The sequence below is a fragment of the Pseudomonas sp. H9 genome (genome assembly GCF_004353925.1).
GTDB lineage: Bacteria > Pseudomonadota > Gammaproteobacteria > Pseudomonadales > Pseudomonadaceae > Aquipseudomonas.
In genome coordinates this window covers 56,348-168,053 of sequence record NZ_SMOK01000012.1, presented here as the reverse complement: position 1 = coordinate 168,053, position 111,706 = coordinate 56,348, and the positions used below count along the sequence as shown (strand labels likewise).

At 56.5% G+C, this 111,706-nt stretch carries 108 protein-coding genes and 4 pseudogenes (1 of these 112 only partly in view); 48 read left to right on the top strand and 64 right to left on the bottom strand.

The window, feature by feature from the left end:
* The 3 genes from benB to E1573_RS11340 form a co-directional block, all read right to left on the bottom strand.
* Positions 1–328, bottom strand: the 5' portion of a protein-coding gene (benB, locus tag E1573_RS11350; RefSeq protein ID WP_038616069.1) for a benzoate 1,2-dioxygenase small subunit. It extends 161 nt beyond the left edge of the window; only the first 328 of its 489 coding nucleotides appear in the window; its start codon is at positions 326–328; its stop codon lies off the left edge, out of view.
* Entirely contained in the window at positions 325–1,683 is a 1,359-nt protein-coding gene (benA, locus tag E1573_RS11345) for a benzoate 1,2-dioxygenase large subunit (RefSeq protein ID WP_133213649.1), read from the bottom strand. Before benA ends, benB begins: the two co-directional genes overlap by 4 nt.
* 106 nt (positions 1,684–1,789) lie before the next feature.
* The gene (locus E1573_RS11340) at positions 1,790–2,746 is read right to left on the bottom strand and encodes an AraC family transcriptional regulator (RefSeq protein ID WP_133213647.1); all 957 of its coding nucleotides are present in this window, start codon (positions 2,744–2,746) and stop codon (positions 1,790–1,792) included.
* Between the two features lie 487 nt (positions 2,747–3,233).
* Between E1573_RS11340 and E1573_RS11335 the strand changes: the two genes are divergently transcribed.
* Entirely contained in the window at positions 3,234–3,536 is a 303-nt protein-coding gene (locus E1573_RS11335) for a DUF6124 family protein (protein ID WP_133213645.1), read from the top strand.
* 82 nt (positions 3,537–3,618) lie between these two features.
* Here the strand turns inward: E1573_RS11335 and E1573_RS11330 are convergent, their stop codons facing one another.
* The 3 genes from E1573_RS11330 to E1573_RS11320 form a co-directional block, all read right to left on the bottom strand.
* Entirely contained in the window at positions 3,619–4,872 is a 1,254-nt protein-coding gene (locus E1573_RS11330) for an OprD family porin (RefSeq protein WP_133213642.1), read from the bottom strand.
* Between the two features lie 102 nt (positions 4,873–4,974).
* Entirely contained in the window at positions 4,975–6,306 is a 1,332-nt protein-coding gene (locus E1573_RS11325; protein WP_133213640.1) for an aromatic acid/H+ symport family MFS transporter, read from the bottom strand.
* Positions 6,307–6,455: 149 nt separating this feature from the next.
* Positions 6,456–7,412, bottom strand: a complete 957-nt coding sequence (locus tag E1573_RS11320; RefSeq protein ID WP_133213638.1) for an AraC family transcriptional regulator — start codon at positions 7,410–7,412, stop codon at positions 6,456–6,458.
* 129 nt (positions 7,413–7,541) lie between these two features.
* On the opposite strand from E1573_RS11320, the gene E1573_RS11315 reads away from it, so the two are divergent.
* Positions 7,542–8,417, top strand: coding sequence for a LysR family transcriptional regulator (locus E1573_RS11315; RefSeq protein ID WP_133213636.1), 876 nt, complete (start codon positions 7,542–7,544; stop codon positions 8,415–8,417).
* A 17-nt stretch (positions 8,418–8,434) separates the two neighbouring features.
* On the opposite strand, the gene hcnC is transcribed toward E1573_RS11315, so the two are convergent.
* The 3 genes from hcnC to hcnA are packed head-to-tail and all read right to left on the bottom strand — an operon-like array spanning position 8,435 to position 11,400.
* Positions 8,435–9,691 carry a cyanide-forming glycine dehydrogenase subunit HcnC gene (gene hcnC, locus E1573_RS11310; protein ID WP_133213634.1) on the bottom strand — a complete coding sequence of 419 codons (1,257 nt, stop codon included), beginning with the start codon at positions 9,689–9,691 and terminating at the stop codon, positions 8,435–8,437.
* Between the two features lie 3 nt (positions 9,692–9,694).
* Entirely contained in the window at positions 9,695–11,089 is a 1,395-nt protein-coding gene (gene hcnB / locus E1573_RS11305) for a cyanide-forming glycine dehydrogenase subunit HcnB (RefSeq protein WP_133213632.1), read from the bottom strand.
* Positions 11,086–11,400 carry a cyanide-forming glycine dehydrogenase subunit HcnA gene (gene hcnA / locus E1573_RS11300; RefSeq protein WP_133213630.1) on the bottom strand — a complete coding sequence of 105 codons (315 nt, stop codon included), beginning with the start codon at positions 11,398–11,400 and terminating at the stop codon, positions 11,086–11,088. Before hcnA ends, hcnB begins: the two co-directional genes overlap by 4 nt.
* A gap of 217 nt (positions 11,401–11,617) precedes the next feature.
* Here hcnA and E1573_RS11295 point away from each other — a divergent pair, with 217 nt between their 5' ends.
* Both E1573_RS11295 and E1573_RS11290 read left to right on the top strand, forming a co-directional pair.
* Positions 11,618–12,652: a L,D-transpeptidase gene (locus tag E1573_RS11295; RefSeq protein ID WP_133213628.1), complete on the top strand. Its 1,035-nt coding sequence runs from the start codon at positions 11,618–11,620 to the stop codon at positions 12,650–12,652.
* 150 nt (positions 12,653–12,802) lie between these two features.
* Positions 12,803–13,489, top strand: a complete 687-nt coding sequence (locus E1573_RS11290; protein ID WP_371925156.1) for a murein L,D-transpeptidase catalytic domain family protein — start codon at positions 12,803–12,805, stop codon at positions 13,487–13,489.
* A gap of 120 nt (positions 13,490–13,609) precedes the next feature.
* Here E1573_RS11290 and E1573_RS11285 read toward each other — a convergent pair whose 3' ends face one another.
* The 3 genes from E1573_RS11285 to E1573_RS11275 form a co-directional block, all read right to left on the bottom strand.
* Complete coding sequence (locus tag E1573_RS11285) at positions 13,610–15,565, bottom strand: TonB-dependent receptor domain-containing protein (protein ID WP_133213625.1); 1,956 nt, start codon at positions 15,563–15,565, stop codon at positions 13,610–13,612.
* 86 nt (positions 15,566–15,651) lie between these two features.
* Positions 15,652–16,989 (bottom strand): sensor histidine kinase, encoded by a 1,338-nt coding sequence (locus tag E1573_RS11280; protein ID WP_133213623.1) that lies wholly within the window; start codon positions 16,987–16,989, stop codon positions 15,652–15,654.
* Positions 16,986–17,684: a response regulator transcription factor gene (locus E1573_RS11275; RefSeq protein ID WP_133213621.1), complete on the bottom strand. Its 699-nt coding sequence runs from the start codon at positions 17,682–17,684 to the stop codon at positions 16,986–16,988. The genes E1573_RS11280 and E1573_RS11275 overlap by 4 nt, the downstream gene beginning before the upstream one ends.
* Before the next feature lie 173 nt (positions 17,685–17,857).
* Between E1573_RS11275 and E1573_RS11270 the strand changes: the two genes are divergently transcribed.
* Both E1573_RS11270 and E1573_RS11265 read left to right on the top strand, forming a co-directional pair.
* Positions 17,858–18,199: a DUF5713 family protein gene (locus E1573_RS11270; RefSeq protein ID WP_133213619.1), complete on the top strand. Its 342-nt coding sequence runs from the start codon at positions 17,858–17,860 to the stop codon at positions 18,197–18,199.
* A 145-nt stretch (positions 18,200–18,344) separates the two neighbouring features.
* Positions 18,345–19,001: a hypothetical protein gene (locus tag E1573_RS11265; protein WP_133213617.1), complete on the top strand. Its 657-nt coding sequence runs from the start codon at positions 18,345–18,347 to the stop codon at positions 18,999–19,001.
* A gap of 376 nt (positions 19,002–19,377) precedes the next feature.
* Here the strand turns inward: E1573_RS11265 and glmS are convergent, their stop codons facing one another.
* The 21 genes from glmS to rpmH form a co-directional block, all read right to left on the bottom strand.
* A complete protein-coding gene (gene glmS, locus E1573_RS11260; protein WP_133213615.1) occupies positions 19,378–21,213 on the bottom strand; it encodes a glutamine--fructose-6-phosphate transaminase (isomerizing) in 1,836 nt (611 codons plus the stop codon).
* Positions 21,213–21,992, bottom strand: coding sequence for a DeoR/GlpR family DNA-binding transcription regulator (locus E1573_RS11255; RefSeq protein WP_133213613.1), 780 nt, complete (start codon positions 21,990–21,992; stop codon positions 21,213–21,215). Before E1573_RS11255 ends, glmS begins: the two co-directional genes overlap by 1 nt.
* 263 nt (positions 21,993–22,255) lie before the next feature.
* On the bottom strand, positions 22,256–23,623 hold the full coding sequence (gene glmU / locus E1573_RS11250; protein ID WP_133213611.1) for a bifunctional UDP-N-acetylglucosamine diphosphorylase/glucosamine-1-phosphate N-acetyltransferase GlmU: 1,368 nt from the start codon (positions 23,621–23,623) through the stop codon (positions 22,256–22,258).
* A 123-nt stretch (positions 23,624–23,746) separates the two neighbouring features.
* Positions 23,747–24,166, bottom strand: a complete 420-nt coding sequence (locus E1573_RS11245; RefSeq protein WP_133213609.1) for a F0F1 ATP synthase subunit epsilon — start codon at positions 24,164–24,166, stop codon at positions 23,747–23,749.
* A gap of 44 nt (positions 24,167–24,210) precedes the next feature.
* Positions 24,211–25,587 carry a F0F1 ATP synthase subunit beta gene (gene atpD, locus E1573_RS11240; RefSeq protein WP_128322009.1) on the bottom strand — a complete coding sequence of 459 codons (1,377 nt, stop codon included), beginning with the start codon at positions 25,585–25,587 and terminating at the stop codon, positions 24,211–24,213.
* Between the two features lie 27 nt (positions 25,588–25,614).
* Positions 25,615–26,475, bottom strand: coding sequence for a F0F1 ATP synthase subunit gamma (atpG, locus tag E1573_RS11235; RefSeq protein WP_028942550.1), 861 nt, complete (start codon positions 26,473–26,475; stop codon positions 25,615–25,617).
* A gap of 50 nt (positions 26,476–26,525) precedes the next feature.
* Positions 26,526–28,070 (bottom strand): F0F1 ATP synthase subunit alpha, encoded by a 1,545-nt coding sequence (gene atpA, locus E1573_RS11230; protein WP_133213607.1) that lies wholly within the window; start codon positions 28,068–28,070, stop codon positions 26,526–26,528.
* Positions 28,071–28,091: 21 nt separating this feature from the next.
* Positions 28,092–28,628: a F0F1 ATP synthase subunit delta gene (locus tag E1573_RS11225; RefSeq protein ID WP_038616138.1), complete on the bottom strand. Its 537-nt coding sequence runs from the start codon at positions 28,626–28,628 to the stop codon at positions 28,092–28,094.
* Between the two features lie 12 nt (positions 28,629–28,640).
* Entirely contained in the window at positions 28,641–29,111 is a 471-nt protein-coding gene (locus tag E1573_RS11220; protein ID WP_075804305.1) for a F0F1 ATP synthase subunit B, read from the bottom strand.
* Positions 29,112–29,168: 57 nt separating this feature from the next.
* On the bottom strand, positions 29,169–29,426 hold the full coding sequence (gene atpE, locus E1573_RS11215; RefSeq protein ID WP_003097235.1) for a F0F1 ATP synthase subunit C: 258 nt from the start codon (positions 29,424–29,426) through the stop codon (positions 29,169–29,171).
* Between the two features lie 143 nt (positions 29,427–29,569).
* Complete coding sequence (gene atpB / locus E1573_RS11210) at positions 29,570–30,439, bottom strand: F0F1 ATP synthase subunit A (RefSeq protein ID WP_133213605.1); 870 nt, start codon at positions 30,437–30,439, stop codon at positions 29,570–29,572.
* Between the two features lie 16 nt (positions 30,440–30,455).
* Positions 30,456–30,863: a F0F1 ATP synthase subunit I gene (locus tag E1573_RS11205; protein WP_133213603.1), complete on the bottom strand. Its 408-nt coding sequence runs from the start codon at positions 30,861–30,863 to the stop codon at positions 30,456–30,458.
* 149 nt (positions 30,864–31,012) lie between these two features.
* Positions 31,013–31,885: a ParB/RepB/Spo0J family partition protein gene (locus E1573_RS11200; RefSeq protein WP_133213601.1), complete on the bottom strand. Its 873-nt coding sequence runs from the start codon at positions 31,883–31,885 to the stop codon at positions 31,013–31,015.
* 9 nt (positions 31,886–31,894) lie between these two features.
* Positions 31,895–32,686 carry a ParA family protein gene (locus tag E1573_RS11195; protein ID WP_133213599.1) on the bottom strand — a complete coding sequence of 264 codons (792 nt, stop codon included), beginning with the start codon at positions 32,684–32,686 and terminating at the stop codon, positions 31,895–31,897.
* Positions 32,687–32,704: 18 nt separating this feature from the next.
* On the bottom strand, positions 32,705–33,349 hold the full coding sequence (rsmG, locus tag E1573_RS11190; RefSeq protein ID WP_133213597.1) for a 16S rRNA (guanine(527)-N(7))-methyltransferase RsmG: 645 nt from the start codon (positions 33,347–33,349) through the stop codon (positions 32,705–32,707).
* The gene (gene mnmG / locus E1573_RS11185) at positions 33,346–35,238 is read right to left on the bottom strand and encodes a tRNA uridine-5-carboxymethylaminomethyl(34) synthesis enzyme MnmG (protein WP_133213595.1); all 1,893 of its coding nucleotides are present in this window, start codon (positions 35,236–35,238) and stop codon (positions 33,346–33,348) included. The genes rsmG and mnmG overlap by 4 nt, the downstream gene beginning before the upstream one ends.
* A gap of 514 nt (positions 35,239–35,752) precedes the next feature.
* Positions 35,753–37,123, bottom strand: a complete 1,371-nt coding sequence (gene mnmE / locus E1573_RS11180) for a tRNA uridine-5-carboxymethylaminomethyl(34) synthesis GTPase MnmE (protein WP_133213593.1) — start codon at positions 37,121–37,123, stop codon at positions 35,753–35,755.
* 83 nt (positions 37,124–37,206) lie between these two features.
* Entirely contained in the window at positions 37,207–38,889 is a 1,683-nt protein-coding gene (yidC, locus tag E1573_RS11175) for a membrane protein insertase YidC (protein ID WP_133213591.1), read from the bottom strand.
* A 2-nt stretch (positions 38,890–38,891) separates the two neighbouring features.
* Positions 38,892–39,137, bottom strand: coding sequence for a membrane protein insertion efficiency factor YidD (yidD, locus tag E1573_RS11170; RefSeq protein ID WP_133213589.1), 246 nt, complete (start codon positions 39,135–39,137; stop codon positions 38,892–38,894).
* Complete coding sequence (rnpA, locus tag E1573_RS11165) at positions 39,130–39,519, bottom strand: ribonuclease P protein component (protein ID WP_218568374.1); 390 nt, start codon at positions 39,517–39,519, stop codon at positions 39,130–39,132. Before rnpA ends, yidD begins: the two co-directional genes overlap by 8 nt.
* Positions 39,520–39,532: 13 nt before the next feature.
* Positions 39,533–39,667 carry a 50S ribosomal protein L34 gene (gene rpmH, locus E1573_RS11160; protein ID WP_002551315.1) on the bottom strand — a complete coding sequence of 45 codons (135 nt, stop codon included), beginning with the start codon at positions 39,665–39,667 and terminating at the stop codon, positions 39,533–39,535.
* A gap of 580 nt (positions 39,668–40,247) precedes the next feature.
* On the opposite strand from rpmH, the gene dnaA reads away from it, so the two are divergent.
* From dnaA to gyrB, 4 genes are read left to right on the top strand one after another with little or no spacing between them, the layout of a single operon-like run.
* Positions 40,248–41,777 carry a chromosomal replication initiator protein DnaA gene (dnaA, locus tag E1573_RS11155; RefSeq protein ID WP_133213585.1) on the top strand — a complete coding sequence of 510 codons (1,530 nt, stop codon included), beginning with the start codon at positions 40,248–40,250 and terminating at the stop codon, positions 41,775–41,777.
* 39 nt (positions 41,778–41,816) lie between these two features.
* A complete protein-coding gene (dnaN, locus tag E1573_RS11150) occupies positions 41,817–42,920 on the top strand; it encodes a DNA polymerase III subunit beta (protein WP_133213583.1) in 1,104 nt (367 codons plus the stop codon).
* Between the two features lie 19 nt (positions 42,921–42,939).
* The gene (recF, locus tag E1573_RS11145) at positions 42,940–44,043 is read left to right on the top strand and encodes a DNA replication/repair protein RecF (protein WP_133213581.1); all 1,104 of its coding nucleotides are present in this window, start codon (positions 42,940–42,942) and stop codon (positions 44,041–44,043) included.
* A 4-nt stretch (positions 44,044–44,047) separates the two neighbouring features.
* The gene (gyrB, locus tag E1573_RS11140; RefSeq protein WP_133213579.1) at positions 44,048–46,465 is read left to right on the top strand and encodes a DNA topoisomerase (ATP-hydrolyzing) subunit B; all 2,418 of its coding nucleotides are present in this window, start codon (positions 44,048–44,050) and stop codon (positions 46,463–46,465) included.
* Positions 46,466–46,962: 497 nt separating this feature from the next.
* Here the strand turns inward: gyrB and E1573_RS11135 are convergent, their stop codons facing one another.
* Complete coding sequence (locus E1573_RS11135) at positions 46,963–47,385, bottom strand: Imm26 family immunity protein (protein ID WP_218568373.1); 423 nt, start codon at positions 47,383–47,385, stop codon at positions 46,963–46,965.
* An 846-nt stretch (positions 47,386–48,231) separates the two neighbouring features.
* Between E1573_RS11135 and E1573_RS11130 the strand changes: the two are divergent.
* From E1573_RS11130 to E1573_RS11115, 5 genes and pseudogenes are all read left to right on the top strand, one after another.
* Positions 48,232–48,351, top strand: a pseudogene (locus tag E1573_RS11130) (potassium channel protein); the annotation flags it as partial.
* A pseudogene (locus E1573_RS26880) lies at positions 48,335–48,466 on the top strand (DUF2491 domain-containing protein); the annotation flags it as partial. The pseudogenes E1573_RS11130 and E1573_RS26880, both read left to right, overlap by 17 nt.
* Before the next feature lie 14 nt (positions 48,467–48,480).
* Positions 48,481–48,909 carry a DUF350 domain-containing protein gene (locus E1573_RS11125; RefSeq protein ID WP_133213575.1) on the top strand — a complete coding sequence of 143 codons (429 nt, stop codon included), beginning with the start codon at positions 48,481–48,483 and terminating at the stop codon, positions 48,907–48,909.
* Positions 48,910–48,927: 18 nt separating this feature from the next.
* Positions 48,928–49,623 carry a DUF1190 domain-containing protein gene (locus E1573_RS11120; protein ID WP_133213573.1) on the top strand — a complete coding sequence of 232 codons (696 nt, stop codon included), beginning with the start codon at positions 48,928–48,930 and terminating at the stop codon, positions 49,621–49,623.
* A gap of 11 nt (positions 49,624–49,634) precedes the next feature.
* Positions 49,635–50,792: a glutathionylspermidine synthase family protein gene (locus E1573_RS11115; RefSeq protein WP_133213571.1), complete on the top strand. Its 1,158-nt coding sequence runs from the start codon at positions 49,635–49,637 to the stop codon at positions 50,790–50,792.
* 212 nt (positions 50,793–51,004) lie between these two features.
* On the opposite strand, the gene E1573_RS11110 is transcribed toward E1573_RS11115, so the two are convergent.
* The 3 genes from E1573_RS11110 to E1573_RS11100 form a co-directional block, all read right to left on the bottom strand.
* On the bottom strand, positions 51,005–51,883 hold the full coding sequence (locus E1573_RS11110; RefSeq protein ID WP_133213569.1) for a DUF2950 domain-containing protein: 879 nt from the start codon (positions 51,881–51,883) through the stop codon (positions 51,005–51,007).
* A 14-nt stretch (positions 51,884–51,897) separates the two neighbouring features.
* Positions 51,898–53,442 carry a DUF3300 domain-containing protein gene (locus E1573_RS11105; RefSeq protein WP_133213567.1) on the bottom strand — a complete coding sequence of 515 codons (1,545 nt, stop codon included), beginning with the start codon at positions 53,440–53,442 and terminating at the stop codon, positions 51,898–51,900.
* A 215-nt stretch (positions 53,443–53,657) separates the two neighbouring features.
* Entirely contained in the window at positions 53,658–54,953 is a 1,296-nt protein-coding gene (locus E1573_RS11100; RefSeq protein ID WP_133214097.1) for a sigma-54-dependent Fis family transcriptional regulator, read from the bottom strand.
* Positions 54,954–55,221: 268 nt separating this feature from the next.
* Here E1573_RS11100 and E1573_RS11095 point away from each other — a divergent pair, with 268 nt between their 5' ends.
* The 3 genes from E1573_RS11095 to E1573_RS11085 are packed head-to-tail and all read left to right on the top strand — an operon-like array spanning position 55,222 to position 58,230.
* Positions 55,222–56,106, top strand: a complete 885-nt coding sequence (locus E1573_RS11095; protein ID WP_133213565.1) for an MBL fold metallo-hydrolase — start codon at positions 55,222–55,224, stop codon at positions 56,104–56,106.
* 37 nt (positions 56,107–56,143) lie between these two features.
* Positions 56,144–57,415 (top strand): FAD/NAD(P)-binding oxidoreductase, encoded by a 1,272-nt coding sequence (locus E1573_RS11090; protein ID WP_133213563.1) that lies wholly within the window; start codon positions 56,144–56,146, stop codon positions 57,413–57,415.
* Positions 57,412–58,230 carry a sulfite exporter TauE/SafE family protein gene (locus tag E1573_RS11085; protein ID WP_133213561.1) on the top strand — a complete coding sequence of 273 codons (819 nt, stop codon included), beginning with the start codon at positions 57,412–57,414 and terminating at the stop codon, positions 58,228–58,230. The genes E1573_RS11090 and E1573_RS11085 overlap by 4 nt, the downstream gene beginning before the upstream one ends.
* Before the next feature lie 3 nt (positions 58,231–58,233).
* Here the strand turns inward: E1573_RS11085 and E1573_RS11080 are convergent, their stop codons facing one another.
* On the bottom strand, positions 58,234–59,121 hold the full coding sequence (locus E1573_RS11080) for a LysR family transcriptional regulator (protein ID WP_133213559.1): 888 nt from the start codon (positions 59,119–59,121) through the stop codon (positions 58,234–58,236).
* A 137-nt stretch (positions 59,122–59,258) separates the two neighbouring features.
* Between E1573_RS11080 and E1573_RS11075 the strand changes: the two genes are divergently transcribed.
* Both E1573_RS11075 and E1573_RS11070 read left to right on the top strand, forming a co-directional pair.
* Positions 59,259–60,908: a GMC family oxidoreductase gene (locus E1573_RS11075; RefSeq protein WP_133213557.1), complete on the top strand. Its 1,650-nt coding sequence runs from the start codon at positions 59,259–59,261 to the stop codon at positions 60,906–60,908.
* A gap of 99 nt (positions 60,909–61,007) precedes the next feature.
* Positions 61,008–62,630 carry an MFS transporter gene (locus E1573_RS11070; RefSeq protein ID WP_133213555.1) on the top strand — a complete coding sequence of 541 codons (1,623 nt, stop codon included), beginning with the start codon at positions 61,008–61,010 and terminating at the stop codon, positions 62,628–62,630.
* Between the two features lie 215 nt (positions 62,631–62,845).
* Here E1573_RS11070 and E1573_RS11065 read toward each other — a convergent pair whose 3' ends face one another.
* From E1573_RS11065 to glyQ, 4 genes are all read right to left on the bottom strand, one after another.
* Entirely contained in the window at positions 62,846–63,616 is a 771-nt protein-coding gene (locus tag E1573_RS11065) for a 1-acyl-sn-glycerol-3-phosphate acyltransferase (RefSeq protein ID WP_133213554.1), read from the bottom strand.
* A gap of 61 nt (positions 63,617–63,677) precedes the next feature.
* Positions 63,678–64,211 (bottom strand): D-glycero-beta-D-manno-heptose 1,7-bisphosphate 7-phosphatase, encoded by a 534-nt coding sequence (gmhB, locus tag E1573_RS11060; RefSeq protein ID WP_133213552.1) that lies wholly within the window; start codon positions 64,209–64,211, stop codon positions 63,678–63,680.
* A 3-nt stretch (positions 64,212–64,214) separates the two neighbouring features.
* On the bottom strand, positions 64,215–66,269 hold the full coding sequence (gene glyS, locus E1573_RS11055; protein WP_133213550.1) for a glycine--tRNA ligase subunit beta: 2,055 nt from the start codon (positions 66,267–66,269) through the stop codon (positions 64,215–64,217).
* Entirely contained in the window at positions 66,266–67,213 is a 948-nt protein-coding gene (gene glyQ / locus E1573_RS11050) for a glycine--tRNA ligase subunit alpha (RefSeq protein ID WP_116551285.1), read from the bottom strand. The genes glyS and glyQ overlap by 4 nt, the downstream gene beginning before the upstream one ends.
* Positions 67,214–67,295: 82 nt before the next feature.
* Between glyQ and E1573_RS11045 the strand changes: the two genes are divergently transcribed.
* Together E1573_RS11045 and E1573_RS11040 are read left to right on the top strand one after the other, a co-directional pair.
* Positions 67,296–67,847, top strand: coding sequence for a DNA-3-methyladenine glycosylase I (locus E1573_RS11045; protein WP_133213548.1), 552 nt, complete (start codon positions 67,296–67,298; stop codon positions 67,845–67,847).
* A gap of 49 nt (positions 67,848–67,896) precedes the next feature.
* Positions 67,897–68,784 (top strand): lysophospholipid acyltransferase, encoded by an 888-nt coding sequence (locus E1573_RS11040; protein ID WP_133213546.1) that lies wholly within the window; start codon positions 67,897–67,899, stop codon positions 68,782–68,784.
* 76 nt (positions 68,785–68,860) lie between these two features.
* Here E1573_RS11040 and E1573_RS11035 read toward each other — a convergent pair whose 3' ends face one another.
* The 5 genes from E1573_RS11035 to def form a co-directional block, all read right to left on the bottom strand.
* Complete coding sequence (locus E1573_RS11035) at positions 68,861–69,172, bottom strand: hypothetical protein (RefSeq protein WP_133213543.1); 312 nt, start codon at positions 69,170–69,172, stop codon at positions 68,861–68,863.
* Positions 69,173–69,184: 12 nt separating this feature from the next.
* Complete coding sequence (gene trkA / locus E1573_RS11030; RefSeq protein ID WP_133213541.1) at positions 69,185–70,558, bottom strand: Trk system potassium transporter TrkA; 1,374 nt, start codon at positions 70,556–70,558, stop codon at positions 69,185–69,187.
* Between the two features lie 19 nt (positions 70,559–70,577).
* Entirely contained in the window at positions 70,578–71,888 is a 1,311-nt protein-coding gene (rsmB, locus tag E1573_RS11025; protein ID WP_133213539.1) for a 16S rRNA (cytosine(967)-C(5))-methyltransferase RsmB, read from the bottom strand.
* The gene (gene fmt / locus E1573_RS11020; RefSeq protein ID WP_133213538.1) at positions 71,885–72,817 is read right to left on the bottom strand and encodes a methionyl-tRNA formyltransferase; all 933 of its coding nucleotides are present in this window, start codon (positions 72,815–72,817) and stop codon (positions 71,885–71,887) included. Before fmt ends, rsmB begins: the two co-directional genes overlap by 4 nt.
* Positions 72,818–72,883: 66 nt before the next feature.
* On the bottom strand, positions 72,884–73,390 hold the full coding sequence (def, locus tag E1573_RS11015; RefSeq protein ID WP_133213536.1) for a peptide deformylase: 507 nt from the start codon (positions 73,388–73,390) through the stop codon (positions 72,884–72,886).
* 219 nt (positions 73,391–73,609) lie between these two features.
* Between def and dprA the strand changes: the two genes are divergently transcribed.
* Both dprA and E1573_RS11005 read left to right on the top strand, forming a co-directional pair.
* Complete coding sequence (gene dprA / locus E1573_RS11010) at positions 73,610–74,716, top strand: DNA-processing protein DprA (RefSeq protein ID WP_133213534.1); 1,107 nt, start codon at positions 73,610–73,612, stop codon at positions 74,714–74,716.
* Positions 74,717–74,753: 37 nt separating this feature from the next.
* Positions 74,754–75,311, top strand: a complete 558-nt coding sequence (locus E1573_RS11005) for an L-threonylcarbamoyladenylate synthase (protein WP_133213532.1) — start codon at positions 74,754–74,756, stop codon at positions 75,309–75,311.
* A gap of 77 nt (positions 75,312–75,388) precedes the next feature.
* On the opposite strand, the gene E1573_RS11000 is transcribed toward E1573_RS11005, so the two are convergent.
* Positions 75,389–76,366, bottom strand: coding sequence for an NADPH:quinone reductase (locus tag E1573_RS11000; RefSeq protein ID WP_133213530.1), 978 nt, complete (start codon positions 76,364–76,366; stop codon positions 75,389–75,391).
* A 129-nt stretch (positions 76,367–76,495) separates the two neighbouring features.
* On the opposite strand from E1573_RS11000, the gene hemF reads away from it, so the two are divergent.
* Together hemF and aroE are read left to right on the top strand one after the other, a co-directional pair.
* Positions 76,496–77,422, top strand: a complete 927-nt coding sequence (gene hemF, locus E1573_RS10995; RefSeq protein WP_133213528.1) for an oxygen-dependent coproporphyrinogen oxidase — start codon at positions 76,496–76,498, stop codon at positions 77,420–77,422.
* A gap of 54 nt (positions 77,423–77,476) precedes the next feature.
* Entirely contained in the window at positions 77,477–78,301 is an 825-nt protein-coding gene (gene aroE, locus E1573_RS10990) for a shikimate dehydrogenase (protein ID WP_133213526.1), read from the top strand.
* Here the strand turns inward: aroE and E1573_RS10985 are convergent.
* Both E1573_RS10985 and E1573_RS10980 read right to left on the bottom strand, forming a co-directional pair.
* Positions 78,228–78,566: a hypothetical protein gene (locus tag E1573_RS10985; protein WP_133213524.1), complete on the bottom strand. Its 339-nt coding sequence runs from the start codon at positions 78,564–78,566 to the stop codon at positions 78,228–78,230. The genes aroE and E1573_RS10985 overlap by 74 nt on opposite strands.
* 122 nt (positions 78,567–78,688) lie before the next feature.
* Positions 78,689–80,254 (bottom strand): SulP family inorganic anion transporter, encoded by a 1,566-nt coding sequence (locus tag E1573_RS10980; RefSeq protein ID WP_133213522.1) that lies wholly within the window; start codon positions 80,252–80,254, stop codon positions 78,689–78,691.
* A gap of 215 nt (positions 80,255–80,469) precedes the next feature.
* Here E1573_RS10980 and E1573_RS10975 point away from each other — a divergent pair, with 215 nt between their 5' ends.
* The 3 genes from E1573_RS10975 to E1573_RS10965 all read left to right on the top strand — a co-directional run bounded on the left by E1573_RS10975 (position 80,470) and on the right by E1573_RS10965 (position 83,235).
* Positions 80,470–80,970: an Hcp family type VI secretion system effector gene (locus E1573_RS10975; protein WP_133213520.1), complete on the top strand. Its 501-nt coding sequence runs from the start codon at positions 80,470–80,472 to the stop codon at positions 80,968–80,970.
* Positions 80,963–81,661, top strand: a complete 699-nt coding sequence (locus E1573_RS10970; protein WP_256659520.1) for a DUF4225 domain-containing protein — start codon at positions 80,963–80,965, stop codon at positions 81,659–81,661. The genes E1573_RS10975 and E1573_RS10970 overlap by 8 nt, the downstream gene beginning before the upstream one ends.
* Positions 81,662–82,905: 1,244 nt before the next feature.
* Entirely contained in the window at positions 82,906–83,235 is a 330-nt protein-coding gene (locus tag E1573_RS10965) for a DOPA 4,5-dioxygenase family protein (RefSeq protein WP_133213516.1), read from the top strand.
* 64 nt (positions 83,236–83,299) lie between these two features.
* Here E1573_RS10965 and trpA read toward each other — a convergent pair whose 3' ends face one another.
* Together trpA and trpB are read right to left on the bottom strand one after the other, a co-directional pair.
* On the bottom strand, positions 83,300–84,112 hold the full coding sequence (gene trpA / locus E1573_RS10960; protein ID WP_133213514.1) for a tryptophan synthase subunit alpha: 813 nt from the start codon (positions 84,110–84,112) through the stop codon (positions 83,300–83,302).
* Positions 84,109–85,326, bottom strand: coding sequence for a tryptophan synthase subunit beta (trpB, locus tag E1573_RS10955; protein WP_133213512.1), 1,218 nt, complete (start codon positions 85,324–85,326; stop codon positions 84,109–84,111). Before trpB ends, trpA begins: the two co-directional genes overlap by 4 nt.
* 110 nt (positions 85,327–85,436) lie before the next feature.
* Between trpB and E1573_RS10950 the strand changes: the two genes are divergently transcribed.
* Positions 85,437–86,333 (top strand): LysR family transcriptional regulator, encoded by an 897-nt coding sequence (locus E1573_RS10950; protein ID WP_133213510.1) that lies wholly within the window; start codon positions 85,437–85,439, stop codon positions 86,331–86,333.
* Here E1573_RS10950 and E1573_RS10945 read toward each other — a convergent pair.
* Positions 86,330–86,656, bottom strand: coding sequence for a YqjD family protein (locus E1573_RS10945; RefSeq protein ID WP_133213508.1), 327 nt, complete (start codon positions 86,654–86,656; stop codon positions 86,330–86,332). The genes E1573_RS10950 and E1573_RS10945 overlap by 4 nt on opposite strands.
* Positions 86,657–86,812: 156 nt before the next feature.
* Between E1573_RS10945 and E1573_RS10940 the strand changes: the two genes are divergently transcribed.
* Together E1573_RS10940 and E1573_RS10935 are read left to right on the top strand one after the other, a co-directional pair.
* Complete coding sequence (locus tag E1573_RS10940; RefSeq protein ID WP_028942610.1) at positions 86,813–87,028, top strand: dodecin; 216 nt, start codon at positions 86,813–86,815, stop codon at positions 87,026–87,028.
* Positions 87,029–87,134: 106 nt separating this feature from the next.
* On the top strand, positions 87,135–87,359 hold the full coding sequence (locus E1573_RS10935; protein ID WP_133213506.1) for a DUF1161 domain-containing protein: 225 nt from the start codon (positions 87,135–87,137) through the stop codon (positions 87,357–87,359).
* 71 nt (positions 87,360–87,430) lie between these two features.
* On the opposite strand, the gene E1573_RS10930 is transcribed toward E1573_RS10935, so the two are convergent.
* The gene (locus E1573_RS10930) at positions 87,431–88,435 is read right to left on the bottom strand and encodes an LLM class flavin-dependent oxidoreductase (RefSeq protein ID WP_133213504.1); all 1,005 of its coding nucleotides are present in this window, start codon (positions 88,433–88,435) and stop codon (positions 87,431–87,433) included.
* Positions 88,436–88,624: 189 nt separating this feature from the next.
* Between E1573_RS10930 and E1573_RS10925 the strand changes: the two genes are divergently transcribed.
* Positions 88,625–88,858 carry a DUF1161 domain-containing protein gene (locus E1573_RS10925; RefSeq protein WP_133213502.1) on the top strand — a complete coding sequence of 78 codons (234 nt, stop codon included), beginning with the start codon at positions 88,625–88,627 and terminating at the stop codon, positions 88,856–88,858.
* 3 nt (positions 88,859–88,861) lie between these two features.
* Here E1573_RS10925 and E1573_RS10920 read toward each other — a convergent pair whose 3' ends face one another.
* Both E1573_RS10920 and E1573_RS10915 read right to left on the bottom strand, forming a co-directional pair.
* Entirely contained in the window at positions 88,862–89,275 is a 414-nt protein-coding gene (locus E1573_RS10920) for a hypothetical protein (RefSeq protein ID WP_133213500.1), read from the bottom strand.
* 53 nt (positions 89,276–89,328) lie between these two features.
* Positions 89,329–89,745, bottom strand: coding sequence for a hypothetical protein (locus E1573_RS10915; protein ID WP_133213498.1), 417 nt, complete (start codon positions 89,743–89,745; stop codon positions 89,329–89,331).
* Positions 89,746–89,812: 67 nt separating this feature from the next.
* Between E1573_RS10915 and E1573_RS10910 the strand changes: the two genes are divergently transcribed.
* Positions 89,813–90,922, top strand: coding sequence for an aminopeptidase (locus E1573_RS10910; RefSeq protein ID WP_133213496.1), 1,110 nt, complete (start codon positions 89,813–89,815; stop codon positions 90,920–90,922).
* A gap of 27 nt (positions 90,923–90,949) precedes the next feature.
* On the opposite strand, the gene E1573_RS10905 is transcribed toward E1573_RS10910, so the two are convergent.
* Positions 90,950–91,600 (bottom strand): HAD family hydrolase, encoded by a 651-nt coding sequence (locus tag E1573_RS10905; protein WP_133213494.1) that lies wholly within the window; start codon positions 91,598–91,600, stop codon positions 90,950–90,952.
* 29 nt (positions 91,601–91,629) lie between these two features.
* On the bottom strand, positions 91,630–92,178 hold the full coding sequence (locus E1573_RS10900) for a gamma carbonic anhydrase family protein (protein ID WP_133213492.1): 549 nt from the start codon (positions 92,176–92,178) through the stop codon (positions 91,630–91,632).
* 91 nt (positions 92,179–92,269) lie between these two features.
* On the opposite strand from E1573_RS10900, the gene prlC reads away from it, so the two are divergent.
* From prlC to E1573_RS10875, 5 genes and pseudogenes are all read left to right on the top strand, one after another.
* Entirely contained in the window at positions 92,270–94,321 is a 2,052-nt protein-coding gene (gene prlC, locus E1573_RS10895; RefSeq protein WP_133213490.1) for an oligopeptidase A, read from the top strand.
* The gene (locus E1573_RS10890) at positions 94,318–94,596 is read left to right on the top strand and encodes a YheV family putative zinc ribbon protein (protein WP_133213488.1); all 279 of its coding nucleotides are present in this window, start codon (positions 94,318–94,320) and stop codon (positions 94,594–94,596) included. Before prlC ends, E1573_RS10890 begins: the two co-directional genes overlap by 4 nt.
* Before the next feature lie 72 nt (positions 94,597–94,668).
* Positions 94,669–94,947 (top strand): annotated as a pseudogene (locus tag E1573_RS10885) (radical SAM protein); the annotation flags it as partial.
* Between the two features lie 56 nt (positions 94,948–95,003).
* A complete protein-coding gene (locus E1573_RS10880) occupies positions 95,004–95,309 on the top strand; it encodes a hypothetical protein (RefSeq protein ID WP_133213486.1) in 306 nt (101 codons plus the stop codon).
* Positions 95,310–95,327: 18 nt separating this feature from the next.
* Positions 95,328–95,663, top strand: a complete 336-nt coding sequence (locus E1573_RS10875) for a hypothetical protein (RefSeq protein WP_133213484.1) — start codon at positions 95,328–95,330, stop codon at positions 95,661–95,663.
* Between the two features lie 65 nt (positions 95,664–95,728).
* Here E1573_RS10875 and E1573_RS10870 read toward each other — a convergent pair whose 3' ends face one another.
* On the bottom strand, positions 95,729–96,352 hold the full coding sequence (locus E1573_RS10870) for a hypothetical protein (protein ID WP_133213482.1): 624 nt from the start codon (positions 96,350–96,352) through the stop codon (positions 95,729–95,731).
* A gap of 549 nt (positions 96,353–96,901) precedes the next feature.
* On the opposite strand from E1573_RS10870, the gene E1573_RS10865 reads away from it, so the two are divergent.
* Both E1573_RS10865 and E1573_RS10860 read left to right on the top strand, forming a co-directional pair.
* Positions 96,902–97,777: a hypothetical protein gene (locus tag E1573_RS10865; RefSeq protein WP_133213480.1), complete on the top strand. Its 876-nt coding sequence runs from the start codon at positions 96,902–96,904 to the stop codon at positions 97,775–97,777.
* Between the two features lie 19 nt (positions 97,778–97,796).
* Positions 97,797–98,351 (top strand): hypothetical protein, encoded by a 555-nt coding sequence (locus tag E1573_RS10860; protein WP_133213478.1) that lies wholly within the window; start codon positions 97,797–97,799, stop codon positions 98,349–98,351.
* A gap of 24 nt (positions 98,352–98,375) precedes the next feature.
* Here the strand turns inward: E1573_RS10860 and E1573_RS10855 are convergent, their stop codons facing one another.
* The 3 genes from E1573_RS10855 to E1573_RS10845 form a co-directional block, all read right to left on the bottom strand.
* On the bottom strand, positions 98,376–100,253 hold the full coding sequence (locus tag E1573_RS10855) for a relaxase/mobilization nuclease domain-containing protein (protein ID WP_133213476.1): 1,878 nt from the start codon (positions 100,251–100,253) through the stop codon (positions 98,376–98,378).
* Between the two features lies 1 nt (position 100,254).
* Positions 100,255–100,668, bottom strand: coding sequence for a hypothetical protein (locus tag E1573_RS10850; RefSeq protein WP_133213474.1), 414 nt, complete (start codon positions 100,666–100,668; stop codon positions 100,255–100,257).
* A 291-nt stretch (positions 100,669–100,959) separates the two neighbouring features.
* The gene (locus E1573_RS10845) at positions 100,960–102,561 is read right to left on the bottom strand and encodes a recombinase family protein (RefSeq protein ID WP_133213472.1); all 1,602 of its coding nucleotides are present in this window, start codon (positions 102,559–102,561) and stop codon (positions 100,960–100,962) included.
* Between the two features lie 38 nt (positions 102,562–102,599).
* Between E1573_RS10845 and E1573_RS10840 the strand changes: the two are divergent.
* From E1573_RS10840 to E1573_RS10830, 3 genes and pseudogenes are all read left to right on the top strand, one after another.
* Positions 102,600–103,436: pseudogene (locus tag E1573_RS10840) on the top strand (PA0069 family radical SAM protein); the annotation flags it as partial.
* A 245-nt stretch (positions 103,437–103,681) separates the two neighbouring features.
* On the top strand, positions 103,682–104,401 hold the full coding sequence (locus tag E1573_RS10835) for a carbonic anhydrase (protein ID WP_133213470.1): 720 nt from the start codon (positions 103,682–103,684) through the stop codon (positions 104,399–104,401).
* A 185-nt stretch (positions 104,402–104,586) separates the two neighbouring features.
* Positions 104,587–106,119, top strand: a complete 1,533-nt coding sequence (locus tag E1573_RS10830) for a SulP family inorganic anion transporter (protein ID WP_133213468.1) — start codon at positions 104,587–104,589, stop codon at positions 106,117–106,119.
* Between the two features lie 68 nt (positions 106,120–106,187).
* Here E1573_RS10830 and E1573_RS10825 read toward each other — a convergent pair whose 3' ends face one another.
* On the bottom strand, positions 106,188–106,829 hold the full coding sequence (locus tag E1573_RS10825) for a hypothetical protein (protein WP_133213466.1): 642 nt from the start codon (positions 106,827–106,829) through the stop codon (positions 106,188–106,190).
* 369 nt (positions 106,830–107,198) lie between these two features.
* Here E1573_RS10825 and coxB point away from each other — a divergent pair, with 369 nt between their 5' ends.
* From coxB to E1573_RS10805, 4 genes are read left to right on the top strand one after another with little or no spacing between them, the layout of a single operon-like run.
* Positions 107,199–108,326, top strand: a complete 1,128-nt coding sequence (coxB, locus tag E1573_RS10820; protein WP_133213464.1) for a cytochrome c oxidase subunit II — start codon at positions 107,199–107,201, stop codon at positions 108,324–108,326.
* A 52-nt stretch (positions 108,327–108,378) separates the two neighbouring features.
* On the top strand, positions 108,379–109,968 hold the full coding sequence (ctaD, locus tag E1573_RS10815) for a cytochrome c oxidase subunit I (RefSeq protein ID WP_045186462.1): 1,590 nt from the start codon (positions 108,379–108,381) through the stop codon (positions 109,966–109,968).
* Between the two features lie 24 nt (positions 109,969–109,992).
* On the top strand, positions 109,993–110,562 hold the full coding sequence (locus tag E1573_RS10810) for a cytochrome c oxidase assembly protein (RefSeq protein ID WP_133213462.1): 570 nt from the start codon (positions 109,993–109,995) through the stop codon (positions 110,560–110,562).
* Positions 110,563–110,574: 12 nt separating this feature from the next.
* Positions 110,575–111,462, top strand: coding sequence for a cytochrome c oxidase subunit 3 (locus E1573_RS10805; protein WP_133213460.1), 888 nt, complete (start codon positions 110,575–110,577; stop codon positions 111,460–111,462).
* A gap of 6 nt (positions 111,463–111,468) precedes the next feature.
* Here E1573_RS10805 and E1573_RS10800 read toward each other — a convergent pair whose 3' ends face one another.
* A complete protein-coding gene (locus E1573_RS10800; RefSeq protein WP_028942629.1) occupies positions 111,469–111,672 on the bottom strand; it encodes a twin transmembrane helix small protein in 204 nt (67 codons plus the stop codon).
* Positions 111,673–111,706: the final 34 nt, after the last annotated feature.

The window sequence follows — 111,706 nt, the reverse complement described above, 5'->3', positions numbered from 1 at the left end:
TAAAGCGCACCTTGCAGACGCCATCGTTCTGTTCCAGCAGTTCGATGTTGCTGATGTTGTGCGAGGTTCGGGTGTCGGGCATGGTCGCACTGGAGCGTTCGGTCTTGATCCGGAACACCCGGTCTTCCAGGCCGCCACGGTTGCCGTACCAGATCAGCGAGATTTCCCGTTGTGGGTCTTCGGTGAGCTGGTCGTTATCATCCCAGGCCGGCATCCAGAAGGTAGCGTCGGCGGCGTAGCACTCCAGCCAGTTGTCCCATTGGCTGTCGTCCAGGTAACGCGCTTCTTCATAGAGAAAGTCGCGCACTTGCTCGAAGGAAATGCTCATTGCACGGCCTCCACTGGGATCAACTGCTGTTCGGCTTCGAGGGCCTTGAGCATGGTTTCCTGCCAGTACTTGTGTTGCAGTACGAACAGGCCTTCGTCTTCAGTACGCACACCGCTCATTTGCGGATGCAGGTCGATTTCCTGGGCCGCGGCATCGGCGCCGTCAACCCAGTGGGTTGCGCCACGGGACATGTCGTTCCAGCCGCGTCCGCCTTGGTAACCCATCTGGCAGGAGCGGAACTCTTCCAGATCGTCCGGGGTGGCCATGCCACTGACGTTGAAGAAGTCTTCGTACTGACGGATACGCTGGGCACGCGCCTCGGCGCTCTCGCCTTTCGGTGCGATGCAGTAAATGGTGATCTCGGTCTTGTCCACGGCAATCGGGCGGGCAATACGGATCTGCGAGCTGAACTGGTCCATCAGGTACACGTTCGGGTACAGGCACAGGTTGCGCGAGTTCTCGATCATCCAGTTGGCGCGCGCCTGACCGAAGTCGGCAGCCAGCTCATCGCGGCGCTCGAACAGCGGGCGGTCCTCAGGGTTGGCCCAACGGGTCCAGAGCAGCAGGTGGCCTTTGTCGAACGAGTAGAAACCACCACCGCTCTTGGCCCAGCCGCCAGCACTCATGGTTTTCACTTCGCTGCCAGCTTCACGCTGTTTGCGCTGGTTTTGGGTAGCGGCATAGTTCCAGTGCACAGCACTGACGTGGTAGCCGTCGGCACCGTTCTCGGCGGTCAGCTTCCAGTTGCCTTCGTAGATGTACGATGAAGAGCCGCGCAGCACTTCCAGGCCTTCAGGCGATTGATCGACGATCATGTCGATGATCTTCGCCGACTCGCCCAGGTGCTCAACCAGCGGAACGACGTCCGGGTTCAGGCTACCGAACAAAAAGCCACGGTACGACTCAAAACGGGCAACCTTGGTCAGGTCGTGGGAACCTTCGCAGTTGAAGCTCGACGGGTAACCGGCATCGACCGGATCCTTGACCTTGAGCAGCTTGCCGGAGTTGTTGAAGGTCCAACCGTGGAACGGGCAGGTGTACGACGAGCGATTACCGCTCTTGTGTCGGCAAAGCATCGCGCCGCGGTGGCTGCAGGCATTGAGGAACGCATTGAGCACACCATCCTTGTTGCGCGCGATGAAAATCGGCTGGCGCCCCATGGTGGTGGTAAGGAAGTCGTTCTTCTCAGGAATCTGGCTTTCGTGGGCAAGGTACAGCCAGTTGCCCTCGAAGATGTGTTTCATTTCAAGATCGAACAGACGGGGGTCGGTGAACATCTCACGCTTGCAGCGAAAGACGCCCTTCTCCTGATCTTCTTCAAGCAGGGCATTAATGTAATCGAATCCCAGGGACATGGCCGGGGCCTCCGTTGTTATTGTGGTCAGGCCATGTCAGGTTAGGGAGCGAGGGGCACGGCAAATATCCGCTTTGTGCAGACCTTTATCCGTTTTCTGCAAAGTGTCAGGAACGACGCTTGAGGGTATCGGAGGGGAGTTCGCCGAACAGCGACTTGTAGTTTTCCGAGAAACGCCCCAGGTGCACGAAGCCATAATCCATGGCCAGTTCGGTGATGCTGCGTACCGGGCAGTTAGGGTCGGCAAGGCTGGCGTGGATGCGTTCGAGCTTCTTCTCGCGGATGTAGTTTTTCGGCGTGGTCCCAGCATTGCGCTCAAACAACGCATACAACGACCGCAGGCTCATGCTGGCCTGACGCGCCAATTGCTCGCTGCAAATATCCAGCTTGAGGTTGCCTTCGATGTAACCGGCAATCCGGTCGAAAGTCACCGCCTGGCTGTTCAACGCCTCACGGCTGACGTTGGTGGGCATCAGAGTAAGCATCTTGCTGGCGACGATCTGGCTGTAGTGCTCCTGCACGCGGATCAGTGGCTCACTGGCTTCGGCTTCATGACAGACCATGGCCAGCAACCCGGAAAATCCTTCCAGCGCCAGCAACTGGTAATGGCTCTGGATAAAGCGCACGCCCTCGTCGGGGCGGTGCCAACGCTGTTCATCGCAGACGTTTTCCAGCAAGCGGTTGGGCAGTTTGAGAATGAATTTTTCGCAGTCGGCCGAGTAGGCCAGATCGACTGGTTCGTCCGGGTTGATCAGCAGCAGTTCACCCGGGCCAAGCAAACGCTCATCCTTGCCACGGCGCCACAGGCAATGGCCCCGCAGCAGAATCTGCAGGTGAAAGACGTTTTCCAGCGCAGGCGACATCACCCGCACTTCGCCCCCATAACTGATCCGGCAGAGATCAAGGCTGGCGAATTTGCGGTGGTCGAGACACGCTTCGGGATGCCCGTAACGCGGCAGACGGATGTTATGCACACCCACATGCTGATTGACGTAGGTCGACACGGCATAAGGGTCGGCACGATCGAAAACCCGGCTGCGCTCACTGAGCAGGGGACTCTCCATACCAGGACACTCGTTGTAGTTATCTTGGCAGTCTAAGCGAAAGCGCAGGTTTGCGACCAACCGAAAGATGGACGGTTTGTTTCCGGTAGGAGCGGGCTTGCCCCGCGATTGCGGTGTGTCAGTTCATTCGCAATCGCGGGGCAAGCCCGCTCCTACCGAAGGAGTTCATACATGAAGCAGTGACAAATCGCGACGCGGTAGGTGTTTTCTGTCAGACCGTTCTGAATCATACTTCCGGCGCCGTTGCTCTGTTGCGCCCGGTCCCGCTGGGGCCTAGGCTGCTGCCGTCGTTGGACATTCCAGCGATCGGATTTAGCAGTCCGGCAATTCATATGAGGTCAACGGCACACCGCTATTATGGCGGTTGTACGTGGGGCGCCTTCGGGTGCGCCGGGTTCCTCTGTGTCCGGTCTGCTAACCCGCGTACAGCTGCCACCCTTCGTTTAGCAGCGAGGCGTGGTTGCTCACTCATACATAGAGGTCAACCATGAAAAAGATCGTCCCCGATCCCCCCACACTCAACCTTGCCAATGCCTCCACAGCCAACACCCCGTTCGGCACCAACCACATATTCAACATCCGCGCCGGCATTCCCGCCGAAGAGGCGCTGCTTCACGCCTGCCAACTGCTGCGATACGCCGAAGCCACAGTCAGCGATGCGGTTGATCACCTGACGCTCAACGACCGCTCGATTGTCTCTGGCGTCGGCCAGCATATCGAAACAGCACGTGCACTGATTGATGCAGTGCTTGATGGCGTTGGTGTGCAACGGATCTTTGTTCCGAGTTAGGTCACAGTGGGAGCGGGCTTGCCCCGCGATTGCGGTGTGTCAGTTCAATCGCAATCGCGGGGCAAGCCCGCTCCTACCGGGTCTACAGCAGTGTCCAGGTGTAGGTCAGCACCAGTCGGTTCTCATCGATGTCTGAACGGTAGTTCGAACGCGCCATCGCATTGCGCACGCGAATGCCCAGGCCTTTGAGCACACCGCTTTGCACCGCATAGCCCAGGTCCAGATCACGTTCATGCTCCTTGCCCTCAAAACCGAGGCCGGTATCGACGTTGTTGCCTTTGAGGTATCGCACGGTCGCCGTCAGCCCCGGAATGCCCATGGCCACAAAGTCGTAGTCGTAGCGCACCTGCCAGGAACGCTCGTCGGCATAGGAAAACTCGTAAGTGGGCACTTCGTTACCCAGCGGCGAAATGTTCGGAAACACTCGCGGGAACGAATCTTCGCCATAGATGCCCTGATAACCAACGCTGAATGTGTGCCCTCCGCGTTTGGCCGACAGCAACGAGTAGAACGCCTGGTTGTCGATATCACCAATTTTGCTTTCGCCCTGTTCCTTCGCAGTGAAGTAACCCAGGTTGGCGCCCAGCACCCAATCACCCACCGGCTGGCTGTGCTTGAGGCCGACAAAGCCTTGTTGATAGATGTCTTCCAAGCGGCCATACCACAGGCTCAGCGTGCTGCGATTGGCATTGAAGCTGTAGTCGCCGCCAGCGAAGTTGAAGGCATCGCTGTCAGCCTGACGCTGAGGCAGATGGCCAAGCATGGCGATCATCTTTTCATCGCCTGATTCGTTGCGCAGGCTGGTGGAGCTCAGGTGGCCCGCCTGCACCGTCAGGCCGTTGATCTCTGATGAGGTGATGCTGGCGCCCTGGTAAGTGGGCGGCAACAAGCGGGAATCGTTGTACTGCAGAATCGGCAGGTTGGTTTGCAGTTCACCCACCTTCAGTTCGGTCTTCGAATAGCGCAGCTTCAAGGTGGCGCCAGCCCGGCTGTATTCGTCGGCGGCACGGCCATCATCCTGCACCGGCAGCAGACCGGTTCCAGTACGGTCCGGGCTGCTGTCGAGCTTGATACCGAGCACGCCGATGGCATCGACACCGACCCCAATGATGCCCGGGGTATAGCCTGATTTGACGTTGAGGATGAAACCCTGGCCCCACTCTTCGGCTTTGGACTGTTTGTTGGGGCCGACGATGTCGGAAAAATCACGGCTGAAGTAGTAGTTGCGCGCTTGCAGGGTAGCCGTGGCGTCCTTGAAAAAGTCAGGTTCAGCGGCCTGGGTGGTGAAACTCAGGGCGAGCAAAGGTAGCCACCCGATTGGACGGAGATTGTTCATTTGATGTGCTCTTTTTATTGTTGTTTTTAGCGTGGGGGATCGCGGGGCAAGCCCGCTCCTACAGGAGGCTGTGGGAGCGGGCTTGCCCCGCGACAGGGTCGGCTAAGCCGCCGACTGCAACCCGGCTCCGGCCTGCGCCGAACTACGGCTGACAAACACCATCATCGCCAGCGCCGCGACCGCACCCGGTACGGCAAAGGCCATGAAGTTCAGCGCCAGCGGCAATTGGTGGCCCAACAGCAGGCCACCCAGCAGCGGCCCGACAATGGCTCCAGTACGGCCGATGCCCGATGCCCAACCCAGGCCGGTTGAACGAATGCCCATCGGGTAGAACTGAGCGACGCAGGCATAGGCCAAAATTTGCGTACCAATGGTGGTCGCCCCGGCAATGGCGATCAGCAGGTACAACACTGGTGTCGGACTTTTGAAGCCCAGCAGGCTGATCGACAACGCCGCCACCGCAAAGAACACCACCAGCACCCGGTCGAGTTTGAAGCGATCACCAATCCAGCCGCCACCGACAGCACCGAAAATCGCGCCGAAGTTGAGCACCAACAGGAACGCCAGGCTCGATCCCAGGCCGTAACCCGCGTTGTTCATCAGTTTTGGCAGCCAGGAGTTGAGTGCGTAAACCATCAACAAGCAGCAGAAGAACGCCACCCAGAGCATCAACGTGCTCAGTGCCCGGCCTTCGCGGAACAACTGCGGTACCGAGCCACCGGCCTGAACACCGGTCACCACGTCCAGTCGGTCATCAGCCTGCGGTTTATAGCTGGGCTCTACCCGCTGCAGCAGTTCGCGGGCCTGCTCGGTACGGCCTTGGCGCACCAGAAAACCCAGCGACTCCGGCAAGAAACGCAAGATCAACGGCAACAGCAGCAACGGGATGATGGCGACGTAGAACACCGACTGCCAGCCGAAAGACGGCAACAACACGATGCCCAGGCCCGCAGACAACATGCCGCCCACCGAGTAACCGCTGAACATGATTGCCACCAGGGTGCTGCGCATGCGCTTTGGCGCGTACTCATTCATCAAGGCCACCACGTTGGGCATCACCCCGCCGATGCCTAAACCGGCAAGGAAGCGGCAAATACCGAATTCGGTGGGATTGCGGGCAAAGCCGTTGAGCACGGTAAAGCCGCTGAACAGGACCACGCAGATCATGATGGCTTTCTTGCGCCCGATGCGGTCTGACAGCGGCCCGAATATCAAGGCACCGAACATCATGCCGAACAAGGCGTAGCTACCCAGGGCACCGGCTTGCAGCGGCGTCATGCCCCACTCTTGCATCAAGGCCGGCAATACCACGCCATAGATGACCAGGTCATAACCGTCGAAGATGATAATCAGCGCGCACCAGAACAGTACACGCCAGTGAAAGGTATTGAACTTCGCCTGATCGATCAGGCTATTGATATCGATCGCTCGCATGTGGCGTGTCTCTTTTGTTGTTGTTATCGAAACCTGAGTGGCGAACCCTGCCGAGCAGTGTTCGCAGCCTCAGGTTAGGACTAGTACAACAGTGCCAATAGCCGTTTCCTGCGAATCGCTATCCAGTTTGCGCAACGGCTGACCAGGTGTCAGCGATGCCGTTTGAAGGTAGCCGAAGGCAGCTCGCCAAAGCGCTGGCGGTAGCTTTCGGCAAAGCGCCCCAGGTGCAGAAACCCGTAGTCGAGGGCGATCTCGGTGACGTTGCGCACTTGGCTGGCCGGGTCCTGCAGTGCGGCATGAATCCGTTCGAGCTTACGCTGGCGCACATACCCTTTGGGCGACAGCCCGGCATGACGTTCGAACAGGGAATACAACGAGCGCTCACTGACCCGCGCCACATTCATCAACTGGGCGACGCTGATGTCTTGTTCCAGGTGGGCATCGATATAGTCGGCTAATTGTTCGAAAGAATGTGTTTGCTGCACCGGTTCGGCGCGTTGCACATTGTTGTCCAGCAAGCTGAGCAACTTGCTGGCGACAATACGCCCGTAATGCTCTTGCACCTGCAGCAGTGAATCGGTGGTTTCCGCCTCCTGGCAAACCAAGCCGAGCAGGCCGATAAAGCCTTCCAGCTCACCGGTGACGTGACGCGCTCGGTTGAAACGAATTCCCCCCTCAGGCAATTGCCAGCGCTGCTCAATACACGCCTGCTCCAGCAAACTGACCGGCAGCTTGAGAATGAATTTCTCGCAGTCGGCCGAATAGGTCAGGTCTACCGGATCGTCGGGGTTAATCAGCAACAACTCGCCCGGCACGTAGTAGTGTTCATTGCCACGGCAACTGGACTGACAATGCCCCTTGAGCAGAATCTGCAGGTGGTACAGGGTACCCAGAGCAGGTGAGGTGATCCGCGCTTTACCGCCGTAACTGAGACGGCAGAGATCAAGGCTGGCAAACTTGCGGTGATTGATGCTGGCCTTCAAGTCACCACTTCTGGGCAGGCGCAGGCTATGGCCACCCACATGCTGATTGACGTATTCGGACACGGCGTAAGGGTCGGCGCGCTGAAAAACACTGCTGCGCTCGCTCAACAGGTGGCTGCTCATGGGCTGCCCTCTTTCTTGTTCTTTCTGACGATATCCACAGGGTCTGGTTATCCACAAGGCGCCAGCTTGCGTCAGCACTATCAGGCAGTCCAATATCTGTTGGGTAGGCAACCATACCTTGGAGGTATTATGGAACTGCGCCATCTACGTTACTTCCGGGTGCTCGCGCAGACCCTGAACTTCACCCGCGCCGCCGAGCAGTTGCACATTGCCCAACCCCCCTTGAGTCGGCAGATCCATCAGTTGGAAGAGTTTCTTGGCGTCGCGCTGCTGGAGCGCAGCCGCCCTTTGCGCCTGACTGAGGCCGGGCGCTATTTCTACGAGCAGAGTGCAATGCTGCTCGACCAGCTTGAGCAAATATCCGAAGGAACCCGACGTATCGCCAACAGCGAGCGCCAGTGGCTGCGCATCGGCTTTGCACCGTCGACGCTGTACGACCTGCTGCCTGAACTGATTCGCCAACTGCGGCGCAATCAGGACCTGGAGCTGGGCCTGCAGGAAATGATCACCCTGCAACAGGTCGAGGCTTTGAAAGCCGGACGCATCGACATTGGGTTCGGCCGCATCCACATCAAAGACCCGGCCATCGACCAACAGGTGCTGCGCGAAGATCCTCTGGTGGTCGCCCTGCCCTGCGGCCATCCACTGATCGGTCAGCCCCTCGATCTTATCCGTCTGGCGTTTGAGCCGTTCGTGCTCTACCCCGCCACACCACGCCCCAGCTACGCCGACCACATCATGGCGTTGTTTTCCAGCCAGGGGCTGAGTGTGCAAGTGATTCAATGGACCAACGAACTGCAAACCGCCCTCGGTCTGGTGGCGGCCGGCCTGGGGATAACTTTGGTGCCGGCTTCGGTACAGCGCCAGCATCGCGACGATATCGTGTTTGCACCATTGAGCGAGTCGGCGGCGATTTCACCGATCATTCTCAGCCGCCGGGTTGGGGATAACTCCCCACAGGTCCAGCACTGCCTGGAACTGATCGAACGAATGACCGGCCACTAGGGCCGGTCGTTCCACGCTCAGCTTGCGACCAGCGAATGTTTATCCACAGGCCCGCTGTAGAAGCGTTTCGCCAGAAACGGGGTGATATCCACAGGTGAAACTTCGTCATGCACAAGCTTGTCGATCATCACGCCGGTGATTGCTGACGTGAGGATGCCGGTGCGAAAGTGTCCACAGGCATTCAAATAACCAGACACTTCTGAAACCGGCCCGAGAATCGGCAGTTCATCCGGTGACCCCGGCCGTAGACCAGCCCAGCTGCGCTTGAGGTTGACCTGCGCCAGCTGTGGAATACAACGAATGGCGCCCTGCACCAGGCCGTTGATCTCCGGGAAGGTATTACTCACATCGAAGCCTTTGTCTTCGGTGGTGCTACCGATGAGGATCTCGCCATTGTCCTTCTGCGCCATGTAGCAATCACTGGTGGTCAGGCAACCTTGCAGCAGCTTAGGCATGCGCTCGGTAAGGATGATCTGGCCTTTGACCGGGCTTACCGGAATGCGCAGCCCTGTAGCCTGTTCGCTCAGGTCGGCCGCCCACGCGCCAGCGGCATTGATCAGCGTCTGACAATGAAACGTGCCTGCTACGTCGGTCTGCACACCACTGACCCGTGAGCCTTGATGCAACACACCGGTGACATTGGTGTTGTGGAACAGCTCCACGCCGTTCTGGCGCGCCGCTTCCAGGTAAGCGTCAGCCAGCCGGAACGGGCTGACCTGGTGATCGCACAGAAACTCCAGCGCGCCACGGGCCTGATGACTGACCGCCGGTTCTGCCTGACGCAAGGCCGCGCGGTCGAGCCAGCGTACCTGATCGGCCAGGTGCGGGATCTGCGCAACGATGTGCTCGGCGTACAGTTGGTCTTCATCGTCATAAATCACGTACTTCAGGCCCGTACGCTCGAACTTGAAGTCCATGCCATGTCGGTCGATCAGCTCGCGATGCAGCTGTGGATAAAGTGCGTTGGACTGCAGCGCAAAGTCAAAGAACGACGGCGGCAGAATATGCGGGGTGCTGGCATCCACCGCCACCGCACTGCCTTGGGCCTGACGTTTGTGCTGGGCCGACATCATGCGAAAGAAAATCACCCCACAGCCCAGGCCCACCGACTCGCCAATCGCCCATAACCCACCGGCCGAAGCACGTGTGGCGTTACCAGGACGCTTGGCATCGATCAGAGCGATCCTCAGGTTTTTGCGTTTCGACAATTGGTAAGCGCATGAGGCGCCAATGACACCACCACCAGCAATCACAACATCGTAGGTTCTGTTCATGGCTCAGGCCTCCGCACCAGGTTGCTGGAAGGCAGAAAATGGCACTGGATCGACCGGAAAGCGCGGGCGCAACCAACCGACATCAAGGCGGCCAGTGGCTTCACGCAAGCGGTCACTGCAATACCCCACACACATGCGTCCCTGACAGTCCCCCATGCTCACCCGCGTGCGCATCTTCAGTGCAGCCATGTCTTCGACGCCCTGCTCCAGGGCCAGATCAATATCACCTCGGGTCACATGCTCACAGCGACAGACCACCGTGTCTGCCCGAGGCAGTTCGAGCTGCCGAGTGCCACGCGTGGTATAGCGTTCAACACCGGCCCGAAAGCGCTTGATTGCAGCCAACTGGCCCAGGTACTGCTCACGCAACTCAATCGCCTGCTCGGCCTTGAGCACTTCGCGTTGCAGCAGGATCGACACCGCGGCAATTCGCCCGGTCAGCATGGCCGCTTCTCCACCTCGGATCCCCCCCATATCGCCGGCCAGGTGGATGTGTGGCTGACTGCTTTGCTGCCAGACATTGCACTGCGCTCGCAGATAACCGTCGTCATGAAAACCGTGATCCAGCCCCAACTGCTGACTGAGCTGGGTACGCGGAATAAACCCGTAGCCCAAGGCCAGCGTTTGCGCGGGCTCGCGCTGGGCGCGGCTGTAGTCGGGCTGCCAACGGGCATCGTAAGGTGCCAGGATCACCTCAGTGAGCTCGCCTTCACCTCTGGCCTCAACCACTCCCCAGCCGTAATACATCGGAATGCCGTTGAGCTTCATGTAACCAAGCATGCTCAAGCCATTGAGGAACAGTTGCGGTTTGTTCAACAGCGCCAGGCTTTCCTTGGCGATCTTGCCGAACGCACAGGCTTCATACACCCCTACCACCTTGGCCCCCGCCGCGTGTAGCTGGCAGGCCACCAACGGCAACAACGGCCCGGTGCCGGCTATCACCGTGCCGCCCAACGGTTTGACCACACCGCTTTTAACCTGCAGTTGCAAACCGCCGAGTAGCTGTACGCCGGGCAGCGTCCATCCAGGAAATGGCACGTTACGCTCATGGCAACCGGCTGAAAGCAGCAGATGTGAATAGTCGATTTCCTGGAGGTACTCGTCGCCATCAAGCACCATCAGACGCTGTTTGTCCCCCCCTACTACACGGGTGTTCAAGCGTAGGTCGATACGCTCGGCGCAGTCGGCGAACTCCTTGTGCAGCGCACTCAGAGCCTTGCTGTAGCGCGCCCCGAGGTAGCCCAGATCGACCCCTCCACGCAGGGGGCCGCGATACACCACCCCACCAGGACGCGACGCTTCATCGAACACCACGCAGGGCTCACCATGGCGGGCCAACTCAATCGCCGCGGCCATACCAGCCGAGCCACCACCGACAATGACAGGACGCAAGCTCATGGCGCCTCCTGACCGTCGAAACGGTTGCTCAGGGTTTCAACCTGCATGCCGGGCTGAACCACGGTTTGGCAGGCGCGACGCTTGGGTCGGCCATTGATGGAAACCAGGCAGCAATGGCAAACACCCATGCCACAAAAAGCACCTGACAGCTGCGCATGATCGTTGCGCGCCACCTGGCGCAGGCCCACAGCATTGAGCACGCTGAGCACCGTCTCGCCGTTGGCGACGCTGACCGGTTGGCCGTTAAGTTGAATGGTCATATCCGCCCGCGACAGGGGCTGGATGTCGAGTTTTCGATCCAGTGTTTGCATAGTGCTTTTCATCCGTGAAAAGGGAGATTGGAATCCCTGACACTAGGGCAACGTCGCAATCGGTTCATTGATTTGGACCAATGAACCAGTCCTCCTGCCGTGCCACGGTAAGACGGTGGCACGTTACGAGCGCAAATCGCCAACATACGGACCTGTATTTGCTCAAAAGTGAAGGCTCCGACTAAGCTGGCGTCAGGCTCAAATCAGGATCGATTCGATGACCCATCTACCACTCACGCTGAGTCTGCTGCTCACTTGCGCCTGGCTCGAAGCGGCGCCGTTGCATGTGCCCACCCCAGCCGAACTCAAGGCACAACTTGAGCACCTCAAGCCAGGCCAGTTCCTCTGGTACCCGCAAGTCTCGCCGGTGGGGCCGGTCACCGTGGTGGTCAGCCTCACTGAGCAGCGTGCCTATGTCTATCGTAATGGCATCGCCATTGGCGTCAGCACCGTGAGTACCGGCAAGGAAGGTCGGGAAACCCCTACAGGGGTGTTCAGCATCCTGCAGAAAAAAGTCGAGCATAAATCCAGCCTCTACAACAGCGCGCCGATGCCCTACATGGAGCGGCTGACGTGGGACGGCATTGCCCTGCACGCGGGCCACCTGCCTGGTTACCCGGCCTCGCACGGCTGCGTGCGCCTGCCCATGGATTTCGCCAAGAAGCTATATGAAATCACCGGTTTCAGCTCAACCACAGTGATTGTCTCCGACACCCACAGTGCGCCAGTGGAGGTCTACCATCCGGGTGTATTGGCACCTACTGTCAGTGAGGGTAAAGCCCAAGGCCCTCTGGTGTTGAACGAACAGCAATTCTGGAACGATCCGGATCCGGCGGCGGGACCCTTGTCGATTCTGATCAGCCGTGCCGACCGACGCGCCTATGCATATCGCGGTGGCAAACTGGTCGGCTCGGCGCCAGCACTGACACTGAGCAACAGCCAGCGCCGTAGCGGCATGGCCGTGTATTCCTTGCTGCAAAAACCGCCAGCCGACGCACTCGACTCCGCAATTCCTTTGCGTTGGTCCGTGGTCGGGCTGAGCAACCCGGAATACGGTGACACGCCGTATGCACAGCTGGGCCAACTGGACATCAACCCGGAGTTCCGCCGTCATCTACGCACTGCGATGGACATCGGCACGATGTTGGTTATCACCGATTGGGCCTCTACCCGCGAGACCCGCAGCAGTGGAAATTTCACGGTGATCAGCACCGAAGACAGCGAACCAACTAAACCGTTGGTCAATAAATGATCGGCAATGGAGTGAAAATCAAGCAAAGTAGCGGCTTTTGGCCATAATCCAGCTGATTTTGCTCACATTGGGTTTGCCCTGAACGTTGGGGCCGCAAGCAGCTGTTTATCAGGATATCCCGACTTGATGTTTGAGAATTTGACGAAGGCCATGCGGCTCTCAGCGGCCGGTTTTGGCCTGTTTTTCCTGAGTGCCTGGCACACTGCCGAGGCGCAAACCCTGCCCACCGCCGCCGAACTCCAACGACTGGCGCCGTCCGCCAGCCTCTCGACCCTGGGACTGGCACTCACCGCCTATGAGTGCGCCAGCCACAGTAACGCGAACAAGTTGCTGACCGTGATCGATTACTCCAAGGCCTCGCGCGACAAGCGTTTGTGGGTATTCGACCTGAACGCCAGGAAACTGTTGTTCGAAGAGTGGGTTGCCCACGGCAAGAACAGCGGCGCCGACGTACCGACCGCGTTCTCCAACACCCCGAATAGCTTTAAGTCTTCCATCGGCCTGTATCAGACCGGTCAGACCTACAGTGGCAAACATGGCCGATCGTTACGCTTGGAGGGGCTAGAGCCAGGGTTCAATGACAACAGCATGTCGCGTGCAATTGTCATGCATGCTGCTGCCTACGCCGACCCCAAAGTAGTGCCCGGCCTGGGCCGCCTCGGCCGCAGTCAGGGCTGCCCTGCCGTACGCCCGGCAATTGCCGGCAAGCTGATCGATACACTGAAACGCGGTAGCTATGTCTTTGCTTACTACCCCCAGCAAGACTGGTTGAAGAAATCGCGTTTTCTCAGCGCCCAGAGCTGCCCGTTGGGTAATCAGGCACTGGCCAGCAAGTAGTCAAGGATCTCGACGAAACGGGCATGGAGTCGGCCCAGGCCTGCCTTGGCATTGGTCAAGGCAGGCCAGCCTACTTGATGTTCAGGGGCGGCGTTTCATAGGCTCTGAAATTCGCCGTCGTCAGATTCGCAACGCCACGCCCAGGCGCAGTTCCCGACCCGGATCATAGGCGCCGCGAATACCCTCGTAGCCCAAGATGTGTTCGAAGTCTTCGTTGCTCGCCTGGTCCAGGTACTGCTTGTCGAAGAGGTTCTTCAGCGTGAGGTTGAAGGTCAGCCGCTCGGGCACGGCCTGCCACTCGGCATAGACGTCATGCACGCCATAGCCGGGCTTATCCACAGTACCGACACTGGTATGAAGGTTATCGATGGCCTCGACGAAGCGTCCTTGCCAGCCCAGGGTCAGATTCTCGGTTGCGCGGTAGTCGGCGAAGGGGGTCCAGGTATCGCCAAAGCTGGTGCCCAGGCCATTATGTTCGTAGTCGTTGAGGCGCTCGCCATCGATGCGGGCATCATTGTGGTGATAGCCCATGCCGATGCTCAGCTTCTGCCAGTGATAAGCGGTCTGGAGGATCACGCCCTTGCTCTTCAGGTCGCCAATATTCTCGTACACGGCCGGTTTTGGCACGTCGTCGGCAATGGCGTCCTCGATGCGGGTGACATACGCCTTGGCGGAGAACTCCCAGCCTTGGTGGCGGTAGTCGAAACCTGCCTCTGTGGTCTGGGCCTTTTCCGGCTCCAGGTCGCTGGCGTTGCGCGCGGTGTCCAGCTTGAACGCATCACGCACCTGCATACCGCGCAGAGCGCGGGAGTGGCCGGCGAACAACGCCAGTTCCGGGGTCAGGTCGTAGCGCAGGCTGAGGTTGGGGCTGACGCCGTCATCGCGGAAGTTCTGACCGTCGCGGTCGTCGAGCTCGTAGAGGTCGTAGCGCAAACCCGCGCCCAACAGCAGGCGCGAGGTGACTTGATAGCTGTCTTGCAGGTAGAGGCCGGTGACGCTGCCGTCTTCGTCATCCAGCTCACGATTGCCCGCTGGGCCGAGGGTGCCACGATCTTCGCGATAGTCCACACCATAGGTCAGCGTATGCGCGCCGAGGTGGCTGGTGTTGCGCAGGTCCATGCCGGTGCTGCGGGTGTTGCCGAAGTAGAGGCCGAAGCGCCCGTCCTGTTGCAGTTCGTTCTCGGTGTGGAACGTGGTCAGTTCCAGGTCTACCAGCTCGTTATCCACAGGCTGGAAACCATAGTTCAGGGTCCAGGTCTCGCGCTCGCTCTTCATTGGGAAGAGGCGATTGAAGTTGCTGGGAATCCACTGCGGGCGCTGGCTGCGTTCACCTTCGTCGGTACGCTTTTCGTAGGACAGGCGCAGGGTCTGCTCCTCGGTCAGCTTGCCTACCAGTTTGGCGAATCCGAGTTTCTGCCGGGCTGCGGTACCCAGGACGTCGTCGTTGTTGCCGTCCTCGTAGTCGTTCTGGTCCTGGTAACTGGCCACGGCCAGGGCCGACCAGTCCGGGCTGAACCGGCCGAACAGGCTGGTGCTGGCCTTGTATCCTTCGCCATTACTGAAGTAGCCGCTCTTGACCAGGGCGCCGAAATCTTCGCCCTCGCGCAGCAAATCGTCCGGATCTTTGGTGATAAAGCGGATGGCACCGCCCAAGGCTCCGGCCCCCGCCGTGGCATCACCGGTGCCGGCCTGGGTATCGACGCGCTTGAGCAGCTCAGGCTCGATGCCGATGCGGCCAGTGTGGTGGAAGGTTTGCCCCGTCTGGGTAGCGCCATCGATGGTGATGTTCAGCTGAGTATCTTCCAAGCCACGCATATAGAGCTTCTGGGCAATACCGGGACCACCGCTGACGTTGATCTCGGGGCTGGACTCGAAGACATCCTCCAGGTCATTGGCCTGGAGCTTCTCCAGTTGCGGCACCTCGATATGCTCGGTGCGTTTCAAGCTGTCCGCAGACACCTCGCTGACCGCCAGCTCCAGCGGTTTGTTAGCGGTTTCTGCCTGGGCTGAGCCAACCAGAAAGCCGCCGAAGGTCATGGCGCCGAGCAGGGAAAGAGGATGGGGACAACGGAGCATGGTGGTACCTCGGGGTAAAATGAAAATACTTCGCATTTGCAAATTTTCATCTGCCCCGCTCGAACGCGAAATGATTTTTACAACTGTTACGAACCTGGCTGACGCGGCAGCACAAGTTCCATGAGCAGCCCCCCATTCGCCTGATTACGGGCACGGATACAACCGCCGGTGGCATGCATCTGGCGCTGGGCCAGGGCCAGGCCGAGGCCGAACCCCTTGCGCTCGCCCGGGGCACGGAAAAACGGCTGGAAAATACGCTCCAGCCATTCCTCCGGCACGCCCGGCCCCTGGTCGCTCACCTGCAAGCGGTAGTCCGCTCCCGCAGTGTCAAGGCTGACCCGCACCCGCCCGCCCGGTGGCGTGTGGTCCAGTGCATTGCGCACGACGTTCTCGATGGCTTGGCCCAGGGCGCGATGGCTGCTGCCCGTTAGCCGCGCTTCTCCCGGCAGTTCGATGTCTATCTCCCGGTCGGGGTACTCGAAGCGAGCATCGTCGAGGATGCTGTCGAGCAGTTCCGTCAGATCCAGGGCTTCATCGCGAAGCTGCGGTCGTTCGTTTTCCAGCCAACTCAGGGTCAGGGCATCCTCCACCAACCGGCGCATATCGTCACAGTCGTCGCGGATTCGGTCGAGCAACGGGCCACGCGTGCCCTCCTGCTCGGCCAGGCTCACTGCCATTTCAATACGCGTCAGCGGCGTACGCAGTTCGTGAGACATGTCCGCCAGGCGTTGGCGTTGGTCGATGATCAGTTGGCCGGTGCGTTCTGCCATGGCGTCGAAGGTGTCGGCCAGGCTGGCCAGTTCATCGTTGCGCGAGCCGAGCAGTGAACGCACCCGCACCTCATAGCGCCCCTCGCTGAACTGGCGGGTCGCCTGCTCCAAGCGACGCAAGGGCTGCATCAGATGGCGGTAGAGCACCAGGCTGACAATCAGCAGCACCACCAGCGGCACGCCCAACTGCAGCCCCAGGTGCGCGTAGTGCCAGTACAGGCCGGGCCGCATGCGCTGCGGCAGGACAATCAGCAGGTGGGTGCGGCCGTCGGCGAACGGCAGGTCCATGATGGGGTTTTCCGGGAAGTACAGGTGGATCTTCCAGGAAACATCACGGCCAAGGCTGAAGGTATCCACGAAACGCCGCGACAACTCGCTGCCCGCCAGCGGCCGCACCTGCGACTCCACTATCGCCGCCCAGGTTTGCTCCTGCTCCTGCAGGGTCCGCAGCCACTGGCCCAGCGCCTCGCGGTCGTCGGCGCGGTACAACGCCTCTGCCTGGGCGCCATAGTGGCGCAGGGTCTGTTGATGTTCGGGGTCGATGAAACTCATGCTTTCTTCGGTCTGCCAGGCCAGGCGGGCGATCACCCAGATCAGCGCGACTCCGCCCACCGCCAGCACGATGGCGAGTTTCCAGAACAGGCGACGGTTCATGGGAAGACGTAGCCCCGCCCGTGCAGGGTCTGCAGGCGATCGGCGCCCAGCCCGGCGTCCACCAATCGCCGGCGAATCCGGCTGACATGCATGTCCAGGCTGCGGTCGTAACTACTGTATTCGCGTTCCAGCACCAAGCGGTAGAGATAGGGCTTGCTCAGAGCCTCGCCGCGATTGGCCACCATCATCCAAAGCAACCGGAACTGGAGGGGCGTCAGGGCCAAATCGCGCTCGCCGACGCGTGCCTGCTGGGCATGGCGGTCGAGATGCAGTGCGTCCACCTGCAACTGCTGCGGCTGCTGGGCACGCGCGGCTTCCTGGGGGCGGCTGCGCCGTAGTACGGCGTCAATACGCAGTTGCAGCTCGGTGAGATTGAAAGGTTTCGACAGGTAGTCATCAGCACCGTGACGCAGGCCACGAATGCGCTCCTCCTCAGCCCCGCAGGCAGTGAGCATGATCACCGGCGTCTGCTGCTGTTCGCGCAGGCGTCGCAGCACGGAGAAACCGCTGGTATCCGGCAACATCACGTCCAGCAGGACGAGGTCCGGCTGCTCGGCGATCGCCAGCTCCAGCCCCTCCTCACCGCGCTGGCTGACGCAAATGGAATAGCCTTGCCCACGTAACAGCTCGGCGAGCTGGCGACTCAGGGTGAAGTCGTCTTCGATGATGAGGACGCGGGCCAGGCTGGTGGTCATGCTATCGATTCCTTCGATCTGAAGCGCAAAAGATAACAATTCTCAAGTAGATTGAAGAAATTCGCCAGCCCTAGATGTCCGACGCTGCTGATCGACCGCCCGTTTCCCGCTATATTCCCGCGGGTCCTCCGGGCTCCGCCATCGATTCCAACAGCCACACATAAGGAACATGTATGAAACTAAGCAATGAACGCATGGCAAATCACACCTTCCTCAGAGAGATGTATGCGGACAGTTATTTTCCCGATGCCGTCGTCAAGCAGTGCGAGGATGTGCTGGTGGCGCTTTGTCATGAGATTGAACAGCGCAAACCTGCCAATCTAAGTGCGCTCTACGAATTGAGTCATGCCGCCACTGAGCAGATCAACGCCTTGGAACAAGCGTTCGAAGAACATGGCAGCGAAATTGAAACGACCGGTCGTGAAGCCATTGCCGATGACTTTGCACGTATCGCGCGCGCCTATGGATTTTCAGATGCTGACTTCGAAGAGCTGATTGCTCCGCGCAATTGGTAGCTGTTCCAGGAACTGTTCGTGGTCGAGCAGTACCGTTGAAAAGTAGGTTACTAATTTAGCCTTGGTACGTACGGCAGATTTGGAGTGCGCGGCGTAAACACCGCGCAACCAGACTATCGCCATCACGTAACAAGAGCCTAGATCAGTGAAACGCAGCAAGCGGGGGCAATCTTGCTTCAGCGGCTACGGCGAGATAAATCTTGATATAGAACAATTCTGTACACCCCACAAAAAGTCGGCTGGTATCCTTAATCGCCCTTTTGGTGAGGGTAAAATTTTCCATGCATATGCTCATCGAGACCGCAATATGAGCCTAGAAAGTTATCTTCCCTACGTACCCGTTGTACTCGCTTTGATCGCTTTTATGGCTTTCCGATCGTCAAAGAAGTCTGCGTCGAACTCAACTAGAGCGCTTGCCCAAACCATAAAAAGCCATGATACGAAATATACATTTTCACTGAAATATGATTGCCGGCTGGGGGCGTGGAATCATGGTGGACACCTAACAGAGCTCGAAATTAGAAACGTAGGTGAGGTCCCCGTTGATGTAGCCGTTCACTATGAAGGAGTACTGGTGCTTCATGATCTTGAACACCCGCTCAAAGTGAATACAACCGCCGCGCATGCGACGATTAAGGCCGGTGAAAAAGAGACGCTGCGAATTGAGATAGTGAATGACGGATATGCCGGCCGAGCGAAATTTCAGATTCATTGCAAGGCAACGAACACGAACTGTCCTAAAGGGCAGAAGATGATCCTCGGGCGGGAAATCTTGGACATTCCTAAAAATCGTAGCGTTTGACTCCACACAGGCGACCTTTTTAGGCGAGATTGTTCGCCTGATGCATGCTCATCCACCCACTACGTCGTCGGGCTTAGCTAGCCCCGACGGGCTCCTGAACGCTCATCTCGGCAAGAGTCAGACTCAATGCGTTTGACGTTGCCGAAATTGCTTGATGAAAGCGGCATCCACGATGCTCATTAGCGGACGAGCCCAGTCCGCAGTTAACGAGCGAAGCATCACTGCCAGGGAGAACAACCTCCTTGACCATCCGCCTCCAGAGCGCTTGATTTTGCGAGAAGTCTCTGAACGGAAGGCGAACCGAGAAATCGATCCCCGGCCGCTTCCGACAGTTTTAATTCTCTAAAACCACCACTGATGCCAACTGCAGTAACCGTTACTCGACGGTCACCGACTTCGCCAAGTTACGCGGCTGGTCAACGTCGGTACCCTTGAGCACGGCCACGTAGTACGACAGCAGCTGCAGCGGAATGGTGTAAAGGATCGGCGCCAGGGCATCAATGATGTGCGGCACAGCAATCACGTGAGTGCCTTCGCCATTGCTCATACCGGCAGCCTGGTCGGCGAACACAATCAATTGACCGCCGCGGGCTCGCACTTCCTGCAGGTTGGACTTGAGCTTCTCCAGCAGTTCGTTGTTCGGCGCCACCGTCACCACTGGCATGTCGTTATCCACCAAAGCCAACGGACCATGCTTGAGCTCACCAGCCGGATAAGCTTCGGCGTGGATATAGGAGATTTCCTTGAGCTTCAGGGCACCTTCCATAGCCACCGGGAACTGTGCGCCACGGCCCAGGAACAGGGTGTGGTGCTTGTCGGCGAACAGCTCGGCGGTTTTCTCGACAGTGGCGTCCATGGCCAGGGCTTCGCCCAGGCGGGTTGGCAGGCGGCGCAGTTCTTCGACCAGTTCGGCTTCAACACCCGCCTTCAAGGTGCCGCGTACCTGGCCCAGGGACAGGGTCAGCAACATCAGCGAGACCAACTGGGTAGTGAACGCCTTGGTCGAGGCCACACCGATTTCTGGGCCGGCCTGGGTCAGCAGGGTCAGGTCCGATTCACGCACCAGCGAGCTGATACCAACGTTGCAGATGGCCAGGCTACCGAGGAAGCCCAGCTCCTTGGCATTGCGCAATGCGGCCAGGGTATCGGCCGTTTCGCCGGACTGAGAAATCGATACAAACAAGGTGTCCGGCTGCACCACGACTTTGCGGTAGCGGAACTCACTGGCCACTTCTACCTGGCACGGGATGCCCGCCAGTTCTTCGAGCCAGTAACGCGCAACCATACCAGCGTGATAGCTGGTACCACAGGCGACGATCTGTACATTACGAACTTTGGCGAACAGCTCGGCAGCCTGTGGGCCGAAGGCCTGGACCATGACGTGATCCTTGCCCAGACGCCCTTCAAGGGTGCGCTGCACCACGGTAGGTTGCTCATGAATTTCTTTGAGCATGAAGTGGCGATAGGTGCCCTTGTCCGCCGCTTCGGCGCCTTCGTGATACTGCACTGTTTCACGCTGCACCTGCTGACCAGCCTGATCCCAGATGGTGACTTGGGTGCGGCGGATTTCGGCGATGTCGCCCTCCTCCAGGTACATGAAGCGGTCGGTCACCTGACGCAGGGCCAACTGGTCGGACGCCAGGAAGTTCTCGCCATGACCCAGGCCAATCACCAGCGGGCTACCGCTGCGGGCAGCCAACAGGCGGTCAGGCTGATGCACGCTGATCACGGCCAAGCCGTAGGCGCCGTGCAGTTGCTTGACCGCGGCCTTGAGGGCGTCGGCCAGATCAGGAACGGTTTTCAACGTGTAATGCAGCAAGTGAACGATAACTTCAGTGTCCGTCTCAGAGCTGAACACGTAGCCCAGGCCCTTGAGCTTTTCACGCAGTTCTTCGTGGTTCTCGATGATGCCGTTGTGCACCACAGCCAGTTCTTGGCCAGAGAAATGCGGGTGTGCATTGTGTTCGGTTGGGGCACCGTGGGTAGCCCAACGGGTATGGGCAATACCCAGCTGGCCTGCCAGCGGATCGGCGTCCACAGCCGCTTGCAGTTCGCTCACCTTACCAATACGACGGCGGCGCTCCAGGGTGCCTTGCTGGGTGTAAACCGCCAGGCCGGCACTGTCATAACCACGGTATTCCAGGCGCTTGAGGCCTTCGATGAGGATGGAGGTGATATTACGCTCGGCGACGGCGCCTACGATTCCACACATTAGTTATGCTCCTTGGAGAGTGCGGCACAAATCACATGGACGCCGCGGGCTTCAATTTGTTCGCGCGCCTCGCTGGGCAAGCGCTCATCGGTAATCAGGGTGTTGACGCTGCCCCAGGGCAGTTCGAGGTTGGGGATCTTGCGCCCGACTTTGTCGGACTCGACCATCACGATCACTTCGCGGGCCACTTCAGCCATGACCCGGCTCAGGCCCAGCAATTCATTGAAGGTGGTGGTGCCCCGCGCCAAGTCGATGCCATCGGCACCGATAAACAACTGGTCGAAGTCATAAGAGCGCAATACCTGCTCAGCGACCTGCCCCTGGAACGATTCGGAATGCGGATCCCAGGTGCCGCCGGTCATCAGCAGCACAGGTTCGTGCTCCAGCTCGCTCAGGGCCCGGGCAACATTCAGTGAGTTGGTCATCACGACCAAACCCGGCTGGTGGCCAAGCTCTGGAATCATCGAGGCGGTGGTGCTGCCACTGTCGATAATGATGCGCGCATGCTCACGGATGCGTTCGACTGCTGCCTTGGCGATTGCCTGCTTATATAGCGAGATCGGTTGGCCCTGATCGGCGATCAGTTCCTGAGGCATGGTGACCGCCCCGCCGTAGCGACGCAGTAGCAAGCCATTGGCTTCCAGGGCTGCGAGATCCTTGCGAATGGTCACTTCAGATGTTTCGAAACGTTTGGCTAGCGCATCGACGCTCACCTCTCCCTGTTCAGTGAGCAGGGCAAGGATGTTGTGACGGCGTTGTGGCGTGTTACGTTTCGACATGGCGTCTTTAAGTTTCGATTCGAAAGTTAGTGGTTGCAATCAAAACCTAAAGCACCCGGAGCGTCAAGGGGACAGGAGAAAATTTCCGATGGGGTGTGTTATCCACAGGCCAGAGTGGGAGCGGGCTTGCCCCGCGATAGCTGACCATCTGTTACATCGCCTCGCGGGGCAAGCCCGCTCCTACAGAGGAGTTTTGTCCACAGGCATGAAAAAGGCCGACTTATGCACAATCCAGTCGGCCCTTTTTGTCAGCTGTGTATAACTCAGCTTTTTTTGATCTTCTCTGGACGCTTCCAGCCATCAATATTGCGCTGGCGTGCACGACCAACCGCCAGCTGGCCGGCTTCGACGGTTTGGGTGATGGTTGAACCCGCCGCTGTGGTCGCACCATCAAGGATATCCACAGGCGCTACCAGCGAATTATTCGAACCGATGAACACGTCTTCGCCCAGGGTGGTCTTGAACTTGTTTGCGCCATCGTAGTTGCAGGTGATGGTACCGGCACCAATGTTGGTGCGTGCGCCGATCTCGGCGTCGCCCAGGTAGGCCAGGTGACCAGCCTTGGCGCCTTCACCCAGATGGGCGTTCTTCAGTTCAACAAAGTTACCCACATGGGCACGTGCTTCCAGCACGCTGCCCGGGCGCAGGCGGGCAAACGGGCCGGCATCGCTGCCCTCGCCCATGATCGCGCCTTCGAGGTGGCTGTTGGCTTTGACCACAGCCCCCTTGCGCAGGGTGGTGTTCTTGATGACGCAGTTCGGGCCGATGACCACGTCGTCTTCAATGACCACACGGCCTTCGAGAATTACGTTGATATCAATGAGCACGTCGCGACCAACGGTCACTTCACCGCGCACGTCGAAGCGTGCCGGATCACGCAGGGTAACGCCCTGAGCCATCAAACGACGCGCTTCGCGCAGCTGGTAGTGACGCTCAAGCTCAGACAACTGACGACGGTCATTGGCGCCCTGCACTTCCATTGGGTCGTGCGGCTGCTCGGTGGCGACCACCAGGCCGTCGGATACTGCCATGGCGATGACGTCGGTCAGGTAGTACTCGCCCTGAGCATTGTTGTTCGACAAACGGCCCAGCCATTCGGCCAGTCGGGCACCCGGTACCGCGAGAATGCCGGTGTTGCCTTCTTTGATCGCTTTCTGCGCGTCGGTGGCATCCTTGTGTTCAACGATTGCCGCCACCTGGCCCTGAGCGTCACGGACGATGCGGCCGTAGCCGGTCGGGTCGTCCAGGGTAACGGTCAGCAGACCAAGCTGCGTCGGAGTCACCTTGGCCAACAAGCGCTTGAGGGTATCGACTTCAATAAGTGGTACATCACCGTAGAGGATCAGCACAGTCTCTGCACCCAGAGCCGGCAATGCCTGGGCCACGGCATGGCCGGTACCCAGTTGCTTGTCTTGCATGACAAAGTTCAGATCATCAGACGCCAAACGCTCACGTACCAGCTCGGCACCGTGCCCGATGACCACGTGAATACCCTGTGGCTGAAGCTGACGGGCGCTGTGGATAACATGGCCAAGCATGGAGTCGCCAGCAACCGGATGCAGTACCTTGGGCAGCGCAGAGCGCATGCGGGTACCTTGGCCTGCGGCAAGAATAACGATATCGAGAGACATTGACGGGCTACCAATCCTAGAAGGCCAGTGATGTGACCAGAGTATGAAACGCAGAAAAAGAAAAAGGGTAGCCGAGGCTACCCTTTAACTCAATCGCAGTAGAAGTGATCGGCCTGGGCCAGATTACTTGCCTCTGCGCATTTGCTGGACGGTACGCAGCTGAGCTGCGGCCTCGGCCAGACGTGCGGCGGCGGCGCCGTAGTCGAACTCCGCGCCTTTATGGGTCAGGGCATTCTCAGCAGCCTTGAGGGCCTCCTGAGCCTGAGCTTCATCCAGGTCAGCAGCACGTTGCACGGTATCGGCAAGCACCTTGACCATGTTCGGCTGAACCTCGAGGAAACCACCAGAGATGTAGAACACCTCTTGGGCGCCACCCTGCTTGGTCAGCGTGATAGGACCTGGCTTGAGATTGGTGATCAGCGGCGCGTGGCCTGGAGCGATACCAAGATCACCCAGGTTACCGTGCGCAACTACCATCTCGACCAGGCCGGAGAAGATCTCTCCTTCCGCGCTGACGATATCGCAATGGACTGTCATAGCCATCTGCTTGCCTCAACCTGATTAGCGCCCCTTTCGGGGCGCCGGGATTACAGTTTCTTGGCTTTCTCGACCGCTTCTTCGATGCCGCCGACCATGTAGAACGCTTGTTCTGGCAGGTGGTCGTAGTCACCTTTGAGGATGCCGCTGAAGCCAGCAATGGTGTCTTTCAGGGAAACGTATTTACCTGGAGAACCAGTGAAGACTTCTGCCACGAAGAACGGCTGGGACAGGAAGCGCTGGATCTTACGAGCACGGGATACCAGTTGCTTGTCGGCTTCGGACAGTTCGTCCATACCCAGAATCGCAATGATGTCCTTCAGCTCTTTGTAACGCTGCAGCACGTACTGAACGCCACGAGCGGTGTCGTAGTGTTCGTTGCCGATGACGTTCGGGTCCAGCTGGCGCGAAGTCGAGTCCAGTGGGTCTACCGCTGGGTAGATACCCAGGGAAGCGATGTCACGGGACAGTACGACGGTGGCGTCCAAGTGGGCGAAGGTGGTCGCTGGCGACGGGTCAGTCAGGTCGTCCGCAGGTACGTATACGGCCTGGATCGAGGTGATCGAACCTTCTTTGGTCGAAGTGATACGCTCTTGCAGAACGCCCATCTCTTCAGCCAGAGTCGGCTGGTAACCTACTGCCGAAGGCATACGGCCCAGCAGTGCGGATACTTCAGTACCGGCCAGGGTGTAACGATAGATGTTGTCGACGAACAGCAGAACGTCGTTACCTTCGTCACGGAACTTCTCAGCCATGGTCAGGCCGGTCAGCGCTACGCGCAGACGGTTTCCTGGTGGCTCGTTCATTTGGCCGTATACCAGAGCAACCTTGTCCAGTACGTTGGAATCCTTCATCTCGTGGTAGAAGTCGTTACCCTCACGAGTACGCTCACCCACGCCGGCGAACACGGAATAACCGCTGTGCTCGATGGCGATGTTACGGATCAGTTCCATCATGTTTACGGTTTTGCCTACACCGGCACCACCGAACAGACCAACTTTACCACCCTTGGCGAACGGGCAAACCAGGTCGATAACCTTGATGCCGGTTTCCAGCAGGTCGTTGCCGCCTGCCTGGTCAGCGAAGGAAGGCGCGTCACGGTGGATACCCCAACGCTCTTCTTCACCGATCGGGCCGGCTTCGTCGATTGGGTTACCCAGGACGTCCATGATACGGCCCAGGGTCGCTTTACCAACCGGTACCGAGATGGCTGCGCCAGTGTCGTTTACGTCCAGGCCACGTTTCAGGCCTTCGGTGGAACCCATCGCAATGGTACGAACCACGCCGTCGCCCAGCTGCTGCTGAACTTCCAGGGTGGTTTCCGCGCCGACTACTTTCAGCGCGTTATAGACACTCGGTACGCTGTCACGTGGAAATTCCACGTCGATGACGGCGCCGATGATTTGAACGATACGTCCGCTACTCATAGCTGGATCCTCTGAATATTTGAACCGTTAAACCGCGGCAGCGCCGCCGACGATTTCCGAGATCTCTTGGGTGATCGCAGCCTGACGCGCCTTGTTGTAGATCAGCTGCAATTCGCTGATCAAATCACCGGCGTTGTCGGTGGCGTTCTTCATCGCGATCATCCGGGCAGCTTGTTCAGCTGCGTTGTTCTCGACCACCGCCTGGTAGACCTGCGACTCCACGTAACGCACCATCAGGCCGTCCAGCAGCTCTTTGGCGTCAGGTTCGTAGAGGTAGTCCCAGTGGTGCTTGAGTTCTTGATCCGGGGTTGCTACCAACGGAATCAACTGCTCGACCGTTGGCGTTTGCGTCATGGTATTGATGAACTTGTTCGATACCACGGACAGACGATCGATACGACCGTCCAGGTAAGCATCCAGCATAACCTTGACGCTGCCGATCAGATCATTGATCGACGGCTCTTCGCCCAGGTGGCTGATTGCTGCTACGACGTTGCCGCCGAAGCTGCGGAAAAATGCCGCACCCTTGCTACCAACCACGCAAAGATCGATCTCGATACCTTGCTCGCGGTTGACTGCCATGTCCTTGACCAGGGCCTTGAACAGGTTGGTGTTCAAGCCACCGCACAAACCACGGTCACTGCTCACAACGACATAACCAACGCGCTTTACTGGGCGGTCGATCATGAACGGGTGACGGTACTCCGGGTTGGCGTTGGCCAGATGACCAATTACCTGGCGGATACGCTCCGCATAGGGACGGCTAGCAGCCATGCGCATTTGAGCCTTGCGCATTTTGCTGACCGCCACTTTTTCCATGGCGCTGGTAATTTTTTGCGTGCTTTTGATGCTCGCAATCTTACTGCGAATCTCTTTTGCGCCTGCCATGTAACACCTATCAGGTTAGCAAGCGGGGGCTGCAAAGCCCCCACTGCGGCTTACCAGGTTTGGGTGGCCTTGAACTTCTCGATACCGGCTTTGATGCCAGCGTCGATTTCGTCGTTGAAGTCACCCTTCACGTTGATCTTCGCCATCAGTTCGGCGTGATCACGGTTGAAGTAAGCAATCAGCGCTTGTTCGAAGCTGCCGACTTTGGCGATTTCAACGTCAGTCAGGAACCCACGCTCAGCGGCATACAGCGACAGCGCCATGTCCGCGATGGACATTGGAGCGTATTGCTTCTGCTTCATCAGCTCGGTAACACGTTGACCGTGCTCGAGTTGCTTACGGGTGGCTTCGTCCAGGTCAGAAGCGAACTGGGCGAATGCAGCCAGTTCACGGTACTGAGCCAGAGCGGTACGGATACCACCGGAGAGCTTCTTGATGATCTTGGTCTGAGCGGCACCACCCACACGGGATACCGAAACACCGGCGTTAACTGCAGGGCGGATGCCCGAGTTGAACATGGCCGATTCCAGGAAGATCTGACCGTCGGTGATGGAAATCACGTTGGTCGGAACGAACGCGGAAACGTCGCCAGCCTGGGTTTCGATGATCGGCAGTGCGGTCAGGGAACCGGTTTTGCCAGTTACAGCACCGTTGGTGAACTTCTCAACGTACTCTTCGGAAACCCGCGATGCACGCTCCAGCAGACGGGAGTGGAGATAGAACACGTCACCTGGGTACGCTTCACGTCCTGGTGGACGGCGCAGCAGCAGGGAGATCTGACGGTAAGCAACAGCCTGTTTCGACAGGTCATCGTATACGATCAGCGCGTCTTCACCGCGGTCACGGAAGAACTCGCCCATGGTGCAACCGGCGTATGGCGCCAGGAATTGCAGTGCGGCGGATTCCGAAGCACTGGCAACAACCACGATGGTGTTGGCCAGGGCGCCGTTTTCTTCCAGCTTGCGAACGATGTTGGCAACGGTGGAACGCTTTTGGCCGACAGCAACATAAACACAGAAAATACCGGAGTCTTTCTGGTTGATGATGGCGTCGATCGCCATAGCGGTTTTACCGATCTGACGGTCACCGATGATCAGCTCACGCTGGCCACGGCCGACAGGGATCATGGCGTCGACAGATTTGTAGCCAGTCTGTACAGGCTGGTCTACCGACTTACGCCAGATCACGCCCGGAGCAACTTTCTCGACCGCGTCGGTCTCGGTGTTGCCCAGCGGGCCTTTGCCGTCGATTGGGTTACCCAGTGCGTCGACAACGCGACCCAGCAGTTCCTTACCAACTGGAACTTCGAGGATGCGGCCGGTGCACTTGGCACTCATGCCTTCAGCGAGGGTGTCGTAAGCGCCCAGTACTACCGCACCAACGGAGTCTTGCTCCAGGTTGAGGGCCATACCGTAAACGCCGCCTGGAAATTCGATCATTTCGCCGTACATAACGTCGGCCAGACCGTAAATCCGCACGATGCCGTCAGAAACGCTGACGACAGTACCTTCGTTGCGAGCTTGAGAAGCTACATCGAGACTCTCGATGCGGCCCTTGATGATTTCACTAATTTCGGAAGGATTGAGTTGCTGCATTGCTCTGCTGCCCCTTCAAACTCAAGATTTCAATGCTTCGGCCAGTTTCGCGATTTTGCCGCGGACTGAGCCATCGATAACCAGGTCGCCGGCGCGGATTACGACGCCACCGATCAGGCTGGCATCCTCCGACACTTGCAGGCGCACTTCCCGGTCGAGCCGTGCACTGAGAACCTTGGCGAGTTTGTCTTGCTGTTCTTGGTTCAACGCAAAAGCACTGGTGACTTCCACGTCCACGGATTTCTCTTGTTCGGCTTTGTACAGCTCGAACAACGCCGAAATCTCCGGCAACAGCAGGAGACGTTCGTTTTCCGCGGCAACTTGGATGAAACTCTTTGCCTGTGCATCAAACTTGTCACCGCACACTTCAACAAAAGTGGCGGCCTTTTCTGCGCTCGTCAGTCGCGGGGCCTTGAGCAGGCGCTGCATGGTGTCGTCTTGCGACACCGCAGCAGCCAGGCCGAGCATGGCTGACCAATTGGCCAGTTGCTGATGGGCCTGGGCATGCTCAAAGGCAGCCTTAGCGTAAGGTCGGGCCAACGTGGTCAGTTCTGCCATGATCGCCCTCGCTTAAATTTCAGCGGCCAGTTTGTTAACCAGCTCCGCATGCGCGTTTTGATCGATTGTGGCGCCAAGGATCTTTTCAGCACCGCCAACGGCCAGGCTACCCACTTGGGCGCGCAGCGCGTCTTTGACGCTGTTAATTTCCTGTTCGATCTCGGCCTGAGCCTGAGCCTTCACACGGTCAGCTTCGACGCGGGCCTGATCACGGGCTTCCTCGACGATCTGAGCACCGCGCTTCTTGGCTTGCTCAATGATTTCGGCTGCCTGAGCTTTCGCTTCGCGCAGTTGCTGACCCACTTTGTCTTGGGCCAACTCCAGGTCGCGAGCTGCTCGGTTGGCAGCGTCCAGACCATCCGCGATCTTCTTCTGACGTTCTTGCAATGCCGCGATGACCGGAGGCCACACGAACTTCATGCAGAACAGCACAAAAATGAAGAACGCAACGGACTGACCAATCAGGGTTGCATTAATGTTCACGCCAACACCTCGCTCGTTCTTTGTCCATCACACCAAACCACTCGAAAATTCGAGTGATTAGCCGGCGATTTGACCAACGAAAGGATTAGCGAAGGTGAAGAACAGAGCGATACCAACACCGATCATGGTTACGGCGTCGAGCAGACCGGCAACGATGAACATTTTAACTTGCAGCATTGGAACCATCTCTGGCTGGCGAGCAGCGCCTTCCAGGAACTTGCCGCCCAGCAGGCCGAAACCAATGGCGGTACCCAGAGCACCCAGGCCGATCAGCAGAGCAACAGCGATAGCGGTAAGACCAACTACAGTTTCCATCTTTCCTCCCGACTTTTACGTCGTATTGGTTAGGTTTTTTAGTTTGAAGCGGTAAAACAAAATCGTTTTGTACAGCTGCCCTTGCGGACGATTTCGACCCTCCCCTGTATGAGCAGAAGGGTCATCAGACACGCCAGGCGGTCTTAATGGTTATCTTCGTGAGCCATCGACAGGTAGACGATGGTAAGCATCATGAAGATGAACGCTTGCAGGGTGATGATCAGGATGTGGAACACAGCCCACGCCCATTGCAGCACCACACCCAGGCCGCTCAGCCACAGCAGGCCGCTGCCGAACATCACAGCGATCAGGATGAACACCAGCTCGCCGGCATACATGTTGCCGAACAGACGCAGGGCCAGCGAGATTGGCTTGGCGATCAGGGTGACGAATTCAAGCAGGAAGTTGACCGGAATCAGCAGGATCTGAACGAAGATGTTCTTGCTGCCGAATGGGTGCAGGGTCAGTTCGCCGATGAAACCGCCGATACCCTTGACCTTGATGCTGTAGAAAATGATCAGGGCGAACACGCTGAAGGCCATGGCCAGGGTCGCGTTCGGGTCGGTGGTCGATACCGCGCGGAACGGAATGTGCGGATCACCGGAGATCAGGATGGCCAGCTGAGGAATCCAGTCGACCGGGATCAGGTCGATGGCGTTCATCAGGAAAACCCAGACGAAAATGGTCAGTGCCAGTGGGGCGATCACCGGGCTGCGACCGTGGAAGCTGTCCTTGACGCTGCCGTCAACGAACTCAACCAGCACTTCAACGAAGTTCTGCAGGCCGCCAGGCTGGCCGGAAGTCGCCTTCTTGGCTGCCATGCGGAACAGGAATACGAACAGCAGACCCAGTGCGACCGACCAACCCAGGGTATCCAGGTGGAAAGCCCAGAAGCCCATTGCTTTGGCTTCTGCTGCGGAATGGGCAAAGCCCCAACCGCCGTCTGGTAGTTGACCGAAGGTCAGGTTCTGCAAGTGGTGCTGGATATAGCCCGAAGCGGTTTCTGCTGCCATGGTTGCCTCAAACGCCCTAAGGTCTCGAAAGTCTTATATTCATCAGCAGGGGCGCGAACCAGCTGACCAACTGGGTCAGCAGAAAGACACCGAAGACTGCTAACGGCGCCAATGGCTTCACTCCTGCAAACGTCAGTGCAAACAGCACTGCCGTCAAAATCAATTTGCCTGCTTCGCCAGCGTAAAACGACTTGACGATAGCCTGCGCTGCCCTGGCCCCCGTATAACGAAAAGCCTTCCAGGCGAAATACACATTGGGTAGCCAGGCAATCAACCCTCCGCAGAGTGCTGAATATCCACTGACCGCCCCGTGCCACTGCCACAACACCAAAGTTGCCAACAAAAACACGACACACTGAGCCAACAGTACGGGAAAAACCGCCCAGCGATGGAAAGGCAAGCGGTTTGGCGTGCGGGTTTCCATCACAACTGCTCCTCGAAAGTCGACCAGCCAGTCAATTATGAATTGGCATAATTTGTGCCGACAAAATGCGCGCAGAGTATAGGGGCGGTTTAACCCCTATTCAACTGCCGGGTAGTGATTTCCGACTGCGCGCTACAAAACGAATTGTTTCAGCGGATGTGAGCTAGCACACCTTGCAACTCATCTAAAGAGTTATATCGGATAACTAACTGACCTTTACCTTTGTTGCCGTGACGTATCTGTACTGCCGAGCCCAAACGCTCTGCCAGCCGCTGTTCAAGGCGGGTAATGTCCGGATCAGGTTTGGCCGGTTCGACCGGTTCAGGTTTGCCATTGAGCCACTGGCGAACCAGTGCCTCGGTCTGGCGCACGGTCAGACCACGTGCGACAACATGACGCGCCCCGTCGACCTGCTGTTCTTCCGGCAAACCCAGCAGGGCACGAGCATGGCCCATTTCCAGATCACCGTGCGCCAGCATGGTCTTGATCACATCCGGCAGCGAAATCAGACGCAGCAGGTTGGCCACGGTGACCCGTGACTTACCCACCGCATCCGCGACTTGCTGCTGGGTCAGTTGGAACTCCACCTGCAAGCGCTGCAGGGCAATGGCCTCTTCCACCGGGTTGAGGTCTTCGCGCTGGATGTTCTCGATCAGGGCCATGGCAATGGCCGCTTCGTCGGGGACATCCCGGACCATGGCCGGGATGGTGTCGACACCGGCCTGCTGGCTGGCACGCCAGCGACGCTCACCGGCAATGATTTCGTAGCGGTTCTCGCCAATCGGGCGCACCACGATCGGCTGCATGACGCCCTGGTTCTTGATCGACTGAGCCAGTTCTTCCAGCGCTTGCGGGTCCATATCCCGACGAGGCTGGTACTTGCCACGCTCGATCAGGTCGAGCGGCAGATGTTGCAGTTCTTTCTGGTCGACCTTTACAGCCTGCTCTTCGAGCGCGCTGACGGTAGGACCACTGAGCAGTGCATCCAACCCACGTCCGAGACCCCGTTTCTTAACGGCCATGCGGATTCCTTAAGTTGTTTGTGCAGTGCGTGATGGACGGCGCTGACGGCGTACGAGTTCCCCAGCCAGGGCCAGGTACGCCAATGCGCCGCGCGATTGCTTGTCGTACGCCAGGGCCGGCATACCGAAGCTCGGTGCCTCGGCCAGGCGGATGTTGCGCGGGATCACCGTGTCATACAGTTGGTCGCCAAAGTGTTCCTTGAGTTGCGCAGACACGTCGTTGATCAGGCTCAGACGCGGATCAAACATGGTTCGCAGCAGGCCCTCGACTTTCAACTGTGGATTCAACCGTTCGCCAATACGCTTGATGTTATCCACAAGGTCACTCAAGCCTTCCAGCGCAAAATATTCACATTGCATCGGAATGATTACGCCATCGGCAGCAACCAGTGCGTTAAGTGTCAGCATCGACAGCGACGGCGGGCAGTCGATCAGGATGTAGTCGTAACTTTCCCGAATCGGCGCCAGTGCCGTGCGCAGACGGCTTTCCTTCATCTGCATTTCCAGCAGCACGACCTCGGCGGCCGTCAGGTCCCGGTTGGCCGGCAACAGCTGGTAACCGCCATGCTCGGAAACGTGCATGGCCTGAGCCAGATCGCATTCGCCGATCAACAGATCGTAAACCGAATGCTCCAAGACGTGCTTATCCACACCGCTACCCATGGTGGCGTTGCCCTGTGGATCGAGATCGATCAGCAGCACTCGACGCTTGGTCGCGACCAGCGATGCTGCGAGGTTGATACAGGTGGTGGTCTTACCCACACCACCTTTCTGGTTCGCGATAGCGAATACCTTAGCCATTCTTGCTTGTGTTCCCAATCATGCCGTGCGGCGCAGTATCAGCAGATGGCGCTGGCCTTGGCAACCCGGAACGGTCAAGGCCTGCTCGCTATCCACTCTGAAATCTGCCGGCAATGCTACCAGCTCGTCAGCAGGATGCAGCCCTTTCATTGCCAGCCACTGCGTCTGTTCGTCGCCCAGGTGGCGCGTCCAGTTGGTGAAGTTCTCCATACTGCTGAACGCCCGCGACACAATGCCGGTGAACGGCTGTGCCGGTTGGAACTCTTCGACGCGCTTGTGGATAACTGTCAGGTTGTCCAGTTTGAGTTCCAGCTTTACCTGCGTCAGGAAGCGGGTTTTCTTGCCATTGCTGTCCAGCACCGTGACTTGTTTGTCCGGATGCAAAATAGCCAGGGGAATTCCCGGCATGCCACCACCGCTGCCCACATCGAGCCAGCGCTCGCTGTGGATAAACGGCATGACGCTCAAGCTGTCGAGCAAGTGGCGGGAAACCATTTCGTCCGGATTACGCACAGCAGTCAGGTTGTAGGCCTTGTTCCACTTTATCAACAAGGCCAGGTAAGCCAGCAATTGCGCATGCTGCGCCTCGCTCAGCTCGACACCGAGCTGGCGGGCACCTGTGGACAACTCTTCGGCGTGTTGAGGGGTGACCTGAGAACTCAAGCGCTTTGCTCCAACTCGCGGCCAGCGCCGCGTTTTTTCAGATGAATCAGCAACAGGGAAATCGCCGCCGGGGTCACGCCTGGAATACGCGACGCTTGGCCGAGCGTTTCAGGGCGGGTCTGGCCAAGTTTGCTCTGAATCTCCTTGGACAGACCGGAAATACCGCTGTAATCGATATCGTCGGGCAGTCGGGTGTCTTCGCTGGCACGCAACCGGGCGATTTCTTCCTGTTGCCGGTCGATGTAACCGGCGTATTTGGTCTTGATCTCGACCTGCTCGGCCACCTGTGGGTCGATTTCGTTGCCGCCGGTCACTTCAATCAGGCCAGCGTAGTCGATTTCCGGGCGGGTCAGCAGGTTGAGCAAGTTGTATTCGTGGCTCAATGGCGTGCCGAATTTCTCGGCAATGGCCTGGCCTTGGGCAGTATCCGGGCGTACCCAGGTTGTTTTCAGTCGCTGTTCTTCCTGGGCAATGCCTTCGCGCTTGGCGCTGAAAGCAGCCCAGCGTTCATCATCGACCAGACCCAACTCGCGACCTTTTTCGGTCAGGCGCAGATCGGCGTTGTCTTCACGCAGAATCAAACGGTACTCGGCACGCGAAGTGAACATCCGGTATGGCTCCTGGGTACCCAGGGTGATCAGGTCGTCAACCAACACGCCGATGTACGCTTCGTCACGACGCGGGCACCAGCTTTCGCGGCCCAGCGCGCGCAGTGCGGCGTTGGTTCCGGCAAGCAGGCCTTGTGCACCGGCTTCTTCGTAGCCGGTGGTGCCGTTGATCTGCCCGGCAAAGAACAGGCCGCCGATGACTTTGGTTTCCAGGCTGTACTTGAGGTCACGCGGGTCGAAGTAGTCGTACTCGATGGCATAGCCCGGGCGCACGATATGAGCGTTTTCCATACCGCGGATCGAACGGACGATCTGCAACTGCACATCGAACGGCAAGGATGTGGATATCCCGTTCGGGTACAGCTCATGGGTATTCAGACCTTCCGGTTCGATGAACACCTGGTGGCTTTCCTTGTCGGCAAAGCGATGGATCTTGTCTTCAATCGACGGGCAGTAGCGCGGCCCGATGCCCTCGATAACCCCTGAGTACATCGGCGAACGATCAAGGTTCGCGGCAATGATCTCGTGGGTACGGGCATTGGTGTGGGTAATCCAGCAACTCACTTGCCGCGGATGCATGGCTTTGTCGCCCATGAACGACATCACCGGGATTGGCGTATCGCCTGGTTGCTCGGTCATCACCGAGAAATCCACAGATCGGCCATCGATGCGCGGTGGGGTACCGGTTTTCAATCGACCAACGCGCAGCGGCAGTTCGCGCATGCGCTGAGCCAACGCGTTTGCAGGTGGATCGCCTGCACGCCCCCCTGAGTAATTCTGCAAACCAATGTGGATAAGTCCACCGAGGAACGTGCCGCTGGTCAATACCACAGAGTCCGCGAAGAAACGCAGACCCATTTGAGTCACCACACCGCGTACCTGGTCTTGCTCGACGATCAGGTCATCACAGGACTGCTGGAATATCCACAGGTTGGGTTGATTCTCGAGAATTTCACGGACAACTGCTTTGTAGATCGCGCGATCAGCCTGGGCGCGAGTTGCGCGCACCGCTGGGCCTTTACGGTTGTTCAAAACACGGAACTGGATACCGCTCTTGTCAGTGGCCAACGCCATGACGCCACCGAGCGCATCGATTTCCTTGACCAAGTGGCTCTTGCCGATGCCACCGATGGCCGGGTTGCAACTCATATGACCGAGGGTTTCCACGTTATGGGTCAGCAGCAGGGTTTTTACGCCCATGCGTGCAGATGCAAGCGCAGCCTCGGTACCGGCATGGCCGCCGCCGATGACGATCACTTCAAAACGGGAAGGGAAATCCACCACGCACCTCGTGCCTGTTTCGGGAATAGATAGGGATAACGCACAAGTATAGGGAATTACCCCTCTCTAAAGGAACCTTTTGCACAAAATTTAACCAGCCTGTGGATGAGTGGCGAGCAATAGAAATTAAAAGAGAAAATTTTATAAAAGCTTTGTTTTTATGTTTATTCTTATACACCCACCATTCTGTGGATAAAGTGCTGTAGCCCTTAATTTACATTGTGTACAGCGATTTTAAACCCTGTGATCTACTGCCCATGAGCGTTCTGGATAAGCGACTTAAGCCTGTGGATTAAACAGCCACTTACGCACAGGCACGGTTATCTTCAGGCTTGAAGGCCAGTTATCAACGGAGCTGAAGGTGAGTTTTCCACAGGGCTTATTTCACAGATTTGTGGATAGCCACGCAGGCGAAATCGCAGGATCAGCACACGGCTGTCCTGGCAGGAAGAAAAAAGTGAGGGAAGAAAGACAGCAGCCGGGCCCATTGCAGGCCCGACTGTGGATAAGAAATCTACTTGCCGATGCAGAAGCTGGAGAAGATGCGTCCCAACAGGTCATCGGAGCTGAAGGCGCCGGTAATTTCACCCAAGGCTTGCTGTGCCTGACGCAAATCTTCAGCGAGCAGCTCTCCGGCCCCGGCCAAGGTCAATTGGTCACGACCGTGTTCCAGATGTGCGCTGGCCTGACGTAACGCCTCCAGGTGGCGTCTACGCGCACTGAAACTGCTTTCCGCCGTCTGTTCGTAGCCCATGCAGGCCTTCAGGTGCTCACGCAGCAGCTCAAGGCCCATGTCGGTATCCTTGGCGCTAAGGGTAATGGTGACGTGGCCATCCTCGCTATGTTCCATCACCACCGGCTCGCCACTGAGATCGGCCTTGTTACGAATCAGCGTAACTTTGGCGGGATCGGGGCGCTGATCGAGGAACTCGGGCCACAGTGCAAACGGGTCACTGGCTTCGGGTGCGGTCGAATCGACCACCAGCAGCACCCGATCAGCCTCATTGATGGCCTTGAGTGCACGCTCCACACCAATTTTTTCCACATGGTCGTCGGTATCGCGCAGACCGGCAGTGTCGACCACGTGCAACGGCATCCCATCGATGTGGATATGTTCGCGCAAAATATCCCGGGTAGTACCGGCGATGTCGGTGACAATTGCAGCTTCACGGCCCGCCATTACGTTGAGCAAGCTCGATTTACCGGCATTCGGTCGTCCGGCAATCACCACTGTCATACCATCGCGTAACAACGCGCCCTGCCCGGCCTCGCGCTGCACTGTGGACAAGTTCGTGCGCACCTCATCGAGCATGCTCAGTACATGGCCATCCGCGAGAAAGTCGATTTCCTCTTCAGGGAAGTCGATAGCAGCCTCGACATAGATGCGCAGGCTGATCAACTTCTCGGTCAGGTTATCCACACGGCGGGAAAACTCACCTTGCAGCGAGCGCAGCGCATTGCGAGCAGCCTGTGCAGAACTGGCTTCGATAAGATCGGCAATGGCTTCAGCCTGGGCCAAGTCAAGCTTGTCGTTGAGAAACGCCCGCTCACTGAATTCACCCGGACGCGCCAAACGGCAGCCCAGTTGTACACAGCGCTGCAAAAGCATATCCAGCACTACCGGTCCGCCATGGCCCTGCAGTTCCAACACGTCTTCACCGGTAAAAGAATTCGGCCCGGGGAAATACAGTGCAATACCTTCATCGATGACCAATCCATCGTCGGCACGAAACGGCCCGTAATGGGCGTGCCGTGGCGTCAGCGTACGGCCGCAGATGGCCAGGCCCGCCTGCTGCGCCAGAGGGCCAGAAAGCCTGACGATCCCTACGCCCCCGCGTCCTTGGGCGGTAGCGATGGCGGCGATGGTTTCACGCACAGTGTTCATGCTCGAAGGCCTCACGACAAAAACGACAGATAGCAAAACGCCCCACGAGGGGGCGTTTATCCACAGGTTAGCTGGCTAACCCATTAAGCAGCGGCTTTCTTGGTAGCCTTTTCGATGCTGCGAGTGATGTACCACTGCTGTGCGATCGACAAGCAGTTGTTCACAACCCAGTACAGCACCAGACCAGCCGGGAACCACAGGAAGAAGAAGGTGAAAATGATCGGCATCATCTTCATCACCTTGGCCTGCATCGGATCCGGCGGCGTCGGGTTCAACTGCTGCTGAATGAACATGGTCGCGCCCATGATGATCGGCAGAATGAAGAACGGATCCTTGATCGACAGGTCAGTGATCCAGAACATCCATGGCGCCTGACGCATCTCGACGCTTTCCAGCAATACCCAGTACAGCGAGAGGAAGACCGGCATTTGCACCAGGATCGGCAAGCAGCCGCCCAGCGGGTTGATCTTCTCTTTCTTGTACAGCTCCATCATGGCTTGCGACATCTTCTGCCGATCATCGCCATGTTGTTCTTTCAGGGCAGCCAGTTTCGGTGCCACGGCACGCATGCGCGCCATCGATTTGTAGCTGGCGGCAGACAGCGGGAAGAACAGCAGCTTGATCAGCATGGTCAGGACGATGATCGACCAGCCCCAGTTGCCGAGCAGGCTGTGGATATGTTGCAGCAGCCAGAAGATTGGCTGAGCGATGAACCACAGAATGCCGTAGTCGACCGTCAGTTCCAGACCTGGGGACAACTCTTTGAGCTTGTCCTGAATCTTCGGACCAGCGTACAGCATGGTGCTGGTTTCGCCTTTGGCGCCAGGCGCTACGTTCAGTGCCGGGCCGGTGAAACCGATGATGTAGTTACCTTGGCTGTCTTTACGCGTCTGAACAATGTTGTTCTCAGACTTGTTCGGGATCCAGGCAGTCACGAAGTAGTGCTGCAGCCAGGCTACCCAGCCACCGGTTACATTTTCTTTCAGATTTCCCTTGTCGATGTCTTTCATCGACACTTTTTTGTAGGGTTCCGAACTTGTCCACAGGGCCGCACCCAGGTAGGTCGCGGTACCAGTTGCGGTGCTCGAAGATGGATCCGAGCTGGCGTCGCGCTTCAATTGCGCGAACAGGTTACCGCTCCAGGGCTGCGCGCTCTGGTTGTCGATCAAGTAGGTAACGGTCAGGTCGTACTCACCACGCTTGAAGCTGAAGCGCTTGATGTAGTTAACCCCGTTATCGCTGAACTTCAGGTCGACGACCAGTTGGTTCTGACCGTCAGCCAGTTGATAACTTTTCTGATCTGCCGCGTACAGAGGGCGACCGCTTGGGCGGGCATCCGGACCGTTGGTGCCGGTCAGGCCGCTTTGAGCCAGATAGGTACGCTCGCCGCCGTTGTCAAACAGCTGGAACGGAATGTCCGGATGATCCTGGCGGCGCGGATACTTAGGCAGCATCAGCTGGGCGATGTCACCACCGTTTGGATCGATAGCCAGGTCGAGCACATCAGTTTTGACCCGAATCAGGTCTTTGCTGATGGCAACCGGCGCCAGTTCGGCAGGGCTGGATTCAGCGTTGGCGCTCGGCACATCGGCGCTGGCGCCAGTGTTGCCGGCCTGCGCGGTGTCCGGCAAGGCCGGTGCAACGTTGCTGGCAGCAGTATTCTGAGTCGGCAGGGCAGCCTGGCCGTAGTCTTGGTTCCAATTCAGAACCATGACGTAGGACACGATTGCCAGGGCGACGATCAGGATCGTGCGTTTAATATCCATGATTACTCGGCTATCGAAGAAGAACGGGAAGAGGGAGCTGGCGGAACCGGGTCATAACCGCCGGCATTCCACGGATGACAACGCCCCAGGCGACGAACGGTTAGCCACCCGCCACGTAAAAGACCATGGTTTTCGATGGCTTCCAATGCGTAACAGGAGCAACTGGGGTAGAAACGACAGTGACTGGCCATCAGAGGACTAATGGCGTAACGGTAAAACTGGATCGGAACGAGTGCCAGTTTACGCATCTTGACTGTCTACCCCCACAGAGTCGGTGTTCACTGCTGGAGCGGGCCGACTGCGTGCGAGGCGCTTCCAGAGCTTGCCAAAATGTTGGTGCAATTCTGGGTTTTCAATCTCGCCCAACCCTTTGCGCGCGACGATCACGATATCCCAACCTGCAAGCATATGCTGGTTCAGGCGAAACGAATCGCGCATCAGGCGTTTCAGGCGATTGCGTTGAACGGAGAGTTTGACGCTCTTTTTTCCGATCACAAGCCCCAGGCGGGGGTGATCTAGACCGTTCTCGCGGGCAAGGATCAGCAGCTTGCCGGTTGGGGAGTCGAAGACCGCTTTGAAATGTCGGGGTATAAGCAGACGCTTTTCCCGACTGAAGTCCTGACTCACCACCAGTGCCGAAAAATCAAACTGCCAGGCGCTTACGGCCTTTGGCACGGCGACGCGACAGAACGGCACGACCGTTCTTGGTGGCCATACGGGCACGGAAACCGTGAGTGCGAGCGCGCTTGATGGTGCTTGGTTGGAAAGTACGTTTCATGGCGTGTTACCTGGTTCGTCGACAACGGGCCGGAATGGCCCCCGTTTTAAGAGATCGGCGATTCTAGAGAAAGCGGGGCCATAGGTCAATTTCCAACCAGCTTTTCCTTATAGACGGAAATCCCCTCTATACCAGGGAGAGATCTTGGGAATGGCATCACCACATGCTTAGACATAGAAAAAGAGAGAGGAATTATTTAAAGCTTTTCTGTAAAACTTATAAAGCTTAAGCGCCAAGTATCTGTGGATAAACTGCTACAGGCCACGTCTTACCTTATGTACAGAGAATTGAAACCCTGTCGAGAAAAGGTGATCTGGCTGTGCCGATGCCGCGGAAAAGCTGTGGATCAAATGAGCAGTTATGCACAGGCAGGTTATCCACCGATTTCAGCCCCCAGTTGTGCAAAGACCTCAAGTGCGGTTATCCACAGAGCTTATTCACAGTGCAAAGAGGTCATTTTGGCCAGTAATCTGCTGATTTATCGTCATCCTTGACGCACCTGCATGTGGATAACTGAGCTTCTGCTCGGTACAATGGGCGCTTGTTTTTGCCTCACCGGCTTTCAACTCAGGGGATATCCGTGTCAGTGGAACTTTGGCAGCAGTGCGTAGAGCTTCTGCGCGATGAACTGCCTGCCCAGCAATTCAACACCTGGATCCGTCCGCTACAGGTCGAAGCCGAAGGCGACGAGTTGCGCGTTTACGCGCCTAACCGTTTCGTTCTTGATTGGGTCAACGAAAAGTACCTGAGCCGCCTGCTCGAGCTGTTAGGTGAGCACGGCAACGGTATTGCGCCTGCCCTCTCCTTATTAATAGGTAGCAGACGCAGCTCGGCACCACGCGCAGCGCCTAATGCACCGCTGGCTGCCGCAGTAGCAGCGTCTCAGGCACAAGCCGCGCAAGCTGCACAGGCAGCTGTGGTCAATGAGCCCGTCGTTGCACCTGCGATTGCGGCCGCTCCCGCTGTGACCGAATCCGAACAGACGCCTTCGCGTGACAGTTTCGACGCTATGGGTGAGTCCGGTACTGCCCCGGCACCCAGTGGCCGGACCGAGCAGCGTACGGTGCAGGTTGAAGGGGCACTCAAGCACACCAGCTACCTGAACCGAACCTTCACCTTTGAGAACTTCGTCGAAGGTAAGTCCAACCAACTGGCGCGGGCTGCTGCCTGGCAGGTGGCGGACAATCCCAAGCATGGCTACAACCCGCTGTTCCTTTATGGCGGTGTAGGCCTTGGTAAAACGCACTTGATGCATGCTGTGGGTAACCATCTGCTCAAGAAGAATCCGAATGCCAAGGTGGTCTACCTGCACTCGGAGCGTTTCGTGGCGGATATGGTTAAGGCCTTGCAGCTCAATGCCATCAATGAGTTCAAGCGCTTCTACCGTTCGGTGGATGCACTGCTGATCGATGACATTCAGTTTTTCGCCCGTAAAGAGCGCTCCCAAGAAGAGTTTTTCCACACCTTCAACGCTTTGCTCGAAGGCGGTCAGCAGGTCATTCTGACCAGTGACCGTTACCCGAAAGAAATCGAGGGGCTGGAAGAACGCCTGAAGTCGCGCTTTGGCTGGGGCCTGACCGTTGCGGTGGAGCCACCAGAGCTGGAAACCCGCGTTGCGATTCTGATGAAGAAGGCCGACCAGGCTAAAGTAGAGCTGCCTCACGACGCCGCCTTCTTTATTGCCCAACGCATTCGCTCCAACGTCCGTGAACTTGAAGGTGCGCTGAAGCGGGTTATCGCTCACTCACACTTCATGGGGCGTGACATTACCATCGAGCTGATTCGTGAATCGCTCAAGGATCTTCTGGCACTGCAGGACAAACTGGTGAGTGTGGATAACATTCAGCGCACCGTTGCCGAGTACTACAAGATCAAGATCTCTGATCTGTTGTCCAAGCGCCGTTCACGTTCGGTTGCTCGGCCACGTCAGGTAGCCATGGCACTGTCCAAGGAACTGACCAACCACAGCCTGCCGGAAATCGGCGATGTGTTTGGCGGCCGCGACCACACCACCGTGTTGCATGCGTGCCGCAAGATCAACGAGCTCAAGGAATCCGACGCGGATATCCGCGAGGACTACAAGAACCTGCTGCGGACCCTGACGACGTGATTGGCGTCAGCGCAGCTTATTAAGGCAAGGGACTAGACCATGCATTTCACCATTCAACGCGAAGCCCTGTTGAAACCCCTGCAACTGGTCGCAGGCGTCGTCGAGCGCCGCCAGACCTTGCCGGTATTGTCCAACGTACTGCTGGTTGTTCAGGGTCAGCAGCTTTCACTGACCGGTACTGACCTGGAAGTGGAACTGGTTGGCCGTGTTCAACTGGAAGAGCCTGCCGAGCCAGGCGAGATCACCGTACCAGCACGCAAGCTGATGGACATTTGCAAGAGCTTGCCAAACGACGCGCTGATCGACATCAAACTCGATGAGCAAAAAATCGTCGTCAAAGCCGGACGTAGCCGTTTCACCCTGTCGACCCTGCCAGCCAACGACTTCCCGACCGTTGAAGAAGGCCCGGGTTCGCTGACCTGCAACCTTGAGCAAAGCCGTCTGCGCCGCCTGATCGAACGCACCAGCTTTGCGATGGCCCAGCAAGATGTGCGTTATTACCTCAACGGTATGTTGCTGGAAGTGTCTACCAACACCCTGCGGGCAGTGGCTACCGACGGTCACCGTTTGGCCATGTGCTCGATGAGCGCTGACATTGGTCAGGCAGACCGCCACCAGGTCATCGTGCCACGCAAGGGTATCCTTGAGCTGGCGCGTTTGCTGACCGAGCCCGATGGCAAAGTCAGCATTGTGTTGGGGCAACACCACATTCGAGCCACCACCGGTGAATTCACCTTCACCTCCAAGCTGGTCGATGGCAAGTTCCCGGACTATGAGCGCGTGCTGCCTAAAGGTGGTGACAAGCTGGTGGTCGGTGATCGTCAGGCTCTGCGCGAAGCGTTCAGCCGGACTGCCATTCTGTCCAACGAGAAGTACCGTGGTATTCGACTGCAGTTGGCCAATGCCCAGCTGAAAATCCAGGCGAACAACCCGGAGCAAGAAGAAGCGGAAGAAGAAATCAGCGTCGACTACAACGGTAGCTCGCTGGAAATCGGCTTCAACGTCAGCTACTTGCTGGACGTACTGGGCGTTATGACCACTGAGCAAGTTCGTTTGATTCTGTCGGACTCCAACAGCAGTGCCTTGCTGCAGGAAGCTGACAATGACGACTCCGCTTACGTTGTCATGCCGATGCGTCTGTAATTTGATCAGCAGACGCTAGATGTCCCTTAGTCGCGTTTCTGTCACCGCGGTGCGTAACCTGCACCCGGTGACCTTCTCTCCCTCCCCCCGCATTAATATTCTGTACGGCGCCAACGGCAGCGGCAAAACCAGTGTGCTGGAAGCGGTGCATCTGCTGGGCTTGGCCCGTTCCTTTCGCAGTACCCGACTGACACCGGTTATCCAGTATGAGCAACTCGCTTGCACCGTGTTCGGCCAGGTCGAACTCAGTGAAGGTGGCAGCAGTAACCTGGGGATATCGCGGGATCGGCAAGGCGAGTTCACCATTCGCATCGACGGGCAGAATGCTCGTAGTGCTGCACAACTGGCTGAGATTCTGCCGCTGCAGTTGATCAATCCTGACAGCTTTCGCTTGCTTGAAGGTGCACCGAAAATCCGCCGCCAGTTCCTTGATTGGGGCGTGTTCCACGTGGAACCCCGCTTCATGGCCACATGGCAGCGCCTGCAGAAGGCTTTGCGGCAGCGGAACTCATGGTTGCGGCATGGTACACTTGACGCTGTTTCGCAAGCGGCCTGGGACCGGGAACTGTGCCTGGCCAGCGCTGAAATAGATGAATACCGCCGTAATTACATCAAGGCCTTGAAGCCAGTCTTTGAGCGAACCCTGAGCGATTTGGTCGAGCTCGAAGGGCTGACCCTGAGCTATTACCGAGGCTGGGATAAGGACCGGGAACTCAGTGAAGTACTCGCCTCTTCCTTGCAACGAGATCAGCACATGGGGCATACCCAGGCCGGACCTCAACGTGCTGATTTACGTCTGAGACTCGGCGCCAACAACGCTGCCGATATTTTGTCTCGAGGCCAGCAGAAGCTTGTGGTCTGTGCATTGCGAATTGCTCAGGGGCACCTGGTTAGCCAGGCTCGACGCGGGCAATGTATTTATCTTGTGGATGACTTGCCGTCCGAGTTGGATGAGCAGCACCGCCGCGCATTGTGTCGCTTGTTGGAAGACTTACGCTGCCAGGTGTTTATCACCTGTGTAGATCACGAATTATTGAGGGAAGGCTGGCAGACGGAAACGCCAGTTGCCTTGTTCCACGTGGAACAGGGCCGTATCACCCAGACCCACGACCATCGGGAGTGAAGGCATGAGCGAAAATCAAACGTACGACTCCTCCAGCATCAAGGTGCTGAAAGGGCTAGATGCCGTGCGCAAGCGTCCCGGTATGTACATTGGCGACACCGATGATGGTAGCGGCCTGCACCACATGGTGTTCGAGGTGCTCGATAACTCGATCGACGAAGCACTCGCCGGCCACTGTGATGACATTACCGTAATCATTCACCCGGACGAATCCATCAGCGTTCGCGACAACGGTCGCGGCATTCCTGTCGACGTGCACAAAGAAGAAGGCGTATCTGCCGCCGAGGTCATCATGACCGTTCTGCACGCTGGCGGTAAGTTTGACGACAACTCCTACAAAGTATCCGGCGGTCTGCACGGTGTAGGTGTGTCTGTGGTTAACGCCCTATCTGAAGAGCTGGTCTTGACCGTTCGCCGCAGTGGCAAGATCTGGGAACAGACCTACGTGCATGGTGTTCCGCAAGCGCCGATGAAAATCGTGGGTGATAGTGAAACCACCGGTACCCAAATTCATTTCAAGCCTTCGGCTGAGACGTTCAAGAATATCCACTTCAGTTGGGATGTTCTGGCCAAGCGTATTCGCGAACTGTCCTTCCTCAACTCGGGTGTTGGCATCCTCCTCAAGGATGAGCGCTCGGGCAAAGAGGAGTACTTCAAGTACGAAGGTGGACTGCGTGCGTTCGTTGAATTCCTGAACACCAACAAGACCCCGGTCAACCAGGTGTTCCACTTCAGCGTTCAGCGTGAAGACGGCGTGGGTGTGGAAATCGCCCTGCAGTGGAACGACAGCTTCAACGAGAACCTGTTGTGCTTCACCAACAACATTCCGCAGCGTGACGGTGGTACTCACCTGGTCGGCTTCCGTTCGGCGTTGACTCGTAACCTGAACAACTACATTGAACAGGAAGGCCTGGCCAAGAAGAACAAGGTTGCGACCACCGGCGACGATGCACGTGAAGGCCTGACTGCGATCATTTCGGTCAAGGTGCCGGATCCTAAGTTCAGCTCCCAGACCAAAGACAAACTGGTTTCGTCGGAAGTGAAAACGGCCGTGGAACAGGAGATGGGTAAGTACTTCTCCGACTTCCTGCTGGAGAACCCGAACGAAGCCAAGGCCGTTGTCGGCAAGATGATCGACGCTGCGCGTGCCCGTGAGGCAGCGCGTAAAGCGCGGGAAATGACCCGTCGTAAAGGCGCTCTGGATATCGCCGGCCTGCCAGGCAAATTGGCAGACTGCCAGGAGAAGGACCCTGCCCTTTCCGAACTGTACCTGGTGGAGGGTGACTCCGCAGGTGGTTCGGCCAAGCAAGGTCGAAACCGCAAAACCCAGGCCATCCTGCCGCTCAAGGGCAAGATCCTCAACGTCGAGAAAGCACGTTTCGACAAGATGATCTCGTCGCAGGAAGTGGGCACCCTGATTACTGCACTGGGCTGCGGTATCGGTCGCGAAGAGTACAACATCGACAAACTGCGTTATCACAACATCATCATCATGACCGATGCTGACGTTGACGGTTCGCACATTCGTACGCTGTTGCTGACCTTCTTCTTCCGCCAACTGCCAGAGCTGGTCGAGCGTGGCTACATCTATATCGCTCAGCCGCCGCTGTACAAGGTCAAGAAAGGCAAGCAAGAGCAGTACATCAAAGACGACGACGCCATGGAAGAGTACATGACCCAGTCGGCGTTGGAGGATGCCAGCCTGCACCTGGACGAGTCGGCACCGCCTGTATCGGGTGTTGAGCTGGAGCGCCTGGTCAACGAATTCCGTACCGTGATGAAGACCCTCAAGCGTCTGTCGCGTCTGTACCCTCAGGAACTGACCGAGCACTTCGTCTACCTGCCAGCCGTCTCTCTGGAGCAGTTGGGTGACCACGCTGCCATGCAGGAATGGTTGGGCAAGTTCGAAGAACGCCTGCGCATCAGCGAGAAGTCGGGCCTGCTGTACAAGGCCAGCCTGCGTGAAGACAAAGAGCGTAATGTCTGGTTGCCGGAAGTGGAAATCACCTCTCACGGCCTGGCCAGCTACGTCACCTTCAACCGTGACTTCTTCGGCAGTAACGACTACCGCACCGTCACCGCCCTGGGCGCACAGTTGAGCACCCTGCTCGGCGAAGGCGCTTATGTTCAGCGTGGTGAGCGCAAGAAGGCTGTCACGGAGTTCAAGGAAGCCCTCGACTGGCTGATGACCGAAAGCACCAAGCGTCACACCATTCAGCGCTATAAAGGTCTGGGTGAAATGAACCCTGACCAGCTGTGGGAAACCACCATGGACCCAACCGTGCGTCGTATGCTCAAGGTGACCATCGAAGACGCGATCGCTGCCGATCAGATCTTCAACACCCTGATGGGCGATGCAGTTGAGCCACGTCGTGAGTTCATTGAGAGCAATGCCCTGGCAGTGTCTAACCTGGACTTCTGATCAGAGATGTAGGTTCACAGAAAAGCTGCACGTTTTCACAAATAGATGACCGGCTGGGCCCTACGCCTGCTCCCCGTCGGTCACCATCAAGCCCGCACTAGCGGGCTTTTTTTTACCTAAAATTCCCGTGCTCCACCCTCCTCCCCCAACGGCTCACCGGAAGCTGATCGCGTGTGAACGAAGTGTGCGTGAAGTTAGATCCCTGGCTGAAGTGGGCGGCGAATTGATCTGGATGGAGGAGCGAATCAAGCAAGACTTCAAATACGTGCTGAAATAATTTAAGTAGTAATTATGCATACTTGTTGAGTATTAAATTAATACAGATAACAGGAAGTTGTAAAAGTAATCTCAATTTGCTAATTGGATTAAATGTAGATTTCAAATGAATCGCCCCTGGTTTCGTAGACACTTCCCAGCCTAGATTGGGCTTTACTTCGTTCAGAACCAACCTTTGGTTTAGCCGAAAATACGAGATGCTAGCTTATAAAACGGAGGTGCTACAGGCTTGCCAGCAAGGTATTAACAAGATCGAAACCATACACTTCCATGATGGTATATTTATTATACTCGGAAACAGGGATTCGTCTTATTTCCTCCTCCCCTTTATACAGACCACCAGCATAGTTAAATATTTTAAGTTCTTCTTTATCCTCGGTCAGCTCTGCGTGACCAATGATCTCCCAAGAACCATCCTCAATTTTTTGATTCCCTGTAAATATGATTTTCAGTTCTCTCCCCATATCCATAATGGGAATAGGGGTAAGAACTCCGTCATTTTTAAAGACCTTATTTTCTTGCACAAATAGAACGCAGAAACCAATTACTTTCTTAAATTTACTTCTTGAGGGAAAAACAACTTGGCAGAGGATAAATTTACCCTTTGCAGGAATAATAAAAATATCGCCTTCTTTATATCTCACTTTCACAACCCTTTGCCTCTCAAAATAGAAAGAGCATCATCCAGCACTTTACCATCCCAATCACTACTATAACCAGCGATATCATATGACCCTGCGTTAGGGGTGTTTGGACAGCATGCACCACGGATCAGATAGGAGGCCTATGCTTCAATTGACGTAAAAACTGAAATTCTGCAGCCAGTTAGAGGTTTCGCAACCATGGTGGCGTGTCCGTGTTCCACGTGGAACCAACTATTGTGTGAAGAGAATCGGCTTTTCTCATTTATTTTGTGAATCCCAAAAGACGGAATCTCAAAAAAGATGATTTTCCGCCAGCGATTGTTGGGAAGCGCGAGTCATCTTTTTTGAGAACCTACATCAGAGATGTAGGTTCACAGAAAAGCTGCACGTTTTCACAAACAGATGACCGGCCGGACCTGGATGCTTGGGTCCCGTCGGTTACCAACAAGCCCGCTCACGCGGGCTTTTTTTTGCCTGAAATTTTTGAGACCACGACCCCCTCTCCCGAAACCAATCCTTTTTTGTTCAGGTTAGTTGGACGTTGCGTTCAACCTGGGCACAGATTAATGGGTGGGTATTGGGGAAAAATCGGCTGGATTGGGTAATAGCGTCAACTCAGAAGAGACAATTATTGAACGGTCACAAGGTCAGGTCTTTTCTCCGAAAAGTATCGGAAAAGTCCCACGGCTGAGTTGTTGAGTGTGGTCAAAATGGTCTGTAGATTTTCACGCTTTCACGGAGAGCACTTGAAGCCGTCCGCGAAAAAGCCATCGAGCTTTTACATGAAGCAGGTGCGCGCGGGCCTGTCGGTCGCCGCTACGTGAAACATGAGGCTTGGGTGCTTCCCATGTGGTCGACCACTTCAATGAAAGTGAAATCGCCGCCCTCGCGAGCTCCTACACCCTCCGCCTGGAATGCACTTCCAGCATGGCGATCGAAATGCTGGTGCGCACGCGACACCGGCCTGACCTACCGTCGCGAGTTTTTGCTGTTTTCCGTCGAAGAAGACTCTGAAGGCACCATCAGCCTGAGCACGTCGCTGGGCATTTCGCTGTATACAACCGACCTGACTGCGCTCTAAAAAGGAAGCATCCCATGCTAGAAGCTCTCTCCATCTCCCTGAACAAAGCTGCCGTGTTTGGCTTTTTCATCTACATCCTGGGGGCTGCCGTACTGTTTGCGCTGTTCCAGTTCATCTACACCCGCATCACCCCGCACAAGGAATTCGAGCTGATCCGTGCCGGTAACGCTTCTGCGGCGGTCGCCTTGGGCGGTGCCATCACCGGTTTCGCCATCCCGGCAAGCAACGTGATTGCCTACTCCATCAACCTCCTCGACTTCGTGGTCTGGGCGGTGATCGCAGCCGTTGTCCAACTGTTGGCATTTCTGCTGACCAGCTTGGTACTCAAAGGCGCGTCCGAGCGCATAAAGAACGGCGAGCTTGCGGCCGGCATCTATGTGGCCGCCGTAGCCATCAGCGTCGGCATGTTGAATGCCGCATGCATGACGCCTACCCAGAACTGATTGCGCACGGAGCTCCCGATGAAACGAAGCAAGTACGTCCAGCTTTCGCTGGTAGCGTCGGTCGCCATGGCGGTATCCGGCTGCGGGCCAACAGAAAAAACCTACGATGTGCAGAAGAAGTACAACTTCCAGTCGGTTCAACAGTGTGCCGATGAAAAACTGCCGGTGGACGTCTGTTCGGACGCCTACGTGACGGCCATTACTGAGCATCGCCGCATTGCCCCTGTGTACCTCACTCAAGCCGCTTGCGATGCCGACTTCGTCGCCGACTGGTGCCAGAAAGGCTCCATGGGCATGTTCACCCCCAAGCTGGGTGGGTTTGAACTGACCGCCGAAGGCCAGGTGACACAATCCCAGGTCGACGCCGCCAATGCTCAAGCGACCAACTCTCTGGCGAGTGGCGGCGGCTCAGGGTTCTCCACCAGCAGCCTGCTGACCGGCCTGCTGATTGGCAACATGTTGAGCAACAACCGCAGCAGCTACCGCTCCGAGCCGGTGTACCGCTACCGCGATAACCGCGGCGACGAGGACAACTCGACCCTCCCTCAACGCGTCGCCAATGGCGCGACCTTCGGCCGCTCCATCCAGGCTCGGCACGGCAGCAGCAATTACATCAACACGCTGCGCACCTCCCCCAAATCGAGCACCATCTCCCGTGGCGGCTTTGGCAGCAAAGCCAGCGCAAGCAGCGGCTGGGGCAGGTCGAGCAGTTAAGGAAGGCAGTCATGAAGAAGATCCACTGCGCAGAGCGTCATGACTGGAAACAGACGGCCGACAGCCTCGGCTTCCTATTCCACACCATCGACGGCGAACCCTACTGGGACGAAAGCGCGTATTACCAGTTCACGCTCAAGCAAATCGAGCGTGACCTCGAAGACCCGACCACCGAGATCCACGACATGTGCATGGACCTCGTTGCCCGCGTGGTCCAGAGCGAAGAACTGCTCGAACGCCTGAGCATCCCCGCGCCCTTCTACGACATGATCCGAACCTCATGGCTAGAAGGCCACCCGCACCTGTACGGGCGCATGGACTTCTCCTACAACGACACCGGCCCTGCCAAACTGCTGGAACTCAACTACGACACACCCACCAGCCTTTACGAGGCAGCGGCGTTCCAGTGGGGCTGGCTTGAGCAATGCATCGAGCGCGGCTTGCTGCCCAAACACGCCGACCAGTTCAACAGCATTGACACCAAACTCCACCAGGCCTTCGCCCAACTGCAGGTTAACCAGCCGTTCTACTTTGCCTCGATGAAAGACTCAATCGAAGACAAAGGCACCACCGACTACCTGCGCCTGGTCGCGGAAAAAGTCGGCATCGAATCACGCCACATCAACATCGAAGACATTGGCCTCACCAGCGAAGGCTGCTTCGTCGACCTCGAAGATCGCTGGATTCCCCACCTGTTCAAACTGCACGCCTGGGAGTTCATCTTCCACGAGCCCTTCGGCGCTGCGATTGCCGAGAGTAATACGCAGTTTTTTGAGCCCGCGTGGAAATCCATCCTCTCCAACAAAGGCATCCTGCCGCTGTTGTGGGAATTCAACAAAGGCCACCCGAATTTGCTTCCGTCACACCTGGATACCGACCCAGGTAAGGCAGTGCCGAAGGGCTGGGTGCGTAAGCCGTTCTTCTCGCGGGAAGGCGCGAACATTGAGTTGAAAACGGCTGATGGGCTGATTGTGAAGGAGGACGGCCCTTATACGGATGCGCCGTACATTCTTCAGGAGCTTGCGCCGCTGCCACAGTTTGGGGACAGTTACACGTTGATTGGGTCTTGGGTGATTGGGGATCAGGCGGCGGGGATTGGGGTGCGGGAGGATGATAGTTTGATTACCAAGGATTCGAGCCGGTTTTTACCGCATTTGATATTGGATTGAGGCTGGAGCTTAAAGGGAGATCCTTTATCAGCGTTTGCTGGAGGTCCAGAAGCAATAATTTTGTGAGCCTGCATCAGGTTCAGGTTCACAGAAAGCTGCAGCTTTCACACCAAGATGACCAGCCCGCTCATGCGGGCTTTTTTATTGTAGGAGCGGGCTTGCCCCGCGATTGCGGTGCGTCAGCAGTATCCTATCGCGGGGCAAGCCCGCTCCTACTCGTCCTTCACTTCGTTCCAACTGCTGTCAGGATCGAAACGCTTAATGGCAGCTGCTTGTTTGCTGCTCTCTGGGCCGAGGTCTTTCTCGAACAACTCACCGTCATGGCTGATCATGAAACTCATCACGCCGGTGTCTCCATATTTCGTCGGCCAGGCGATAACGGCAAAGCCGCGGGTCATGTGACCGCCGATTTTGTAGTCATAGGCGCCGCCGGGTGCCGAGGGGCCTTGGGCGGTCAGGATGCGGTAGTGATAGCCGTGCCAGTCGTCACCCACTGCGGCATCGCCAAACAGCGGCCCGAGTGGGCTTTCCTCGATGCCCTCCTTCTCAGGCCAGTACAGACCGTCGAACTGCCCGTCGCTACTGATGAATTTTTGCGCGTATTCGAGGACGCCATCGCCATTGCGATCAACCTCGGCATAATCCATCTGCGCGTCGTGATAAGCACGCACGGCTTGGATGGTCGCCAGTTCGTTGCGTCCGATACGACGCAGGCGGATTTCCTCGGCACCAGCTTTAGTGTCGAATACCCAACCGCCAGCAACGTGTTTGATGGGCATCGGGAATACCCAGGGGGTGTTACCGACGACCAGGTGTGCACGCTTCGGGTTGTCGGACTGAACTTGATGCTTTTCCTTATAGAGAGAGAGGAAGGCGCTGACGTCTGTACGGTCAACACTTTTGGCCGGGATGTAACTCCTCCAGTCCTTACCGAGTAAGTTCGCCAGTTGCTGCTCATCGGCTTGCTCGTTACTGAGCGCCTGCACCAGAGCTTCACTGGCGGCCTCCGGGCTTGGAAAATGTTTTTGAGCGTAGCTACTGGATGTCCAGAGCAGAAGCAGAACCAGCGTAAATCGACATACAAAATTCATGACTGATTCTCCTCTCAACGGCGAAAGCCGCCACCGCCGTGGGATTGCACACGCACGGGTCGTTGCACCTGGTGGCCTGTTCGCGCCGCAGAGGGCCGGTTGATGCTCTGGTGACTGACCTGGCCACGGTTGCTCGCGATGCGGGACTGCGAAGGATTGCGTACACCGGCCAACGCATTGTTGCGCGGTGCCTGAACGTTGGCATGTTGCTGGCGGACTTGTTGGCGTGCCTGCTGGTTGCGCACCGACGTCTGATGCTGACGACTTTGCTGGGATACCTGGGCGCGCTGGCGCACCTGACTGTCATTTCTCAATTGGCGCTCGGCAACCTGGGCACGCTCCCGTGCACCACCGGACTGCTCAATGCCATGCTTTTGCAGGGTCTGCTGGGCGCGCTCACGGTCGGCACTTTGCACACGTTGGCGCGCTTCGAGGTTACTGCTTGCCGGTGATTCGATGCCCCGCTGCGTCAGGCTTTCACGGGCGCGCGCGCGTTCTGCGACACGGTCCGGGGTGTCGCCGCGGTAAGCGGTGCGCTGTTCGCTACCGGGCAAACGCCGATCGAACTGGGCGCGGCTGGCCTGGTCGCGGTATGGGACGCCGTCGCGATACACCGGGTTGTGGCGCCAGGTGTTCTGGTTGGCATTGATCCTGCGATTGTCGTTGATATTGTTGTAGCGATTTACATTGATATCGACGTCATGATCATCCCAGTCGCAATCCCCCCACAGCGAATTGACGATCGCCACGCCAGCCCCGAAAGCCAGGCCGGTGGCCAACGCTGTGCCGATGGCGTAGCCCGGTGACGGAGGGTAGTACGCCGGTGGTGAGGACGGATAGGGCCAACTGCCGTACACCGCCTGCGGGTTATAGCTTGGGACGTAAACAACCTGCGGGTTGGTCGGCTGGATCACGATGGTTTGTGCTGGCGCAGGCGCTTGAACCACCGTAGTGGTACTGGCTGCGGGGGCGCTTGCTGGCTGCACGATGACGGTCTGCTTATCATTGGATTCCAGGTTACCGGCAGCCTTGGCCTTGGCGCGCAGGCGCTGCACCGAATTCATCACTGCGTCGGGTTGGGCGAGAAACGCATCACCTACGCGCTGCACCCAGGCTGGATCTTGGCCAAGCGTATCGAGCACCTGTGGAAACGCCACCAACGATTGCACGCTGGGGTCCCAAGGCTGGTCGGCGACCTGCTTGACGGCGGCATCACCACTGACCTTAGGGTGCGCCTTTGACCAGGCCACCGCGTCGGCAACATTGCCTGGGTAGGTGGTGGCCATCAGCACCTGCGCCAGCAATGCGTCCGGATACAACGCCAATGGTGCCAGCATCTGATCAAGTTGTTCGGCGCTGAACACCGCCTCACTTGGCGCAGTTGGAGCAGGAGCTGGAGACGCCGCAGGAGCGGGTGCAGCCGGTGCGGCTGGGGCTTCGATTGTGGCTGGTGTGGGCGGCGTGGCCGCTTTCTTGGATTGCGCATCCTCATCGGAACAACCCGAGAGCGCGAGCAGAGCGACGGTGAGCAGGATCGCCCGGTGAAAGCAGGCAAACATGACGATGCTCCTCTGGGAGAAAAATCAGTATTGAACGTCGGCACCCTGATACCCAATGGGCTGCCGACTCAGCAAGCTACGCACGGAAAGTCCTCCGCAGCGAGTGAGCAGTTTCAGCGTAGAAGAAAAAATGCGTTGCCGGCTGACTCCGATCAGTTCGGAGCCTATGTTTCACGTGGAACCTATTGACGGATCTTCCGAGTCGTCTGCGAGGCTCAAAGCCCAAGTTCGCGTAAGCGGCGATAGAGCGTGCGCTCACTCATACCAAGATGCTGTGCCAATGCACTGCGTGAACCATCAAAGTTCTGTAGGGCCTGAGCCAATTGGCCAAGGTTATCTTTGTTGCGCCATCGCCTGGGAACAGCTGAGTCCCCTTCCCCGCTTCTGAGTTCTGTAGGCAGATGCTCGGCGCGAATGACGCCGTCGTCGGCGAACAGTCGTGCTCGCTCAAGAATGTTGCGCAGCTCGCGGATGTTACCGGGAAAACTATGCAGCCCGAGCAGTGTTAGCACTTCGCTATCGACCTTGGGGGCTGACTTACCCGCCATGCGTTGCAACAGGCTGTCGATCAGCAGCGGCAGATCATCGACTCGCTCGCGCAGAGACGGCAGGCGAATAGGGAAGCCGCTGATGCGGTAATAGAGGTCTTCGCGGAAGGTGCCTGCCGCAACCATTTCCTTGAGGGGTTTGTGGGTAGCTGAGACCAACCGGAAATCTGAGTGGACAGTACGCAAGCTGCCGACGGGGCGAAAGCTGCCTGACTCAATCAGGCGCAGCAGTTTGACTTGCATGGCCAGCGGTACTTCGCCGATTTCATCGAGAAACAACGTACCGCCATGGGCCGCTTCTGCGAGCCCGATCTTGCGTTGCAGTGCCCCGGTGAAGGCGCCCTTCTCGTAACCGAACAGCTCACTCTCAAACAGCGACTCTGTCAGCCCTGTGCAGTCGACGACCACAAGCGGGCCGTTGGCGCGCGGGCTACCCAGGTGTAAGGCGCGGGCGAAGAGTTCTTTGCCGGTGCCTGACTCTCCTTGCAGCAGCACCGGAATCTGGGCTGGTGCTGCCCGCTGCAGACTGGACAACGAATCTTTGAACGCTACAGAACGGCCCACCAGGCCTTGCTGTTGTGGTTGAGCTGACGCCACCGCGATGCTGGTCAGGCGTTCGACAAAAGCCACCACATCACCCTGCTGATTCAGGATCGGACGCAACTCAACGTCAACATGCTCAGGACCGCGTGGGGTGTGATGAACATGTAGTACACGTTCAGGTGTGCGGCTGTCCCAGGCCTTGCGCATCGGGCACAGCTCGCCGGCCTGATCGCACGGCACAGCATAGTGATGGGAAATCCGATGACATTTACCACCGAGCGGTGGCTGCCCTTCCACCCCGAACTGGCGTTGGTAGGCCGCGTTGGCCGCGAGAATGTTGTAGTCGGTGTCGAGCACGATGGTGGGTTGAGCGTCGTGTTCGAGGTAAGACACCAGCGCCTGGATGGCGGGTTCGGGAATATTTGGCGAAGAATAAGACATAAGGCACCAGGGGAAGCACTTGAGCAGCTTAACTGAAGGCGAGAGGACTGCCAAAAACTGCCAGGGGCTGCCATCGTCTGACAGACAACGCGGCAGTTTTAGGCAGGGGCCGTGTTTTGCGGTCAGTAAACACGGCGCTTAAGGGCGGGAATGCGGTCTATGGTCGATGGCACGCATCTTGATAAAAGCCTGACCAATGCGCGCAAGGCTCAACGCCAGGGCGCACGGAACAATCTGGAGAGCGGTAATGATCATCGGCGGCAATTTGTATGTGGAAGCGCTGTTCGACAGTGTGACTTCGACCATCAGTTATCTGGTGATGGACCGTGCTAGCGGGCACTGTGCGTTGATCGACAGCGTGCTCGACTACGACCCCAAGTCAGGGCGTACCAATAGCGCGTCAGCAGACAAGTTGGTGGCCAGGGTCAAAGAGCTGGGCGGCACGGTGCAGTGGATTCTGGAAACCCATGTGCATGCCGATCACTTGTCTGCTGCTGCCTATCTCAAGCAAGCGCTCGGTGGCCAGATCGCAATTGGCAGCCAGATCACTCAGGTACAGAAAGTCTTCGGCACACTGTTCAATGCCGACAGTACTTTTGCCCGCGATGGTAGTCAGTTCGATGTGCTGTTCGACGACGAGCAGCCGTTCACCATCGGCGCCTTACAGGCGCGAGCGTTGCATACGCCAGGGCACACCCCGGCGTGCATGACCTATGTGGTCGAGGTTGCAGGGCAAAGCATCGCCTTTGTCGGCGACACCTTGTTCATGCCCGACTACGGTACAGCGCGCTGCGATTTCCCAGGCGCCAGCGCCCGTACTCTGTATCGCTCGATCCAGCGCATTCTCGCCTTCCCTGCTGATACGCGGCTGTTCATGTGCCATGACTACCTGCCTGGTGGTCGTGAGCTGCGCTACATGACCACCGTGGCGGAACAGCGCGCCAACAACATTCATGTGCGAGAAGGCATCAGTGAAGACAGCTTCGTTGCCATGCGCGAAGCCCGCGATGCCACCCTCGACATGCCGGTGCTTATTCTGCCGTCGGTGCAGATCAACATGCGCAGTGGCCAGCTACCCGAACCTGAAGACAACGGCGTGCGTTACTTGAAGATTCCGCTCAACGCACTCTGAGCACGACCCAGAATTATTATTAAAGGAACACCTTGCCATGCCTGCTCACACCACATCGCCTAAAGGCGATCATCACAAGGTTTTGATTGTCGGCGCGGGGGCTGCCGGAATTGCTGTGGCTTCAAGCCTGATATGCCGCGACCCGTCGTTGGACATCGCGCTGATCGATCCGGCCGATACCCATTACTATCAACCCGGTTGGACCATGGTGGGCGCTGGCGTTTTCAATGCGCCGAGCACCGCTAAAAGTATGGCTTCGACCATTCCTTCTGGTGTTCGCTGGATCAAGGCGAAAGTCGATAGCTTTAATCCTCACGCACAAGCGCTGACGCTGGATGATGGACGTGTACTCAGCTACGAGCAGTTGGTGGTATGCCCGGGCCTGAAGCTGGACTGGGATGCGATCGAAGGCTTGAGTGAAACCCTCGGACGCAATGGCGTCACCTCCAACTATCGCTACGACCTGGCACCTTACACCTGGCAATTGGTGCAGAACCTGCGCGAGGGCCGCGCAGTATTTTGCCAACCACCGATGCCGATCAAGTGTGCCGGCGCGCCGCAAAAAGCTCTTTACCTGTCGTGCGATCATTGGTTGCGCCAGGGGCGTCTGGGCAAGATTCAGGCGCACTTCTTCAATGCCGGTACTGTGCTCTTCGGCGTGGCGGACTACGTCCCGGCGCTGATGGAATACATCGATAAATACGCGGTAGATTTGAATTACGCCCACCGTCTGGTCGCCGTGGATGGCCCGGCCAGGAAGGCCACCTTTATTCGCACCTTACCTGATGGCAGCAGCGAAACGCGGATTCAAGCCTTCGACATGTTGCATGTGGTGCCACCCCAAGTGCCTGCCGACTTCATCCGCAACAGCCCCTTGGCTGACGCGGCAGGCTGGATTGATGTCGATCCGGCAACACTTCGTCATCGTCAGTTCTCCAACATCCACGCCTTGGGCGATGGTATCAATACCAGCAATGCCAAGACTGCCGCTGCGGCACGCAAGCAGGCACCGGTAGTGGCCAACAATCTGCTGGTGGCGCTCGGGCGCTTGCCGAAGCTGGCGCACTACGACGGTTATGGCTCCTGTCCCTTGACGGTCGAGCGCGGCAAGATTGTGCTGGCCGAGTTCACCTATGGCGGCAAGCTGGCACCGAGCTTCCCACGCTGGTTGCTCGATGGCCGGCGCCCGACGCGCTTGGCGTGGTTGCTCAAAGCACAGGTACTGCCGCCGCTCTACTGGCGTTGCATGCTCAAAGGGCGCGAGTGGTTGGCCAAACCGCAGCCTGCACCGGTTGAGGCGCGGCAGTGATCGAGCAACCTTTTTTCGCTGCAGGCTTGGGAGCAATCATTGGGGCGGTTCTGGCGCTGACCGGTGCGGGTGGCGGCATTCTCGCCGTTCCCCTGTTGGTCTTCGGTTTGGGGCTGTCGATGGTCGAAGCAGCACCGGTCGGCCTGCTGGCTGTCGGTATGGCCGCCGCGGTTGGCGCGGTGCTGGGTTTGCGTCAGGGTGTGGTGCGCTATCGGGCTGCTGCATTCGTGGCGCTGATTGGTATCGCTACTGCGCCGCTCGGCTTGATGCTGGCGCATCAACTGCCCAATGCGCCGCTGGCTTTGGGTTTCTCGGTGGTGCTGGTGTACGCCTGCGCGCGGATGATGCTCAAGGCGCGTCGGGAATTGCGCGGTGAGCCGCCGTTGGGCCAGCGCTTGGTCATGCCTTGTGTACTCAATCCCTTGCAGGGACGCCTGCGTTGGACCTTGCCGTGCGCACGGGCGCTAGCTTTCACCGGTGCCTTGTCCGGGGTGCTCTCCGGGCTGCTGGGGGTGGGCGGTGGCTTTGTGATCATCCCGGCACTCAGCCGTTATACCAACCTGGACATGAAGAGCATCGTGGCCACTTCGCTGGCGGTGATTGCGTTGGTCTCCACCGGCAGTGTGGTCAGCGCCAGCGTAGGTGGTGTCATGCACTGGAGTGTCGGGGCACCGTTTGCAGGCGGCGCAGTCGTCGGGTTGTTGGTCGCCCGCCAGTTTGCCGGGCGATTGGCCGGGCCACGTCTGCAGCAACTGTTCGCGATCGTCGGCATCTGTGCGGCAGTGCTGCTGACCATTAAAACCCTGAGCAGCTGAGCCCTACTCCGCCAGCAAGGCGCCCTGCTCTTGCGCGCACAAGGCCAGGAGAAAGTCCCAGACTACCCGCAAGCGAACGGACTTGTGCAGTTCGCGGCGGGTGCAGATCCAGTAGCTGCGCTGGATGGTTTCGCTGGGCAGTACCCTGACCAGCGCCGGGTCATGCCGGGCCATGTAGTTGGGCAGTACCGCAATCCCCAGCCCCGCGCGGGCAGCCTGCTGCTGAGCAATCACACTGGTGCTGCGAAACACCACGTTGGGGGCTCGGCAAAAGCTGTTGAGAAACAGCAGTTCCTGGCTGAACAGCAAGTCGTCGACGTAGCCAATCCAGCTGTGTCGGGCCAGGTCTTCGCGGTGCTCCAGCGGCGGCGCCTTGGCCAGGTATTCGGGGCTGGCATACAGCGCCAGGCGGTAATCGGTGAGCTTGCGGGTAATCAGCAGGTCGGCGTTAGGCCGTTCCAGGTGAATGCTGATTTCTGCTTCGCGGTTGAGGATGCTGACAAAGCGCGGTACGGCCACCAGCTCCACTTCGAGGCCAGGGTAGCGCTCGAACAGGCTGCTCATGCGCGGGGTGAAGAACATGATGCCAATGCCTTCGGTAACGCCCAGGCGTATTTTTCCCAACGGTGTGATGGCCTGGGTGATTTCTTCCTGCGCCAGCAAGGCGACGTTTTCCATGGCTTCCGCATGCTTGAGCAGCGCTTGGCCCGAGGGCGTCAGCTCATAACCTTGAGCATGCTGAACGAACAAGGCTGTGCCCAGGCTCTGTTCGATATTGTCGATGTGCCGGGCCACGGTGCTGTGGGTCGTATTCAGGCGTTTGGCCGCTGTCAGCAGGCGACCACTGCGCTGTAATTCGAGAAAAAACCGCAGATCATTCCAGTCGAACATGCTTATCCTTGTGAATCGGGTGTTCACGGACGTTGTGTTAAAACGCACAGCACTTGAGTGAAATCTAACGTTTTCATCCCGAAATTAATCAATAACATGGAGCAGGACAAGAATAATAATCAGGCGCGAGGTTGCCCATGCCATCAGCCGATCCTGTCTACGACTACGTGGTTGTCGGTGCCGGCCCTGCCGGATGCCTTCTGGCCAATCGATTGTCAGCCGACCCCAGCTGCCGAGTCTTGCTGCTTGAAGCGGGGGGCAAAGACAACTATCCCTGGATTCACATTCCGGTGGGTTACCTGTATTGCATCGGTAATCCGCGCACCGACTGGTGCTTCAAGACCGAAGCGCAATCTGGCCTTAACGGGCGCGCCCTGGGTTATCCACGGGGCAAAGTGCTCGGTGGCTGTTCCTCCATCAACGGCATGATCTACATGCGCGGCCAGGCCGGTGACTATGACCGCTGGGCCGAGCAAGGTAACGACGGTTGGGCCTGGAAAGACGTATTGCCGTTGTTCAAGGCCAGCGAACATCACTTTGCCGGTGCCAGCGAAGTGCATGGCAACGAAGGTGAGTGGCGGGTTGAACAGCAACGCTACGCCTGGCCGATCCTCGATGCCTTTCGCGAAGCCGCTGCACAGAGCGGTATCGAAAGCGTCGCCGATTTCAACGGCGGCGATAACCAGGGCTGTGGATATTTTCAAGTCAACCAGCGCTCCGGGGTTCGCTGGAACTCGGCCAAAGCCTTTCTTCGCCCAGTGCGCCACCGCCCTAACCTGACGGTGCTGACCGATGTATTGGTCGATCAGGTCGTCCTCGAAGATGGTCGGGCCTCGGCGGTAAAAGCACGCTGGCAAGGTCAATGGCAGCAATTCAGGGGCCGGCGTGAAATCATCCTGTGTGCGGGCGCGGTGGGTTCGCCCGGCATTCTGCAACGTTCCGGTATCGGCCCGCGTGGTTTGCTTGAAGGCCTTGGGATAAGTGTTCGTCATGAATTACCGGGCGTCGGTGGCAACCTGCAGGACCATCTGCAACTGCGCTTGATTTATCAGGTTAGCGGCGCACGCACCCTCAATCAGGTGGCCAACAGTGTGTGGGGCAAACTGGGGATGGGGCTGCGCTACCTGTATGACCGTAGCGGCCCGTTGGCCATGGCGCCGAGCCAGTTGGGGGCGTTTGTTCGTTCCGGGCCTGAACAGGCTTCAGCCAACCTGCAATACCATGTACAGCCGCTCTCACTTGAGCGCTTCGGTGAGCCACTGCACCGCTTTGCGGCTTTTACCGCATCGGTGTGCAACCTGCGCCCGGCGAGCCGTGGACGCATCGATATCCGCTCGACCAACCCGGCCGACGCGCCGCTGATTGATCCCAACTACCTGAGTGCCCCAGAAGACCTGCGGGTTGCCGCCCAGGCCATTCGTCTTACCCGCAAGATCGTACAGGCCCCTGCCCTGGCGGCGTTCAACCCACGTGAATACCTGCCTGGGCCAGACCTGCAAAGTGAAGAACAACTGCACGAGGCCGCAGGCCAGATCGGCACCACTATTTTCCATCCAGTCGGAACGTGCCGAATGGGCAACGGGCCGCTGGATGTAGTCGATGACCAGCTACGCGTACATGGCATACCGGGGTTACGCATCGCTGATGCGTCGATCATGCCGCAGATTGTCTCCGGCAATACCTGTTCACCCACCTTGATGATTGCCGAAAAGGCGGCGCAACTGATTACCCGTGGAATGTTATCCACCGCTCGGACCGAAGAAGAAACCGCAGTACCGACGCCCTGACCAGGGTGCGTGCAACAACGACGCCGGACGCAGTCTGCCGACGTCGACAGTGGAACAACAAAAATAATCACTGGGGCCTTGAGGCCGAGGACAGCAACGATGTCGGATTACATTCAGGAACAGGGCGCGGCTGCGGTCAGCAACAGCCGCCGAGAAGAGCGCAAGATTATTTTCGCGTCGTCCCTCGGGACCGTCTTCGAGTGGTACGACTTTTTTCTCTACGGGGCACTGGCGGCGGTTATCAGCAAACAGTTCTTTGCCGGGGTGAACGACACCACGGCTTTCATCTTTGCCTTGATGGCTTTTGCGGCAGGCTTTCTGGTGCGACCGTTCGGTGCTTTGGTGTTCGGCCGTCTGGGGGACATGATCGGCCGTAAGTACACCTTCCTGGTCACCATTGTGCTGATGGGCCTATCGACCTTTGCGGTTGGCCTGCTACCCACGTACGCCAGCATTGGTATCGCTGCACCGATCATTCTGGTGATCCTGCGGATGCTCCAGGGGCTGGCGCTGGGCGGTGAATATGGCGGCGCGGCCACCTACGTGGCCGAGCATGCGCCACCCGGCAAACGTGGATTCCATACCGGCTTTATTCAGTCCACGGCAACCTTAGGCTTGCTCTTGTCGTTGCTGGTTGTGCTGGGCAGCCGCTACATCAGCGGTGACCAATTTGAAGTCTGGGGCTGGCGCTTGCCGTTCCTGCTGTCGATTGTGCTGCTGGGGATCTCTACCTGGATTCGGATGAGCATGCACGAATCGCCAGCTTTCGTGAAAATGAAGGCCCAAGGCAAGGCCAGTAAGGCGCCGATTCGTGAGTCGTTTGGTTCCTGGGCCAACCTCAAGGTCGTGCTTACCGCGCTGTTCAGCATCAACGCCGGGCAAGCGGTTACCTTCTATACCGCACAGTTCTATGTGTTGTTCTTCCTCACGCAAATGCTCAAGATGGACCCAGCCCAAGCCAATACCCTGCTGATTATCAGCGTAGTGATCGGCGCGCCGTTCTTTGTGTTCTTTGGCTGGTTGTCGGACCGCGTGGGGCGCAAGCCGATCCTGATGCTTGGCCTGTTGCTGGCCACCCTGCTCTACTTCCCGCTGTTCAAAGCCCTGAGCCACTACGCCAACCCACAGATCGACGCCGCCAGCCGTCAGGCCCCGATTGTGGTGATGGCTGATCCACAAAGCTGCACTTTCCAGTTTGACCCAGTCGGCAAGGCGCGTTTTGACAGCCCCTGCGACAAGGTCAAAACCTTCCTGGTCAAGCAAGGTCTGCCTTACAGCTCTGAGTCGGTCGCTGCCGGCAGTGAAGTGGTGGTCACCGTCGGTGATCAGCGCATCAGCGGTTTTGATGAAGTGGCGCTGCGGGCTGCTATCGACAAGGCGGGGTACCCTGCCAAGGCTGACCCTGCCAGCGTGAACCAGACCATGGTGGTAGTGCTGATCGTGGCCATGATTCTGATTGCGACCATGACCTACGGCCCACTGGCGGCAGTGATGGTCGAACTGTTCCCGACCCGTATTCGCTACACCTCGATGTCGTTGCCATATCACATCGGCAATGGCTGGTTCGGCGGTTTCCTGCCTACCGTGTCGTTTGCGTTGGTGGTGTACACCGGCGATATCTTCTACGGCCTGTGGTACCCGGTGTTGATCACTGGGGTGAGCCTGGTGGTCGGGCTGTTCTGCCTGAAAGAAACCCGTGATGTAGATATCGACAAGGTCTAAACGCACTGTAGGAGCGGGCTTGCCCCGCGATGCGATATGTCGGCTACATCGCATCGCGGGACAAGCCCGCTCCTACAGTTGTTTTTTTATCTCGAAAAAAACTTATGCACGATTTTCAGAAAACAGTCATACAGGAAAATAAGTAGATAAATTAATAGCTTAGCTATTTTTCAGGCGAAAGATCCAAATACTGTACACAAGTTATCCACAGATCGTCAGGCAACCCCGTGAGCGGTGTTTGGCGCCTGTGCAGGTAGCGACCCCATGTCACGCTGGGCTTGCTCGTTCCAGGCCGCGGCGCGGTCGTTCAGTTCGGCAATGGCGCGTGGGCCAGTGCCTTCGGCGTACATCGGTGCACCGATGACCACCTCGATGGTACCGGCACGCTTGCCCCAGCCCTGCTTGGGCCAGAATTTGCCAGCGTTATGAGCAACGGGCAGCACCGGTAGGCCAGCGTTTACCGCCAGGGCGGTGCCACCGCGGGAAAACTTGCCGATCTGCCCAAATGGCACACGGGTGCCTTCTGGAAATATCAGAACCCAGACGCCGTCTTTAAGCAGCTTGTCGCCTTCGCTGGCGACTTGCTTGAGTGCGGCCTTGGGATTGTCGCGGTCGATAGCGATCGGCCGCAGCATGGCCATGGCCCAACCAAAGAACGGCACATACAGCAGTTCGCGTTTGAGCACTTGGCTCAACGGCGAAAAATAGGCAGACAGAAAAAACGTCTCCCAGGTGCTCTGGTGATTGGAGAGGATCACACAGGGTTGCTTGGGGACATTCTCCGCACCCGTAACCTTGACCTTGATGTTCAAAAATACCCGCGCCAGCAGCAGCGCAAAACGGCACCAGTAGACATTAATGAAGCGGTAGCGGGCGCTGAACGGCAGAAACGGCGCGATAAAAAAGCTCAGGGTGCACCACAGCAAGGAGCTGGTACCCAACAGCAGGTAAAAAAGAAAAATTCTGATCGCCTGCAGGATCGACATAGCGGCATGTACCGTTGCGGGCTTGCCCGCCTAGTAAAAGTGCGCCTGGTTCGCAGACGCCCTATTTGTGGATAAGTTCTCTGGCGATGGCTGCCAGATCATCGAAAATCAATGTTCCTTGTGGAATTCCCTTGCTCAGGGTTTTCTCGCCTTTTCCGGTTTTTACCAGAATGGGTTGAGCATCGACGGTCAATGCGGCTTCCAGGTCACCCTTACTATCACCGACAAACCACAGCCCAGCCAGGTCTACCTGGTAATGCGCGGCAATGGTTCGCAGCATGCCGGGCTTCGGCTTGCGACATTCGCAGCCTTCATCCGGGCCGTGAGGGCAATAGACGATCAAGCCAACCTCGCCACCCTGCTCGGCTACCAGCATGCGCAGGCGCGCATGCATCGACTCGAGGGTGGCCAGGTCGTAGTAACCGCGAGCAATGCCGGACTGGTTGGTGGCAACGGCCACCGTCCAGCCTGCTTTGCTCAACTGCGCGATGGCCTCAATCGACCCGGGAATGGGTATCCATTCGTCCAGCGACTTGATGTAAGCGTCGGAGTCCTGGTTGATCACCCCGTCCCGATCGAGAATCAGCAGCTTCAAGGCTTACCCCAGCAACGAAATGTCGGCCACGCCCAGGAACAGACCACGCAGGCGGCTGAGCAGGGCATAACGGTTGGCGCGGACATTGGCGTCGTCAGCGTTGACCATCACCGCTTCGAAGAACGCATCCACCGGCTCGCGCAGGGCTGCCAGACGCGCCAGCGACTCGCTGTACTGACGGGCTGCAGCCATTGGCTGCACGGCTTGATCCGCTTGCTGGATCGCCGAATACAGGGAGAACTCGTTGGCATTGTCGAAGTACTTCGGCTCGACCGTGGTCGCTACCGCGCCTTCAGCTTTGCTCAACAGGTTCGACACGCGTTTGTTCACGGCGGCCAGGGCAGCGGCTTCAGGCAACTGACGGAAGGCTTGAACAGCCTGGACACGCTGGTCGAAGTCCAGGGCAGAGCCCGGCTTCAGGGCGCGTACCGAGAGGTAGGTAGCGACGTCGATGCCTTCGTCTTCGTAGCGTGCGCGCAGGCGGTCGAAGATGAATTCCAGCACCTGGTCGGCCAGACCAGCAGCCTTGACCTTGTGACCGAACTGGGCAACGGCGAATGCCACGGCGTCGTTCAGGTCGAGGTCCAGTTGCTTCTCGATCAGGATTCGCAGCACACCCAGTGCGGCACGGCGCAGGGCATACGGGTCTTTGGAACCGGTTGGCAGCATGCCAATACCGAAGATACCGACCAAAGTATCGAGCTTGTCAGCGATGGCCACGGCCGCGCCAGTCAAGGTCGATGGCAGTTCGGCACCGGCACCACGCGGCATGTACTGCTCGTTCAGGGCCAGGGCGACGTCTTCTGGCTCACCGTCGTTGAGCGCGTAGTAGTAACCTGCGACGCCTTGCATCTCAGGGAACTCACCAACCATCTCGGTGGCCAGGTCGCACTTGGATAGCAGGCCGGCGCGTGCAGCACGCTGAGCATCGCCACCGATGTGTGGGGCGATGAAGGCAGCCAGTTTGGCGACGCGCTCGGCTTTGTCGAACACGCTGCCCAGCTGGGCTTGGAATACCACGTTCTGCAGGCGCTGGTTGAAGCTTTCCAGCGATTGCTTCTTGTCTTGCTTGAAGAAGAACTCGGCGTCGGTCAGGCGCGGACGCACGACCTTCTCGTTACCTTCGATGATTTGCTTCGGATCGCGGCTTTCGACGTTGGCCACGGTGATGAAGCGCGGCAGCAGCTTGCCGTCGACGTCCAGCAGGCAGAAGTACTTCTGGTTGTCCTGCATGGTGGTGATCAAGGCTTCTTGCGGTACGTCGAGGAAACGCTCTTCGAACGAGCAGACCAACGGCACTGGCCACTCAACCAGCGCGGTCACTTCATCGAGCAGCGCAGGCGGCACGATCGCGGTGCCTTCCTGCTGCATGGCCAGTTCAGCGGTACGCTTGCTGATAATCTCGCGGCGCTCGGCAAAATCGGCCAGCACGTAGGCTTTGCGCAGGTCTTCGACGTAGTTCGCCGGGGCGCTGATGCGCACGTCTTCCGGGTGGTGGAAGCGGTGACCACGGGAGTCACGGCCCGCTTTCTGCGCGAGGATAGTGCAATCGACGACAGTGTCGCCCAGCAGCATCACCAGCCATTGGGTCGGACGCACGAACTCTTCTTTGCGTGCACCCCAACGCATGCGTTTCGGGATCGGCAAATCGTTCAGCGAATCTTCAACGATGGTTGGCAGCAGGCTGGCAGTTGCCTTGCCCGGAATGTGCTGGGAGAAGCGCAGCTTGGCGCCGCTCTGGTCGATTTCCGACAGCTCTACACCGCACTTCTTGGCAAAGCCCAGTGCCGCTTGGGTTGGGTTGCCATCAGCATCGAAGGCGGCCTGACGGGGCGGGCCATCAACGTTGATGCTGCGGTCAGGCTGTTGGGTGTCGAGGTTACGAACCAGCACCGCCAGGCGGCGCGGTGCAGCGTACACCTGCTTGTCGGTGTAGTTCAGGCCAGCGGCCTGCAGGCCTTTCTCGATACCGGCCAGAAACGCATCAGCCAGGGCGCTCAGGGCCTTGGGTGGCAGTTCTTCGGTGCCCAGTTCAACCAGGAAATCTTGAGCACTCATTGTGCAGCCTCCAGCTTGGCCAATGCTTCATCACGCAATTCAGGGGACGCCATCGGGAAGCCCAGCTTGGCGCGGGCTTGCAGGTAGCTTTGCGCCACGGCCCGGGCCAGGGTCCGTACGCGCAGGATGTAACGCTGACGCTCGGTTACCGAAATGGCGCGGCGGGCGTCGAGCAGGTTGAAGGTGTGCGATGCCTTGAGGACCATTTCGTAGGTCGGCAGTGGCAGCTCCAGCTCGATCAGGCGATTGGCTTCGCTTTCGTAGAAGTCGAACAGTTCGAACAGCTTCTCGACATTGGCGTGCTCAAAGTTGTAGGTCGACTGCTCCACTTCGTTCTGGTGGAACACGTCGCCGTAGGTCACCTTGCCGAACGGACCGTCGGTCCAGACCAGGTCGTAGACCGAGTCAACGCCTTGCAGGTACATGGCCAGACGTTCCAGGCCATAGGTGATCTCACCGGTTACCGGCATGCACTCGATACCGCCCACTTGCTGGAAGTAGGTGAACTGGGTGACTTCCATGCCGTTGAGCCAGATTTCCCAGCCCAGACCCCAGGCGCCGAGGGTCGGCGATTCCCAGTTGTCTTCGACGAAACGGATGTCGTGCACCAGCGGGTCGAGGCCGATGGCCTTCAACGAGCCCAGGTACAGTTCCTGGAAGTTCGCCGGGTTAGGCTTGAGCACTACCTGGAACTGATAGTAGTGCTGCAGGCGGTTTGGGTTTTCGCCATAACGACCGTCAGCCGGGCGACGGCTCGGTTGCACGTAGGCGGCGTTCCAGGTTTCCGGGCCGACGGCGCGCAGGAACGTGGCGGTATGGAAAGTGCCGGCGCCTACTTCCATATCGTAGGGCTGAAGCACCACACAACCTTGCTCGGCCCAGTAATTCTGCAGGGCGAGGATCAAGTCTTGGAAGGTACGCACTGCTGGCGTAGGCTGGCTCACGAAATTCACCTGTTTCTAGGGCTGCGAATATAAAGAGCGGGAGTATAACCCGATTCGCTAAAGCCTCTACCCTTGGAGCCTTATGCCACGTTGCTTTTGGTGTACCGACGATCCGCTTTACCAGGCCTACCACGACCAGGAATGGGGTGCGCCGCAACGCGAGCCGGAGCAGTTGTTCGAGATGTTGCTGCTTGAAGGCTTCCAGGCCGGGCTATCGTGGATCACTGTTCTGAAAAAGCGCGAGCGCTACCGTGAGGTGATGTACGGTTTCGACCCGGTGAAGCTGTCGCAGATGAGTGACGAACGTATTGAAGAGCTGATGCTCGATCCCGGCATCATCCGTAACCGTCTCAAGCTTAAGGCAGCGCGCCGCAATGCCTTGGCCTGGCTGGCTGTGGATAACCCTGCCGAATGGTTGTGGTCGTTCGTCGGAGGGGAGCCGAAGATCAATCATTTCAGCCAGCGCAGTGAAGTGCCGGCGCTGACCGATGAGGCCAAAGCCATGAGCAAGGCTTTGCAAAAAGCTGGCTTCACCTTTGTTGGCCCAACCATTTGTTATGCGTTCATGCAGGCCACCGGCATGGTCATGGACCACACCACCGACTGTGATCGCTACGCCGCGCTGGTGCGTTGAAGGGTTACAATACGCGGCTTGCAGACATGCAGATAAAAGGAAACCGCCTGTGGAAAAATTCAAAGGCGCCCTGATGATCGGGGTGCTGCGACTGTTCGCCAAGCTGCCCTGGGGTGCGGTACAGCGTGTTGGCGCCGGCATTGGCTGGCTGATGTGGAAAATCCCCAACAGCTCGCGCAACGTGGTGCGTATCAACCTGGCCAAATGTTTCCCGGAAATGGACCCGGTTGAGCGTGAGCAATTGGTTGGCCAAACCCTGAAAGATATCGGCAAGTCTTTCGTCGAAAGCGCCTGTGCCTGGATTTGGCCACCGCAGCGTTCGCTGGAGCTGGTCAAGGAAGTGCACGGCCTGGAAGTGCTTGAGCAGGCGCTGGCTTCCGGCAAAGGCGTAGTGGGCATCACCAGCCACTTGGGTAACTGGGAAGTGCTCAACCACTTCTATTGCAGCCAGTGCAAACCGATCATCTTCTATCGCCCGCCCAAGCTGAAGGCTGTGGATGATTTGCTGCGTGAACAACGTGTGCAAATGGGCAACCGCGTTGCACCTTCAACTAAGGAAGGCATTCTCAGCGTCATCAAGGAAGTGCGTCGCGGCGGTCAGGTGGGGATTCCCGCCGACCCGGAACCGGCTGAATCGGCAGGTGTGTTCGTGCCATTTCTCGGTACCCAGGCGCTGACCAGCAAGTTCGTGCCGAACATGCTGGCCGGTGGCAAAGCCGTCGGCGTGTTCCTGCATGCGCTGCGCCTGCCGGATGGTTCGGGCTTCAAGGTGTTCCTGGAAGCCGCACCGCCAGAGATGTACAGCGAGGATGTCAGCGTGTCGGCAGCGGCGATGAGCAAAGTGGTGGAACGCTATGTGCGTGAGTACCCGAGCCAGTACATGTGGAGCATGAAGCGCTTCAAGAAGCGGCCGCCAGGTGAGGCGCGCTGGTATTGATCGTTAGATCGCGGGGCAAGCCCGCTCCCACAGATGTCCACGATCCCTGTGGGAGCGGGCTTGCCCCGCGATGCGCTTAACCGGCTTTATCCAGCTTCTTGAGAAACACCGTCATCTCTTTCTCGGCCTGCTTGTCGCCATGCGCCTTGGCGGCTTCCAGCCCCTGTTCCCACGCGAGGCGCGCCGCAGCTCTATCGCCCTGCAGCTGATGCGCCTTGCCCAGCAACTTCCAGGCTGCCGAATACTTCGGATCGAACTCAACGCAGCGCTGCAAGTGCACCGCAGCTTCGGCACCGTTGCCTTCATCCAGCCAGGCCTTGCCCAGGCCAAAGCGCAGCAGAGCGTTATCCACACCCTTGGCCAGCATCTTTTCCAGTGATTCGCGCATTTCGCCTCCCTCTTAGAAGAAGGTCAACCCTACATGGAAGAGCTTCTCGACGTCACGGATGTACTTTTTATCCACAACGAAGAGGATCACATGGTCACCCGCTTCGATCACGGTGTCGTCGTGGGCAATCAGCACTTCTTCATCGCGGATGATTGCGCCAATGGTGGTGCCTGGCGGCAGGGCAATGTCTTCGATGGCTTTGCCGATGACCTTGCTCGACTTCGAGTCACCATGGGCAATGGCCTCGATGGCCTCGGCCGCACCACGGCGTAGTGAGTGCACACTGACGATGTCGCCGCGGCGTACGTGGGCGAGCAGTGTGCCAATGGTGGCCAGCTGTGGGCTGATGGCGATGTCGATATCACCCCCCTGCACCAGATCGACGTACGCAGGGTTGTTGATGATGGTCATCACCTTGCGAGCGCCGAGGCGCTTGGCCAGCAACGAGGACATGATGTTGGCCTCGTCGTCGTTGGTCAGGGCCAGGAAAATATCGGCTTCGGCGATGTTCTCTTCGAGCATCAGGTCGCGGTCGGAGGCGCTGCCTTGCAGCACTACGGTACTGTCGAGGGTATCGGAGAGGTAACGGCAACGGGCCGGGTTCATCTCGATGATCTTGACCTGGTAACGGCTTTCGATCGCTTCGGCCAGGCGTTCACCAATTTGCCCGCCACCAGCGATGACCACGCGTTTGTTGGTCTCGTCGATACGCCGCAGCTCGCCCATCACTGCGCGAATGTGCGCTTTGGCGGCGATGAAGAAGACTTCGTCATCGGCCTCGATCACGGTGTCGCCCTGCGGCAGGATCGGGCGGTCACGGCGGAAAATGGCGGCGACACGGGTGTCGACGTTGGGCATGTGCTCGCGGATCTGGCGCAGTTGCTGACCGACCAGCGGGCCGCCGTAATAAGCTTTGACCGCCACCAGTTGCGCCTTGCCTTCGGCGAAGTCGATCACCTGCAAGGCACCGGGGTGTTCGATCAGGCGCTTGATGTAGTGGGTGACCACCTGTTCGGGGCTGATCAGCACATCGACCGGAATTGCGTCGTTGTCGAACAGGCCGGCGCGGGTCAGGTAGGCCGACTCGCGCACGCGGGCGATCTTGGTGGGCGTATGGAACAGGGTGTAGGCAACCTGGCAGGCGACCATGTTGGTTTCGTCGCTGTTGGTTACCGCAACGAGCATGTCGGCATCGTCGGCACCCGCCTGGCGCAGAACAGTAGGGAACGAGGCGCGGCCCTGGACGGTACGGATATCCAGGCGGTCGCCGAGATCGCGCAGACGCTCGCCATCGGTATCAACCACAGTAATGTCGTTGGCTTCGCTGGCCAGGTGTTCTGCCAGCGTACCGCCGACCTGCCCTGCGCCCAGGATGATGATCTTCATCCGCTCTTCCCTTCTCTTGTTATCCGCGTGTGGCGGCGATTTTGATCAGCTTGGCATAGTAGAAGCCGTCGTGTCCGCCTTCCTGGGCCAGCAGTTGGCGGCCATGGGGCTGGCGCACACCGGCCTGGGTTGCCAGGTCCAACTCACGGGCACCCGGGGTGCGGGCGAGGAAGGCTTCGATAACTTCGGTGTTTTCCGTGGGCAGGGTCGAGCAGGTGGCATACAGCAAGATGCCGCCTACTTCGAGAGTTGGCCACAAAGCATCCAGCAGCTCGCCCTGCAGGGTTGCCAGGGCCACGATGTCTTCCGCCTGACGGGTCATTTTGATGTCGGGGTGACGGCGAATCACGCCAGTGGCCGAGCATGGCGCGTCAAGCAGGATGCGCTGGAAACCCTTGCCATCCCACCAACTGGCGGTGTCGCGGGCATCGCAGGCAATCAACTGGGCGTCCAGGCCAAGGCGGTCGAGGTTTTCCCGTACCCGCGTCAGGCGCTTGGCCTCCAGGTCGATGGCCACTACCGCGTCGAGTTTTGCTTCGGCTTCGAGCAGGTGGCAAGTTTTGCCGCCGGGGGCACAGCAGGCATCGAGCACCCGCTGGCCGGGCGCGAGGTCGAGCAGATCGGCAGCCAGTTGCGCCGCTTCATCCTGGACGCTGATCCAGCCCTGATCAAAACCGGGCAGGCTACGCACATCGCAGGCCTCGGCCAGGAGGATGCCGTCGGCACTGTACTGGCAGGCGCTGGCTTCAAGCCCCGCTTCGCGCAACAGGCCCAGATAAGCCTCACGGCTGTGATGACGGCGGTTGACCCGCAGAATCATCGGCGGATGGGCATTGTTGGCAGCGCAGATGGCTTCCCACTGTTGCGGCCAGAATGCCTTGAGCGACTTTTGCAGCCAGCGCGGATGAGCAGTGCGCACCACCGGATCGCGTTCCAGTTCGGCGAGGATCTCACTGCTCTCGCGTTGCGCGCGGCGCAGCACCGCATTGAGCAATGCCTTGGCCCACGGCTTTTTCAGCTTGTCGGCGCAGCCCACGGTTTCACCGATGGCGGCGTGGGCGGGGACGCGGGTGTAGAGCAGTTGATACAAGCCCACCAGCAACAGCGCCTCGACATCGGCGTCTGCTTTTTTGAACGGTTTTTGCAGTAACCGCTCGGCCAGGGCCGAGAGCCGCGGCTGCCAGCGCGCGGTGCCAAAGGCCAGATCTTGGGTCAGGCCACGGTCGCGCAGCTCGACCTTGTCCAGTTGCGCGGGCAGTGAGCTGTTCAGAGAAGCCTTGCCGCTGAGTACTGCCGCCAGGGCGCGGGCGGCCGCCAAACGTGGATTCATTGACCAAGCACCGTACCGACGGCGAACTTCTCGCGGCGGCTGTTGAACAGGTCGCTGAAGTTAAGCGCCTTGCCACCGGGCAATTGCAGGCGGGTCAGGCACAGGGCCTGCTCACCGCAGGCGACGATCAGACCGTCTTTGCTGGCGCCGATGATTTCACCCGGTGCGCCGCTGCCTGTGGATAAGCTGGCCGCAAGCACCTTCAGCGCTTCGCCGTTGAGGCTGCTGTGGCAAATCGGCCACGGGTTGAAAGCGCGAATCAGGCGCTCCAGTTCTACCGCTGGGCGAGACCAGTCCAGGCGTGCTTCGTCTTTGTTCAGCTTGTGCGCATAAGTGGCCAGGCTGTCGTCCTGCACTTCACCTTGCAGTGTGCCAGCCGCCAGGCCCGCCACCGCTTCAATGACCGCCGCAGGGCCCATTTCGGCGAGACGGTCGTGCAGGCTGCCACCGGTGTCGTTAGCGCTGATCGGGGTGGTGACTTTGAGCAACATGGGGCCGGTATCCAGCCCGGCTTCCATACGCATGACGGTAACGCCGCTCTCACTGTCGCCCGCTTCGACCGCGCGCTGTATCGGCGCGGCACCGCGCCAGCGTGGCAGCAATGAGGCGTGGCTGTTGATGCAACCCAGGCGCGGAATATCCAGCACCGCTTGCGGCAGGATCAGGCCGTAGGCCACCACCACCATCAAGTCGGGTTTCAGGGCTGCCAGTTCAGCTTGAGCCTCGGCATTGCGCAGCGTTGGCGGTTGCAGGACCGTAATGCCGTTATCCACAGCCAGTTGTTTGACCGCGCTGGGCATCAGCTTCTGCCCGCGACCGGCCGGACGGTCGGGTTGGGTGTAGACGGCCACCACTTCATAAGGGCTGTCGATCAGGGCCTTGAGGTGTTCGGCGGCAAACTCTGGGGTGCCTGCAAAGACAATGCGCATGGAGTTCTCGCTTAACTCGCTAAAAAAGAAAAAGGCTTGCCGGAGCAAGCCTTTGGAAAGAAGAGATCAAGCTTGCTGGCGATGCTGCTTTTCCAGCTTTTTCTTGATCCGGTCACGTTTGAGCGTCGAGAGATAATCGACGAACAACTTGCCGTTGAGGTGATCGCATTCGTGCTGGATGCACACCGCCAACAGGCCTTCGGCGATTTCTTCGAAGGGCTTGCCGTCACGGTCCAGCGCTTTGATCTTCACCCGCACCGGGCGGTCGACGTTCTCATAGAAACCGGGAACCGACAGGCAGCCTTCCTGATACTGATCCATTTCTTCGGTCAGCATCTCGAGTTCGGGGTTGATGAACACCCGTGGCTCGCTGCGGTCTTCGCTCAGGTCCATGACCACGATGCGCTTGTGTACGTTGATCTGGGTCGCCGCCAGGCCGATGCCGGGGGCTTCGTACATGGTTTCAAACATGTCATCGATCAGTTGACGAACGCCGTCATCAACTTCGGTCACCGGTTTGGCGATGGTGCGAAGGCGCGGGTCCGGGAATTCGAGGATGTTCAGAATGGCCATAAGCGTATGAGCTGCACTGTGCGATGAGTTACAAACATGAGTACACATAATAAAGGGATTCGGCGCATTCGGCACCTGGCAAAGGTCAGCTAAGGTTTCAGGCAGCCGCTGATCTCGCTGCCAAGGGAATTTTTTCAACCGGTTGTCAAAGCATTATCAACAGAGTTATCCACAGCTTGTGCAGTGTGTGGGCAACCTCTTCGGTCAAGGATGATCGCCATGTCACAGTCTGCTTACCAAGGTGGTTCGCCCGCCGAACTTGAGGCGCGATTGCGCCTGCACCGATTGCCCGGGCTCGGGCCGCGGCGCTTTCACTTATTGCTGGAAGCCTTTGGCAGTGCATCAGCCGCGCTGAGTGCGACGGCTACTGCCTGGCGTGCATTGGGGCTGCCCAGTGAGAGCGCCCACGCTCGTCGCAGTGTTGAAGTTCGCGAAGGCGCAGCCGCTGCATTGGCCTGGCTAGAGCGCCGCGATCAGCATTTGCTGATGTGGGACGACCCCGCTTACCCCGCGCTACTGGCGGAAACAGACGGTGCGCCACCCTTGTTATTCGTAGCCGGTGATCCTGTCCTTCTGGAAAAACCGCAGCTGGCGATTGTTGGCAGTCGCCGCGCATCGCGCCCGGCATTGGACACCGCAGCGGCGTTTGCCCGCAGCCTGGCTCAGGGTGGATTTGTGGTGACCAGCGGCCTGGCGTTGGGGGTGGACGGAGCCGCTCATCAGGCGGCGCTAGACGTCGGTGGGCGGACCATCGGGGTATTGGGCACTGGTTTGCAGAAACTTTATCCACAACGGCACCGGATGTTGGCGGCGGCGATGGTCGAACAAGGGAGCGCCGTAGTTTCTGAGTTTCCCTTGGACGCTGGCGCCGTGGCGGGTAATTTCCCCCGCCGCAATCGCATCATCAGTGGTCTCTCGTTAGGCGTCCTGGTGGTCGAAGCGAGCCTGGCCAGCGGCTCGTTGATCACTGCGCGTCTGGCCGCTGAACAAGGGCGCGAGGTGTATGCCATTCCGGGCTCGATTCATCACCCCGGCTCCAAGGGCTGCCATCAGCTTATTCGCGATGGCGCATTGCTGGTGGAGAACGTCGATCAGATCATCGACACCCTGCAGGGCTGGCAACGCTTGCCTCCCGCGCCTTGCAGCCAACCAGCCCAGCCGCGTCATGTGCTTGAAGCGCTGTTGCTGGCGGCGCCACAAACCAGCGAAGCGCTGGCCAGTAACAGTGGTTGGCCGTTACCTCAGGTGTTAGCGGCGTTGACCGAGCTTGAAGTGGATGGGCGGGTGAGTAATGAAGCTGGGCGTTGGTTTGCCCGGCCGGCCTAAGTACACTGCTCGTCAGCCTTTATGCGGAGTGATAGCAATGGTGAGCAGTTGGCGTGTGCAACAAGCCGCGCGTGAAATTCGGGCCGGTGCGGTGATTGCCTATCCAACCGAGGCTGTGTGGGGCCTGGGCTGTGATCCCTGGAACGAAGAGGCGGTGGATCGTCTGTTGGCGATCAAGTCGCGTTCGGTCGACAAGGGGCTGATCCTGATTGCCGACAACATCCGTCAGTTCGACTTCTTGTTCGAAGATTTCCCCGAAATCTGGCTTGATCGTATGAGCAGCACCTGGCCTGGCCCGAACACTTGGCTGGTACCACACCAGAACATGCTGCCGGAGTGGATTACCGGGGTTCATGACACTGTCGCGCTGCGGGTCAGTGACCATCCGGTGGTACGGGAGCTGTGCTCACTGGTCGGGCCGCTGGTGTCGACATCGGCCAACCCGCAAGGGCGCCCGGCGGCCAAGACACGCTTGCGCGTGGAGCAGTATTTCCGCGGGCAGATAGACCTGGTGCTGGGTGGCGCATTGGGTGGGCGGCGCAACCCGAGTGTGATCCGTGACCTGGCCACCGGGGATGTGGTTCGGCCGGGGTAAAAATTCTTCGCGGGGCAAGCCCGCTCCCACACCGACTTGTGGGAGCGGGCTTGCCCCGCGATCAATTCACCTCAATTTCAAGGCAACAAAACGGTAGATCCCACCGTTCTGCGCGCCGACAGCTCAGTCTGCGCCTTGGCCGCTTCACTCAGCGGGTAGCGCTGCTGGATATCCACCGTCAGCTTGCCGCTGGCGATCATCGCAAACAGATCGTCGGCCATGGCCTGGGTGTTCTCGGCAGTATTGGCATAGCTGGCCAAGGTTGGGCGGGTGACATACAGCGACCCCTTCTGCGCCAGAATCCCCAGGTTTACCCCGCTGACCGCCCCTGAAGCATTGCCGAAGCTGACCATCAGCCCGCGCGGTGCCAGGCAGTCCAGTGACGTCAGCCAGGTGTCTTGCCCCACGCCGTCATACACCACCGGGCATTTCTTGCCATCGGTCAGTTCCAGTACGCGCTGCGCAACATCTTCACGGCTGTAATCGATGGTGGCCCAGGCGCCCAGGGCTTTGGCGCGCTCGGCTTTTTCCGCAGAGCTGACTGTGCCAATCAACCTGGCGCCCAAGGCCTTGGCCCATTGGCAGGCCAGTGAGCCCACACCGCCAGCGGCGGCGTGGAACAGAATGGTGTCGCCCGCTTGTACCGCGTAGGTCTGCTTGAACAGGTATTGCACGGTCAGGCCTTTGAGCATCACTGCCGCAGCCTGTTCGAAGCTGATGCTGTCAGGCAGTTTCACCAGATTGGCTTCAGGCAGTACGTGTACCTCGCTGTAAGCCCCCAGTGGACCCCCGGCATAGGCCACCCGGTCGCCTACTTTGAGGCGCGTGACCTGTTCGCCAACGGCCTCAACCACCCCGGCGCCTTCCGTGCCCAATCCCGATGGCAATGCAGGAGGCGCGTACAGCCCGCTGCGGAAATAGGTATCGATAAAGTTCAGGCCGATGGCCTTGTTGCGAACGCGGACTTGCTGCGGACCCGGGGCGGCAGGTTCGAAATCGACCAGTTGCAGGACTTCAGGGCCCCCATGCTGGCTGAACTGGATACGCTTGGCCATCTGCACTCTCCGTCGCTGTTGGAAAACCCCTATCGGACGCCTTTGCTTGATCGCCGTCAACTGCGGGTAGCGCATCGCCGGTGGTATGCTACGCGCCGAATTTGCTCAAGCCCGCTTCCAGGTGACCTGATGACTAGCCGCACCGAGGCTGTGAAAGCCTACCTGCTCGACTTGCAAGACCGTATCTGCGCCGCCCTCGAAACTGAAGACGGCGGTGCCCGCTTTGTTGAAGACGCCTGGACCCGAGAAGCAGGCGGTGGCGGGCGCACGCGAGTGATCGGTGAAGGCAAGGTCATTGAGAAAGGCGGTGTGAACTTCTCCCACGTCTTTGGCAGCGGGCTGCCACCTTCGGCCAGTGCCCACCGGCCAGAGTTGGCCGGTCGAGGCTTCGAGGCCCTGGGGGTGTCGTTGGTGATTCACCCGCACAACCCGCATGTGCCCACCTCCCACGCCAATGTGCGTTTCTTCATTGCCGAGAAAGAAGGCGAAGAAGCCGTATGGTGGTTCGGTGGCGGCTTCGACCTGACCCCTTACTACGGTAACGAAGAAGACTGCCTTCACTGGCACCAGGTGGCCGAGCGTGCCTGTGCGCCGTTCGGTGCTGATGTCTACCCGCGTTACAAAGCCTGGTGCGACCGTTACTTCCACCTCAAGCACCGCGGCGAGCCGCGCGGCATCGGCGGCCTGTTCTTCGATGACCTGAACGAGTGGGATTTCGACACCTGCTTCGCCTTCATGCGCGCCATTGGCGATGCTTATGTCGAAGCCTACCTGCCGATTGTCCAGCGCCGCAAAGATCAGCCCTACACCGCCGAGCAGCGTGAATTCCAGGAATTCCGTCGCGGTCGTTACGTCGAGTTCAACCTGGTGTACGACCGCGGCACTCTGTTCGGCCTGCAATCGGGCGGGCGCACCGAATCGATTCTGATGTCACTGCCACCGCAGGTGCGTTGGGGGTACGATTGGAAAGCCGTGCCAGGCAGCGAAGAAGCGCGCCTGACCGAGTACTTCCTGCAGGACCGTGACTGGATTGGCGAAGCCAAGGCTGGCCACTGAGTCACTGTGGATAACTTTCCGGCCCTGCCCGACCTTGATTCAGGAACCGTGTAAATGGACCAGTACGTTGTATTTGGCAACCCGATCGGCCACAGCAAATCGCCGCTGATTCACCGGCTGTTTGCCGACCAGACGGGTCAGCAGCTGGAGTACAGCACCTTGCTGGCGCCGCTGGACGATTTCAGCATCTGTGCCCAAGGTTTCTTCAAGCAGGGCCTGGGTGCCAACGTCACGGTACCGTTCAAGGAAGAGGCCTATCGCATGGTCGATAGCCTGACGCCACGGGCGCAACGCGCGGGGGCGGTCAACACCTTGAGCAAGCTGGCGGATGGCACACTGCAAGGTGACAACACCGACGGTGCCGGGCTGGTACGTGATTTGACGGTCAACGCCGGTGTGCAGCTGACCGGCAAACGTATATTGCTGCTCGGTGCCGGTGGCGCCGTGCGGGGTGTGCTGGAGCCATTGCTGGCACACAACCCGGCCTCGCTGGTTATCGCCAACCGCACGGTGGAAAAAGCCGAACAACTGGCCCGTGAGTTCGCTGACCTTGGGCCGGTGGCCGCCAGTGGATTCAGTTGGCTGCAAGAGCCGGTTGACCTGATCATCAACGCGACCTCTGCGAGCCTTGCCGGTGAACTGCCGCCGATATCCGCCAACCTGATCGAGCCGGGCAAGACCGTGTGCTACGACATGATGTACGGCAAAGAGCCGACGCCATTTTGCCGTTGGGCCAGTGAGCACAAGGCCGGCAAGGTGCTGGATGGGCTGGGTATGCTCGCCGAACAGGCCGCCGAAGCGTTTTTCATTTGGCGGGGTGTTCGTCCAGACACGGTTCCAGTGCTGAGCGAGTTGCGGCGGCAATTGGCGCGCAGTTGACGGCGTCCGGTGTTTGCTCGCAACGGATCAGCTGTTCCTCTAAAGCAATTTGCTGCTTGTAGTAGGCGACTTTCGCGGCGGATTGCGGCTTACCGGAGAACAGTTCAACCGCATGAATGCTGGCGTCCAGGGACGCGATTCGTGCCTGCGCCGTAGCGATTACCCTGTCACTGTTGCTGATGGGCGGCTGGGCGCTTGCTCCCTGACCTATCAGCAGGCCCAGTAGGCTCAACACAAGAGCATTGCATAAGCAGTTGCGCTTCATGACAACCTCCTTATCGGCTATAGAGGTAGTCAACAGCGGCCTTCATCCGTGTGCAACTGGTAAAAATATCAGGTGGCCTACCCCTCAAAACCCTGTGGGAGCGGGCTTGCCCCGCGATGGCTTTACTCTTTAAAGCCAATCGGGCAGTGCCCTGCCCCTTCCAGCTTGTGTAATTCCTCAATGACCTGAGGGCGCGCCCGGTGCAGCGTCAGGCTACCGCCTGCACGGCGCAGACGGCGCGCCTCACGGTGGAGCATGTCGACGCCTGAGTAGTCGATGAAGTTGATCTGCCGGGCGTCGATGACCACGTCCGGGCCCTGGCAGCGCTGCAGGCGTGTCTGCAGGTAATGGCTGGCGCCAAAGAAGATGGACCCTCCTACTCGCAGTACATCGGCATTACCCTCACGTGATTGCTGGATGCGTGGCCGTGAAGTGCGCTTGAGGTAGAAGAACAGCGAGGCCAACACCCCGGCGTAAATCGCGGTTTGCAGCTCCAACAACAAAGTGGCGGTGGCGGTCAGAGCCATGACCAGAAACTCTGATCGGCTGACCCGGAACAGCGCTTTGATTGCCTGACGATCGACCAGACCCCAGCAGATCACAAGGATGCTGCCTGCCATCGCTGGAATGGGAATATGCGCGATCAGGCTCGCGCCAGCCACAGCGAACAAGGCGACCCACAACGCCGAAAACACGCCAGCCAAGGGGGAGCGGGCACCTGCGTCATAACTGAGCCCGGAGCGGGTGAAAGAGCCTGAAGACAGATACCCGGAAAAGAAGCTGCCGACCATATTCGACAGGCCTTGGCCGCGGATTTCCTGATTGGCGTCGATCAACTGCTCTGAGCGCGACGACAGTGACCGGGCAATCGACAGGCTGGTGACCAAGCCCAGCATGCCCACTGCCACGGCGCTGGGCAACAGGCGTAGGATCAGCTCGAAATCCAGTAATGGCACCGGGCTGAACGGCGGTAATTGGCCGACGAACCCAGGCACCAATCGAACATGGCTAAAGATCCCCGGCAGCAACCAGACCAGCACGCTGGCAATGGCCAAAGTTATCAACAGGCTGGGCCAGCGTGGGCGCAGTAATTTGATCGCTATGCCCATTATTAGCGTACCTAAGCCCAAAGCCAGGGACGGCCAGTCCACCTCGCTCGCGTGCTCAAGCAAGCTTTCCAGCGTACTCAGAGCTGTCGCTTGGCTGGGCAGATCCAACCCCATCAGATTAGGCAGTTGGCCGAGCGCAATCACCACGGCGGCGCCAAGGGTGAAACCCAGCACCACCGACTGGGATACGAAGTTAACCAGCGCGCCAAAACGCAGCATGCCCAGCAACCACTGAAACACCCCGGCCAGGAACGTCAGTAACAGGATCAGGCTGATGTAATCGTCGCTGCCGCTGATGGCCAGCGGGCTGACGCTGGCATACAGCACGATGGAAATCGCTGCTGTCGGCCCGCAGATCAGGTACCAGGAAGAGCCCCAAAGGCAAGCGATGAGTACCGGAACGATTGCTGCATACAGGCCATATTCGGCGGGCAGACCGGCGATCAGGGCGTAGGCGATCGATTGTGGCAACGCCAGGATCGCGCCGCTCAGGCCTACCAGTACATCGCGGCGCACGCTGCTGCGCGTCTGCGCGGGCAGCCAGGTCAGAAAAGGCAGCAGGCGATCAGGCCGGGCCATGGGCAGTCTCTATCGCGAACAGGGGTCGCTCAGGGTGCGATGTCTGGCGCTTCGACGCAAGTCGCGTAAGCACGAAGCTCAAATGGCTGAGGTAGAAGAAAAGAGTTTTACGCTCTAAGTGCGACATAATTTGTGCGGTTTTTCAGAAATACCCTACAGGTAATAAACATTATCCGCATATAGACTTATCACTCTTACCACAAGGAGTGAGTTGCATGGCTAATCACAGTTACATGACTGTAACCGGAAAGAAGCAAGGTTTGATCTCCGCTGGTTGCTCAAGCCAGGACTCTATTGGCAATAAATGCCAGGCCGGTCACGAAGACGAAATTATGGTACTGGCTTATTCTCATAATATGGCAGGCGGTAATGACGGCAGCGCATCCGGTGGCCGTGGTAAACATATGCCAGTTGTTATTACCAAGAACATTGATAAGTCCACGCCGCTGTTAGCCAGTGCCCTACATGAAGGCGAAGAAATCGAATGTAAAATCAATTTCTACCGCACCTCACCTGCTGGCGTTCACGAACGATATTTTACTGTGTTGTTAAGTGGCGGACGCATCGCCAATTTAAGCCTTCAGGTACCCCACGCTGTTAATATGAGAGACGCGCAGCCACAGGAAATTGTGGCCATCAGATATCGGGATATTAGCTGGGCACATCACAAAGCAAGTACCAGCGCCTATGGTTCTTGGGGTTACGAAGGTGAATGAGCAATCATGTGACATTCATGATGTGACCCAAGCAGCCTCTGACTTGGTTGCATTAGGTTGCACTATTGGTGCTACTAGCTTTTATGATGGGATTACTCAGATTCAATTCGGGTCGGTAATTTCTGATTATGTGAACGGAGTTATAAATGATGTTGAAGAAGGTTTAATCAGTGCCTGGGAGGGTGTGCAGGAAATAAGGGCGGAACATGAAGAGCTTATTTCCAGGGCGAGTTTTTATGCTCAAAACGGCATTGGGGTTGTAGCGGGTGTGATGCAGATTGAAGTCGGAGTTGCGATTACGGGTTCAACAGCCGGTTTCGCAGCACCAGTAGGTGGAGCTTTTATCGCTCACGGCGTTAATAATATTTATGAAGGGGGGATGAATATTTATCAAGGTCCGACAGCTGAAGTGGCACGGGGACCGATTAGACGCGTCTATCAATCCATCTTTAACGATGAGTACGCAGGAAATATGACGTATGGTGCATTCGACTTAATTTTGTCGGCTGGAGGTATGATGCGGTCTGTACGGAAGACGGATTCAGTGCAGTTTTTTAGGCGAGACCCACTTAATTACGAACCAGCGTATCAGCAAGCCGGAAAGTTGGCTTTGTTTTTTGAGATGTTAGTTGATTCAATTACAATTAAATCTATGGCTTCAGAGAATAATCCTGAAATAAAAAACAAGTAATTTCATCGCGTGGCGGCGATAGCTACCATTTGTCGCGTAGCATGGGGATGTAAATTTTTAAACCGACAATGGAAATAATAATAAACAAAATCCCCCCTGTAATCCAGTATGTGGTTTCTTCAAGGGGGTACAATTTTTTTATACCAAGCATAATAAGTCCTGTGTAAAAAAAGGCGCAGACAATAATAGTTGGTACTGTTCTTATTAGATATTTAAGTGTGTACATTTCTAGGGGCCTTTTTGGTGAGAGCTCATAAATATACTAGAGCCTGGTGGGGCTATCTGCAACAAGAGCCTGATCATTAAATTGCGCTGCGGCCTCAATCAAAAGCACAAGCTGCATTGAATACAACGCCCTGCGTATCGACAAGCTATTTGGCACGACGATGGCTACCATATGTTTCGTAGTTTGGGGAGGTAAATTCTTAAGCCGGCTAAAGTAATGATAATAAACAAAATCCCACTTGTAATCCAGAAGGGCTTGCCTTCTGGGTCTAGTGAAAATAATTGTTTTAAACCCCACATAATAATTAGTGCGTAGCCCGCAGAGCTGCCGACAATGGCCAGCCCTAAACCTATTAAATATCTGATTGTATACATTTCAACAGAATCCTTAGGGTGTAAGCTCATAAAGCATTCTAGATTTTACTAGGAGCAAAATGCAACAAAGTGTAGTCAGTAAGCCGCTCTGGCCTAAATCGAAAACACAAGTTGTGATACCCGATGTGTCAGTGACGGAGTTAGTTCGGCTTTTCAGGCGAAATTTACGTAATTGTGAGGCGGCATATCATTAATCCAGCAATTTTACTTTGTTTTTAATGGTTGATTCTGAAGTAAAAAGCAACTGATGCCATAATGTGATTTTTTTGCATCCGAAGGGTTTGTAGATATGTATACGGTCAGATATTTAATAAGCTTAGGGTTGGTGATTATTTCCTGTTCTGCGGGATACACACTAATTGTTATGTGGGGGATAAGAGAATTGTTCTCGCTAAAAGAAACCCCATATTGGTTTGTAAGCGGAGTTGTATTTTTTATTATTGCCGTTTCCGGCTTAAAGTTTTACATCCCCAGACTACGCAATATATGGTAGTGAGCTGCTGTGGCCTCAGTCGAAAGTACAATATGCATAGGGTGCGATGCCCATCATGTCAGTCCAAGTCGCACGTTGGAGTTGGCCAGCGTATAGTCGTGCAAGATAGCTTGATATCCCGAAATTGGATCAGAAGAGTTCAGGAGTTAGCGTGCAAAGGATCAAAGGCTACCACGCCCATATTTACTACGATGCCAGCACTATGGAGCAGGCACGGCAATTATGCGAAGAGGCGGCCAAGCTGTTTGGCGTGACAATGGGGCGTATGCACCAGAAGCCGGTCGGGCCGCATCCGGACTGGAGCTGCCAGCTGGCGTTCGGGCCGGAGGTGGTAGGTGTGGTGTTGCCGTGGCTGGCGTTGTATCGCCATGGGCTGGTGGTGTTTCTGCATCCGCTGACTGGGGATGAGCTGGCGGATCATCGCGATCATGCGATCTGGATGGGGGCGGTGCGGCCTTTGGATCTGTCGATTTTTGAGTGATTGATCACGGGGCAAGCCCGCTCCCACAGTGTGACCTGTGGGAGCGGGCTTGCCCCGCGATTTGTCAGGCCTTGCGCGCGCCGCGCACACCCTGCGCCAGTGCCGAGCACAGCTCCAGCACATCACCCACAGCCTGCTCGGTCGATTCAGCCTGGGCAATTTTGTCGACCAATGCCGAACCCACGACTACACCGTCAGCCAGCTTGGCAATCGCAGCCGCCTGCTCGGGCGTACGGATACCGAAGCCGACACTGATCGGCAGGTCGGTATGCCGACGCAGACGCTCGATGGCGCTGCTGACTTGTTCAGTCGTTGCCGAGCCCGCGCCCGTAACACCGGCCACCGAGACGTAGTAGACGAAGCCGGAGCTGCGCTCCAGAACGCGCGGCAGGCGCACGTCGTCGGTGGTCGGGGTGGTCAGGCGGATGAAGTCGATACCGGCAGCCTGCGCCGGAGTAGCCAGCTCAGCATCATGCTCAGGCGGCAGGTCGACGATGATCAGACCGTCTACGCCCGCTTCTTTGGCCTGGGCGACAAAGGCTTCAACGCCAAAGCGATGGATCGGGTTGTAGTAACCCATCAGCACGATCGGGGTGTTTTGGTTGTCGACGCGGAATTCGCGAACCATCTGCAAAGTTTTCGCCAGGGTCTGGCCGGCATCCAGGGCGCGCAGGGTCGCCAGCTGAATAGCCACACCATCGGCCATTGGGTCGGTGAATGGCATACCCAATTCGATCACGTCGGCGCCAGCGGCTGGCAGGCCTTTGAGGATCGCCAGCGAGGCATCGTAGCCCGGGTCGCCAGCGGTGACGAAGGTGACCAGTGCAGAGCGGCCTTCGGCCTTCAGCTCGGCGAAGCGTTGTTCAAGACGGCTCATGCCTGTTTCTCCTCGGCAGCCATATGGCTCATCACGGTTTGCATGTCTTTGTCACCACGCCCGGACAGGCACACCACCATCAGGTGATCCTTCGGCAGGGTCGGGGCACGTTTGATCGCTTCAGCCAGGGCGTGCGAGGTTTCCAGCGCCGGAATGATGCCTTCCAGACGGCAGGTGGTGTGGAACGCGGCCAAGGCTTCGTCGTCGTTGATGCTGACGTACTCGACGCGTTTCACTTCATGCAAGTAAGCATGCTCTGGGCCGATGCCGGGGTAGTCGAGGCCGGCGGAAATCGAGTGAGCGTCGGTGATCTGGCCGTCTTCATCCTGCAGCAGGTAGGTGCGGTTGCCGTGCAGTACACCCGGAATACCACCGGTGAGGCTGGCGGCATGCTTGTCGGTATCGACACCATGGCCACCGGCTTCGACGCCAATGATCTGTACGCTGGTGTCGTCGAGGAAGTCATGGAACAGGCCCATGGCATTGGAGCCGCCGCCCACACAGGCGATCAGGCTGTCGGGCAGGCGCCCTTCTTTTTCCTGCAATTGAGCGCGGGTTTCCTTGCCGATGATCGACTGGAAGTCGCGAACCATGGCCGGATACGGGTGTGGACCGGCCACGGTGCCAATCAGATAAAAGGTGTTATCAACGTTGGTGACCCAGTCGCGCAGGGCCTCGTTCATGGCGTCTTTGAGCGTACCGGTGCCGGAAGTTACCGGGACGATCTCGGCGCCCAGCAGCTTCATGCGGAACACGTTAGCCTGCTGCCGCTCGATGTCGGTCGCGCCCATGTAGATTACGCAAGGCAGGCCAAAGCGTGCCGCCACGGTGGCGGTGGCAACACCGTGCATACCGGCGCCGGTTTCGGCGATCAGGCGTTTTTTGCCCATGCGCTTGGCCAACAGCACTTGGCCGATGCAGTTGTTCACCTTGTGCGCGCCGGTGTGGTTGAGCTCTTCACGCTTGAAGAAGATCTTCGCGCCGCCGCAGTGCTCGGTCAGGCGCTCAGCGAAGTACAGCGGGTTAGGACGGCCGATGTAGTCGCGCTGGAAGTACGCCAGTTGCTCGAGAAATTCCGGGTCGGCTTTGGCTGCTTCGTATTCGCGGGCAAGGTCGAGCACCAGCGGCATCAGGGTTTCAGCCACGTAGCGGCCGCCGAATGCGCCAAACAGGCCATTGGCATCAGGGCCGGCGCGGAAGTTGGTCTGGGTCATGGGTCGCTCCAGGGCATCAGTGAAAACGAGGAATGGCTTTACTCTACCCACGACAGGCACAACTGAAAACCGATAAGATTGCTTGAACATGTCAGGAAAACTCACACGTCATGCGTAGCGACCTGCCCCCCCTCAATGCCCTGCGGGCTTTCGAAGCGACTGCGCGGCTCAATAGTGTCAGTCAGGCTGCCGAGCAGTTACACGTTACGCACGGCGCTGTAAGCCGCCAGCTGAAAGTGTTGGAGGAGCACCTTGGGGTCAGCCTTTTCGTCAAAGACGGACGAGGCATTAAACTCACAGATGCAGGCCAGCGGCTACGCGATGCCAGCTTTGATGCCTTTGACCGCTTGCGCAGCGTGTGTGCCGAGTTGAGCCACAGCACTGCCGACGCACCGTTCGTGCTGGGTTGTTCCGGCAGCTTGTTGGCGCGCTGGTTCATTCCACGCCTGGGGCGTCTGAAGGCAGATTTACCGGAGCTGCGGCTGCATTTGTCTGCTGGTGAGGGCGATCTGGACCCACGTCGGCCGGGGCTCGATGCCTTGCTGGTATTCGCCGAGCCGCCGTGGCCGACCGATATGCAGGTTCACGTGCTGGCTCAGGAGCGTATCGGTCCGGTACTCAGTCCACATTTCGCTGGATTTGCACGTCTGAAGAACGCGCCTGCTAAAGCGCTGCTGGCAGAAACCCTGTTGCAGACCACATCGCGGCCACAGGCTTGGCCGAACTGGGCGCAACAACAAGGCATAGATCCTGAAGCGCTACGCTACGGCCAGGATTTCGAGCATTTGTATTACTTGCTGGAAGCGGCAGTTGCAGGGCTGGGCGTGGCCATCGCGCCGCAGCCACTGGTAGCTGATGATCTGCGCGCCGGGCGCCTCGCCGCACCGTGGGGCTTTTGTCAGACCCAGGCCGCCTTGGCCCTGTGGGTGCCTCGACGCGCCGCAGACGGGCGCGCCGAACAACTGGCTGGCTGGTTGCGCACAGAGCTGGCGCGTCAGGCCGATTAATTACTGCGCTTGCACATCAAGTACGCGGCAAGCAGGCCCAAGGCACCAATCGCTACGCCGGCGGTGGTCCACGGGTGCTGTTGTGCGTAGTCGCGGGTGGCCACGCCGGTCTCTCGCGTTTTGGTTTTCACTTCATCGTAGGCATCGCTGAGCAGGCTGCGCGAATGGCGCAACGCGGTTTCAGCGTTGCTTTTGAGCGTTTTAAGGGTGTTGCGCGACTCATCCGAAGCGTCGCTTTTGAGACTCTCCAACGACTTGAGCAGGCTTTCGATTTCCGCTTCCATGCTTTGCAGCGACGCTTTACGCAACGAGTGGTTGGCCATGGTGGCTCTCCTTCGTGGTGTGAGTGAGCTGTTGTGTTTGGGACTTCAGCGGGAAGCGAAAGTGCCGTACGACTTTTCCTGGACGTTATTTGGGCCCGGATAAAACGGCCTGACGCTGCTAGGCTCAATGTTCACCTTCGAATTAGGAGACTGATCATGTCGGATCATCACACCTACAAGAAAATTGAACTCGTTGGTTCGTCACCCACCAGCATCGAAGACGCCATCAACAATGCACTGGCCGAAGCCGGTAAAAGTATCAAGCACCTTGAATGGTTTGAAGTGGTCGATACGCGTGGGCACATCAAAGACAACAAGGCAGCGCACTTTCAGGTAACGCTCAAAGTGGGTTTCCGAATTGCCAATAGCTGAAACCCTATCACTGGCTTGTGCGGGTCAATTGAGTTACACAGTCTTGAGGCGTCCGGATGGGTTCCGGCGCCATCCTCCACTTTGATCTGAACAAGGAAAGCGATCGATGAAGAAGTTGGTAGTGGCACTGGGTTTGATGACGCTGGCAGGCACCGCGCTTGCTGCGGGCAAACCGTGCGAAGAATTGAAGAGCGAAATAGCCGCCAAGCTGGACGCTAAAGGCGTCAGCGGCTACTCGCTGGAAATCGTCGACAAGGGTACTGCCGCAAGCGGCAAGGTCGTTGGGACCTGCGAAGGCGGCACCAAGGAAATTGTTTACAAGCGTGGCTGACGCTGATCGCGGGGCAAACCCGCTCCCACACAGAACTACTGTGGGAGCGGGCTTGCCCCGCGATAAATCGCTTAGTCGCCTCGCATCACCTGCGCCAGCAACTCATAAGAGCGGATCCTGTCGGCGTGCTCATACAGGTCGCAGGTAAAGATCAGCTCATCGGCTTGAGTCTGCTCCAACAACACCTCGAGCTTGGCGCGGATTTTTTCCGGCCCGCCAACCATCGCCAGTCCCAGGAAGCTGCCTACCGCCTCGCGCTCATGGGGTAGCCACAAGCCATCCATGCTTTCCACTGGTGGCCGCTGTACCAGGCTCTGGCCGCGCATCAACGCCAGAATGCGCTGATACACCGAGGTCGCCAGGTAATTGGCCTGTTCATCTGTGTCGGCTGCGACCAGTGGCACACCCAGCATCACATAGGGTTTGTCGAGCACCGCAGATGGCTGGAAGTGATCGCGATAGATGCGAATGGCCTCGTGCAGGTAGCGCGGAGCGAAGTGTGAGGCAAAGGCATAGGGCAAGCCGCGTATGCCCGCGAGCTGGGCGCTGAACAGGCTCGAACCGAGCAACCAGATCGGCACCTGTGTGCCATAGCCGGGTACCGCGATGACTTTTTGATCCGCCGTTCTCGGGCCGAGATAGCGCACCAGCTCTTCCACGTCGTCGGGAAAGTCGTCAGCGCTGCCAGAGCGTTCACGACGCAGCGCCCGTGCAGTCATCTGGTCGGAGCCGGGCGCCCGACCCAGGCCCAAATCGATACGGCCGGGATAGAGACTTTCCAGGGTGCCGAACTGCTCGGCGATCACCAGTGGCGCATGGTTGGGCAGCATAACGCCGCCAGCGCCGACACGGATGGTCGATGTGCCACCGGCCAGGTAGCTGAGCAGTACGGCGGTGGCCGAGCTGGCGATACCGTCCATGTTGTGGTGTTCGGCGACCCAGAAACGGTTGTAGCCGAATTTCTCCACGTGCTGCGCCAGATCCAGCGAGTTGCGCAGGGATTGCGCCGGGCTGCCGTCTGCACGAACTGGCACCAGGTCAAGGGTGGAGAATTTAGTGTCCGCAAGTCGCTTCATGGGCTGTTGAGCCTCCTGAACAGTCTTTTGGCCGACAGTGGGCGTAGGCCTTTTTAACTCTGTATGGGCACTTCCTGAGGATTCAATGGCTGGCGTGTATTCGCGCTGTAGAGAGGGGCAGAACCGGGATGTGCGCTTGTGGTCAAATGGGTGTCGGCACCATCGCTGCCGTCACAAGGAGTTGTCCCCATGATCCGTGTTGCAATCGCCGTACTGACTTCGCTGCTGGCAACCTCTGCGCTGGCTGCGCCGAAGAATTGTGAAGAGCTCAAGGCTGAGATCGAAGCGAAGATTCAGGCCAACAATGTGAGTTCCTACACCCTGGAAATCGTCAAGAACGAAGAGGTTCACGACCAGAACATGGTGGTCGGTAGCTGTGAGGGTGGCACCAAGAAGATCATTTATCAGAAAAATGATCGCTAAGCGTCAGGGCAGGCAGAAGATGTCGTTGGCTTCTTCAGCGAGCAATTTGCGTTGGGAGTCATAGAGATAGGCACTGGGGCGCATGGCAGGCGCCCGTGCCTCAAGGCGATATCGCTGGCCTGCTTCGAAGTGGTCGTAGCGCACTTTCAGGTAACAGGTGCGCTCTACCGGATTCATTGAGAAACCACCGGAATACACCTCGAAATCGAAGCGCACGGTCAGTTCGTGCTTGCCGGGGGTGACCTGGAAGAAACGCCCGTCTTTGAGGTGCTCGCCATCCAGGCGATCCGCCATCAACGTTTTACCGGGCGTCATGGTGTAGAGGTCGACCCAGGCCTGCTTGCTGTCAACGGGCGGCAAGGGGCTGGCACAAGCCCCCAGAGCACTGATTGCAATCAGCATCATTGGCTGGCGCATGGCAAACTCCTGCATGCAGGCTTCAAAGTCTAAGCATAGCGCCAATCACGCTATCAGGTGCGCTGACAGCCCCCCGGTAGCCCTGTGCTGAGCAATTTGCGCTGCTCGTCATACAACTTGGCCCATGGACGAAAGCCGATACTGCCTGCCTCCAGCTGATAGCGTTGGCCGGCAGCGAAATCCTTGAATTTCACATTCAGCTGGCAATCGCGCCACAGTGGTTCGCTGACCGGGCCAATGTTGCTCGGCGTCACCGGGAACAGGTAGCGCACCGTCAGCTCGTGGCTGCCGGGGGATACTTCAAAATAGCGCTTATCCGCCCAGTCACGTTCGTCCACTTGCAGAGCGTGCAAGGTATCGTCCTGGCCGGGTGCAAGGTCGATCCAAGCCTGGTTGGGGTCGGGTTGAGGTAGCAAACCGGCACAGCCGGACAGAAGCAGAAGACCACTGATGACAAGCGGTGTACGCATGGTAAAACTCCAGCCGGGCAGGATAGTCTTGAAGCTGATGAGCTCTTGAGCGGAAAACGGGACGCGGATGCTTCGACTATTTCTTTTATTGCGCTCAAGTCATGGGGCACTCGACCGCTTTTTTCGCTATTTGGTTCCCTTGGCAGCATTCGGACTGCTGAGCGGTTGTTCCAGCATCAGTTACTACGGGCAACTGGCCAGTGGTCAGTTACACCTGCTACAGGCCCGCAAGCCTGTGGCAGAGCTGGTCGCCGAGCCGGGCACTCCAGAAAAACTACGCCAGCAATTGCTTCAGGCCGAGCAGGCCCGGGCGTTTGCCAGCGCCCAGCTGAAACTGCCGGACAACCGTAGTTATCGGGTGTATGCCGACATTGGCCGTCCGTATGTGGTCTGGAATGTCTTCGCGACCCCAGAGCTTTCCCTCGAACCTGAAACCCATTGCTTCCCGATCGCCGGTTGCGTTGCTTATCGCGGCTATTACCGCCAGGGCGCGGCGCGCGGTGCCGCGGCGCTGCAAAAGCAGAAGGGGTTGGACGTTTATGTCGCAGGGGTGGAAGCCTATTCGACCCTTGGCTGGTTCGATGACCCGATTCTCAGCTCGATGCTTGGCTGGGGTGATGAGCGTTTGGCCACGGTGATCTTTCACGAGTTGGCGCACCAGCGGGTGTATGTGCAGGACGACACTGCCTTCAATGAGTCTTTCGCTACCTTCGTTGAACAGGAAGGGGCACGACAGTGGCGCGCTGCACGTGGCCTGCCACTGCAAACCCAGGACGGCAGCCAGCAGCGTGACCAGTTCATCGCCTTGGTGCTGGCCAGCCGGGAACGGCTCAAAACGTTGTATACCTCGCCACTGAGCGCAGAAGCCAAACGTGCGGGCAAGCAGGCCGAGTTCGAACGCTTGCGTCGTGAGTACCGAGTACTGCGCGATAGCCAGTGGGGCGGTAAAGGTCGCTTCGACGCCTGGATCAATGCGCCGATGAACAATGCCAAGCTGTTGCCGTTTGGTTTGTATGACCAGTGGGTGCCGGCGTTTGCCCAGCTGTTTGTGCAGGTGGATGGTGATTGGGGCGTGTTTTATGAGCGGGTCGAAGCGTTGGGTAAGTTGACGCTTCAAGCGCGGCGTCAGGCGTTGAATAGCATCGCGGGGCAAGCCCGCTCCCACTTCGGTCGGTAGGAGCGGGCTTGTCCCGCGATGAGGCCCTCAACCGCGCAGAAATGCCTGATGCAGCTCACTCAAGGTTGCGAAGTGATACGCCGGCTGCTCAGCCGTCAGTTCCTCATGGCTGCCAAACCCGTACCCCACTGCCACCGCTTCAAGGCCATTGCTACGCGCGCCGATCAGATCGTGCTTACGGTCACCGATCATCAGTGTCTGGGCGGGGTCGAGCGATTCTTCTGCCAGCAGGTGAGCGATCAGCTCGACTTTGTTGGTGCGGGTGCCGTCCAACTCGCTGCCGTAGATCACTTTGAAGTGGTGATCGAACTGGAAGTGCCGGGCAATCTCACGGGCAAACTCCCAGGGCTTAGACGTGGCGATATACAGCGTCCTGCCCTGCCCGTTCAGGGCCTCAAGCAATGGCTGAACACCATCGAACACGTGGTTCTCGTACAGGCCGGTGACTTTGAAGCGCTCACGGTAAAAGTTCACCGCGTCCCACGCTTTGGCCTCGTCGAAGCCGTAAAACTGCATGAAGGCTTGCAGCAAGGGCGGGCCGATGAAGTGCTCCAGGCGTGCCAGATCCGGCTCGTCAATGCCGAGTTTGGCCAAGGCGTACTGGATCGAACGGGTAATGCCCAGGCGCGGGTCGGTCAGGGTGCCGTCAAGGTCAAAGAGGATATTTTGCTGATGCATAGCTGTCTCGATAATTGCTGGAGGCCGGTTTACTCAGGCAGGTGGTAGCCTTCGGCAAGGTGCTGGTCTTTAAGCTTCACGTAGTTGCTGGCGCTGTAGGGGAAGAACGCGCGCTCCTTCTCAGTCAGGGCCCGCGCCTGTTTGACCGGACTGCCGACATACAGAAAGCCACTTTCCAGGCGCTTGCCCGGCGGGACCAGGCTGCCCGCGCCGATGATCACTTCGTCTTCGACCACCGCACCATCCATGATGGTGCTGCCCATACCGACCAGGATCCGGTTGCCCAGGGTGCAGCCGTGGAGCATGACTTTGTGACCAATAGTTACCTCATCGCCGATCAGCAGCGGGAAACCTTCCGGGTTGAAGGGGCCAGCGTGAGTAATGTGCAGCACACTACCATCTTGCACACTGGTGCGTGCACCGATACGGATACGGTGCATATCGCCGCGGATCACCGTCAATGGCCACACCGAGCTATCGGCACCGATCTCGACATCACCCAGCACCACGGCGCTGCGATCCACGAATGCGCGTTCGCCCAGGCGTGGTGAATGGTTCTGGAAGCTGCGGATAGCCATGATAGGAATTCTCTTTGGTATGGATAGGGCTGCGGTCGGCGTCGATTGTAATTAAGATGGTCCGGTGTTTCTTCTGCCAAGGTGTTTAACCGTGAGTGCGACCAACCCGCTACTGCAGTCTTATGACTTGCCGCCCTTCTCGGCGATTCGTGCCGAGCATGTGCAGCCGGCGATTGAACAGATCCTGGCCGACAACCGTACTGCCATTGCCGACATTCTCAAACGTCAGGGCCAGCAACCAAGCTGGGCCGGCCTGGTGCTGGCGATGGACGAACTCAACGATCGCCTGGGCGCGGCCTGGAGCCCGGTCAGTCACCTCAACGCCGTGTGCAACAGCGCCGAGTTGCGCGAAGCCTATGAGGCTTGCCTGCCAGCGTTGAGCGCCTATGCTACCGAACTGGGCCAGAACCGTGAGCTGTTCCAGGCTTATGAAGCGCTGATCGCCAGCCCTGAAGCGGCGGGCTTTGACGTCGCGCAAAAGACTATTCTCGAACATGCCCTGCGTGACTTCCGTTTGTCGGGTATCGACCTGCCCGCCGATCAGCAGCAGCGCTATGCCGAAGTGCAGAGCAAACTCAGCGAGTTGGGCAGCCGTTTCTCCAATCAGCTGCTGGACGCCACCCAGGCCTGGACCAAGCACGTCACCGACGAAGCGGCATTGGCTGGCCTGACTGACTCGGCCAAGGCCCAGATGGCGGCGGCGGCCCAGGCCAAGGGCCTCGACGGTTGGTTGATCAGCCTGGAATTCCCAAGCTACTACGCGGTGATGACCTACGCCGAAGACCGCACCCTGCGCGAAGAGATCTACGCCGCCTACTGCACCCGCGCTTCCGACCAAGGGCCAAATGCTGGCCAGTTCGACAACGGCCCGGTGATGCGCGAAATCCTCGACTTGCGTCAGGAGCTGGCCGAGTTGCTCGGTTTTACCAACTATGCAGAGCTTAGCCTGGCCACCAAAATGGCCGAGTCCAGCGAGCAAGTCCTGAGTTTCCTGCGTGACCTGGCCAAGCGCAGCAAGCCTTTCGCTGCTCAGGATCTGGCCCAGCTCAAGGCGTATGCCGCTGAGCAAGGTTGCCCGGATCTGCAAAGCTGGGACAGTGGTTTCTACGGTGAAAAACTCCGGGAACAACGCTACAGCGTTTCTCAGGAAACCCTGCGCGCCTACTTCCCGATTGACAAAGTGCTGTCAGGGCTGTTCGCCATCGTCCAGCGTCTGTACGGCATCGAAATCGCCGAACTCAAGGGTTTCGATACCTGGCACCCGGACGTACGCCTGTTCGAAATCAAAGAAAATGGCCAGCACGTTGGTCGTTTCTTCTTTGACCTGTATGCACGCGCCAACAAACGTGGCGGTGCCTGGATGGACGGCGCTCGCGACCGCCGTCGCGCCGCTGACGGCCAACTGCAGAGCCCGGTGGCCAACCTGGTGTGCAACTTCACCCCGGCAGCGCCCGGCAAACCAGCGTTGCTGACCCACGATGAAGTCACCACCCTGTTCCACGAATTTGGTCATGGCCTGCACCACCTGCTGACCCGTATCGAGCATGCCGGTGTTTCCGGAATCAACGGCGTGGCTTGGGATGCGGTCGAGTTGCCAAGCCAGTTCATGGAAAACTGGTGCTGGGAGCCGGAAGGCCTGGCATTGATTTCCGCGCATTATGAAACCGGCGCAGCCCTGCCTCAGGACTTGTTGGAAAAGATGCTGGCGGCGAAGAACTTCCAGTCCGGGCTGATGATGGTCCGCCAGCTGGAGTTTTCCTTGTTCGACTTCGAGCTGCATGCCCGTCATGGCGACGGTCGCAGTGTGCTGGAAGTGCTGGAAGGCATCCGCGACGAGGTCTCGGTCATGCGCCCACCGGCATACAACCGTTTCCCGAACAGCTTTGCGCACATCTTTGCGGGTGGTTATGCCGCCGGCTACTACAGCTACAAGTGGGCTGAAGTGCTCTCCGCTGACGCATTCTCGCGTTTTGAGGAAGAAGGCGTGCTCAATGCTGAAACCGGTCGCGCTTTCCGTGAAGCGATTTTGGCGCGTGGTGGTTCCCAGGAGCCGATGCTGCTGTTCGTCGACTTCCGTGGCCGCGAGCCGTCAATCGATGCACTCTTGCGCCACTGTGGCCTGAGTGAGGAAGTAGCGGCATGAGTGATGGGCCTGTAGTAACGAAAAAGCGCTTTATCGCCGGGGCGGTCTGCCCGGCGTGCAGCGAGCCGGACAAACTGATGATGTGGAGCGAAGACAGCGTTCCGCACCGTGAATGCGTGGCCTGTGGGTTTACCGACACCCTCAATGAACAGGGGCTGTCGGTGCCTAAAGAGCTGGGTACTCGCGTCAACAAGATTGAAGTCAAACCGGCCGAGGTGAAGGTGCAGACTGTCCAGTTCTTCCCCAACCCGAAGTTGAAGAAGCCAGCCGAGTAAAGCGGCCCGGCGGTACTGGCATCACATCAGCGCCCCGTGTACTGTATATAAAAACAGTATCGGGGCGTTGTTATGTTTACTCCTCAAGGGCCTGTGCGTGGCCGTGGCACCGCGAGCAATCCGCACAACCGCTTCGCCCCGAGCCGTTCTGTGGCTGAAGACGACGGCTGGTATCAGGAAGTGCCCCTGACCCAAGGTACCGAAGTCCGCAGCGAAACGGCCAAGACCATCATCACCCGCAACAACTCGCCCGACCTGCCCTTTGATCGCTCGATCAATCCTTATCGCGGATGCGAGCACGGCTGGATATGCTACGCGATAGGTTCCATTGAGAAACCTTTGTCTGCCTATCCTTGCTTATGTGAAGATAGGTCTTCGCGTTCAGCCTCTGCATAGGATAGAAAAATATGACCTATGAGTTGTTTCAATATCCAGATGGTAAAACTAACTATCAAATAACTAATGAGTTTGGGGAAAAAACGACTATCACTTTAGATAAGTGGGTAGCAGATGTGCTTCAACTGGAAATTGATGATGTCCACGATAGAATTCAAAAGGCTTATGATAAAGTTCTAAAAAGTAAGCCTGAACTTTCTCGGCGTGAAAGGGGCAATGCTGTCCGTAAAATGGCCGAGCGTTCCGCCAATGGCTTTCAAGAATCTAAAAAGAAAGTCCTTGGGTGGAATGATGATGAAATATTTGCACTTCTCTAATCAATTTGGAAAATATTTATGATAAATGGAATTAGGAATGCGGTATTGTTTTTCGGCTTTATTGCCTCATTCCAAGCGTATGCTTGGAACTATAATCTAATTCAAGATATGGGTGTAAACGGGGCTTACAGATATTGTAAGTATGACAACGGGAAAGTCTACACCGTAAATGCAGCAGAAATTTGCCAAATATCCATTAGTGACAGTTCGCCGGGTTTTGGTACAGGAAAAGGGTTTCTACAGGGCGAATATGCTGACGGGATGAGCAAAGTTTGTGTTTATAACGTATTAGGTCAGGAGAAAGCTATTCGTATAAGCAGCGTTTCAATATGCCCTGCCACTGCCGATTTCTAATTATACGTTCATTCAAGGTCTTTTAGGACGGTTGAACTCGTTCAAGCGTTCTAAATGACCAGCCGTCAGCACTCAACCATATTGACCAATTGTTGAATGTCATCGTCCATTTCTAACAAATACCAATCCCTGTATTTGATGACATTTGGCTGGTTTTCTTTTCTATCAATTCTCATCATTGTTGCTTTTCTTTCAGTAGCAAAATGATTATTGGAGAAAATTACAGTTCCAATTCCAATATTTCTTTTGACTATTACTGTTTCTTTAGTCGCATAATCTTTATATGAGAGATAAAGGCAATCTTGGAAAACCTTCTCATATAATTTGATTTTCCCTGTACTTACACTTTCCATTGTGAAAATTTCTGCAAGATTAGGGTTTTCATTCACATAACTATTAAGAAGAAGGGTAGAGCACTTCTTTGACTTAATAAGTTTAAATGATGGGAAATTCGTTGCATTTATCTTTGCGAAGGTTTTACTAGGCACTTCAATAAAAGAGACTTTTCTAGCAAATGAATATTTGCTTTCAATCTCTTTTACTTTTTCGATGATTGACAAATAAGCGTCATAATCATCAATCAAATACACACTACAAACATCATAAGCAGTTTCTTTATTGACATAAGAAACTAAAAGGTCGTTTATTTCACCAATATACCTATCAAACTTTCTATTATCTTCACTCATATATTCCTCTTTCTTATTCTCTTACTTATATTTTCCCATATAAATATATAATGTCAAGAAAGTCGGAGGAACTTTTTAAATATATTTTCAGGAGATATATGGGTGGCTCTATGCACCGGATTTTCTAGGGTTTGTATTAAATACTCCCCGCGTAATATGTAATTATCTGTAAATAACCATTATGCAAAACGCACTGAAAAACTTCGTTTTATGATTTGCTTCGCTTCGCTTCTCAAATCTGCGAACTTCGTTCGCTTATTCCAGTGGTTTTAGCCCGTTAGGGCGTGCTCTGCTGAAATCAAAAAAACATATTCGAATTCAATAAAAGTATTTAAGAGTATTTAAGGGCACTGATTTATGCTGATTTTAAGCCAAAAAAACAACCAATACTCCCCGCGTAATATGTAAATACTCCCCGCATTATATGTAAAATACTCCCCGCGTAATATGTAGCATTATAGTGCTATTCGAATACTCCCCGCGTAGTTCTATTGACTTATATAAAATCTATGGTTTGATATATGTATATAATCAACAAAAGGATGCCCTATGGATTTAATATTTAATCAATTTCAAACTTCAAAAAGTATTTATGCACAAGACAAGTATATGACTTTTGCAAAGTCAATCCTTCATCTTCCAATTTTTCAATCTGTAAAGAACTCAAAGAAAGAAAGGGTAACTATAAAAATAGACAAATTCTATTCTTATGAAGATGTTGAAATGGACTTTATACCTTTGTCTGTGAATTTCGATTTTGATGTTTTCTATTACATTCTTCAAAAGAAATTGAAGTCAGACAAGCTCACATTCACAATAAATATGAAGCACTTTATGAAATTTCATAAAGTCCACCCAAGCAATAAAAAGGTGTATATAGAGAAGTTAAGAAAGTCATTAAAGAATATGATGAAATTTTATCTTGAATTTAGATATGACTCTATTACTTACAAGTGTCATTTGCTGAATAATATCGTTGAAGATGCTAATGATAAAGAAAATACAGTCATTACATTCAATAAAGAATTTGAGAATTTTTACAAGCACGACACTGACCTAATCTTTAATTTTAAGTTCGATAAGTTCAAAGAAATTGAAGGGGATTATGCAAGGGTTCTATATATGTTCTATCTAACTAATCACTACGCTGATAGTGTTAGATTTAAGATTTCCGACATATTAGATAGATTGCAAAGCAATTTTTCAACAAAGACAAAAACATATGAGTATATAAAGAAAGCTCACGAAGAACTAATTAAAATAGAGTTCTTGAAATCTGTTGAGCCTATCAAGGAAGGTAGGGAATTAACTGGTTATTTGGTTGAGTTTGAAAAAGTAAGAAAAGGTTTTTTACCAACGGTTGCAGAAAAACCTAAAAGCAATACTGATGAATCATCTATCTGTGATGAAGAATTACCATTTTAATTAACAACATAAGGACTATATGAAGAATGAAATTAAAGCAATATTAGCAGCAACAATGATGATTACAGCATTCTCTGCGAATGCTGCGTTTAGGGTTCAAATACCACTTGAAATAGATGGTGGTGGGCATTTACCTAATCGCTCAATAGTGTTTACTGGTATCACTGAAACAACCCCGCCAGAGCCTGAAACGCCTCAACGAAGTCTTGTCAGTCAAGTGTCATTCTTTGAAGACGTTGTGACATACAAGGGTTTTTACTCTGCAAACAAAGCATCAAAAATATACACATATCCAAATATGATGATTGTTGAAACAATACTTGAAAGCGGTAGAGATTATTATTTGAGTAATACCGGCTTTGATTGTGTCTATACGGCAAATGTTTGCACTATGAACATTTCAAAAGCATCAGGTGGTTGTGTAGTTTCAGACGCAAGCCTAAGCGGGATAAAAACAGAATTGATATTTAAAACGCCTGCGGTTGGGAATGCTTGTTTAAATCAAACATTTGGTAATGCTGCAAATGGTTTCGCAAAATCATATCAGGATATAAAGATTTACGATGGTAAATAATAAAGCCCTGATGGGCTTTTATTATTAAGGTGTATATCTGTTTGTTTTCCTTGATTTCTGCTTTTTTTCTTTCTCTTGTTCATTTCTTGCTTGTGCTTCTCTCTTCAATTTCTCTTGTTCTTGCATTCTCCTAATCAATTCTTCATAAGAATTGGAATTTCCGAATTCTGTTGAATTTTGTTTTTTAACTGGTTCAGGTTGAATAGGCTTTTCAACTGGTTGAGCTGGTTTATTTCTTTCTTCTTCAATTCTCTTTTCTTGTTGGTAGTTGTTATATCTACGCTGAAAACTGTGTTGATTTTCAAGAAAGACTTTTTTCTCTTCAATTTCTTTTGAAAATTCTTCTTTAAATTGTGGTAATTCACGATTAACACGGCGGAAATCTTCAATCTTTTGCTCTGGTGCATTCTCAAAATTAGAACCAAAACAAGATTTACAGGTAAGGGTTTTATGAGCAACGCAGAGCATTGCAGGCGTTATACTGTTCAACAAGTCATTAAATTGCTTGCGAACGGTGTCAACCTCTTCAACTGGTGGCTTCTCTGGTGCTTTTTGAAGTGGTTTAGTTTTTTCCTGGGTAGGTATAGCGAAAACTGATTTAGGGGCTTCTATGGCCATTTCTGGTTGTTTAGGCTCAACCTTTTTATTCATTGAAGCATATTGCTCTTGGATTTTCTTCAATTCTTCTAAATCGGCTGGTTTAGGTTGATAACCTTCTAATTTAAAGCCTTTGGCTTCCAATCCCATCAACTGAAATTCAAGCCATATATTCTTCTTAAAATGGTTTCCGCCACTCACTGTAAAGGTGCTTGGTGGGTTTGAATCAGCAAGCAATCTTTGCAAACCTGCTTTTGCTGATTGTCTTGATGTGTCATTGAATAAGACTTTTGAAGGGTCTTTATAGTATTCAAAAGATTTTTTGCTGTTGTATGTGTTGTAGAAATATTCAACCTTGTCATTGTGTTGTTCATATTTGAATTTCGTGCTTAACACTGATTTAGGGTTTACCCTATTCATAAAATCAGGCTTTGTATCACTTGATATTAAAAAGCAATCTTCGACTTGTTTTTTTACTTGATGCTTTTTAGATAAAGTATTCTCGAATTCTTCATCTTCTCCGAGTTTTGCTTTCAAGGTTTTATAGGAAAGATTTAACTCTGATGCTTTGAATATTTGGTCATCGAGTTGAATGGAGAAAGATGATTTACCATTGTGAATGACATTAAAGCCATTCTCGGTTATTTGGTTGATAAAATCGGAAGGACTGGAAGCATTATCAAGATAAGGCTTTAAAGCGTCTTTCATTTGCTGCTTATTAGAAACTATACCTCTAACATCAAGCATTCTTTCATTAGTCGATGGAAGTTTTTCAATGTCATTTTTATTTTTAGATGTTGCTTTTCTATTTTTTGGCTTAATCAATTTGTGTTTATCTTCTAACTTATCGCATTCAATTTCAATGATGCGATAATCATCTTTTTGCTTGTAAGTCTTTCCGTTGTTATCTCTAACTGACCAAATGATATGGACGTGCATTTCATCTGTGTCATTATGAACAGCCATCAAGTATTTGCGATTGCTGAGATTATGAGTTTTTTCATAAAGTTCTTTTGCAATCTGTAATGCCTTTTGTGGGTTCATATCATCATTAGTGTGAAAACTTACTATGTCGTGATATGTTCTTACTTGCTGGGTAGAACCTATTTTTCTATTGTTGTTGTAAAAATTAACATCATCATCAATTTCACTTGATAATCTATTTACTAAATCGTCTTTGATGATGTTTGGTCTATGAATAAAACTGGCTTCATAAAGGCAGCAGCCTTTATCTTTAAGAATGTAATTGGCTGTTCTCTTAATTCCTCTTTTTGTTTTTTGGCTGCTGGCTTTCTTTCTTATCATATTACTCCTTTGAGTTATTTCTTTTTTCTATACTTATGGCGTTCTTTTGATTGCGTAAGTATCCAAGCAATTGGCCGAATAATTTTTCAATATTTTCTAATGTGTTCCATTGCTCATTCGTAATTATTCCACCACTATTACAATGCTTGGCTATTTGATTTAGATTGTTATATGGTTCGGAAATTTTCTTCTCAAAATTTGCGTATGTTTCTTTTAAGGCCGTGCTATTAACTTTTATAATGTTGCCAAAACCATCTGAAATTATTTTTTCAATCAACTGTTCATATGTTAAACCTGTTGCCTGTTTCAATTCTTGGAAAGCGTCTGCTGTCTTCTCTGTTGTTCTAATCGTAATGGTAGAACCTTTACTTCTATTTACTTTTTTCTTCTCCTTATCTGGAAATATATCACTCATGTAATCACCTTAAATTGTTATCTTAATTGTGGCAGTCTTTCCGCTTTACCATTTTCTAAACGAAGTGAAGAAAATCGAGCAACAATGGAAGTCCACGAAGTGGCACTCCATTGTTATTGCTCGCATATAATTAGAATGCCATATAAATGTTGTATCATATATTTTAATGTTTTCAAGTGGCGTGGACTGCCATTTAAATTGATAACAGGAATAATGAAAACAAAAGGCGTATATCAGGGAACAAAAAAGGCCACTAAATAGTGGCCTTGGATAACTGAAAATAAAAACTGGTTAATTAGTTTTTTGGGCAATAGATTTAACTACGCTAGCCCAAGAATTTTCAATTTCATCTTTATTGTATTCATTTGCCAATTCATCATTGAGAATGTGGCGATTAACACCATTGGAAAACTCTACATGTAAAATATCATTCAAGTAATCAATCTGGATTTTCTTGATGATATTTTTTAGCTCATTATTGTATTGAACTCTTTTTTCAATTGCTTCTTGTGATTTGTCATAGATGATTTTTTCAATATCAATCCCTTGTAAATCATAGAATGACTTGAATGAAGAAATAATCTTGTCGAGTTCTTTGTTTTTGATTTCAATTTCAGCATCATATTTTATGATGCTACTTTCTAAATCAACAATAATCTCATTGTATGTTTCTGGAATGGTTTCACCTTCCATAATCATCTTTTTGATTTGCGATTTAAAATCATCAAGGCGATTAGAGATTTTGGTTTTTTGGTTCTGCAATTTCATCAATTCATTTTTGATTTCATCGGCGTTTGTATTTTCTTCTAATAGTGTTCCGATATTGATGCCGTTAGTGAATTTAAAAAATCGGCCAAATACTTTTTTACCACGAATTGACTGCTGGCCTTTTAAACCGCATTTGCCTGTCATCGAGTTTGTGCAAATAAAATAATCTCTTTCGCCTTTGTTCATATAGCGAATAGTTCCGCCACAAAAACGGCAAAAAATTAAATCACGGAAAACATTATATCTTTGAGCTGAATATCTACCTGAAAATGGTTTTCTTGATGTGATGACGGATTGAACCTTTAAAAACAAATCTTCATCTATTACCTGCGGGTAATAATCTGGAATGGGATTTCCTTCATCTTTTCTAATGAGCCGACCATTTTCGTTGTAATGAATTTTTTGGGGCTGATGCTCACCAATCAATTTTCTATTGCTCAATAGATATTGAGCCTGATGAATAGCAAGTTTTTCACCATAAAGTGAATTATATTCTTTGGTTGCTTCTTGTAAGCCTTTGGAAAGGGAAAGCCTGAAAAGTGTTCTTACTCTGTCAATTTTCACTTCATCAATGATGAATGTGTTGTTTTCTACTTTTAGCCAAGTAGGAACTTTTTTAGTGACGATTTCACCATTGTGCATCTTATCTCTATTGAGTTTCCAAGCCTTGCTTGAAAAATCACTTTTACGCTGACTTTCTGCGTTAGCCCTTTCAAATTCAACAAGAGCAGTAATCCAATCACCAAAATCAAGATTATCGGCATCATAAATTTTATTCTTATCAAGAATGACTATCTTGATGCCTGAAAATAAAAGGTCAGTAAAAATCTTATTACTACGAACGATTTTATCCCGTGATAATCGGTCAAAGTTCTCTATAAGTAGATAAGAACCTTTTTCAATTTCTCCTTTCCTTACCTCTTTGAGAAACTGACCAAGCACACCATCGGAACCAGCGTGTTTACCGTGAAAAGCAGACGTTCCGGCGTCTTCAAGGTGTCGATCTACCTCCAAGCCGTGCTTGGCCACAAACGCCTCTATAAGCTCATTTTGGCGTGTTCTCGTTGATCCATCTTCCTGGCGGGTAGATGAGAAACGAACATAAGGAAAGCACTTTTTGGTCATTTTTTAACCAATCTTGGAGAGTGGAACCAATAACATAGCACGTCTGTATCTACTGCTATGCGCGCCCCAGCCATGCTTATTGGGACATGTCTCCAGGGCTGGACTTCGAAACCAAGCTGATCGCTAAAACTAATGCAGCGGCAGTGCTTGAGCAGCAATTGAGCAAGCCGGGCTACGTTTGCGCACCGATCAACCTAGGTTCCAACACGGATCCGTATCAGCCTATCGAGCGCGAGCAGCAGTTGACCCGGCGCTTGCTTGAGGTACTGCTGCGCTATCGCCATCCGGTCACCATCGTCACCAAAGGCTCACTGATTCTGCGCGACCTTGATCTGCTTACCGAGCTTGCTCAGCAGCGCCTGGTGTCGGTGATGATCAGCCTGACGACGCTCGACGATGAACTCAAGCGCACGCTGGAGCCGCGTGCGGCGGCGCCCAAGGCGCGGTTACGGGCAATTCGGGTGTTGACCGAGGCTGGCATTCCCGTCGGCGTTCTGTGCTCGCCGATGATCCCAATGATCAACGACAGTGAGCTGGAGCACTTGCTGGAAGCCGCTAAGGCTAACGGCGCCAGGAGTGCTGCCTACATGTTGCTGCGCTTGCCGCTGGAAGTTGCGCCGTTGTTCGAGCAGTGGCTGCAGGACCATTACCCGCAACGGGCGAACCATGTATTGAGCTTGATCCGCCAAAGCCGTGGCGGTGATTTATATGACAGTCGCTTTGGTGCGCGCATGCGCGGTGAAGGCGTGTTTGCCGAGTTGTTGGCACAGCGGTTCAGTAAGGCTATTCGCCGTCTCGGGTTGAACCAGCGCGAAGGTTATTCGCTGGATTGCAGTGCATTTTGTCCGCCTGGCAGGCAGATGTCGTTGCTCTGATTTCGATAATGGGTATTGGCCACTGATGTTTTTTTGATACTATTTTGGCATCTCTTTGAATCGCTGAAAGCCGCGCCCTAGAGCTGCGCAATTCAGTTTCAGTTAAGTTTTCCCGGGTAGCGTAAGAAATCAGCCAACAACAGATGTGATTGTTGGTGCACGCCGGTCATCCAAATGACATGCGTTGTTTGAATCATCAACCCGGTAGAATGGACTTAACCTAAAAACGTCAAAGAGGATGAATCATGCCCATCAAGGACCCATCCAAGGTCGTTCCGGATGTACCCGCAGAGAGCGCTGACGCTGCCCTGAAGCATATCGTCGATGGCTTTCTGCGGTTCCACCATGAGGTTTTCCCTGAGCAGCAGGAGCTTTTCAAGAAGCTGGCCACCGCGCAAAAGCCTCGGGCAATGTTCATCACCTGTGCCGACTCGCGCATCGTGCCCGAGTTGATTACCCAAAGTTCGCCTGGCGACCTGTTCGTTACCCGTAACGTCGGTAACGTGGTGCCACCCTACGGTCAGATGAACGGTGGTGTGTCTACCGCCATCGAATATGCCGTGCTGGCCCTTGGTGTTCACCACATCATCGTGTGCGGTCATTCCGACTGTGGCGCCATGCGTGCGGTACTCAACCCACAGAGCCTGGAGAAGATGCCAACGGTCAAAGCCTGGCTGCGCCACGCCGAAGTTGCCCGCACGGTGGTTGAAGACAACTGCTCTTGCGGCAGCGAGCATGAAAGCATGCAAGTGCTGACCAAAGAAAACGTCATCGCTCAGTTGCAGCACCTGCGCACGCACCCTTCGGTTGCTTCGCGTCTGGCAGCCGGCCAGCTCCACATTCACGGCTGGATTTACGACATTGAAACCAGCCAGATCGAGGCCTATGACGCCTCGAGCGACAGTTTCCTGCCGCTGACTGCCGGTCAGCCTATTCCCAGCGCCACCCCGAAAGGCCGCTACTAAGCGCCCCTGACACCCCCGCGACACGCTGATTGACGGCTGCACCTCACCGGTGCGGCCTGGTCATCGGCTGCCTTGAATTTCCCTGACTGCCCTGCCGGTTTGCTGGCGGTATGCACCTGCTCGTCTGTCAGGGGTGTGCGACTGGCCATTGGAATGGCCTTGAACGTGAGAGAAGGAGTGACACGGTGAACAAAACACAGATCAAAGCGGCATTGCCGCGTGAATTGCTGGCATCGGTAGTGGTCTTTCTGGTCGCCCTGCCCTTGTGCATGGGGATCGCCATTGCTTCGGGGATGCCCCCCGCCAAAGGCCTGATAACCGGGATTATTGGTGGCATCGTGGTCGGCTGGCTGGCCGGCTCTCCGCTGCAAGTCAGCGGCCCGGCTGCGGGTTTGGCCGTGCTGGTGTTTGAGTTGGTACGTCAGCATGGCGTGGCTATGCTTGGCCCCATCCTGCTGCTGGCGGGCTTGTTGCAATTACTGGCCGGGCGCTTGCGTTTGGGCTGTTGGTTCCGGGTGACGGCGCCGGCCGTGGTCTACGGCATGCTGGCGGGTATCGGTGTGCTGATTGTCTTGTCTCAAGTGCATGTGTTGTTCGACAGCGCACCGCAGCCGTCCGGGCTGGCCAATCTGGTGGCGTTCCCGGCCACGGTCAGTCAGGCGCTACCGTTTGAGCAGCCTGGTGACGGCTGGAAGGCTGCACTGCTGGGGTTGGGCACCATTGGGCTGATGTGGGCCTGGGAGCGCTTTCGGCCGCAGGCGTTGCGTTTTGTGCCTGGTGCATTGCTTGGCGTCGCGGTAATGACCGTCGTCAGTATTTGGTTGGCGCTGCCGGTTAACCGTGTCCAAGTGCCTGCCGACCTGAGCGAAGCGATCGACTGGTTACGCCCGACCGACCTGCTCAATCTTGCCGACCCGCACCTGCTGGTTGCAGCCTTTGCTCTGGCTTTTATCGCCAGTGCTGAAACCTTGTTGTCGGCGGCTGCAGTGGATCGTATGCACAACGGTCAGCGTTCGGATTTTGATCGTGAGCTATCGGCCCAGGGGCTGGGCAATATGCTCTGTGGATTACTCGGCGCACTGCCTATGACTGGGGTCATTGTGCGCAGCTCGGCGAACGTTCAAGCGGGGGCGCGGACACGTTTGTCGGCGATTTTGCATGGGGTCTGGTTACTGGCCTTTGTCGTGGTATTGAGCAGTGTGTTGCAACAGATACCGGTGGCCAGCCTGGCGGGTGTGCTGGTGTACACCGGTATCAAACTGGTCAATTTCAAGGCGTTCAAAGACCTGGGCCGGTATGGCCGAATGCCGATGTTCACTTATGCCGCTACAGCGCTGGCGATCATTCTCACCGACCTTCTGACCGGTGTCTTGCTCGGTTTCGCCCTGACTTTGCTCAAGCTGGCGCTCAAGGCTGCACGTCTGAAGATCAGTGTGGTCAGCCTTGAGGCAGCAGGTCACCTGGAGTTGCGCATGAGTGGCTCGGCGACCTTCCTCAAGGTGCCGGCACTGGCGCGGGCACTTGAGGGGATTCCGGCGGGAACTACGCTGCATGTGCCCTTGGCCAATCTCAGCTATATCGATCACTCCTGCCTTGAGCTGCTTGAGGATTGGGGGCGAGCCAATGCTGGCAACGGCTCACGCTTGCTAATCGAGCAGCGTCGGCTCAAGCGTCGGGTCGAAGGGCGGGTGCGTACGACGGTTGGCTTGGGGACTTGAAGCTATCGCGGGGCAAGCCCGCTCCCACCGGTGGGAGCGGGCTTGCCCCGCGATGTGTTTACCTCCCCTCACGCCGGCTGATCCAGCCCAACGCCCAGTTGCCGTGACAGGCAAGGCCAGCGTTTCCAGGCTGCGCCCGTGTCAGGGCTGCTGAGCTTTTCGCGGTATTGCTCTACTGATTCCAGAGCAAAGCTATCCTCGTTGAGCATTTCGTCGACCGAGTGATGCACCACTTCGTCCAGCTGGTTGGCGAATTCTTCACCGATCAACTGGTGGGCAATCAGGTTGGCGACGGTGGTGTCCAACGGGATCAGCGGTTGCTGGAAGTGCTTGATGTACAGGTCGTTCACTTCTTCCACCAGGCGATGCGCCAAGTAGGCCTCATCCAGCAGGCAGCCAAGGCCCAGATGAGCGTTGGTGATGGCGGGTGGTTGCAGGAAGTACTGCTCAGCGATTTTCAGCACCGGTTTGATCTGCGATTCGATGCCAGCTTCGCGGGCCACTTCATTGGCCGCTTCAAGCATTTCCGGGACCTGTTCAATGTAGGCGCTGACGAAACGGGCCAAAGCGCCTTGAGCGTCGATTTCCGGCAGTTGGATCGACGGATGCAGGTGCGGTAGTTGCTTGATCAGTTGTTCTTTCAGTTGGCCGGTTTCGGTCTCATGTTGATGGGCACGGGTAATCTGCTCGCGCAAAGCGGCGATGTTCATGACAACTCCAGGGTAAAGACGTGACAAACGGAAGACATAAGGTAGCGTGGATCTGAAAACCGCTAAGACGTATTTTTCATAACCGTTTGGCGCTTATAGTCACAAATTATATCGAAATGCCATCATTGTGCTTCCACCCCAGATAAATCACGGCCTCATGCGCAAACGTTCAAACGCGGGCCGGTGAATTTTTCTATCGCGTTGCGTGGTCGAGGTCGCTGTCTATACTCCGGTTTGAAAGTGATTCGCTGATGAGGCCCGACTGCAGTTCGCAGGGGCTCGGTCGTCGAAGTTCGCAGTCTTGGCCGCCGTACCCTTAGCCGTAGGTCCACGCCTCCGGGATAACAAGAACGATAAGGGGAACCCGCAATGATGCGACATCCACACGTCTGGATGGGCCTCCTGTTGTGGTCGGTATTCGGTCAGGCCAACGCCGCCTGGACCGTGAACATGGCGCCAGGGGCGACTGAAGTCAGCAACGCAGTGTTCGACCTGCACATGACCATCTTCTGGATCTGCGTGATCATTGGCCTGGTGGTCTTTGGCGCGATGTTCTGGTCGATGATCATCCACCGTCGTTCCACCGGCCAGCAGCCAGCGCACTTCCACGAGCACACTTGGGTCGAGATCATGTGGACGGTGGTGCCGTTCCTGATTCTGGTGGCGATGGCCATTCCAGCGACCAAGACCCTGATTGAAATCTACGATGCCAGTGAATCGGACGTGGATATCCAGGTCACTGGTTACCAGTGGAAGTGGCACTACAAATACCTGGGCCAGGACGTTGAGTTCTTCAGCAACCTGGCCACCCCCGCCGACCAGATCCATAACAAAGCCCCCAAAGACGAACATTACCTGCTCGAAGTCGACCAGCCACTGGTGCTGCCGGTCGGCGCCAAGGTGCGCTTTTTGGTGACGGCTGCCGATGTCATTCACTCATGGTGGGTGCCGGCCTTTGCGGTCAAGCGTGATGCCATTCCCGGCTTCGTCAACGAGGCCTGGACTCGGGTCGAAAAGCCCGGGATTTACCGCGGGCAGTGCACTGAGCTGTGCGGCAAGGATCACGGCTTCATGCCCGTGGTGGTCGAGGTCAAATCCAAAGCCGATTACGACACCTGGCTTGCCGAGCGTAAGGCCGAAGCGGCCAAGCTCAAGGAGCTGACCAGCAAGGAGTGGACCCTGCAAGAGCTGGTTGAGCGCGGTGACAAGGTGTACCACACCACTTGCGTGGCCTGTCACCAGGCCGAAGGTCAGGGCCTGCCGCCGATGTTCCCGGCACTCAAGGGCTCAAAAATTGCCACCGGCCCTAAAGAGGATCACCTGAGCATTGTTTTCCATGGCAAGCCCGGCACAGCCATGGCTGCGTTCGGCAAACAACTGTCGGAAGTCGATATCGCCGCCGTGGTGACCTATGAACGCAACGCCTGGGGCAACAACAAGGGCGACATGGTCACGCCAAAAGATGTGCTGGCGATGAAACAGGCAGAAAGCAAATGAGCCGGCCTGACCGCTATTCCCGCATCAGTCACCGGACTGCAGGAGACAGGACATGAGCGCAGTGATCGACGACCACAGCCACGGTCATGAGCACGCCCACGGACCGGCCAAGGGCCTGATGCGCTGGGTGCTGACCACCAACCACAAAGACATCGGCACCATGTACCTGTGGTTCAGCTTTATCGCCTTCCTGCTCGGTGGCTCGTTTGCCATGGTGATCCGTGCCGAGCTGTTTCAACCGGGACTGCAGATTGTCCAGCCGGAGTTCTTCAACCAGATGACCACCATGCATGGCCTGGTGATGGTCTTCGGTGCGGTGATGCCGGCCTTCGTCGGCTTGGCCAACTGGATGATCCCGCTGATGATCGGCGCGCCGGACATGGCCCTGCCGCGGATGAACAACTTCAGCTTCTGGCTGTTGCCAGCAGCGTTCCTGTTGTTGGTTTCAACCCTGTTCATGCCGGGCGGTGGGCCGAATTTTGGCTGGACGTTCTATGCCCCGCTTTCAACCACTTACGCCCCGGAAAGCGTGACGTTCTTCATCTTCGCCATCCACCTCATGGGGATCAGCTCGATCATGGGGGCGATCAACGTCATTGCCACCATTCTCAACCTGCGTGCGCCAGGCATGACCCTGATGAAGATGCCGCTGTTTGTCTGGACCTGGCTGATCACGGCCTTCTTGCTGATTGCCGTGATGCCAGTGCTGGCCGGCGTGGTGACCATGATGCTGATGGACATTCACTTCGGCACCAGCTTTTTCAGCGCGGCGGGTGGCGGTGACCCAGTGCTGTTCCAGCACGTGTTCTGGTTCTTCGGGCACCCTGAGGTGTACATCATGATCCTGCCGGCGTTTGGCGCGGTCAGCTCGATCATTCCAGCGTTCTCGCGCAAACCACTGTTTGGCTACACCTCGATGGTGTACGCCACCGGGGCGATTGCCTTCCTGTCCTTTATTGTCTGGGCGCACCACATGTTTGTGGTTGGTATTCCGGTGGTCGGCGAGCTGTTCTTCATGTACGCCACCATGCTGATTGCGGTACCAACCGGAGTGAAGGTGTTCAACTGGGTCAGCACCATGTGGGAGGGCTCGCTGACCTTCGAGACACCGATGCTGTTCGCCATTGCTTTCGTCATCCTGTTCACCATTGGTGGCTTCTCCGGACTGATGCTGGCCATCGCCCCGGCCGACTTCCAATACCACGACACCTATTTTGTGGTGGCTCACTTCCATTACGTGCTGGTACCCGGTGCGATCTTCGGGATCTTTGCCTCGGCCTATTACTGGCTGCCGAAATGGACCGGCCATATGTATGACGAGACCTTGGGCAAACTGCATTTCTGGTTGTCGTTCGTCGGTATGAACCTGGCCTTCTTCCCGATGCATTTCGTTGGCCTGGCTGGCATGCCGCGGCGGATCCCGGATTACAACCTGCAGTTCGCCGACTTCAACATGGTCTCCTCGATCGGTGCCTTTACCTTCGGTGCGACGCAGATTTTCTTCCTGTTCATTGTCATCAAGTGCATTCGTGGCGGAGCTCCGGCGCCAGCCAAACCTTGGGACGGTGCCGAAGGGCTGGAGTGGTCCGTGCCGTCGCCGGCGCCCTACCACACCTTCCAGACACCGCCGGAAGTGAAATGAACACAACGGGCTGGAGGATGAACCATGAGTGAAGGGACCTCGCTCAAACGCCTGGTGGTACGGCTGATGCTGCTGACCGTGGTGATGTTCGCCTTCGGTTTTGCCTTGGTGCCGATCTACGACGTGATGTGCAAAGCCTTTGGGATCAACGGCAAGACCGGCGGGCAATACGCAGGAACACAGGTCAGCGACCCGAACCGCAGCGTAAAAGTGCAGTTTATGTCGACCAATGCCAGTGACATGGTCTGGGAGTTCTACTCCACGGCCGATCAGATTGACGTCAATCCTGGTGCGGTCAACCAGATGGTGTTCATTGCCCGCAATCCGACCGACAAACCCATGAGCGCCCAGGCCATTCCGAGCATCACTCCAGCGGAAGCGGCGGCGTACTTTCATAAAACCGAGTGCTTTTGCTTTACCCAGCAGGTGCTGCAGCCGGGGGAACGCATCGAAATGCCGGTGCGTTTCATCGTTGACCGTGACCTGCCCAAGGATGTGAAACACCTGACGCTGGCTTACACGCTGTTCGATATCACCGCTCGCCACCCGCCGGTTGCACACCTGGCGGGCCCGGCCACACAGGGCGCCCGATAAGGAGAACACTCAATGGCTTCGCATGAGCACTACTACGTACCGGCGCAAAGCAAGTGGCCGATTATTGCCACGGTCGGCATGTTCATCACGGTGTTCGGCCTGGGCACCTGGTTCAATGACCTCAAGGCTGGGCGCCCCGAATCTCATGGGCCCTGGATCTTCTTCTTCGGCGCGCTGTGCCTGGCCTACATGTTCTTCGGCTGGTTCGGTGCGGTGGTCAAGGAAAGCCGTGCCGGGCTCTACAGCCCGCAACTGGACCGCTCGTTCCGCTGGGGCATGTCCTGGTTCATTTTCTCTGAAGTGATGTTCTTTATCGCTTTCTTCGGGGCCCTGTTTTATGTGCGCAACCTGGCCGGACCCTGGCTCGGAGGGGAAGGTGCGAAAGGTGTGACGCATATGCTCTGGCCTAACTTCGAATTCGCCTGGCCGCTGCTGAACACCCCTGACCCCAAGTTGTTTCCACCGCCCAAAGAAGTCATCGATCCTTGGCACTTGCCACTGATCAACACCATTTTGCTGGTGAGCTCCAGTGTCACGGTGACCATTGCGCATCATGCCTTGCGCAAGGATCACCGTGGCTCCCTGAAGTTCTGGCTGGGGCTGACCATCTTGCTGGGCATCGTCTTCCTGATCCTGCAGGCCTACGAATATCACGAGGCCTATTCCGAGCTGGGGCTGACCCTGGGCTCGGGCATCTATGGGGCAACGTTCTTCATGCTCACCGGCTTCCATGGCGCCCACGTGACCATGGGCACGGTGATTCTGTTCGTGATGCTGGTGCGGATCATGCGCGGGCATTTCAACCCCGACAAACACTTCGGCTTCGAGGCCGCCAGTTGGTATTGGCACTTCGTGGATGTGGTGTGGGTGGGGCTGTTTATCTTCGTTTACGTGCTGTAACCGCGTTCAGAACGGCGCATGGGATACCAGCTGGCCGCTGTAAAAGCCCCAGGTGATCAGCGCCAGGGTCAGCGCGGCGAGTGTGACCCGAACCGTCAGGGCTTTGAGCAGGCGCGTGGAGTGTCCGTCGTCCTTGACCAGAAAGAACAGGCCACTGAACAGGCTGGCGATGGTGGCCAGCAGCATCAGGACAATCGCGGCTTTAAGCATGGCGAAACTCCGGGGGGATGCATCGATGACCTTA

What these genes read in the sequence shown, in the direction of transcription:
- benA (WP_133213649.1), bottom strand. Translation starts at nt 1,683, where the DNA reads ATGTCCCTGGGATTCGATTACATTAATGCCCTGCTTGAAGAAGATCAG.
- E1573_RS11340 (WP_133213647.1), bottom strand. Translation starts at nt 2,746, where the DNA reads ATGGAGAGTCCCCTGCTCAGTGAGCGCAGCCGGGTTTTCGATCGTGCC.
- E1573_RS11335 (WP_133213645.1), top strand. Translation starts at nt 3,234, where the DNA reads ATGAAAAAGATCGTCCCCGATCCCCCCACACTCAACCTTGCCAATGCC.
- E1573_RS11330 (WP_133213642.1), bottom strand. Translation starts at nt 4,872, where the DNA reads ATGAACAATCTCCGTCCAATCGGGTGGCTACCTTTGCTCGCCCTGAGT.
- E1573_RS11325 (WP_133213640.1), bottom strand. Translation starts at nt 6,306, where the DNA reads ATGCGAGCGATCGATATCAATAGCCTGATCGATCAGGCGAAGTTCAAT.
- E1573_RS11320 (WP_133213638.1), bottom strand. Translation starts at nt 7,412, where the DNA reads ATGAGCAGCCACCTGTTGAGCGAGCGCAGCAGTGTTTTTCAGCGCGCC.
- E1573_RS11315 (WP_133213636.1), top strand. Translation starts at nt 7,542, where the DNA reads ATGGAACTGCGCCATCTACGTTACTTCCGGGTGCTCGCGCAGACCCTG.
- hcnC (WP_133213634.1), bottom strand. Translation starts at nt 9,691, where the DNA reads ATGAACAGAACCTACGATGTTGTGATTGCTGGTGGTGGTGTCATTGGC.
- hcnB (WP_133213632.1), bottom strand. Translation starts at nt 11,089, where the DNA reads ATGAGCTTGCGTCCTGTCATTGTCGGTGGTGGCTCGGCTGGTATGGCC.
- hcnA (WP_133213630.1), bottom strand. Translation starts at nt 11,400, where the DNA reads ATGCAAACACTGGATCGAAAACTCGACATCCAGCCCCTGTCGCGGGCG.
- E1573_RS11295 (WP_133213628.1), top strand. Translation starts at nt 11,618, where the DNA reads ATGACCCATCTACCACTCACGCTGAGTCTGCTGCTCACTTGCGCCTGG.
- E1573_RS11290 (WP_371925156.1), top strand. Translation starts at nt 12,803, where the DNA reads ATGCGGCTCTCAGCGGCCGGTTTTGGCCTGTTTTTCCTGAGTGCCTGG.
- E1573_RS11285 (WP_133213625.1), bottom strand. Translation starts at nt 15,565, where the DNA reads ATGCTCCGTTGTCCCCATCCTCTTTCCCTGCTCGGCGCCATGACCTTC.
- E1573_RS11280 (WP_133213623.1), bottom strand. Translation starts at nt 16,989, where the DNA reads ATGAACCGTCGCCTGTTCTGGAAACTCGCCATCGTGCTGGCGGTGGGC.
- E1573_RS11275 (WP_133213621.1), bottom strand. Translation starts at nt 17,684, where the DNA reads ATGACCACCAGCCTGGCCCGCGTCCTCATCATCGAAGACGACTTCACC.
- E1573_RS11270 (WP_133213619.1), top strand. Translation starts at nt 17,858, where the DNA reads ATGAAACTAAGCAATGAACGCATGGCAAATCACACCTTCCTCAGAGAG.
- glmS (WP_133213615.1), bottom strand. Translation starts at nt 21,213, where the DNA reads ATGTGTGGAATCGTAGGCGCCGTCGCCGAGCGTAATATCACCTCCATC.
- E1573_RS11255 (WP_133213613.1), bottom strand. Translation starts at nt 21,992, where the DNA reads ATGTCGAAACGTAACACGCCACAACGCCGTCACAACATCCTTGCCCTG.
- glmU (WP_133213611.1), bottom strand. Translation starts at nt 23,623, where the DNA reads ATGTCTCTCGATATCGTTATTCTTGCCGCAGGCCAAGGTACCCGCATG.
- E1573_RS11245 (WP_133213609.1), bottom strand. Translation starts at nt 24,166, where the DNA reads ATGGCTATGACAGTCCATTGCGATATCGTCAGCGCGGAAGGAGAGATC.
- atpD (WP_128322009.1), bottom strand. Translation starts at nt 25,587, where the DNA reads ATGAGTAGCGGACGTATCGTTCAAATCATCGGCGCCGTCATCGACGTG.
- atpG (WP_028942550.1), bottom strand. Translation starts at nt 26,475, where the DNA reads ATGGCAGGCGCAAAAGAGATTCGCAGTAAGATTGCGAGCATCAAAAGC.
- atpA (WP_133213607.1), bottom strand. Translation starts at nt 28,070, where the DNA reads ATGCAGCAACTCAATCCTTCCGAAATTAGTGAAATCATCAAGGGCCGC.
- E1573_RS11225 (WP_038616138.1), bottom strand. Translation starts at nt 28,628, where the DNA reads ATGGCAGAACTGACCACGTTGGCCCGACCTTACGCTAAGGCTGCCTTT.
- atpE (WP_003097235.1), bottom strand. Translation starts at nt 29,426, where the DNA reads ATGGAAACTGTAGTTGGTCTTACCGCTATCGCTGTTGCTCTGCTGATC.
- atpB (WP_133213605.1), bottom strand. Translation starts at nt 30,439, where the DNA reads ATGGCAGCAGAAACCGCTTCGGGCTATATCCAGCACCACTTGCAGAAC.
- E1573_RS11205 (WP_133213603.1), bottom strand. Translation starts at nt 30,863, where the DNA reads ATGGAAACCCGCACGCCAAACCGCTTGCCTTTCCATCGCTGGGCGGTT.
- E1573_RS11200 (WP_133213601.1), bottom strand. Translation starts at nt 31,885, where the DNA reads ATGGCCGTTAAGAAACGGGGTCTCGGACGTGGGTTGGATGCACTGCTC.
- E1573_RS11195 (WP_133213599.1), bottom strand. Translation starts at nt 32,686, where the DNA reads ATGGCTAAGGTATTCGCTATCGCGAACCAGAAAGGTGGTGTGGGTAAG.
- mnmE (WP_133213593.1), bottom strand. Translation starts at nt 37,123, where the DNA reads ATGAACACTGTGCGTGAAACCATCGCCGCCATCGCTACCGCCCAAGGA.
- yidC (WP_133213591.1), bottom strand. Translation starts at nt 38,889, where the DNA reads ATGGATATTAAACGCACGATCCTGATCGTCGCCCTGGCAATCGTGTCC.
- yidD (WP_133213589.1), bottom strand. Translation starts at nt 39,137, where the DNA reads ATGCGTAAACTGGCACTCGTTCCGATCCAGTTTTACCGTTACGCCATT.
- rpmH (WP_002551315.1), bottom strand. Translation starts at nt 39,667, where the DNA reads ATGAAACGTACTTTCCAACCAAGCACCATCAAGCGCGCTCGCACTCAC.
- dnaN (WP_133213583.1), top strand. Translation starts at nt 41,817, where the DNA reads ATGCATTTCACCATTCAACGCGAAGCCCTGTTGAAACCCCTGCAACTG.
- recF (WP_133213581.1), top strand. Translation starts at nt 42,940, where the DNA reads ATGTCCCTTAGTCGCGTTTCTGTCACCGCGGTGCGTAACCTGCACCCG.
- gyrB (WP_133213579.1), top strand. Translation starts at nt 44,048, where the DNA reads ATGAGCGAAAATCAAACGTACGACTCCTCCAGCATCAAGGTGCTGAAA.
- E1573_RS11125 (WP_133213575.1), top strand. Translation starts at nt 48,481, where the DNA reads ATGCTAGAAGCTCTCTCCATCTCCCTGAACAAAGCTGCCGTGTTTGGC.
- E1573_RS11120 (WP_133213573.1), top strand. Translation starts at nt 48,928, where the DNA reads ATGAAACGAAGCAAGTACGTCCAGCTTTCGCTGGTAGCGTCGGTCGCC.
- E1573_RS11115 (WP_133213571.1), top strand. Translation starts at nt 49,635, where the DNA reads ATGAAGAAGATCCACTGCGCAGAGCGTCATGACTGGAAACAGACGGCC.
- E1573_RS11110 (WP_133213569.1), bottom strand. Translation starts at nt 51,883, where the DNA reads ATGAATTTTGTATGTCGATTTACGCTGGTTCTGCTTCTGCTCTGGACA.
- E1573_RS11105 (WP_133213567.1), bottom strand. Translation starts at nt 53,442, where the DNA reads ATGTTTGCCTGCTTTCACCGGGCGATCCTGCTCACCGTCGCTCTGCTC.
- E1573_RS11095 (WP_133213565.1), top strand. Translation starts at nt 55,222, where the DNA reads ATGATCATCGGCGGCAATTTGTATGTGGAAGCGCTGTTCGACAGTGTG.
- E1573_RS11090 (WP_133213563.1), top strand. Translation starts at nt 56,144, where the DNA reads ATGCCTGCTCACACCACATCGCCTAAAGGCGATCATCACAAGGTTTTG.
- E1573_RS11080 (WP_133213559.1), bottom strand. Translation starts at nt 59,121, where the DNA reads ATGTTCGACTGGAATGATCTGCGGTTTTTTCTCGAATTACAGCGCAGT.
- E1573_RS11075 (WP_133213557.1), top strand. Translation starts at nt 59,259, where the DNA reads ATGCCATCAGCCGATCCTGTCTACGACTACGTGGTTGTCGGTGCCGGC.
- E1573_RS11070 (WP_133213555.1), top strand. Translation starts at nt 61,008, where the DNA reads ATGTCGGATTACATTCAGGAACAGGGCGCGGCTGCGGTCAGCAACAGC.
- E1573_RS11065 (WP_133213554.1), bottom strand. Translation starts at nt 63,616, where the DNA reads ATGTCGATCCTGCAGGCGATCAGAATTTTTCTTTTTTACCTGCTGTTG.
- glyS (WP_133213550.1), bottom strand. Translation starts at nt 66,269, where the DNA reads ATGAGTGCTCAAGATTTCCTGGTTGAACTGGGCACCGAAGAACTGCCA.
- E1573_RS11045 (WP_133213548.1), top strand. Translation starts at nt 67,296, where the DNA reads ATGCCACGTTGCTTTTGGTGTACCGACGATCCGCTTTACCAGGCCTAC.
- E1573_RS11035 (WP_133213543.1), bottom strand. Translation starts at nt 69,172, where the DNA reads ATGCGCGAATCACTGGAAAAGATGCTGGCCAAGGGTGTGGATAACGCT.
- trkA (WP_133213541.1), bottom strand. Translation starts at nt 70,558, where the DNA reads ATGAAGATCATCATCCTGGGCGCAGGGCAGGTCGGCGGTACGCTGGCA.
- rsmB (WP_133213539.1), bottom strand. Translation starts at nt 71,888, where the DNA reads ATGAATCCACGTTTGGCGGCCGCCCGCGCCCTGGCGGCAGTACTCAGC.
- fmt (WP_133213538.1), bottom strand. Translation starts at nt 72,817, where the DNA reads ATGCGCATTGTCTTTGCAGGCACCCCAGAGTTTGCCGCCGAACACCTC.
- def (WP_133213536.1), bottom strand. Translation starts at nt 73,390, where the DNA reads ATGGCCATTCTGAACATCCTCGAATTCCCGGACCCGCGCCTTCGCACC.
- dprA (WP_133213534.1), top strand. Translation starts at nt 73,610, where the DNA reads ATGTCACAGTCTGCTTACCAAGGTGGTTCGCCCGCCGAACTTGAGGCG.
- E1573_RS11005 (WP_133213532.1), top strand. Translation starts at nt 74,754, where the DNA reads ATGGTGAGCAGTTGGCGTGTGCAACAAGCCGCGCGTGAAATTCGGGCC.
- E1573_RS11000 (WP_133213530.1), bottom strand. Translation starts at nt 76,366, where the DNA reads ATGGCCAAGCGTATCCAGTTCAGCCAGCATGGGGGCCCTGAAGTCCTG.
- hemF (WP_133213528.1), top strand. Translation starts at nt 76,496, where the DNA reads ATGACTAGCCGCACCGAGGCTGTGAAAGCCTACCTGCTCGACTTGCAA.
- aroE (WP_133213526.1), top strand. Translation starts at nt 77,477, where the DNA reads ATGGACCAGTACGTTGTATTTGGCAACCCGATCGGCCACAGCAAATCG.
- E1573_RS10985 (WP_133213524.1), bottom strand. Translation starts at nt 78,566, where the DNA reads ATGAAGCGCAACTGCTTATGCAATGCTCTTGTGTTGAGCCTACTGGGC.
- E1573_RS10980 (WP_133213522.1), bottom strand. Translation starts at nt 80,254, where the DNA reads ATGGCCCGGCCTGATCGCCTGCTGCCTTTTCTGACCTGGCTGCCCGCG.
- E1573_RS10975 (WP_133213520.1), top strand. Translation starts at nt 80,470, where the DNA reads ATGGCTAATCACAGTTACATGACTGTAACCGGAAAGAAGCAAGGTTTG.
- trpA (WP_133213514.1), bottom strand. Translation starts at nt 84,112, where the DNA reads ATGAGCCGTCTTGAACAACGCTTCGCCGAGCTGAAGGCCGAAGGCCGC.
- trpB (WP_133213512.1), bottom strand. Translation starts at nt 85,326, where the DNA reads ATGACCCAGACCAACTTCCGCGCCGGCCCTGATGCCAATGGCCTGTTT.
- E1573_RS10950 (WP_133213510.1), top strand. Translation starts at nt 85,437, where the DNA reads ATGCGTAGCGACCTGCCCCCCCTCAATGCCCTGCGGGCTTTCGAAGCG.
- E1573_RS10945 (WP_133213508.1), bottom strand. Translation starts at nt 86,656, where the DNA reads ATGGCCAACCACTCGTTGCGTAAAGCGTCGCTGCAAAGCATGGAAGCG.
- E1573_RS10940 (WP_028942610.1), top strand. Translation starts at nt 86,813, where the DNA reads ATGTCGGATCATCACACCTACAAGAAAATTGAACTCGTTGGTTCGTCA.
- E1573_RS10935 (WP_133213506.1), top strand. Translation starts at nt 87,135, where the DNA reads ATGAAGAAGTTGGTAGTGGCACTGGGTTTGATGACGCTGGCAGGCACC.
- E1573_RS10930 (WP_133213504.1), bottom strand. Translation starts at nt 88,435, where the DNA reads ATGAAGCGACTTGCGGACACTAAATTCTCCACCCTTGACCTGGTGCCA.
- E1573_RS10925 (WP_133213502.1), top strand. Translation starts at nt 88,625, where the DNA reads ATGATCCGTGTTGCAATCGCCGTACTGACTTCGCTGCTGGCAACCTCT.
- E1573_RS10920 (WP_133213500.1), bottom strand. Translation starts at nt 89,275, where the DNA reads ATGCGCCAGCCAATGATGCTGATTGCAATCAGTGCTCTGGGGGCTTGT.
- E1573_RS10915 (WP_133213498.1), bottom strand. Translation starts at nt 89,745, where the DNA reads ATGCGTACACCGCTTGTCATCAGTGGTCTTCTGCTTCTGTCCGGCTGT.
- E1573_RS10910 (WP_133213496.1), top strand. Translation starts at nt 89,813, where the DNA reads ATGCTTCGACTATTTCTTTTATTGCGCTCAAGTCATGGGGCACTCGAC.
- E1573_RS10905 (WP_133213494.1), bottom strand. Translation starts at nt 91,600, where the DNA reads ATGCATCAGCAAAATATCCTCTTTGACCTTGACGGCACCCTGACCGAC.
- E1573_RS10900 (WP_133213492.1), bottom strand. Translation starts at nt 92,178, where the DNA reads ATGGCTATCCGCAGCTTCCAGAACCATTCACCACGCCTGGGCGAACGC.
- E1573_RS10890 (WP_133213488.1), top strand. Translation starts at nt 94,318, where the DNA reads ATGAGTGATGGGCCTGTAGTAACGAAAAAGCGCTTTATCGCCGGGGCG.
- E1573_RS10880 (WP_133213486.1), top strand. Translation starts at nt 95,004, where the DNA reads ATGACCTATGAGTTGTTTCAATATCCAGATGGTAAAACTAACTATCAA.
- E1573_RS10875 (WP_133213484.1), top strand. Translation starts at nt 95,328, where the DNA reads ATGATAAATGGAATTAGGAATGCGGTATTGTTTTTCGGCTTTATTGCC.
- E1573_RS10870 (WP_133213482.1), bottom strand. Translation starts at nt 96,352, where the DNA reads ATGAGTGAAGATAATAGAAAGTTTGATAGGTATATTGGTGAAATAAAC.
- E1573_RS10865 (WP_133213480.1), top strand. Translation starts at nt 96,902, where the DNA reads ATGGATTTAATATTTAATCAATTTCAAACTTCAAAAAGTATTTATGCA.
- E1573_RS10860 (WP_133213478.1), top strand. Translation starts at nt 97,797, where the DNA reads ATGAAGAATGAAATTAAAGCAATATTAGCAGCAACAATGATGATTACA.
- E1573_RS10855 (WP_133213476.1), bottom strand. Translation starts at nt 100,253, where the DNA reads ATGATAAGAAAGAAAGCCAGCAGCCAAAAAACAAAAAGAGGAATTAAG.
- E1573_RS10850 (WP_133213474.1), bottom strand. Translation starts at nt 100,668, where the DNA reads ATGAGTGATATATTTCCAGATAAGGAGAAGAAAAAAGTAAATAGAAGT.
- E1573_RS10845 (WP_133213472.1), bottom strand. Translation starts at nt 102,561, where the DNA reads ATGACCAAAAAGTGCTTTCCTTATGTTCGTTTCTCATCTACCCGCCAG.
- E1573_RS10835 (WP_133213470.1), top strand. Translation starts at nt 103,682, where the DNA reads ATGCCCATCAAGGACCCATCCAAGGTCGTTCCGGATGTACCCGCAGAG.
- E1573_RS10825 (WP_133213466.1), bottom strand. Translation starts at nt 106,829, where the DNA reads ATGAACATCGCCGCTTTGCGCGAGCAGATTACCCGTGCCCATCAACAT.
- coxB (WP_133213464.1), top strand. Translation starts at nt 107,199, where the DNA reads ATGATGCGACATCCACACGTCTGGATGGGCCTCCTGTTGTGGTCGGTA.
- ctaD (WP_045186462.1), top strand. Translation starts at nt 108,379, where the DNA reads ATGAGCGCAGTGATCGACGACCACAGCCACGGTCATGAGCACGCCCAC.
- E1573_RS10810 (WP_133213462.1), top strand. Translation starts at nt 109,993, where the DNA reads ATGAGTGAAGGGACCTCGCTCAAACGCCTGGTGGTACGGCTGATGCTG.
- E1573_RS10805 (WP_133213460.1), top strand. Translation starts at nt 110,575, where the DNA reads ATGGCTTCGCATGAGCACTACTACGTACCGGCGCAAAGCAAGTGGCCG.
- E1573_RS10800 (WP_028942629.1), bottom strand. Translation starts at nt 111,672, where the DNA reads ATGCTTAAAGCCGCGATTGTCCTGATGCTGCTGGCCACCATCGCCAGC.